This window comes from Agrobacterium sp. fls2-241-TYG-188a (genome assembly GCF_030209845.1).
Map to the genome: position 1 here is coordinate 1 of NZ_JARVRD010000009.1, position 115,343 is coordinate 115,343.

Here is a 115,343-nt window from a genome sequence, read left to right on the forward strand (position 1 = left end):
GCCGCCTTGCGCCCGCAGGCTCGCCGGCTGATGGCGGGGCGGGTGCCTTGCCCCAGCACCACCGGCTGGATGATATCCAACAAGATGGGCTTCACGCGCTGATTGGCGTCAACGTCCACGTCGTTACGGGCTAGGGACAGCGGCTCGCGGATAACTATATCGACACTCAAAAGAACTAATGCTTCAGCTTGGCGGACCTGTCCTGAAAATCCTCCGTCGGCGCTTCGGTAGCTGCAAGTTCGAAGGCAAGCTGCTCACCCGTGAATCCACTCCATGCAGTCCGTCAGGATCGCAACGCTCGGTCGGCCTTCGTCATACCTGTACCGGATCTACCGCATCGGACCGGTTTGTGTTTATTTGTTTTTTGAATCTGTAGATTCATTCAATCCGGGCGGGTTCACGGATCAATTATGTTCGAGTCGCTCTATGTTTTAGAGAGTGTTCGGTATGTTCGATGATAGGTGATCTTTAACAAAGTGCAGGTGCGCGAAGTCGGATCGTCAACTTCCAGCTTAGAGCGGCCGACCAGTGCTCTTGATGAAGCTGAGCCGATCCGGACATCTGACGGACCCTCAAGAAGCGTGGAAAGAGCCGACGTGAGTCCTATGGCCCGCCGTGAAAACAGCGCTGCGATCTTTAGGGGTGTCTAACGTTTTATAAAAAGCGCAAGCCCAGGCGGGTTCATCAGTGATCCCGATCTGCCCAAGCTACCGCAGTTTCGCTTTCAGAGTAGAATCAGGGAAGCAGGTTGGTTCAAGCCCATTCTTGGACTGCCAGTCACCTATCGAGCGTCTGGTCTTGAAGCCCGCGAGGCCGTCGGGTTTGCCGACATCATAGCCCTTGTTGATAAGAGCCTTTTGCATCGCCAGGACATCAGACCGCAACATGGAACCGACATCGTCCCATTTTGCTTCAAATGGTCCTGCATTGTATGCGATGCGATCTGCAAGATTGCCGATGAAAAGAGCGTAGAGATCTGAGTTGTTATATTCCTTGATGACGTAAAAATTGGGTGTCACCACGAATTCTGGTCCGTGCCGTCCGGCTGGAACCAGCATCATCCCATCCGCACTCAAATCGTTGGCCGGAAAGGCTTTTCCCGAGATTCTCTTGATGCCAAGACGGGTCCAGTCGGCCACTGGGCGGGCGAGATCTGGGCCTTCCTGCGCACAGGAAACATCGCTTGGTATGGAAACTTCAAAGCCCCAATCGCGATTGCGCTGCCAACCGCGCTTTGAAAGATAGTTGGCGATGGATGCCAGTGCGTCGGGCACGGAATTCCATATATCGCTGTGACCATCGCCATCGAAATCGACGGCATATTTCAGATAGCTTGACGGCATGAATTGCGGTTGGCCGAGCGCTCCGGCCCACGATCCCATCATCTGGGATGGAGAGATGTCGCCTCTTTCGATGATCTTCAACGCATCGATCAGCTCGTCGCGGAACATGTCCTTGCGAGTTGACGCATAAGCCTTCGTAGCCAGGACGTCGATGACGGCATTCGGCAATTTTGCCCGTCCAAAACCTGACTCGCGACCCCAGATCGCAACCACGATATTTCCTGGAACGCCGTAGGTCGCTTCGATCCGCTTAAGGGTCGAAGCATGGGTTGCTGCGAGCGAGCGCCCTGTGGCGGCGAGGCCCTGCAGGCGCTTTTCCGCGAAATAGGCGCCGGGGGATGAGAACTCAGCCTGGCTTTGCGCCTGTTCCTGCGGCGGCTTCTGACCGGGTACGATGAGGTCCGGAAGCCTCCAGTTGATCGTCAGGCCTGTAAGACTTGCCTCGAGCGTCTTCTGGGATATCCCGGCCTTTCGCGCTTCAGGCCATATCTCTTTCTTCAGCCATTTATTGAAATCGACGTCATATCTGGCGGCAGCTGCACCTGTCGGAACAGACTGGGCCAAGCCCGCAACAGGAGACAGCAGCGAGACCGTCGCTGCGAGGAGGAGGCCGATGGTCTTGGAGGGCATTCGGTTTCCTTTACAAGGCTTGATTCATTTGCGCAGAAGGGCCGCGGTCATGCGTCAGATCGCTGTCCGCGCACGCAAGGCCGCGGTCAGCGTGCCCTCGTCGAGGTAATCAAGTTCCCCACCAACAGGCACGCCATGCGCCAGCCGTGTGATCTTGACATCGAGATCCTGCAAGCGATCGGTGATGTAATGCGCTGTGGCCTGCCCCTCGACCGTGGCGTTTACGGCGATAATCAGTTCACGGATGCCGCCGGCGCTGACGCGGTCTATGAGCCCCTTGATATTGAGATCTTCTGGTCCGACGCCATCGAGCGGGGATAGGGTGCCACCAAGGACATGATAGGCGGTGTTCATTGCGCCTGCCCGTTCAAGGGCCCACAAATCGGATACATCTTCCACAACGATGATGACTGTCTGGTCCCGTCGCTCGTCGGAGCATACGGTACAGGGATCAATCGTATCCACATTGCCGCAGCAGGAGCAGATTTTGACTTTTTGATAGGCCTCTTCCATGGCCAGACCAAGTGGCCCGAGAAGCTGTTCCTTCTTCTTGATGAGATGCAGTGCCGCACGCCGTGCCGAGCGGGGCCCAAGGCCCGGCACTTTCGCCAGAAGCTGGATCAGTTTTTCGATTTCAGGACCGGTGACTCGTTTTGCCATTCGGTGCTTTTAGCCCATATGAGTACAAAACGGAATCATTTGAGGAGTTCCAAGCGATGAAACTTCACGCGGTATGTGCAGGACGAGCCGAAAAGCTACCCGGCAAGAGCTACAAGACCGGCATTTTCAAAATGCCGCTCACTGGCCGCGTGCTGATCGACGCCGAAGGCATCGTCGGCGATGCCATCTGCAACACCAAGCACCATGGAGGCGTAGATCAGGCCGTTTATGTCGAAGGGCTGCTGACGCTGAACTGGTGGAGCGAAACACTGGGCAGACCGGTCGCTCCCGGGATGTTCGGTGAAAACCTTGTGCTGACGGATTTGGACAACAGGGATGTCCACGTGGGGGATCGTTTCGTCATCGGCGGGGTAACGCTCGAGGCGACATCTGCGCGAATTCCCTGTGCGACATTCAGCGCGCGCATGGGCGATCCACACTTTGCCCGGACCTACAGCGCAGCGGCTCGTCCCGGCATCTATTGTCGTGTCATATCAGGTGGAGATGTCGGAGAAGGAGACGCTGTCTCTTTTGAGGCCTTCGACGGCGAAAGAGTGTCGATTGCTGAAACCATGGCAGCATTTGGCAAGCGTCTGGATGAAAAAACGAGGCAGCGATTTCTCGCCGCCCCGATACACTACAAACTGCGACGCAGTCTCGATCTCGGTTAGAAGGGAAGCTTCATACCGGGTGGAATTGGCAGTCCGGCCGTGAGATCACGGGTCTTTTCAGCTGTGATGGTTTCGGCGCGCTGCTTGGCGTCGTTATGGGCGGCAACCAGCAGGTCTTCGAGAATCTCCACCTCGTCTTCCTTCAGAAGCGAGGGATCGATCTTGACGCCGAGAAGGGAGCCTTTGCCGCTCATACGCACGGTCACGAGGCCGCCGCCTGATTTTCCCTCGATTTCAAGCGCAGCAATTTCTTCCTGCATCTTTTCCATCTTGGCCTGCATTTCCTTGACCTTGCCCATCATGCCCATGATGTCGCGCATGTCGAAACTCCTGTTTTTTCTAGAATTCTATGTCGTCGCCCGGAAGAATGTCGCCTTCGCTCGATTCGGCAACAGAGGGCGGCACGATGACCTCCAGATCGTCGGGCACCGCTGTACGGATGCGCACGTCGGTGATCTTCGCGCCGGGGAACTGTGCCAGAATAGCGGCAACGTCGGGATCCTGCCGGGCATCAACGAGCCGGGCGTCGCGGGCATTGCCTTCCGCTTCGACAAGCGTTGGCAACCCTTCTTCCTTGCTCAAGCTGACCAGCCAGTGAATACCGGTCCACTCCTTCAATCTCACGCCAAGTTCACCGGGCAGGGAGCCGGGGGCTCCTTCGCTGAGGCGCATGTCGAGCCGGCCTGGCTCAAGCCGTACAAGCCGCACGAAATTGCGCACCAGCGCCTTCATGCGCGGATCGCGGTTCTTGGTGCAAAGCTCAACGACATCTTCAAGCGAGTTGACCGGGACCTTCGGCTCGGGCTTTTCCTCGGGCCTTGGGGCAGAGATTGCTGCATCCTGCGGTCGGCTGTCGGGCACGGCACGAAGCATGGCTGTCGGCTGCGGCGTGGACTGGCGTTGCGGTGAAGCGTAAGCCGTCTGTGCGGATGCGACAGCCTGCGTCGACGCATAAGCCCGCGCGCCGCCGCCATTGCCGCCACCGGATGGCGCCCCATTTGCATTGCCTCCCTCACCATTTGCCATTTCCAGCAAACGACGAGCCGCATCTTCAGGCGCGGGCAAGTTGGCAGCGTGAGATAGCCGGATGAGAACCATCTCGGCAGCACCCGCCGGGCGGGATGCATTTTCGGTTTCAGGAATGCCCTTCAGAAGCATCTGCCATATGCGGGACAAGGCCGAGACAGCGATGCTGTCGGCAAATTCCGCACCCCTGACACGCTCGACCTCCGAAAGAGACGGATCGTCTGCGGCATCCGGGACATATTTCATGCGGGTGACGAGATGCGTAAAATCGGCAAGATCGTTCAACACGACGACCGGGTTGGCGCCAGCCTCATATTGTCCGGTAAATTCGGCAAGAGCTGCGGCAACATCGCCCTTTGCGACGTGATGAAACAGGTCAACGATACGGGCACGGTCGGCAAGGCCCAGCATTCCGCGAACCGCTTCGGCTTCAACGCGCCCGCCGCCATGGGCAATGGCCTGATCAAGCAGGGAGAGACCGTCTCGCGCAGAACCTTCTGCCGCACGAGCGATCATCGCCAGTGCCTGCGGTTCGGCCTCGAAGCCTTCCTTCGCGGCGATAGCCGTAAACAGCCCGACCAGATCCGCGGCGCTGATCCGGCGCAGATCGAAACGCTGGCAGCGTGACAGAACGGTAATCGGTACCTTCCGGATTTCCGTTGTGGCGAAAATGAATTTCACATGTTCCGGCGGCTCTTCCAAGGTCTTCAAAAGACCGTTGAAAGCCTGCGTCGAGAGCATGTGGACTTCGTCGATGATGTAGACCTTGTACCGGGCCGACACCGGACGATAGCGCACCTGCTCGATAATTTCTCTGATGTCATCGATACCGGTATGGGACGCAGCATCCATCTCGATGACATCGACATGACGTCCTTCCATGATCGCCTGGCAATGCTCGCCGGGAATGCGCAGGTCGATGGTTGGCTTGTCTATCTCGTCGGTTTTGTAATTGAGTGCCCGGGCGAGAATGCGGGCGGTGGTCGTCTTTCCCACTCCGCGAACGCCCGTCAGCATGTAGGCTTGCGCAATTCGCCCCGTCTCGAACGCATTGGTCAGGGTCCGAACCATCGGCTCCTGACCAACCATCAGATCGGAAAAATCTTTCGGGCGGTACTTGCGCGCCAGCACCCGGTAACCTGTACCCTGCTCTTTGGTCTGGGGCGTGTTGGTTCCGGTTTCGCTCATTGCCTCGCCAGTCGTTAGAACATATCGCATGTCTTGGTCGCAAAACCGCTACACACTTTTGCGAGACATGCTTTGGGTGGTGCCCGCTTTCAGGCCGAACTGGCCCGGCGAAACCTGAGCACGTCTTCAAAAAGAAAAGGTGGGAGGCTGGCACGGCGACCCGTGCCTGGCTCGTTAGGGCTGCTTCCTTCCGGACCTGACCCGGTTGGCGAGTGGCTCGTCCACCACCAACCTCCCGAAGGCACATATCGGCAATAATAAAAGCAAATGCAAGCCAAGCCTTCAAAAAACTGCTATCAACCGAAAAACAAATTGGGAGGACGCCTTGGACACATTCCAGCTTGACGAGAGACTGGCGCGCGACAGCGTGCTTATTACCAAGCTTGGACTGTGCCAGCTGCGCCTGCAAAACGACAGTCGTTGGCCATGGCTCGTGCTGGTACCGCAGCGCGCGAAGATGAGCGAATTGTTCGATCTGACGCCGCTTGATCAGGCGGTGTTAACATTCGAAACCAATCAGGTCGCTTCTGCCTTGAAGGAATTGACGGGCGCTACCAAAATAAATGTCGGAGCGCTTGGCAACATCGTGCGGCAACTCCACATTCACATCATTGCCCGCAGTGAAGGCGATGACTGCTGGCCGGGCCCGATCTGGGGGCAGGGAACACCTGTTCCTTACAAGGACGAAGACAGAAGCAATTTCATGAAAAAACTGGCTGGCGCACTCTGATGATCTCAAGCAGCATATTCGATACCAACTCCCCACATCCCGAACCCAGCACCCTTACCGCCTTTGCCCAGAACGGTCTTGACCGTCTGGCCGAAAAACGGACAGACGACTGCGTCGTCAAGGCGCTGAAGGTGGAGGGCACCCATCTGCTGGCGTTTTCCGGCGCGAAGCTGGTGCTGAAGCATGAGGATCAAATCCTTGATCCTCTCTTCTCCACCTACGAACTCGCCGAACTTTCGCCGGACTTCGATAATGCCATACTGCTGGGCTACAAGGAAAATGGCGAGCCGCGCGTTGCGGTCCCGGTAGGCGTCGCGCAGGACGATCTCGCCAGCCATTACAAGCCGGTGGATGCCCGCACGCTGTATCGCGATCAGTTGATTGGCGAGGAACTGTTGGGAGAGGTTGCGCAGGCCGTATCGCTGCTCAACTGGAATGCGGACAACCGCTTTTGTGGCCGGTGCGGTGGGACGATGGAGCTGAGGATAGGCGGTTACAAGCGCATTTGTGCGGCCTGCGAACACACGATCTTTCCGCGGACGGATCCTGTCGTCATCATGCTGACAATAGATCTGGAGCGCGAACTATGCCTTCTAGGTCGCGGACCCCATTTTGCTCCCGGCATGTATTCCTGCCTCGCAGGATTTCTTGAGCCGGGTGAGACCATAGAGGACGCGGTCCGTCGTGAAACACACGAAGAGGCGAACATCGATGTCGGACGTGTGCGCTACCATGCCTCACAGCCTTGGCCCATGCCGCATACCTTGATGATTGGCTGCTATGCGGAAGCGCTGTCGTCAGAGATTACCCGGGACGAAGCGGAGCTTGAAGATTGCCGCTGGTTCACGCGCCAGGAAGTGGCCACCCTTCTGGAAGCGAGCAACGCCAATGGCACCTTGCCCCCACCAAGGGGCGCAATCGCGCACCGGCTCATGCGTGACTGGATCGAGTGGGGGAAATCCGAGTAGGGGCCACGCCCCGGCTCAGATATTGTTGAGTTTGCGCCGCATGGGATGGCCTTGGTAGACGCCGAGAATGCGGACTTTTTCAGAGAAGAACCGCAGCTCTTCAAGCGCGTGCCTGACGGAATCGTCTTCCGGATGACCTTCGATATCGGCATAAAACTGGGTGGCGACAAATTTGCCGCCCAACTGGTAGCTTTCCAGCTTGGTCATGTTGATGCCATTCGTCGCAAAGCCGCCCATGGCCTTGTAGAGCGCTGCAGGAATGTTGCGCACATTGAAGACGAATGTCGTGACGATCACCTCATCTGCCGAGGTGCGCTTGGCCCAATCCTCATCGCGGGAAAGAACGACGAAACGCGTGACGTTGTTCTCGGAGTCTTCCACATTCTCCGCAAGAATATCCAGCCCATAGAGCTCTGAGGCGAGCCGTGGTGCCAATGCGGCCATGCTACGGTCTCCGCGCTCGGATACCTGCTTTGCAGCGCCGGCGGTGTCGCCCGCAACAACCGGCTTCCAGCCATTGGAGCGGATGATCTTGCGGCACTGCCCCAGCGCATGAATATGGCTGTGAACCGTCTTGATTTCGTCCTTCGCGACACCCGGAAGCACCATCAGCTGAAACCGGATTGGCATGAAATATTCGCCAATGATGTGCAGTCTGGATTCGGGCAGCAGGTGGTGAATATCGGCCACACGGCCAGCCAGCGTATTTTCGATCGGTATCATTGCAAGATCCGCTTCGCCGTTTTCCAGCGCATTGAAAGCGTCCTCGAATGTCGGGCAGGGTAGCGGGTCCATAGTCGGAAACACGTCCCGGCAAGCCATATCGGAGTTTGCGCCGAAATCTCCCTGGAAGGCGATGCGGTTGCTGCTCATGTGATTACCATCAATTCTGTTGGGAGAGGATCTGGCGGGCTCTTTCGAGTTGCGCGGGTGTATCGACGCCAAGCGGAACCGAATTGACGATCTCGGCGTCGATTCTGATACCGGCTTCAAGCGCGCGCAATTGCTCTAGGCTTTCTCGAAGCTCCAATGTGGAAGGTTTCAAGCTTACGAACTTTTCCAGCGCGGCGCGTCTGTATGTGTAGAGCCCGATGTGGTGGTAGAGCGGCCCCTGACCGTAAGGCGCAGTCGCACGGGTAAAGTAAAGTGCCCGAAGCCGTGTGTCCGAGATCGGACTGCCAACGATCTTCACGACGCTGGGGTTGGTCTTTTCGTCTTCGTCTGTGATTTCCACGGTCAAGGTCGAAATATCGGTCGAGGCATTTTCCATCGGCCGCAATGAGGCGCGAATCGTTTCGGCTTCGATGGTCGGAAGATCGCCCTGCACGTTGATGACGAACTCGGCGTTGCCATGAGGATCGGCTTTCTGAAGGGCTTCATAGATGCGATCGGAGCCAGACTGGTGGTCCTGGCGGGTCATCATGACGTCGAAACCGGCATTCCTGACAGCATCGTAAACCTGCGTATCGTCAACAGCGACGACGATTCGCTCTGCACCAGCTTCGCGGGCGCGCATTGCAACCTGAACAATCATCGGCTTGCCCGCAATATCCGCCAGAGGCTTGCCCGGAAGGCGGGTAGAGGCCATTCGTGCCGGAATAAGCACAACAGCCTTTTCGAAATACCGATTATTCATCCAACACCCTTCAAATCCCGCAATAAAAGTGGCAATACGTCACGGTGCGGGGAGCATATTCAAGTTGCGCAGGCTGTGCAAAAGCCATAGCTTTCGAGCAATTTCAAGATGTCCGTTTATGCGAACGGTTGTGAGGGAGCGCAAATAAATGAATTCACAGGTTAACATGGCAGTCGGTGCGCTTCTGGGCACGATATTCGTGCTGATGTCGGTGTCCATTGCATCGGAAGGTATTTTCCATGCGCCAGCACCCGAGAAAGAAGGCTATGCCATTGTTGCAGAGGCCGGTGGTGCGGAAAGTGCAAGCGGTGAACCCGAGGCGGCGGCAACGCCAATCGCCAAGCTTCTGGCGAGCGCGGACGCCGCAAAGGGTGAGACTGTTTTCAAGAAATGTGCGAGCTGTCACACCGGGGACAGCGGCGGCCCCAATAAAGTCGGCCCAAATCTCTATGACGTCGTCAACCGCCCGATCGCCAGCCACGAAGGCTTCAGCTATTCGGCAGGCATGAAGGACTTCTCCAAGGGCGGCGAAGTGAAATGGGATTACGATCATCTCAGCTACTTCATCGAAGCGCCAAAGAAGCATGTACCTGGCACAGCCATGGGCTTTGCCGGCATCAAGAAAGAGACCGAACGCGCCGACCTCATCGCCTATCTGCGCACACTGTCGGCCAATCCGGCTCCTTTGCCTGATCCGAACGCACCCGCCGAAAAGATCAACTGATCACACTTTAAAAGCCCGGTTTGACCGGGCTTTTTCATTTTCACGGATAATGCGGCTGCACATCTGTCGCCGCTGCCAGCCGCTCACGGCATGAGCCTTGAGCGGCGCTTAGTTCCCCATCAGGACATCGAACAATGTCGTCTGTTTCTGTGCCGGGCGTCGAGGCTCGGCACCGCCGCCGCCGACGTCGGCGGGCGGCACTGGCCCGCCGCCATATTGCTGCTGCGGAAACTGCTGGACCGGAACATCGGCAGGCGGATAGGCGGGAGTGGATGCTGTCTGATCGCGACTGACGGGTGCTGGCGGGTAATCTGTCGGCAGGGGTGCCTTGCTCTCGCCCAATGCACTGGAAATGAGATCGCTGAGCGACTGCGGCAGGGCCGTAGGTGCTTCAGTCGCAGGCTGCGCTGTCTCTGGCGCGCCATACTCACCGAGGCCGAAGAGCGGTGAGGGCGTCAGGCCGGAATGCGCCGCGGTCATGAATTCCTTCCAGGCTTTCGCGGGCAGCCCGCCGCCGGTGACCTTCTTCATGGAGGTGCCGTCATCATTGCCGAACCAGACGCCCGTGGTCAGGGTGCTGGTATAGCCCACGAACAGCGCGTCGCGGAAGGACTGGGTCGTTCCGGATTTACCGGCTGCCTGCCAGCCTTTCAGCCGCGCGGCCTTTCCGGTGCCTTCGTTGATGACGCCGGTCAACATGCTGTTCATTGTCGCCGCTATGCCTTCGCTCAGCACCCGCGGCGGATTATCATATTTGTTTTCGTAAAGGACCTTGCCGTCCGGGTCGGTGATGCGCTTGACGATGTGCGGGGTCGCCTTGAAGCCGCCATTCATCATGGGCGCATAGGCCGAAGTCAGCTCCAGCAGGGACACTTCGGAGGTGCCAAGGGCGATGGATGCATTGGCCTGAAGGTCGGATTCGATTCCCATGCGATGTGCCACCTGCGCCACGCGTTCAGGCCCGACTTCCATCACGAGCTGGGCGGCAATGGTGTTCAGCGAATTGGCCAGTGCCGTGGCAAGTGTCACCTCGCCGCGATATTTCTGGTCATAATTTTCAGGCGTCCATTTGCCGATCTTCACCGGGGCGTCGTTGCGTACCGAGTTTGGCGTCAAACCGTTTTCAAGCGCAGCGATATAGACGAAGGGTTTGAAGGCCGAGCCCGGTTGGCGTTTTGCTTTCGAGGCACGGTTGAACTGGCTCTCGGTGTAATCGGCGCCGCCGACAATCGCGCGGATCGCGCCAGTCCCATCGATGGATGCCAATGCCGCCTGAGACGCGCCGAGCTTCTTGCCTTCGCTTTTCAGCACGCTGGAAAGCGCCTTTTCGGCTTCCTTTTCCAGGTCGAGATCAATTGTCGTGTCGACGACGAGATCCTGCTTCACCTCTCCAATCAGGCCGCGAACCTCATCCAGGACCATGTCGGCGGCATAGTGTTCCGCTCCTGACCAGAAGCGCTTTGCCTTTGTTGGTGGCTGCGACATGGCGGTCTTGATTTCGTCTTCGTTGATAAAGCCCACATCCTGCATGGACTGCAGGACGACCTGGGCTCGCTCCTCCGCCGCCTGTGGATCGCGTGCTGGCGACAGACGGGATGGCGCTTTCAAAAGCCCCGCCAGAAGTGCTGCCTCACCAAGATTGACGTCGCGGGCCGACTTGTTGAAATAACGCTGGGATGCAGCCTCAACGCCATAGGCATTCGAACCGAAATAGACGCGGTTCAGATACATCGCGAGGATCTGGTCCTTGGTGTATTTCTGCTCCAGCCAGAAAGACAGCAACACTTCCTGAATCTTGCGTTCGATTGTTCTGTCGGGAGAAAGAAACAGGTTTTTCGCCAGCTGCTGCGTCAGTGTCGAGCCGCCCTGCACGGTGCGGCCGCTGACGACATTGGTGACGATGGCGCGGGCAAGGCCGAGCGGGTCTATGCCGAAGTGGGAATAGAAGCGCCTGTCTTCGATGGCGATTACCGCTTGCGGAAGATAGGGTGACATGTCTTCCAGCGACAGCGCCTCTCCGCCGGTCGTGCCGCGGTTGGCAAGCACGGAACCATCGACGGCCACGATCTTCAGGTTGGGTGGGCGTTCCGGTATCGACCAGGTGCTGGCACTTGGCATTCGCGCCGCGTAATAGACAACAATCCCCGTAACAGCGATGCCGCCCCAGATGCCGAGCACGATGCACCAGTAGAACAAGGAGCGGACGAAGCCTGTTATACCGCCTGCACGATCACCCTTGCGATCCCGCTTGCTGGCGGCTTTGCTTGTCCGCGCACGTTTCTGCTGTTTTGGCGCTTCAGAGGTATCCGCTTTTTTTCGTGAGCTGCTGGTACCGGTAATCCGGTCGGTTTCGTCGAGGCGCAGGTCATCGCCGGATTCGTGGAAATCCCCGAAAGAAGGTTCTACGCGCTGGCGTGATTTGCCATTACCTGCCATCTCGGGAAAATTGCTCCTTGCATGCGGCGCAACAGCACGCTGCTTTTGATCATCTTTTGATGCGGATGAAGCTTAAATGCGGCGATTTAAGGTGGGGTTAAGGGTGCAGGCGCTTCACGATCCCGTCAATCGCAGACGTCTACCCACTCGGCGCCAGTCAGTTGCACCATCAAGTCAGGAGAAATGCAGACAGCCGCGTTGGTAGCGCCCGCAGCGGGCAGAACCTCGCTGAAGTCTCTCAACGATATGTCGCAATAGACAGGCAGCGGAGAGGGCAGGCCAAAAGGGCATACACCACCAATGGGGTGGCTGGTGGCCGAAACCACCTCGTCTGCACCAAGCATTCGCGGCTTGGTACCGAAACGGTCTCGAAATTTCCGATTGTCCAGCCGCGTAGTTCCGGCCGCCACCACCAGAAGAACAGTTTCTCCGGCTCTCAGGCAAATCGTCTTGGCGATCTGGGCCGGTTCGACCCCATGAGCCGCAGCCGCAAGTTCTACGGTCGCAGAACTTTCCTCCGTCACCATAATGGGGACTTCAGGTGCGTGGCTGGAAAAGAATGCCCGGACAGATTCGATGCTCATGCGTATTCTTTAGGCGATCATGTGCAAATCAGCAAGTGTGCACGTACGAGGTATGCGTTTTGCGCAATGCTGCGGTGCAATGTTCTGACTTTTCACCATCGAGAAATACTGTATTTTCACCTCATCGAAGCGACGCACTCCTCCTCCCAGCGTCGCCCGATTTGGACTGGCAACACTCCTCCTCCCAGTTGTCAGTCAGTATCAAGAGCCCGGCGCACCTCCTCCCGCGCCGGGTTTTTGCGTTCCAAGCCTTCCGCAAATCCCGCATCGTTTTGGGCAATGACATGTCCCGGCAGGGACGGACGTCCGCTCGCTTTTTTGTTCTTGTTCAAACAAACTTGACTTATCGGTGTCTCCACCTTAGGTGTTTCGCCATCGATATTTGTTTGACGACCAGAGCTTCGGCGTCTTTTAGACGCAAACGACGATCTTTCCTTCAAATTCGAGAACACCCGCGCTGAATTTCAGCGCAAAAGTAATTTGCCAACGGAAGGAACATCGTTATGGCGACTGGTACAGTAAAGTGGTTCAACGCAACCAAGGGCTACGGCTTCATTCAGCCTGATGATGGCGCACAGGACGTTTTCGTTCACATCTCCGCAGTTGAGCGCGCTGGCCTGAACGGCCTCAAGGATGGTCAGAAGATCACCTACGAACTCGTTCAGGACCGTCGTTCTGGCAAGATGTCTGCAGACAGCATCGTCGCTGCTTAATATTGGCTTTGGTCGGCCATTGCGCCGATCCGGGTTATTTGAAAGGCCGGGTTCACCCGGCCTTTTTTCGTTTTCAGCGCCGGTCAAGAGTTAAATCGGCGCCTGGTCTTGAAACATCGGTACCGGCTACCAATATAGGGTTCATCGGTGTTTCGGAAATCTCTTGAGAAAGAGCGGAAACCAAAGTGATTGCGGCCTTTGTGTTAATTCTATTTTAACCAAATCGGAGCAATCATGTTTCTGAAGACGCGAGCGACAGCAAATATGTTGGCGCCGCGCTGGAACACCAGACCGTTTTACGCGCTTTGACCACGGATGTACTGGCACTGCTGCTGAAACGGAATGAAAGGTCGGGCTTGCCCGGCCTTTTTGTTTTTCCAGCCTTTATCCAAAAAAAGCGCCACCCGGATAAGGGACGGCGCTTTTGGCTGCATCAGTTCACTTCTGAGCAAGCGCGGACAAGATCCGCACCCAGGACCTGATCCCTTTATGGAAAGACTGCAAATCGTATTTCTCGTTGGGGGAATGAATGCGGTCGTCCGTCAGGCCAAAGCCAATCATCAGCGAGTCCATGCCGAGCAGTTTCTGGAAATCTCCGACAATGGGGATGGAGCCGCCCATGCCGATAACCACAGCTGGCTTGGCCCATTCGTCTGACAATGCTGCCTTTGCCTTGGTGAGCGCTGGCGAATCATAGGAAAGCTGAATGGCTGGCGAACCACCATGCTCATGGAATTCCACAGAGCAGTCGGCGGGAATGCGGGACCGGACATAGGCGCGGAAGCTTTCCCTGATCGCGGCGGGGTCCTGTTTTCCCACCAGACGGAAAGACACCTTCGCAGAGGCCTTGGCGGCAATGACCGTCTTGAAACCCTCGCCGGTGTAACCGCCGATGATACCGTTGATTTCTGCGGTTGGTCTTGCCCAGGTCAGTTCCAGAACCGAGCGACCCTTTTCTCCTGACGGAACGGACAGGCCGACTTCACCCAGGAAGGACTCGGCGGTGCGGCCAAGGCTATCCCAGGAAGCCTTGATGTTGGTGGGTGTTTCCTCCACGCCGTCGTAAAAGCCAGGCAGCGTAACACGGCCCGTCTCATCATGCAGGCCCGCCAGAATGGCCGAGAGAATGTGGATGGGATTGGCGGCTGCGCCACCGAAGAGCCCGGAATGCAGATCGCGATCCGCAGCAGTCACGACGATTTCTTCACCGATGAGACCACGCAGCGCCGCAGCGATTGCAGGCGTTTCGCGATCCCACATGCTGGTATCGCAGACCAGCGCATAATCCGCCTTCAACTCTTCTGCATTGGCATCGAGGAAAGGTTTCAGGGAAGGAGACCCGGACTCCTCTTCACCTTCGAAGAGAATGGTGACGCGAATCGGCAGAGCGCCATGGACTTGGACATAAGCACGGCAGGCTTCGACAAAGGTCATCAACTGACCCTTGTCATCGGAGGTGCCGCGACCGGTGATCACCTGCCTGCCTTCGCCGAGATCCTTCAATGCGGGAGCGAAGGGCTCATTGTCCCAAAGCTCGATCGGGTCAACCGGCTGTACGTCGTAATGGCCGTAAAACAACACATGCGGCGCATCCGGTGTCGCGCCGTCATGGTGGGCAACGACCATGGGGTGCCCTTCGGTATCGCGAATGGAAGCATCAAAACCGATACCGTTGAGGTCACGAACGAGCCACTCCGCAGCCTTGCGGCATTCGGCCTTGTAGGCTGGGTCCGTGGAAATGGATTTGACGCGAACGAGTTCGAAGAGTCTTTCGAGGCTGGCTTTGAGGTTGTCGTCAACCGCCGAAAGAACGGGGGATATGTCTGTCATTACGCGATCCTGTCATGCTGAGAATGGCTCAGGATAGAGCAAAGACAGATCGGTTTCGAGCCGGAAATTGGCTTCAGCTCTTCTGTTCAGAGACTTTTGCGTTGTCTATGGCGCGCGTCATGTATTCGATAAGCAGGCAACGCTCGAATTTCAAAAGCCGTGCAAGCATTGCATCATCGGTTGCCTGCGATGCCGATATCGCCTGAGTTTCGAGTTCTCGCGCCCTCTCCGTCAGCTCAATGATCTGCGCGCGTCGATCCTTGGGATGCGGCCTGCGTTCGATCAGGCCGTCGCGTTCCATGCGTGCGAGAGTGTTTGCCAGCGTTGCCTGTTCGACATCCACCCGGTCCAGCAACTGACGCTGGGTCAGCCCGTCTTCATTCCAGAGCTCAAGCAATATGGGAAACTGGCCCGGCGAAAAGCCAAGGGCTGCAGCACGTTTGTTCAGCGCCCTCGAGAAGGTCTTTGCCAGTTGAGCGGCAAGATAGGTGGCCGAATCGTTTCGCGAAAAACGCATCTCATCCTTTTCCTGACGGTACGGCGGAAGGCCGGGCATCTTACACCCAAGCTGCATAAGCCTGCTGGCTTTCGCGAAGCATGTGCCAGCCGAAGATCGTCAGGGACCAGACGCAAAAACGCCATGGCCGGGAGGGGACGGCCATGGCGCTTATATTGAGGGACAAAGGCCCGGAGAGGGGGGTAGGCCTTTGTCCGGTCTGACGCGGCGGGGGACGAGCCTGCAATCAGACTACGGCGTGATCAGTCGCCGTCCTCAAAGAAATGAGGCTGCAAATGCGGCTTTTCAAGGGAAGCCCGGATTACAAATTTGTAACGTTCTGGTGAGCGGCGAAGGGCCAGCCTTGCGCTTCCACCGGCGGCCTCAAATCCTTTGTCGCAGCAACCAAAGCAACGCAATCTGGTCTGCGCCAACGCGCTTGACATCTGGGCTGCGGAACCTCGCGATCCAACCTGTTGGAAGGGGCAGGGCGCTGTCAAAGCCAATCAAGAATGTTGCTGCCCGGGCCATCGCAACGATAGACCTTTTCGCCATTGCGCGCTATCCATGCTTCCCATGAAAAAAGGCGATCATCTCTTCCTCGTAGACGGCTCAGGGTTCATTTTCCGGGCGTTCCATGCCATTCCAGCGCTTAACCGCAAATCGGATGGACTGCCGGTCAATGCCGTGTCCGGTTTCTGCAACATGCTGTGGAAGCTGTTGAAGGACGCGCGAAACACCGATGTCGGGGTGACGCCAACCCATTTTGCGGTCATTTTCGACTATTCCTCGAAAACCTTCCGCAACGAGCTTTACGATCTCTACAAGGCCAATCGCTCCGCACCGCCGGAAGATCTGGTGCCGCAGTTTGGCTTGATCCGCCACGCCACGCGCGCCTTCAACCTGCCCTGCATCGAAACGGAAGGCTTTGAAGCCGACGACATCATCGCGACCTATGCCCGGCAGGCCGAGGCTGTTGGTGCTGATGTAACCATCATCTCGTCAGACAAGGACCTGATGCAGCTCGTGACTGCCAATGTCCACATGTATGACGCGATGAAGGACAAGCAGATCAGCATCCCCGACGTCATCGAAAAATGGGGTGTCGCACCCGAAAAGATGATCGATCTGCAGGCCATGACCGGCGATTCCACCGACAATATTCCCGGCATTCCTGGCATCGGTCCCAAAACCGCAGCGCAATTGCTGAATGAATATGGCGATCTCGACACGCTGCTTGCGCGGGCTGGCGAAATCAAGCAGCAGAAACGGCGCGAGAACATCATCGCCAATGCAGAGCTCGCGCGGCTTTCGCGGCAACTGGTGGCGCTGAGAACCGATGTCCCGCTGGAGATGCCGCTCGATGCGCTGGTGCTTGAGCCGCAGGACGGCCCGAAACTGATCGCGTTCCTCAAGGCGATGGAATTTACCACGCTCACGCGCAGGGTGGCCGAAACGACGGGTGCCGACGCTGCGGTGATCGATGCGGCCCATGTGCCGGTCGAGCGTGGGGCAGCGGCTCACGGACCCGATCTGGAAGCCGCGACAGATATTGCAGGCGGAAAGACCATGCCGCTGGATGAGAGCGCTGTCGAAAACGCGTCAGCCGTTGCTTCGCAACTGGAAGGCACGACGCCCGCCGGGCTTGCGTCCAGCAGGGAAGCCATCTTCTCGGCAGACAAGATCGATACGACGAGCTATCAGACCATCCGCACCATCGAGGAACTGGACAGATGGATCGCCATGGCCCGCGAAACGGGTCTCGTGGCATTCGATACGGAAACGACGTCGCTCGATCCGATGCAGGCCGAACTCGTCGGCTTTTCCCTTGCCATCGCCAACAACGGCAATGATGCGAGCGGTCAGCAGATCATTGCGGCCTATGTGCCGATTGCCCACAAGACAGGGTCCGGCGGCGATCTCTTCAGCGATGGCATCAAGCTTGCCCCAGACCAGATCCCCGCCCGCGAGGCAATTGACCGGTTAAAGGCGCTTCTGGAGGACCCCACTGTCCTCAAGGTCGCGCAGAACCTGAAGTATGATTATCTGCTGGTAAAGCGGCTCGGCATCGTCATGCAGAGCTTCGATGACACCATGCTGATGTCCTATGTGCTGGAAGCCGGCAAAGGATTGCACGGAATGGACGCGCTGTCCGAGAGGTGGCTCGGGCACACGCCCATCGCCTATAAGGACGTCGCCGGTTCCGGAAAATCGGGCGTGACCTTCGATTTCGTCGATATCGACAAGGCGACCGCTTACGCCGCAGAAGATGCGGATGTGACCTTGCGGCTCTGGATGGTCTTGAAGCCGCGGCTTGCCGCGGACCGCCTGCTTTCCGTCTACGAGAAACTGGAACGCCCGCTGCTGCCGGTTCTTGCCCGCATGGAAGAGCGCGGCATCACTGTTGATCGCCAGATTCTCTCACGCCTTTCCGGAGAGCTTGCACAGAAGGCCGCCGCTTTTGAGGAAGAAATTTATGAGCTTGCTGGCGAGAAATTCAATATCGGCTCGCCAAAGCAGCTGGGCGATATCCTGTTCGGTAGGATGGGCTTGCCCGGTGGCTCCAAGACCAAGACCGGGCAATGGTCCACCTCGGCCCAGGTGCTGGAAGACCTGGCTGCCGAGGGCGTCGAGCTGCCGCGCAAGATCGTGGACTGGCGCCAGCTGACCAAGCTGAAATCCACCTATACGGATGCGCTTCCGGGCTATGTTCACGCCGATACGAAACGGGTTCACACCTCCTATTCGCTGGCGTCGACAACGACAGGACGCCTGTCGTCGTCCGAGCCCAATCTTCAGAACATCCCGGTCAGGACAGCAGAAGGGCGAAAGATCCGCACGGCCTTCATATCGACTCCGGGTAACAAGCTTCTGTCTGCGGACTATAGCCAGATCGAATTGCGCGTCCTTGCCCATGTTGCCGATATTCCGCAGCTGAGAAACGCGTTCGAGAACGGTATCGACATTCACGCCATGACGGCGTCCGAAATGTTCGGCGTTCCCGTCGAAGGAATGCCGTCCGAGGTTCGACGCCGCGCCAAGGCCATCAATTTCGGGATCATCTACGGGATTTCGTCCTTCGGGCTCGCCAACCAGCTGAGTATTGGAAGGTCCGAGGCCGGGGAGTACATCAAGAAATATTTCGAGCGCTTCCCGGGCATCCGAGACTATATGGAAAATACGAAGGCCTTTGCGCGTGACAAGGGCTATGTTGAAACCATCTTCGGTCGCCGCATCAATTATCCGGAGATCAAGTCGTCCAATCCTTCGGTGCGTGCCTTCAACGAGCGCGCCGCCATCAATGCGCCGATCCAGGGCTCCGCCGCCGATATCATCCGTCGTGCGATGATCCGTGTCGAACCCGCATTGGAGGATGGCAACCTCTCCGCGCGGATGCTCTTGCAGGTGCATGACGAACTGATCTTCGAAGTCGCAGAAGACGAGATCGACAAGACACTCTCGCTTGTCGTTTCCATCATGGAGAATGCGGCCATGCCCGCTGTGGACATGAGGGTGCCGCTGAAGGTCGACGCAAGGGCCGCGGACAACTGGGACGAGGCTCACTAGAGCCTCGTCCTTTCACAGGGAAACGCTTGATTGTCCCGATCCGGTTTTTATGTCATCGAAGTGTCGCCGGACGGGCGTAGGAGGTGTCCAGTTTCAGGAGCCTTCGCACCATGCACGCGCCAACCGTAACACCTCATCTCGCCGCTTATTCCGCTGCAAACAACGATAAGCCCCCGCGCCACCTCGGTGTTCGCTACAATCTGAATGCCGAGTTTCTGCACGAGCCGGGAAACACGGTCGTCTGCCATCTGGCGGAAGGCTCTCGCACGCAATGCGCTGTTGTCAGGACACGCCAAAAGCTCCTGGATTTGCCAGAGGCTAGAGCACATCTGGCCTTCACCCCCGTCTCCAGCCTGCATATGACAGTCTTTCAAGGCATTATCGAATATCGCCGCAACTGGCCCTACTGGCCCAAGGATATGCCGGGCGACACGCCGATTGCCGGGATGACGGATTTCTATTTCGAGAAATTGCAGCGATTTCCCGATCTCCCGCCTTTTGCGATGCAGGTGATACGCGTGACGCCCATCGGCCTGACGCTTAAGGGAGCAACCGCTGAGGATGACCGCACGGTGGCGCACTGGCGTGATGCCTTTGCGGATCTGTTCGGTTATCGGCACCCGGACCACGACAGCTACGAATTCCACATCACCTTCGCTTATCTGATGCGCTGGTTTGAACCGGCTTTTCTGCCGCGCTTGCAAAGAATGCTCGATGAAAGCCTTGAGGAATTGCGCGGGGCCGTGCCCGTTCTGGAATTGCGTCCCCCAGCATTCTGTGAATTCAGCGATATGAAGCATTTTGAGGAATTGATCGTTTTCGATCCGGTCTGATACGGATTGCCGGCGGCGTTGGCTTCAAATCGCGCCAGTGATTCGGCTGTTCTTGAAAAAATGTGTGCCGGGGCTGGTCAAAGCCCTGAGAGGCATGTATAAGCGCGCCAAATTTCCGAATAAAGAAACATGAGACATCAGGCCTTGGTTCTGGCTGATTACCGTGTTTCCCCGCTGAATTGGAGTTACACAAATGGCAGTACCTAAGAGAAAAACAAGCCCGTCCAAGCGCGGCATGCGTCGTTCGGCCGATGGCCTGAAGTCTGCAACCTACGTTGAAGACAAGAACTCCGGCGAACTTCGCCGCCCACACCACATCGACCTGAAGACAGGCATGTACCGTGGCCGTCAGGTTCTGACGCCGAAGGAAAGCGCATAATCTCTGCGCATTCTACAGTTTTCGAGAAAGCCGGCCTTTGGGTCGGCTTTTTTGTTTTGGCCCGTGCTGACCTCTCGCGCCGACAAAAATATGCGCGGTCCGATGTTTCCATTTGCGCCTGAATGGCTCTAGACTTCTCCGTGGGAGCAGGCTCGATAAGTCTGGCATGTGGAGGGGATAGACCGGTGAAATATCGCTGGATCGGCATTGTGCTTGTATGCCTCAGCCTTGGTGGCATTGCCTTGACCCGCGGAAGCGATCTGGTTGCAGAAAGCTATTTAGATGAAGTGGCGGCACAAGGCGGCACGACGCTGCGGTTGGCGGTCTCGGCGCTCGGCGGACATCTTTCCCGATACGAACCCTTGCCCGCGCTGATGGCCGATCATGATGATATCGAGGAGCTGGTGGCGCACCCGGATGATCAGAACTTGCGTCTTCGCGCCAATATCTACCTCAAGTCCATCAACGATCTGCTCAAGTCATCCGATATCTACATTATGACGCTGGATGGTGAGACGATTGCGGCCAGCAATTATGATGGGCCTGCAAGCTTCGTCGGCCAGAACTTCAGCTATCGCCCGTATTTCCAGGATGCCGCGAAAGGCCAGCAATCGAAGTTCTTTGCTCTCGGCACCACCTCCCACAAGCGCGGCTATTATTTTGCCTCTCCCATCCTGTTCAACGGCGCCATCAAGGGTGTCATCGTCTTCAAGGTGGATATCGAAGGTATCGAAGCGTCTTTCGGCAACGGCGAGAACCGGATTTTCGTCAACGACCCGGAAGGCATCATCTTCATGACGGGCACGCCGGAATGGCTTTATGCCGCCATCCAGCCGCTGACGCCGGAACGCATCGCCCGGACGGAGAGCTCAAGGCGCTACTCGGATGCCAACCTGAAACAGTTGGCAGTGACGCATGGCACCTTCGGCGCCCAGACTTTGATGACCATTCAGGAAGGGCAGCAGGAACGCGAGTATATCTCCCTGTCGCAGGCCATGCCCGAGGCCGGCTGGACCGTCAATGTGCTCATTGATACCAGCTCCATCCGCACGCAGGTGAAAACGACGATGGTCGCCATCGTGCTTTGCCTGTGTCTGGTCGGCGCGCTGATTGCGGCCATGCTGCAGCGGCGCAGGAGGCTGCGGGAGCGACTGGTTCATCAGGCCGAGGCGCAGGCCGAGCTGGAAAGACGTGTCGAGGAGCGCACAGCCGATCTTGCCCGCGTCAATCGCGATATCAAGCATGAGATTGCCGAGCGCCGGCAGACAGAGAAGCGATTGCGCAAGACCCAGAAGGACTTGATCCAGGCTGGCAAGCTTGCGGCACTCGGCCAGATGTCTGCGGCCCTTTCCCACGAGTTCAACCAGCCGCTGGCGGCGGCCAAGACCTATGCAGAAAGTGCTTCGCTGCTGATAGAGCGTGGTCGCGTGGAAGAGGCGTCGGATAATCTCAAGCGCATTTCGGCCTTGATTGACCGGATGGCTGCCATCGGCAAGCATTTGCGCAACTTCGCCAGAAAACCCAATGAGAAGCTGGGGCCAGTTTCGGTCGAGAGCGTGGTCAGCGATACGCTGGAAATCGTCAATGCCAGATTGAGGGCGGCGGACGCCAGGCTCCTCATGGATCTCGGCGCGATGCCTCTGCTGGTAAAGGCTGGACCGGTCCGGCTGCAGCAGGTTCTTGTCAACATCATTTCCAATGCCGCCGATGCCGTTCAGGGGCAGGAAGATCGCCGCATTGAACTCACGGCTCGCCAGCAGGGAGATAAGGTCACATTGTCGGTCCGCGATTACGGTCCCGGCGTCCCGCCCGCCATCATGGAGCGCATTTTTGATCCGTTCTTTTCTACCAAGGGTGTCGGCAAGGGGCTTGGTCTCGGGCTGTCCATCTCCTACAACATCGTCAAGGATTTCGGCGGGCGGCTCAGTGTCACGAACCTGCCGGAGGGCGGTGCCCGCTTTGACATTGAACTGGATGCCGACGTGCCGGTGGAGATTGCTGCCGAATGAATGCCTCACGGGTTTTACTGATCGACGACGAGGAAGATCTGAGGCTGTCCACGGCCCAGGCCCTTGAGCTTGCCGGACTTGATGTCGTCACCGTCGATCATGCCGATCATGTGTTCGAGTTGATCGGCTATAGTTTCGATGGCGTCATCGTCAGTGACATCAGAATGCCCGGTATGGACGGCATGACCCTGCTGCAGAAGGTGCGGGAGCTGGATGCGGAAATTCCCGTCATTCTGGTCACCGGCCATGGCGATGTGCAGCTGGCCGTCAGCGCCATGCGAAATGGAGCCTATGACTTCATCGAAAAGCCCTTCAGCGTCCAGTATCTCGCGGGCATCATCAAACGCGCCATAGACCGGCGCTCGCTGGTTCTGGAAAACCGCCGCCTTCGCGCGGTTGCCGGAAAACGGGATGATCTCGAGACCCGCTTGCCCGGCCGCACACAGGCAATGGTGGATCTGCGCTACCGGATCCGCGCAATCGGCGCTGCCGATGCCGATACGCTGATCATAGGCGATACCGGTGTCGGCAAGGAAGTGGTCGCCCGGGCGCTGCACGATGTCAGCGCGCGGGCGGATCGACCCTTCGTTGCCATCAATTGCGCGGCATTGCCACAGCATCTCATCGAAAGCGAACTGTTTGGGCATGAGGCAGGTGCGTTTCCCGGCGCGCTACGTCCACGTTACGGCAAATTCGAACATGCCCGCGGCGGAACCGTCCTGCTGGATGAGATCGGCTCGATGCCCTTCGACATGCAGGGCAAGCTGTTGCGGGTGCTGCAGGAGCGTACGATCACCCGCCTTGGCTCAAACGAGACCGTGGAGCTGGATGTGCGCTTTATCGCCACCAGCAAGGCGGATCTTGCAAAGGAGGCGCTGGCGGGCCGTTTCCGGCAGGATTTGCTCTACCGGCTGAATGTCGCAACGGTTCACGTACCGTCTCTGGCCCAGCGTCGGTCCGATATCCCCATTCTCTTCCTGCAGCTCGTCAGGGAAGCATCGGCGCGCTATGGCCGTGATGACATCGATGTGCCGCCGAATTTCGTCTCTGCGCTGGCGTTGCAGGACTGGCCGGGCAATGTTCGCGAACTTAGAAATGCCGCCGACAGGCTGGTTCTGGGTCTGGACGGCCGCTCAGGCGAGGAGGCCCCAGATGTGGACGCAGGCTCTTCCAACCTCGCTGCAAAGGTGTCCGAGTTCGAGAAGTCAGTCCTCGCGCAGGCGATTGCGCTTCACCGGGGCAATCTGAAAGCCGTTTATGAAACACTCGGGATTTCCCGAAAGACGCTTTATGAAAAAATGCAGAAATATGCATTGAGAAAGGATGAGCTCTCGGGAAGTGACCTGAAACGACCGGGCTAAGTCTTTTGCAATGCTGTCGCATGGGTGGATTTCCACCCATGTTTCGCTGCAATGTTTCGATTTCCACCCATTCTTGGCATGACGATGCCCCTTTTCCTCCGCTTGGCTTTTCTTGACGTTGCTCAAAGGCGCCAGGCAATTGCAAATAGCGTCACCCCGACCGAGGCAATAGGAGTGTTTCGGTCGATGAGGCCATATTTCATCGGGAGGAAATGATGAAAATTCTCAAGACCGTCACAGGTGCCGTGGCTGCCGCTGCCGTGTCCCTCTTTGCCCTGTCCGCATCGGCGCAGACCTATCCGCAGCGCAACATCACCATGGTCGTTCCCTTCTCCGCAGGTGGTCCGACCGATACCGTTGCACGCCTCGTTGCCGAATCCATGTCGAAGGATCTGGGTCAGCAGATCATCGTCGAAAATGTCGGCGGTGCCGGTGGAACGCTGGGAGCAGGCCGCGTCGCATCCGCTGACAAGGATGGCTACACCATCCTTCTTCACCACATCGGCATGGCCACGAGCGCCACGCTTTACCGCAAGCTCGCCTATAATACGCTGGAAGCTTTCGACTATGTGGGTCTCGTCACGGAAGTCCCGATGACGATCCTGTCGCGCAAGACCCTCGAAACCAATGACCTCAAAGGCCTTATCGAATACGCAAAGGCCAACAAGGATACGGTAACGGTTGCCAATGCCGGCATTGGTGCGGCGTCACATCTGTGCGGTATGCTGTTCATGAGTGCCATCGAAACGCCGCTGGTCACGGTTCCCTACAAGGGTACGGGTCCGGCGATGACCGATCTTCTGGGCGGACAGGTCGACATCATGTGCGACCAGACGACGAACACGACGAAACAGATCCAGGGCGGCACGGTAAAGGCTTACGCCGTAACGACGCCAAAGCGCCTCGACGTGCTTCCGAACGTCCCGACATCTGCGGAGGCTGGCTTGCCCAACTTCGAAGTCGGTGTCTGGCACGGCATCTACACCCCCAAGGGTACGCCTGCTGAGGTCAATGAGCGCCTTTCCAAGTCGCTTCAGGTCGCCCTGAAGGATCCAAATGTTGCCGCTCGCTTTGCGGAACTCGGAACCGTGCCTTCCGCGGAAAAGGACGGCACGCCTGCGGCTCTCAAGGCGAAGCTTGAAAGCGAAATCACCCGTTGGAAAACGGTGATCGAGGCTGCGGGCCAGTACGCCGACTAAGCCGGAAATACAATCGGGGCCGACGATTCAAGCGGATCGTCGGCTTTCGGCTAGGATGCAGCGCGCGTGCCAGCTGTTCTGGCATGTGTCAGCCTTGGCACATGAAAGCGCGTCTGCCTTCAAGACCATGACATGGTGCTTCGATGATGGGCCTGACGAGGCCTCATCCGCCAGCGGGGAAACAAAAAAATGAAATCACTTTCTTTCGATGCCACGGAAGCAATCTGCGGGGCGTTTTTCATTGCGCTCGGCGTCTTCTTCGCCTGGCAATCATATGGGCTGGAGCTCGGGACGGCGTTTCGCATGGGTCCGGGCTATTTTCCACTCCTGCTTTCCATCGTGCTCATTGTGCTGGGCGCATTCATCTTCGTTCGCGCCGGAAAAGTCAGCGGCGAACCGTTGGGTCCAATCGCCTGGCGCGGGATCTTTTTCATTCTCCCAGCCCCCATCTTCTTCGGCATGACCGTTCGTGGGCTTGGCTTCGTCCCGGCACTGTTTTTTACGTCGCTGATCGCATCCTTTGCGTCCCAAAGGATGAAGCCATGGATGGCACTTGCGCTGTCTGTGGGCATAACCGTCTTTTCGGTTGCGGTCTTTGATTATGGCCTGGGCTTGCCCTTCCAGCGCTTTGGCCCCTGGCTCAATTTCTGAGGTGGATGATGGAACTGTTCAGCAATCTCGCACTTGGTTTTTCCACCGCAACCTCCATCGACAATCTGTTCTTCTGCCTCATCGGCGTTCTGCTCGGAACGTTGATCGGGGTGTTGCCCGGCATCGGGGCAACTGCAACGATTGCCATGTTGCTTCCGATCACCTTCCAGCTTGAGCCGGTGTCCTCGCTCATCATGCTGGCAGGCATTTACTACGGCGCCCAGTATGGTGGATCGACCACCGCCATTCTGATCAACATGCCGGGCGAATCGTCCTCTGCCGTCACCGCCATCGATGGCTATCAGATGGCGCGCAAGGGCAAGGCCGGTGTGGCTCTTTCCATCGCCGCGCTGGGCTCTTTCTTTGCCGGAACCGTTTCGACCTTCCTCGTTGCGGTCTTTGCCCCGCCGCTGACGGCCATTGCGCTGGAGTTCGGTGCTGCCGAATACTTCTCGCTCATGGTCGTCGGTCTGGTTTCGTCCATCGCACTGGCGCACGGCTCCATCATCAAGGCATTGGCGATGGTCGTTCTGGGCCTGCTTCTGGGGCTGGTCGGCACCGATATCTACAGCGGCACACCGCGTTTCACCCTGGGTATCCGCGAATATGCCGATGGTCTCAACTTCGTTGCCGTTGCCGTGGGCGTTTTCGGGATCGCCGAAATCCTGCGCAATCTGGAAAGCGAAAAGACCCGTTCGGTCTTGATGGCCAAGGTCAGCGGTCTTCTTCCCAGCAAGGAAGATTTCAAGAAGATGGTCGGCCCCGTTCTGCGCGGCACGGCAATCGGTTCGGCTCTCGGTATTCTGCCGGGCGGCGGTGCCATTCTTGCGGCATTCGCATCCTATACGGTCGAAAAGCGTGTCTCAAAAAACCCTGAAGAGTTCGGCCACGGTGCAATTGCCGGTGTCGCCGGGCCAGAGTCGGCCAACAATGCCGGCGCGCAGACCTCGTTCATTCCGCTGCTGACGCTGGGCATCCCCGCCAACCCCGTTATGGCACTGATGATCGGTGCAATGATCATTCAGGGCATCGTACCGGGTCCGAATGTTGCCACGGAGCAACCGGCATTGTTCTGGGGCATCATCGCCTCCATGTGGATCGGCAACCTGATGCTGGTCGTGCTGAACCTGCCGCTGATCGGCCTGTGGGTGAAGCTGCTGACGGTGCCCTATTACGTGCTCTTCCCGATCATCATGGCGTTCTGCTCGATCGGGGTCTACAGCGTCAATTCCAACGTCTACGATCTCTATGCTGTCGCCTTTTTCGGGCTTATCGGTTACGCGCTCGTCAAGCTTCGTTGCGAACCGGCGCCATTGCTGCTCGGCTTTGTGCTCGGTCCGCTTCTGGAGGAAAACCTTCGCCGTGCCATGATCCTGTCGCGCGGCGATGCCACGACATTCTTTACCCGGCCAATCAGTGCGACCCTGTTGTTGATTGCGCTCGCCGTCCTCGTCGTGGTGTTCCTTCCAAGCGTCAAGAAAAAGCGCGAAGAGGTGTTCCAGGAAGAAGACTGATCGTCTCCGACTGAGAAACTATTCAGGGCCGGGCGTCTCGTCCGGCCTTTACTTGTCTTGACGCCGCAAAGGTGGCAAAGCGGAGCATCCAAGGAGACGCTCATGGCTGACGACAGCGAAAACCGTATCATTGCCCTCGAAGAGACCGTGGCGCATCAGGCAAAGACCATCGAGGAATTGTCCGACCAGCTCACTGAGCAGTGGAGAGTGGTCGAGCAGGTCCGTGCGAAGCTGGACAGGCTGACCGAGCGGTTTCTCAATCTGGAGGAACAGTCTCTCGAGGCACCCGCCATCACCAAGCCACCGCATTATTGAGACCACGATCATGACTGCAAGCGCCATCACAACATCGGCCTCAGACGTCCTGTCATTCTGGCGGGCCGCGGGACCGGAAAAATGGTTCGACAAGAACGCCGAATTCGACGCGGCTTTCCATGATAGGTTCCGCGACCTGCATTTTGCCGCTGCCAGACGCGAGCTCGAAAGCTGGCTCGATAGGCCGGAGACCAGTCTGGCCCTGCTCCTGCTGCTCGACCAGTTTCCACGAAACTGTTTCCGCAACACGGCGCACATGTATGCGACGGACCCTCTCGCGCTCCACTATGCACGCGAGGCCATCTCTCGTCAGCATGACATGGCAAGCGGGGACGAACTTCGTATCTTCTTCTACCTGCCTCTGATGCATTCGGAGTCGCTGGAAGACCAGGAGCTTTGCTTCAAATTATGCGAGCCGTTGGGTGAGCGTTTCCTTCCCTTTGCAATTGAGCACCGCGACATCGTCAAGCGCTTCGGTCGCTTCCCGCATCGCAACGAGATCCTGCTGCGGGAAAGCAGTGAGGAGGAGAGGCGCTTTCTGGAAGAGGGCGGCTTTGCGGGCTGATCGTCTGGGGTAGACTTGACCGAAATCAAGTCGTTGGCGCCATCATGGATTATATCTCCGGTATCAACGGAGCGTGGACATGGCAAACCTTCTGGAATTTACAGGCGTCATCCTCTTGCTGCTGCTCACACCGGGGCCGACGAATACCCTCATGGCGCTCGGTGGCTATTCCCGCGGCATTGTCCGCGCGTTGCCGTTGATCCTGGGTGAGCTTTGCGGGTATCTGGCGGTCATCGTCCCGGTCGCCGTCCTTGCGGCACCTTATCTCGCGGCCCATCCCGGATTGTCGCTCGCTGCAAAGGTCGCAGCCTGCCTGTGGGTGCTCTTCCTGGCTTGCCGTTTGTGGTTCAGGCAGGAGGCTGAGGGGAAAGCGCGGGAGGTTACGGTCATGGATATCATGGTGACCACCATGCTCAATCCGAAAGCCTTGATCATCGCCGTGGTCGTGATGCCGAGCGGCACGTTCAGCGAACTCCTGCCTTGGCTGTCGCTGTTTTCGGGACTCGTTGTCTTCGCGGCCTGTGGCTGGATCACCCTCGGCTACAGTCTTTCCAAAGGAAAAAACATCGCCTTGACGCCGCGGGCAATCCAGAAGATCGCTGCGACTTTCCTGCTTTTGTTTGCCGCGATCCTGGCCACGTCCACCCTGCGCGCGCTCGCATAAAAAAACCGCGCCCCTCTTTCGAGGGCGCGGTTTTGCTCAGCTCAGTCCTGGCACGGTTCAGCCGTCGAAGAATTCCTTCATCCGGGCAAAGAAGCCCGTCGATTCCGGATTGTTCTCCTTGGAAGACAATTGCTCGAATTCCTGCAGCAATTCGCGCTGACGTTTCGTCAGCTTCTGCGGTGTCTCGATCTGGATCTGGATGTAGAGGTCACCCAGCTGGGCAGATCGCAGCACAGGCATTCCCTTGCCCTTGAGACGGAACTGCTTTCCGGCCTGCGTGCCTTCGGGAACCGTCACGCGCGATTTCGTGCCGTCCAGCGTCGTCACATCGAATGTACCGCCAAGCGCCGCCGTCGTCATGGAAATCGGGACGGCGCAGTAGAGGTCCGCCCCATCGCGCTGGAAGAACTCGTGCGGACGGACCGACAAGAAGATGTAGAGGTCACCCGATGGGCCACCGCGCATTCCGGCCTCGCCTTCGCCCTGCAGGCGAATACGCGTCCCATCCTCGATACCCGCCGGAATGTTGACGGACAGGGAACGTTCTTCCGTCACGCGCCCCTGACCATGGCACTTCGTGCACGGGTCAGTGATTGTCTGGCCGCGGCCATGGCAGGTCGGGCAGGTGCGCTCCACGGAGAAGAAGCCCTGAGCAGCACGCACGCGGCCCGAACCCTGGCAGGTGGCGCAGGTCTTCGGTTGCGTGCCGGGCTTCGCGCCCGATCCGGTGCAAACGTCGCAAGTGATGGAGGTGGGAACGCGGATCTGGGCAGTCTTGCCCGCAAAGGCTTCCTCAAGCGAGATTTCCATATTGTAGCGAAGATCGGCACCGCGCTCGCGGCCGCCGCTGGAGCGACGTGCACGCCCGCCACCCATCATCTCGCCGAATATGTCCTCGAAGATATCGGAGAATCCGCCGCTGCCGCCACCGAAACCGCCGCCAGCATTGCCCATGCCGCCCTGCTCGAAGGCTGCGTGACCAAAACGGTCATAGGCCGCGCGCTTCTGGGGATCTTTCAGCGTTTCGTAAGCTTCGTTGAGCTCCTTGAATTTCTTCTCGGACTCCGCGTCACCAGGATTCTTGTCGGGATGATACTTCATCGCGAGTTTGCGGAAGGCGCTTTTCAGCTCTTTTTCGTCGGCGGATCGGCCGACGCCAAGTGTTTCGTAAAAGTCTGCTTTCGCCATTAATGAACAAGCCCCGGAAATGGATTTCCGGCTGCACGAGGCAGCCGGATTTCAGTCAAGCGTCAATTGGGATTTCAATTCGTTCGCCGTTAGGCGGACTTCTTGTCGTCCTTGATTTCCTCATAGTCGGCATCGACGATGTCGTCCTTGCCGCCCTCAGTAGCACCTTCGCCACCTTCAGCCTGCTGGGCTTCGTAGATCGCCTGACCAAGCTTCATGGAAACTTCCATCAGGGTCTGCGTCTTGGCCTGGATATCGTCTGCGTCAGGCTCGGATGCTTCCACAGCCGTCTTCAGGGCAGCGATCGCATCTTCGATAGCCTTGCGGTCCGTCTCGGAAACCTTGTCGCCATATTCACTCACCGACTTCTCGGTGGAGTGGATGAGGCTTTCGGCCTGGTTCTTGGCTTCGACAGCGGCGCGACGCTTCTTGTCTGCTTCGGCATTCGCTTCAGCGTCCTTGACCATCTTTTCGATGTCGGCGTCGGAAAGACCACCAGATGCCTGAATGCGGATCTGCTGTTCCTTGCCGGTGCCCTTGTCCTTGGCGGAAACCTGCACGATGCCGTTGGCGTCGATATCGAAGGTGACTTCGATCTGCGGGACGCCGCGTGGCGATGGTGGCAGGCCGACGAGGTCGAACTGGCCGAGAAGCTTGTTGTCCTGCGCCATTTCGCGCTCACCCTGCGAAACGCGGATGGTCACGGCAGACTGGTTGTCTTCTGCGGTCGAGAAGGTCTGGCTCTTCTTGGTCGGGATCGTCGTGTTACGGTCGATCAGACGTGTGAAGACGCCACCGAGCGTTTCGATACCGAGCGACAGAGGTGTCACGTCGAGAAGCAGAACATCCTTGACGTCGCCCTGCAGAACGCCAGCCTGAATGGCTGCGCCCATGGCAACGACTTCGTCCGGGTTGACGCCCTTGTGAGGCTCCTTGCCGAACAGCTGCTTTACGACTTCCTGGACCTTCGGCATACGGCTCATGCCGCCGACGAGAACCACTTCATCGATCTCCGCAGCGGTAACGCCCGCATCTTTCAGCGCTGCCTTGCACGGTGCAACGGTGCGCTGGACCAGATCGTCCACCAGGCTCTCGAACTTGGAGCGCGTCAGCTTCAGCGTCAGGTGCTTAGGACCTGTCGCATCTGCCGTGATGAAGGGCAGGTTGATTTCGGTCTGCTGCGAAGAAGACAGCTCGATCTTTGCCTTTTCGGCAGCTTCCTTCAGGCGCTGAAGCGCAAGCTTGTCGCCCTTAAGGTCGATGCCCTGATCCTTCTTGAATTCACCGGCCAGATATTCGACCAGACGCATGTCGAAGTCTTCACCGCCGAGGAAGGTGTCGCCATTGGTCGACTTCACTTCGAAGACGCCGTCGCCGATTTCCAGAACGGAAATATCGAAGGTACCGCCGCCCAAGTCGTAAACAGCAATCGTCTTGCCGTCCTTCTTGTCGAGGCCATAGGCGAGAGCCGCAGCAGTCGGCTCGTTGATGATGCGCAGGACTTCAAGACCGGCAATGCGGCCAGCATCCTTGGTTGCCTGACGCTGGGCGTCGTTGAAGTAGGCAGGAACCGTGATAACGGCCTTCTCGACCTTTTCGCCGAGGTAGGATTCAGCGGTTTCCTTCATCTTCTGAAGGATCATGGCCGAAATCTGCGAAGGGGAGTAACCCTTGCCCTGTGCCTGAACCCATGCGTCGCCATTGTCGCCCTTGACGATCTCGAACGGAACGAGGCCCTTGTCCTTTTCGACGGTCGGGTCTTCGTAGCGGCGACCGATCAGGCGCTTGACGGCGAACAATGTGTTGGTCGGGTTGGTGACGGCCTGACGCTTGGCGGGCTGTCCAACCAGACGCTCGCCATCGTCGCTGAATGCGACCATGGAAGGGGTCGTCCGCGCGCCTTCTGCGTTTTCAATAACTTTAGTGTCCTTGCCGTCCATCACTGCGACGCAGGAATTGGTCGTGCCAAGGTCGATACCGATTACTTTTGCCATTCTCTTCTCTCCTTGAAGCGAGCTGTCGGAACCCCGGGAGGCATTCCATTGACAACTCCTTGACTTGGATGGTCTTCCGGTTAGTGCAGCATCTGCCGCTGTCTGGGGGGTATATAAGGAGCGATTTTTCCCGCTGCAAGGCGGATCAAGGTCTCGATCGCACCAAAAAACGAAGAAATAAGACTTGCAAAAAACAGATATTGCTCGCTCACCGCTTTTCCAGGGCAGCAGAATATAAATCGCCCGGTTGTATTGCGCACGCATGATTCGCGCCGATCGTCATTTCCCTGTCATGCAGGGTGCCTATAGGCGAGGTGCTTTTCATCAAAACATCTCATTTCGAGGTTCTCCATGCGCAAACTCATCGCCGCACTCGTTGCCACCACCATGCTTGCCGGTGCCGCACAGGCCGCAACCGTCTATCCTCTTGATCGTGCGACGATTCTCAGCGGTTCTCCTTTTGACTTCAAGGTCGAGTTCAAGGGCGTCGTGAAGCCGGAAGACGTCAAGATCACGGTCAACGGCCAGGATTACAAGACCGTCTTCGGTTCCGACGTAACCTTCACGGCGGAAGAAAAGGGCAAGGAAGACAAGGTGCTCGGTTCTGCCGTAACGCTCCGCGGCCTCAAGATTGCCAAGGCTGGCGATTACAAGGTCGAGGTTTCCGCCGGTTCTGAAACAAAGAGCGTCAACTGGACCGTCTATGGCACGAGCGAAAAGCCGAAGGCCAAGAATGTCATCTTCCTGCTGGGCGACGGTCTTTCTGTCGCGCACCGCACCGCTGCCCGCATCATGTCCAAGGGCATGACGGAAGGCAAGGCGAACGGTCGCCTGAACATGGACGAAATGGACCGCATGGCCTTCATCGGCACGTCTTCGACAGAAGCCATCGCGACCGATAGCGCCAACACCATGTCCGCCTATATGACCGGCCACAAGGCTCCGGTAAACGCTCTGGGCGTTTACGGCGACCGCACGCCTTCCAGCCTTGACGACCCTAAGGTCGAAACGCTGGGTGAGGCTCTGCGCCGCCAGACGAAGAAGTCCATCGGCATCGTGACGACCTCCGAATTGCAGGATGCGACACCTGCCGCCATCGTTTCCCACACCCGCAAGCGCGCCGACAAGGCAGAAATCACCGGCATGATGCTGGATGTAAAGCCTGATGTTGTCCTGGGCGGCGGCTCTGCCTATTTCCTTGGCAAGGACACACCCGGTTCCAAGCGCAAGGATGACAAGGACTATATCAAGCTGTTCAAGGATGCGGGCTACACGCTGGCAACCGACAAGAGCGAGCTCGAAAAGGCTGAAGGTTCGAACACCGGCAAGCTTCTCGGCTTGTTCCACACCGGCAACATGGACACGCTTCTCGACCGTAACTTCCTGAAGAAGGGCACCGTCGACAAGTTCCCGAACCAGCCGGGTCTCGTTGACATGACGACCGCAGCGCTCGGCGAGCTTTCGAAGAACCCTGAAGGCTTTTTCCTGATGGTTGAAGCCGCCAACATCGACAAGATGTCACACCCGCTGGATTGGGATCGTGCCGTTGTCGAAACCATCGAGTTCGACAAGGCCGTTGGCGTTGCCCGCGAATTTGCTGCCAAGAACCCTGATACGCTGATCGTCGTGACCGGTGACCATACCCACGGCGTTTCCATCATCGGCACCGTCGATGACGAAAAGCCCGGCGATGAGATGCGCGCCAAGGTCGGCACCTATGCCGAAGCCGGCTTCCCGAACTACGAAGACAAGGATGGCGATGGTTATCCAGACCGGATCGACGTCAGCCGCCGTCTGTTCCTGAATGCCAACAATGGTCCCGACCATTACGAAACATTCCGCCCGAAGATGGACGGTCCTTTCGTTCCGGCAATCCAGAACGAGAAGAAGGAATACATCGCCAACGAAGCCTACAAGAATGTTCCCGGCGCCGTCTTCGTGCAGGGCAACATCCCCAAGGATGGCGACAGCGGCGTTCACGCGGTTGACGATATCGTTCTGCAGTCCACAGGCCCCGGTTCCGAAGAGTTCAAGGGCTACATGGAACAGAGCGACGTATACCGCGTGCTGGCCGATGCTTTCGCGCTCGGCGCAAAGCAGACGCAGTAAGCAACAACGTCAAGAGATGTTCCGACCCGCCATCGGCGGGTCGGAATTGTCGTTTCAGGCCAAATACAATAGCAAAAAACGGAGACCGTCATGGTGTACCGGCCAGACAGGCTGACACGCAGACAGGCGCTGACACTTGCCAGCATCGCTCTCGCCAGCTTTCCAAGCCTCGTGCGCGAGGCTTCTGCATCGGCTGTGCCGCTCAGCTTCGACGAGATGTACGGCAAGGTCGGCGTTCTCGGATTGGAGTTTTCCGAGAAGCTGAAGCAGTTGTCCGGCAGGCAGATCCGCATGAAGGGCTTCATGGCGCCGCCGCTGAAGGCGGAAGCAGCCTTCTTCGTGCTGACGGAAATTCCCATGGCGCTCTGCCCGTTCTGCTCTTCGGATTCGGACTGGCCCGATAACATCGTGGTCGTCTATCTCTCGGAGAAACAGACCTTTGTGCAGCCAAGCACCACCATCGAGGTAACCGGTGTGCTGGAACATGGCTCCTGGACCGATCCGGAAACCGGCTTTGTCAGCCTGGTGCGGATCCGAGACGCCGAATACGCGGTATCCTGATCATGCTTCCATTGAAAATCTCAGATCTTTCCGTTTCCTATCCGGGACTTGCCGCGCCCGTTCTTTTTCTTGATGAATTTGGCGTTTCAGCGGGGGAAAAAATCGCGATCACCGGTGCGTCTGGGTCCGGCAAAAGCACTTTTGTCAATGTCATTACCGGTTTGGTGCGTCCGAACGCCGGACGTATCCTGTGGCGCGATCAGGACATTGCCGCCTATTCCGAAACGAAGAGAGACCAGTGGCGGGGAGGCAATGTCGGCCTCGTCATGCAGGAGTTCCACCTGCTGCCCGGTCTTTCCGCCATGGAAAATATATTGCTGCCCGCCCGCCTGTCGCGGGTCATGTCCCCGCAGCACGCCGAGCGCGCAGCATCATTGCTGGAGAAGACGGGGCTTCGTCGGCCGGACCAGAAAATCGACACCATGTCGCGCGGCGAGATGCAGCGGGTCGCCATTGCCCGCGCCCTGCTGAGAAAGCCCGGCGTAATCGTCGCGGACGAGCCGACCGCAAGCCTCGATCCTGAAAACGGAAAAGCCATTGGCAGGCTGCTGGTGGATCTGGCGCGGGTCGAGGGATCGACGCTCATCATCATCACCCATGACATGCTCCTGGCCGACCAGCTCGATCGACGGATCGAGCTCGTCAATGGCCGGGTTGGCGCAGATACCGCACGGACAAAATAAGATGATACGCTTTATTGTGTCGGACCTCAGACGACTCTGGTCCGGATCTGTCGTGGTGATCCTGCTTGTCGCCATGGCAACCGCTCTTGGTGTTACCGTCACGCTGCAGGAGCGAGCTCTTCGATTGGGCACGGCGCGGGCCGCAGACAAGTTCGATCTTGTCATCGGCGCAGCGGGCAGCGAAACCCAGCTTGTGCTGTCGTCCGTCTTTCTGCAAGCCGCTCCTCTCCCCCTTGTCGGCGGCGAAACACTGGCCGCACTCTCCAAGGATCCGCGGGTGGCATGGGCCGGGCCGGTTGGCTTCGGAGATTCATTTGCCGGCTATCCAATCGTCGGCACGACCAATTCGCTGATCGAGAATACGTCCGGAGGATTTACCGAAGGCAGCGGCCTGAAAGACGCGACAGATGCGGTTATCGGTTCGGCCGTCGATCTACCGCTTGGCGCAGACATCAAGCCGATGCATGGCGCAGCGGAAGAGGGCGGTCACACCCATACGGAGATCACATATCACGTGGAAGGTCGCCTGAAGCCGACGGGCACCCCCTGGGATCGTGCCATTCTGGTGCCGATCACGTCTGTCTGGCATCTCCACGGCATGGGCGGTGGTGAGCATGATCATGACCACGATCATCGGGCCGAGGGCGAAATAAAGCATGACGACCACGATCATGGGAAAGACCCTCAACACGAACACGAACACGAAGAAGGGCAAGGCCACGAAGAAGGGCACGAGCACGAGCATGGGTCGGTATCCGGTCTGGTCGAAACGTTCGACGCCGCAACGCCAGGTGTGCCTGCCATTCTGGTGAAGCCGAAGTCGATTGCCGATGCTTACAAGCTGCGCCAGCAGTACCGGCAGGGAAATACGCTCGCTGTCTTCCCGGGAGAGGTCCTGACCAAACTCTATGCGACGCTTGGGGATGCGCGCGAGGTGCTGTCGGTCGTTGCCATCGGCGCGCAACTGCTCGTGGCTGCGTCGCTTATTCTCGTCACCTTGACCCATGTCGTCCAGCGGCGCAGGCAGATTGGAGCGCTGCGCGCGCTCGGGGCGCCGCGTTCGTCCATATCACTCATTGTCTGGGTGGAACTGTTCACACTCTTTGCCAGCGGCATAGCTCTTGGCTTTGCGATCGGCTTTGCTGCCGCCAAAACCATCACCGCTCATCTGGTCGTAAAAAGCGGCGTTGCCATGCCCGTCGAATTCGCGCGATCCGACCTGTTGCAGCTGTCTGTCCTCCTGGCAGTCGCGGCGGTTCTGGCAATTCTGCCGGCGTGGCTTGCCTACAGGCAATCGCCTGTAGAAGCGCTGCGCAGCTGATCAGAGCGACGCCCTTAGGGCGTCTTGACCAGACGTTCAGGCCGCAGGGTAACTCTTGCGGCCTTTTCCTTCGACCGTTTCGCTCAGGGAGGGTCGATATGCGCCTTGTGGAAGATGTCATCCTGGGGCGGAATGGCCTGCCGCTCGATCATGCGGTGGACACGCGGGCGCGTATCGCCACGGTGAAGTTTGAGAATGCCGTCCCAGCTCTCCGCATCGGCCTGGGTTCGCCGTTGATTGTGCCGCACATATTCCACCCAGGTCGGAACATGGTAGATTTCCGTCCAGATGTCAGGATTTTCAAGGTCGCGCATCAATGTCCAGTTCTGCGCTCCGTCCCGCAGGCGGATGCGCCGGCGTTCCACCATCAGCGTCATGAACTCCGCCAGATCGGAATCGTCGATTTCATAGTCGACCATAATGGCGATGGGACCGCTTCTCGGCTTGATATCGAGGCGAAGATTGGGCTCGACGAAACGATTGAGCGGGTCGAGATTGAGCGACGCAAAGGCAGGCATGGCCAATTTGAACCCGACCAGGACGCCAAACAGCATCAGCACGCACGAACAGAGCAGGGAGTAGGACAGGCCGTAATTTTCTGCCAGCGAGCCCCAGAGCCAGCTGCCCACGGCTATGCCGCCGAATGTCAGGGTCTGGTAGAGCGAGAGCGCTCTGCCGACCACCCAACGGGGGGTGGAAAGCTGCACGATGGTGTTGAAGAGAGAAAGAGCGAGAACCCAGCTTGCGCCGGAGACCGTCAGCACAAGAGCGGTCAAGATCGCGTTGGTACTGACTGCGGTGACTGCGGCACTCAGGGCAAAGCCGAGAAATGCCACACGCACGATCCATTCGCTGCTCAGGGCTTCACGCAGGCGGGCGCTGATCAGCGCGCCGCCGATGGCGCCGACGCCAAAGGCTCCCAGCATGATACCGTAGGTCAGCGGCCCACCCTGCACCAAATCGCGGGCAACGAGCGGCATCAAAGCCAGAATGGCGCTGGCTGAAAGGCCGAAAAGAAAGCCGCGCACCAATACCTTGCCGATATTGGGCGACATGGCCACGTAGCGCATTCCGGCGGAAATGGCCGCCAGCAGCTGTTCACGCGGAAGCGTCGAGGTATTCTTCGGCGGCTGCCATTTGATCAGCGCGTAGATGAGCGTGAAATAGCTGAAGGTATTGACGAGAAACGCGGCTGCAGCACCCGCTATCGCAACAATCACGCCGCCGATGGCCGGACCGACGCTGCGGGTGATATTGAACCCGACGCTGTTGAGCGTCACCGCTGCCGGCAAATCCTCGCGCGGCACCATTTCCCCGACAGAGGCCTGCCATGAGGGATTGTTAAGTGCTGTTCCGCATCCGATCATGAAGGTGAAAAACAGCAGCAGCCACGGCGATAACCAGTCGGACCATGCAAAAACGGTCAGCATGACGGACGCGGTCAGCATCAACAGCTGGGCCGAAATCATGATGCGACGCCTGTCGAAACTGTCGGCGAGCGCCCCGGAAACGAGCGAAAACAGCATGATCGGCAGGGAGGTCGATGCCTGCACCAGCGCAATCATGTTTTCCGAAGACGACAGCGCCGTCATCATCCAGGCCGCACCGACCGCCTGGATCAGCCCGCCGAAGTTCGAGGCGATGCTTGCAAACCATATCGTTCGGTAGGTTTGATGCTTGAGCGGTGCAAGGGGAGATTTTCTATCGGGCACGGGCAGTCCAATGATGCAATTGCTGGTGATCCGGCTGACACTATAGACGCCGTTTGGAAGGATGCCACTGTTTCAGCCGGTGCCGCGGTAAAATTGTGACGAAAGGCAATTTCGCTGCATGTCAGCGCCATCCTTGCATTGTCGGCGATTAGGGTTTATACCGTCTTTCAAATTCTTGATCGTCTGATGAAGAGTGGGGCCGCAAGGCTCCGCTCTTTTTCGTTAGGCGCCCCATTAACCGGGACAAAGCGTTCCGGTTGCAGACAAAAGACCGGAAGGCCAGAATGGCAGACGCCGAACCAAGACTGATAACCGAAACAGGCATCGACCAGCGGATCGCGGAAATTATCGAACCGGTTCTGACCGGAATGGGCTTTCTGCTGGTTCGCGTGCGCCTATCCAGTCAGAACGGTTCGACATTGCAGATCATGGCCGAGCGTGAAGACGGCACCATGACCGTGCAGGACTGCGAAGCGCTGTCCATGGCGATTTCTCCTGTTCTGGATGTGGAAGATCCCGTCGAGAAGGCGTATCATCTGGAAGTGTCATCGCCCGGCATTGACCGGCCAATGGTGCGAAAGATGGATTTTGTTCGCTGGCAGGGCCATATCGTCAAGGTCGAGACATCGATCCTGGTTGATAACCGGAAGCGTTTTCGCGGCAAGATCGCCAGCGTGGAGGCCGATGGCTTCAAGCTTGAGCGCGATCAGATTGCATACGGCGAGGAGCCGGTGGTCACCATACCATTCAATACGCTTTCCGACGCGAAGCTCATTCTGACGGACGATCTTATTCGTGACGCCCTGAAGGCGGACAAGCTGGCCAAGGCCGCTGCCGCCAATCAGAACGAAGAAGCAGACGAAGACTAAATCCAACGTAAGCCCTGACAACGCGGGCAAAACGACTGACGGAGACACAAAAAATGGCAGTAAGTGCTAACCGGCTTGAGCTTCTGCAGATCGCCGATGCTGTGGCGCGCGAAAAGGTCATCGACCGAGAAATCGTGCTGGCCGCAATGGCCGACGCTATCCAGAAGGCTGCCCGCTCGCGTTATGGTTCCGAGACCAATATCCGCGCAGACATCAACTCTAAGACCGGTGAAATCCGTCTGCAGCGTCTGCTCGAAGTTGTCGAAAAGGCCGAAGACTACGGCACGCAGATCCCGCTGGAACTGGCGCGCGACCGCAACGTCGATGCCAAGATTGGCGATTACATCGCTGATCCGCTGCCGCCAATGGATTTCGGCCGTATCGCTGCCCAGTCCGCCAAGCAGGTCATCGTCCAGAAGGTTCGTGAAGCTGAGCGTGACCGCCAGTATGACGAGTTCAAGGATCGCATCGGCGAAATCATCAACGGTACCGTCAAGCGCGTCGAATATGGCAATGTCATTGTCGACCTCGGCCGTGGCGAAGGCATCATCCGTCGTGACGAGATGATTCCACGCGAAAACCTGCGTTACGGTGATCGCGTTCGTGCCTTCGTTTACGACGTGCGCCGCGAACAGCGTGGTCCGCAGATCTTCCTGTCGCGTACCCATCCGCAGTTCATGGTCAAGCTCTTCACCATGGAAGTGCCTGAAATCTATGACGGCATCATCCAGATCAAGTCGGTTGCCCGTGATCCGGGTTCGCGCGCCAAGATCGCCGTCATCTCCAATGATAGCTCCATCGATCCCGTCGGCGCCTGCGTCGGTATGCGCGGTTCGCGCGTACAGGCGGTTGTCGGCGAGCTTCAGGGCGAAAAGATCGACATCATTCCATGGAGCCAGGATCCTGCTTCCTTCATCGTCAACGCCCTTCAGCCGGCAGAAGTCGCCAAGGTCGTTCTGGATGAAGAAGCCGAGCGCATCGAAGTCGTGGTACCGGATGAGCAGCTGTCGCTGGCCATCGGTCGTCGCGGTCAAAACGTGCGTCTGGCATCGCAGCTGACCGGCTGGGATATCGACATCATGACGGAGCAGGAAGAATCCGAGCGCCGCCAGAAGGAATTCAACGAACGCACCGGCATCTTCATGGAAGCGCTGGACGTGGACGAAATGGTCGGTCAGGTTCTGGCTTCGGAAGGCTTTGCGCAGGTTGAAGAACTTGCTTACGTCGATCTGAGCGAAATCTCCTCCATCGATGGTTTCGATGAGGATACCGCCGTCGAAATTCAGACACGCGCCAAGGAATATCTGGAGCGTATCGAGACTGAAATGGATGCCAAGCGCAAGGAACTCGGCGTTTCCGACGAGCTGCGCCAGATTGAAGGCCTAACATCGCAGATGATGGTGGCCCTCGGTGAGGAAGGCGTGAAGAATATCGAAGATCTCGCCGGCTGCGCGGCCGACGACCTCGTTGGCTGGAGCGAACGCAAGGACGGCGAAACCAAGAAGTTCGACGGCATCTTCTCCAAGCTCGACGTTTCGCGCGTCGAAGCCGAGAACATGGTCGTTCAGGCCCGCCTTCTGGCTGGCTGGATTACCGCTGAAGATCTTGCTGCAGAGCAGGAAGAGGCAGCGACCGAGGAGGCGGATACCGCCGATCAGGAATGATTTCGCAAGCGCATGAGCCTGATGACCTGCTGGACGATGAGCGGCGGGTCGAAGGTACAGGCAGCGAGCGGACGTGCATTGTAACGCGGCAGATTGGAACACCCGACGAGTTGGTCCGTTTTGTCGCAGGCCCGGACAAAAGCGTTGTGCCGGACCTGAAACGCCAATTGCCAGGGCGCGGATGCTGGGTCACCCCCGAGCGCGCCCTGATCGAAAAGGCCCTTGCGAAGAAGCTTTTCGCACGTGCCTTGAAGACAGATGTAAAGGCTGGACCTGAACTCCTGGAGTTGATGGACCGGCTTCTGGCGCAGCAACTGGCCGGTATGATGAACATGGCGCGCAAGGCGGGCCAGTTCATCAGCGGGGCCACCAAGGTGGATGCGGCTGTCCGTTCCGGAAATACCCTTGCGGTTTTCCATGCGACGGATGCCGCCGCCGATGGCGTCAGAAAGATAAACCAGGCCCGAAAGGCCTGGACCCTCGGTTCAGGAACCGAGACAGAAATACCGTCCTTTCATCTGTTCAGTGAGCAGGAAATGGACGAACTGATGGGCCAGAATGCTTTTATCCATGCCTGCGCGCTTGCGGGACAGGCGGGTGAGGGTGTAGTGAAGCGCGCAAAGATGCTTGAGCGGTATCGCCATGGCGAGAAACCTCAAGGCGAAATTGACGCTGCCCGGACGGAAAGACAATGACGCGGTTATCGGACATGACCGTCTGCCGCGTTCGGATACAGCAATTGTAGAGACTAGAGTCTGGTGACGTCATCCGGCTCTCGTCTGAAGGAACGGGAACGGAATGACCGATAACAACGACGACAAGACACTCAACGCACCAGCCAAGAAGACCCTCACCCTCAAGCCGGGTGGAGCGTCTCAGGGGACTGTGCGTCAAGATATGGGTCGAGGTCGCACGAACGCGGTTGTGGTGGAAACACGCAAGCGCCGTCCCTTGCGTCCTGAAGACGAAAAGCATGTTGTAACACCGATTACACCACAGCCACGCCCGGCGGCACCTGCCGCCGCCGCCGCGCCTGCTGCTGCACGTCCGCAGCAGCCACAGCAGCGCGTCCACCAGTCCGGCAACCAGCAGCGTCAGCAGCCATCGCAGCAGCAACCTCGCCAGCCTGAGCGTCCGCGCGGAAACGTGCTGCACGATCTGTCTGCCGGTGAGATGGATGCCCGCCGCCGTGCGCTCGCAGAAGCGCAGGCCCGCGACATCGTCGAAGCCAAGCAGCGCGCTGAAGACGAAGCCCGTCGCAAGGTAGAAGAAGAAGCGCGCCTTGCCGCCGAAAAGGCAGAAGCAGAACGCCGCGCGAAGGAAGAAGCCGAAGCTGCAAAGCTCGCTGCCTCCCAGCCGCAGACGGAAGAAAAGGTCGAGCGTCCGGTTGAAAGACCCGCCGCTGCCGCTGCTGCCCAGCCTGCCCGCCAGGATGGACGTCCGCAGTCTACGACCCGCACAGCTGCGCCAACGCCAGCCGCTCCCCTGCCGCTCCCGGCTCGTGGTGCTCCAGGCGCTCGCCGCGTCGAAAAGGATGATGATGACGATCGCGGTCCACGCCGTGGCAACCTGCCGGTTCGCGGCAAGGTCGCGGCACCCGCACCGGCAAAGCCTGCTGCCCGTCTGAAGACGGAAGAAGAGCGTCGCCGTGGCAAGCTCACCGTCACATCCAACCTTGAGGAAGATGGCAGCCCACGTGGCCGTTCGCTTTCCGCCATGCGCCGTCGCCAGGAAAAATTCCGTCGTGGCCAGATGCAGGAAACCCGCGAAAAGGTCATGCGCGAAGTCATTTTGCCTGAGACCATCACCATTCAGGAACTGTCGCAGCGTATGTCCGAACGGGCTGTCGATGTGATCAAGTATCTGATGAAGGAAGGCCAGATGATGAAGCCGGGCGACGTCATCGACGCCGATCTGGCTGAACTGATCGCTGGCGAATTCGGCCACACCGTCAAGCGTGTTTCCGAATCCGACGTCGAAGAAGGCATTTTCAACATCTCCGACGACGATGGCGGCGAACTCGTGTCGCGTCCTCCTGTCGTTACCATCATGGGTCACGTCGACCACGGCAAGACATCGCTGCTCGACGCCATCCGTCAGACCAGCGTTGTCTCGGGTGAAGCCGGTGGCATCACCCAGCATATTGGTGCCTATCAGGTCGAGAAGAACGGTCACAAGATCACCTTCATCGATACCCCCGGCCACGCCGCCTTTACGGCCATGCGTGCTCGTGGTGCACAGGCAACCGACATCGCCATTCTGGTTGTCGCCGCTGACGACAGCGTGATGCCGCAGACGATTGAATCGATCAACCACGCCAAGGCGGCCAATGTGCCGATCATCGTGGCGATCAACAAGATCGACAAGCACGAGGCAAACCCCGAAAAGGTTCGCCAGCAGCTTCTGCAGCACGAAGTCTTCGTGGAATCCATGGGTGGCGAAGTTCTTGACGTCGAAGTCTCGGCCAAGAACAAGCTCAACCTCGACAAGCTGCTCGAAGCCGTTCTGCTTCAGGCCGAAATTCTAGACCTGAAGGCCAATGTCAACCGCACCGCGGAAGGCACGGTCATCGAAGCCCAGCTCGATCGCGGTCGTGGTGCCGTTGCAACGGTTCTCGTCCAGAAGGGCACGCTGCGTCCGGGCCAGATCATCGTGGCCGGCGACCAGTGGGGCCGTGTTCGCGCGCTTGTCAACGACAAGGGCGATCACGTTAAGGAAGCCGGTCCGGCCATGCCGGTCGAGGTTCTCGGCCTTTCGGGTACGCCATCTGCCGGTGATCGCTTCGCGGTCGTTGAAAACGAAAGCCGTGCCCGCGAGATTTCCGAGTACCGTCAGCGTCTGGCCCGTGACAAGGCCGTGGCACGTCAGACTGGCCAGCGCGGTTCGCTGGAGCAGATGATGAGCCAGCTACAGACCTCCGGTCGCAAGGACTTCCCGCTGCTCATCAAGGGCGACGTGCAGGGTTCGATCGAAGCCATTGCCGGTGCATTGGAAAAGCTGGGTACGGACGAAGTTCGCGCACGCATCATCCATTCGGGTGCCGGTGGTATCACCGAGTCGGATATCTCGCTTGCGGAAGCATCGAACGCAGCCATCATCGGCTTCAACGTTCGTGCCAATGCACAGGCTCGTACCGCTGCCGAGCGGGCTGGCATCGAAATTCGCTACTACAACATCATCTACGATCTGGTGGATGACGTGAAGTCTGCGATGTCGGGCCTCCTGTCTCCGGAACGTCGCGAAACCTTCCTCGGCAACGCGGAAATCCTGGAAGTCTTCAACATCACCAAGGTCGGCAAGGTTGCCGGTTGCCGTGTGGTCGAAGGCAAGGTGGAACGTGGTGCAGGCGTTCGTCTGGTGCGCGACAATGTCGTCATCCACGAAGGCAAGCTCAAGACGCTCAAGCGCTTCAAGGACGAAGTCTCCGAAGTGCCAGTCGGTCAGGAGTGCGGTATGGCGTTCGAGAATTACGAAGACATCCGCGCTGGCGACACGATCGAGTGCTTCCGCGTAGAGCATATCACCAGAACGCTCTAAGCGTTTCGCCACAACGAAAATAGAACTGTCGGGCGCCGGCTTATACTGACCGGCGCTCGCTCTGTTTGAGGCAATGACATTATGGTAAAAGCAACATCATCCGCGCCTTCGCAACGCATGCTGCGTGTTGGCGAGCAGGTGCGCGCTGCGGTGACCCAGATTTTGCAACGCGGCGAAGTCCGTGACGATCTGATCGAAAAGACAGTGATTTCCATTTCCGAGGTGCGCATGTCGCCAGATCTAAAGATTGCCACGGCCTATGTGACGCCGCTTGGCGTTTCCGATCATACCGATACGATTGCTGCGCTGAACCGCCACGCAAAATATTTGCGCGGTCGCTTGGGTCCGCATCTGCGGCAGATGAAATATGTGCCGGAACTCCGCTTCCGCGACGATACGAGCTTCGACAATTACAAGAAGATCGACGCGCTGCTGCGCTCGCCGGAGGTGCAGCGCGATCTGGGACCTTCAAACGAAAAAGACGACGAACAGAACTGAAGCATGTCCAAACCACGCAAACAGCAGAACCGTAAGCCCAAGGGCCGGCCGATTTCCGGCTGGCTCATTCTCGACAAGCCCTTCGACTTCGGCTCCACAGAAGCCGTTTCCAAGATCAAATGGCTTTTCAACGCCCAAAAGGCCGGTCACGCCGGTACGCTCGATCCGCTTGCGTCAGGCATGCTGCCGATTGCGCTGGGCGATGCCACCAAGACCGTTCCCTATGTTATGGACGGGCGCAAGATCTATGAATTTGCCGTCACCTGGGGTGAAGAGCGCACCACCGACGACATGGAAGGCGAGGTTCTCAACACCTCCACCAATCGCCCGGATGAACAGGCGATCCGCGATCTCCTGCCGAATTATACCGGCACGATCATGCAGATCCCGCCGCAGTTCTCGGCCATCAAGATCGCCGGTGAGCGGGCCTATGATATTGCCCGTGGCGGCGAAGAGGTGGAGATTCCGGCTCGTGAAGTCGAAATTCACCGCATCACCCTGATTGCCTGCCCGGATGAAAACACCGCGCATTTCGAAGTGGAATGCGGCAAGGGCACCTATGTCCGTGCTCTTGCCCGCGACATGGGCCGCGATCTTGGCTGCTACGGCTTTATTTCGCAGCTGCGCCGCTCCATGGTCGCGCCGTTTTCGGAAGATGCAATGGTGCCGCTTGCAAAGCTGGTCGAATTCGAGGCCATCGAAGATCGCGATGAGCGTCTGGCGGCGCTGGATGCCTATCTCATCGATACGTCGGAAGCCCTGTCCTCCCTGCCACATCTCATCATCAATGATGACCAGGCCCATCGCCTGAAAATGGGCAACCCCATCCTTCTGCGCGGGCGTGATGCGCCCACACAGGAAAGCGATGCCTATGCCACCGCCCGCGGACGGTTGATAGCCATCGGCGAGATTGCTGAAGGCGAGTTCCGTCCCAAGCGCGTTTTCGGCTAAAACAGGTCGAAGACAACGATATTCCGGCGCTCTTTTGGCGCATGGAGCAAAAGAGGCGGTGGCAATCGCCTCTTTCCTTTATGGGCCAATTGGTTTATAGGCAGCGGCAGCTTGGGCAGAGCCCACGCTAATACATGGCCAGTGCTGGACGACATCCCGGCGCTTGGCGTCCCGTTTTTCCTTAAAATAGAAAGGATCGTCCGATGTCGATTACTGCAGAGCGCAAAGCCGCCCTTATCAAGGAATATGCCACCAAGGAAGGTGATACCGGTTCGCCGGAAGTTCAGGTCGCAATTTTGACCGAACGGATCAACAACCTGACGGGCCACTTCAAGGATCACAAGAAGGACAACCACTCGCGTCGTGGCCTTCTGACCCTGGTTTCCAGCCGCCGTTCGCTTCTCGACTATCTGAAGAAGAAGGACGAAGGCCGTTACACCAAGTTGATCGGTGCCCTCGGCATTCGCCGCTAAAATTGCAATTCCGGCGGGGTTTTTAAAGAAATTCCCGCCGGTTTTCTTCCGGCCACATGCTGGAATAGACTATCGGCAGTCCAAGTGACGCCAACAATGAGAGACGGGCCGGATGGGCCGGTGCCGTCTGATATAACCGATGACCTGTCATGGGGCAGGATTGCCGGATGCTTTAACAACACTGCGGTGTTGTCGTGTTTTAAGGGAACATGTGCTGGAGCCTCCCGCTGTCTTGCCCGTGATACGTTCTGTTCCCGCGTTTTCGTTTTGAAAACCGGGACGATATTTGAGGACAAGATATGTTCAATCAACACTCCGTGGAAATCGAATGGGCAGGCCGCCCGCTCAAGCTTGAAACGGGCAAGGTTGCCCGTCAGGCAGACGGCGCCGTCATCGCCACCTATGGCGAGACCATGGTTCTGGCCACCGTCGTTTCCGCAAAGGCACCGAAGCCCGGTCAGGACTTCTTCCCGCTCACCGTCAACTACCAGGAAAAGACCTATGCCGCCGGCAAGATCCCCGGTGGTTACTTCAAGCGTGAAGGCCGTCCTTCTGAAAACGAAACGCTGGTTTCGCGCCTGATCGACCGTCCAATCCGCCCGCTGTTCCCTGAAGGCTACAAGAACGACACGCAGGTTGTCGTCACTGTCATTCAGCACGATCTGGAAAACAACCCGGACGTTCTGTCGATGGTTGCCGCTTCGGCTGCACTGACGCTGTCTGGCGTTCCTTTCATGGGCCCGGTCGGTGGCGCACGCGTCGGCTACATCAACGGCGAATATGTTCTGAACCCGCATCTCGACGAGATGGACGAATCGGTACTCGACCTCGTCGTTGCCGGTACGCAGGACGCCGTTTTAATGGTTGAGTCCGAAGCCAAGGAACTCAACGAAGAAATCATGCTCGGTGCCGTCATGTTCGGTCACCGCGGTTTCCAGCCGGTCATCGACGCGATCATCAAGCTCGCTGAAGTAGCCGCCAAGGAGCCACGCGAATTCGAACCGGAAGATTTCTCCGCTCTCGAAGCTGAAATGCTCGGCATTGCCGAAGCTGAACTGCGCGACGCCTACAAGATCACCGAAAAGGCTGCCCGCTACAACGCGGTTGACGCCGTAAAGGCCAAGGTCAAGGCTCACTTCCTGCCGGAAGATGGCGAAGCCAAGTACACCGCTGAAGAAATCGGCGCGACCTTCAAGCACCTGCAGGCGAAGATCGTTCGCTGGAACATTCTGGACACCAAGAGCCGCATCGACGGCCGCGACCTGTCCACCGTTCGTCCGATCATCTCGGAAGTCGGCCTTCTGCCACGCACGCACGGCTCGGCGCTGTTCACACGCGGCGAAACCCAGGCCATCGTCGTTGCCACGCTCGGCACCGGTGAAGACGAGCAGTATGTCGACAGCCTCACGGGCATGTACAAGGAACGCTTCCTTCTGCATTACAACTTCCCTCCCTACTCGGTTGGTGAAACAGGCCGCATGGGCTCCCCGGGCCGTCGCGAAATCGGTCACGGAAAGCTCGCATGGCGCGCAATCCGCCCGATGCTGCCAACGCCTGAGCAGTTCCCATACACGCTGCGCGTCGTATCCGAGATCACCGAGTCCAACGGTTCGTCCTCCATGGCAACCGTCTGCGGCACCTCGCTCGCTCTGATGGACGCAGGCGTTCCTCTGGCAAAGCCGGTTGCCGGTATCGCCATGGGCCTCATCCTTGAAGGCGAACGCTTTGCCGTTCTGTCTGATATCCTTGGCGATGAAGATCACCTCGGCGACATGGACTTCAAGGTTGCCGGTACAGCTGACGGCATCACCTCGCTTCAGATGGACATCAAGATCGCCGGTATCACCGAAGAGATCATGAAGGTCGCTCTGGAACAGGCTCAGGGTGGACGCAAGCACATCCTCAACGAGATGGCCAACGCCATCACGGAAAGCCGTGGCCAGCTCGGCGAGTTCGCACCACGCATCGAAGTCATGAACATCCCGGTCGACAAGATCCGTGAAGTCATCGGCTCCGGCGGCAAGGTCATCCGCGAAATCGTTGAAAAGACCGGCGCGAAGATCAACATCGAAGATGACGGCACCGTCAAGATCGCCTCGTCCTCGGGCAAGGAAATCGAAGCCGCTCGCAAGTGGATTCACTCCATCGTTGCCGAGCCGGAAGTTGGCCAGATCTACGAAGGCACGGTCGTCAAGACCGCCGACTTCGGCGCATTCGTCAACTTCTTCGGCGCCCGTGACGGCCTCGTTCACATCTCGCAGCTGGCTTCCGAGCGCGTTGCCAAGACCTCCGACGTCGTCAAGGAAGGCGACAAGGTTTGGGTCAAGCTGATGGGCTTCGATGAGCGCGGCAAGGTTCGCCTTTCCATGAAGGTTGTCGACCAGACAACCGGCAAGGAAGTGGCTGCTGAAAAGAAGAGCGAAGGCGAAGCTGCCGAATAAGGCCGCCTGCGCTAGACCCTACTGAGGCGCGGGATTTTAACCCGCGCCTTTTTTCTATTGTTAGAGCGTGCTGGCTTCCAGAAAGCACACAAACGCTCGATGTCTGTTTTAACGCATGGTCCGTACGCCAAAGCGCCTCGCGCTCTTGCCGGACATGCTCCGAAGGATGCTCCGATGAGCCGTGACGCTGTCAAAACCCTGTTCCACCCCTTTGCCGCAGATATGCTGGCTGCGCCCAAGGCAGGCGAGCGTGTCCTGTTTCTGGGTGCGGAAGCCGGCGCCCCGCGTCTGGATGGTTTTGACGCAGAGATCGTCTCGGTCCAGAACCTGCGCCCGCTGTACCGCGCATTGCAGGCACAGGGGTCCGAGGTCACGCCTGACCTCTCCGGCGAAGACTATGATGCAGCCCTCATCCTGTGCGGCAAGCATCGCGGTGAAAATGAGAACCGCCTTGCGGAAGCGCTGAGCCGCGTCAAGGCTGGCGGTCTGATTGTCGCTGCCGGTTCCAAGGAAGATGGCATCGTTACGCTGCGCAAGACGCTGTCAAAGCTCGGCATCGAAGCGGAATCGACACCGAAATATCATGGCGTTGCCATCTGGTTCGGTCGTCCTGAGGATGTCTCCACTGCCGTTTCCAAGCTCAAGCAGGACGCTGTTACCATCGAGCGGCGCTTCACGGCCATGCCGGGCATGTTCTCGCATGATCGCATCGACGGCGGTTCGGAACTTCTGGCCTCGCGCCTGCCCACGGATTTCGATGGCAATGCTGCGGATTTCGGCGCTGGTTGGGGCTACCTCTCCATCATGTTGGCCGAAAAATCTCCGCGCACCGCCCGTATCGACCTTTTTGAGGCCGACTGGAACGCGCTGGAATTTGCCAAGACCAATCTTCTGGAAAACTGCCCACGCCTGACGACCCGCTTCTTCTGGCAGGACCTGGCCGCAGAGCCGCCGAAGGAAAAATACGATCTCATCATCATGAACCCGCCCTTCCATGCGGGTGGACAGGCAGCAGAGCCTGCGCTCGGTCAGGCGCTGATCAAGACGGCGGCAACGGCGCTTCGAAGCGGCGGCAAGCTGCTGATGGTCGCCAATCGCGGGCTTCCCTATGAGACGGTTCTGTCGAGCGAGTTCCGCAAGAGCGAAGAAGTCTGCCGCAACTCGCGCTTCAAGATTCTCAGCGCGCAGAAGTGATGGGTTTTACGGTCAACGCCGACTAACTCAGCAACCATGCCCATGCGGAAACGGTCAGCACGCCGAACAGCGTCGAAATGCTGATCGTGGATGCAGCAACGCTGTGGCCTATGCCGAAACGGTTGGCCAGCAGCCATGAATTGATGCCCGTCGGTACGCATGAGGTGAGGACGAGCGCGGCGGTCCATGCCGGGCTCAAGCCAAGGGCATGGGCAGCGACCCATACGCAGGCTGGCAACAGGATGAGCTTGAAGGCTGTCATCGTGACAGCAATGCGCAGGTTGCCCCGAATGGGGTATTTGGTCAGGGCCATGCCGAGGGAAATCAGGGCGGTCGGCCCGGCAATCGCAGATATCTGATCGATGACCGTCATCATCACCAGTGGCATGGGCAATCCGGACAGGTTGAAGCAGAGACCCAGAACCACCGCAATCACCAGCGGGTTCTGCACCAGATTGCGCCCCACCTGACGAAGCACGGCAAGCGTCCCGCGCTTTTCACCACCCGTGACCTTGTGTGATGCATTCTCCATCAGAATGGTTCCGGCGATCATCATGATCGGAAGGTGGACCGCAAGCAGAATGGAAATGGCAACGATTCCATCGCTGCCAACAGAGCGACCGACCAAGGGAAGCCCGATGAAGATGTTGTTGGCAAATGCCGACGATATGCCGGCGATCACGCCGATCCGCAATTCCTGTTTGAACACGTGCCGCGTCACGAGTTGGCCCGCCGCCCAGGTTATCGCGACGCCGGTGAAATAGGTAAGCCAGAGCTTGAATGGCGAGGCACCATGGAAATCGGCTGTCGCAAGCGTGCGGAAAATCAATGCGGGAACTGCAATCTTGAAGACGAAGTCGCTGAGGACATCGCCCGCCTCCGCCTTGAACAGCTTTACCTTCACTGTCACCCAGCCAATGAGGATGAGAAGAAAGATCGGCGCGACATTAACGGCGACAGCATACATTACGGAAAGGACTTTCGCGGAGCCTGAAGAGGCTTCCGGTCTAAAGCATATGCGCCGCTCAAACAAACTAATTTGCTGCAGGTCAGGAAATTGCAGCAGGCTTGACGGGACAAGAAAAAAGCGGGGTCGCCCCCGCCTTGATCCGCTCACTGCGTCAGTACATCCGTGACGAAGCGATGCGCATTCTATAGCAAGGCTTCGTGACAGGCACATGACGTGTATTTTTCACGTCAGAAGTGTTGTCAGCGCCCGTCACGGCGCGGTTTTGGCTTTTCTTAGTCGCAGAAATCTTTAAGACCGAGTTCCGGATAACGCATCCGTCGATGCGGTTCGGACAAGAGGCTCATGACAAAATTCGACGTACTGACCGTTGGCAATGCCATCGTGGACATCATCTCCCGCTGCGATGATCGCTTTCTCACCGACAACGCCATTACCAAGGGCGCCATGAACCTGATCGACGCCGAGCGCGCCGAGCTGCTCTATTCGCTGATGGGCCCGGCTCTGGAAGCATCCGGCGGAAGCGCTGGCAATACGGCAGCCGGCATTGCCAATTTCGGCGGACGCGCCGCCTATTTCGGCAAGGTGGCAGAAGATCAGCTGGGCGAGATTTTCCAGCACGATATCCGCGCCCAGGGCGTCCATTTCGAAACGGCACCACGCGGCACATTTCCGCCAACGGCCCGCTCGATGATCTTCGTCACCGAAGATGGCGAGCGTTCGATGAACACCTATCTCGGGGCCTGTGTGGAACTGGGTCCTGAGGATGTGGAGCCTGCCGTGGTTGCGGAATCGAAAGTGACCTATTTCGAAGGCTATCTATGGGACCCGCCGCGCGCAAAGGATGCGATCCGCGATTGCGCCCGCATTGCCCATGAAAACGGCCGGGAAGTGTCCATGACGCTCTCAGACAGCTTCTGCGTCGGTCGTTACCGCGAAGAGTTTCTGGAGCTGATGCGCTCCGGTACCGTCGATATCGTTTTCGCCAACAAGCAGGAAGCGCTCTCGCTGTACGAGACGGACGATTTCGAGCTGGCTTTGACGAAAATTGCCGCAGACTGCAAGCTCGCCGCGGTCACGATGAGCGAAGAGGGCGCAACCATCCTTCGTGGTTCGGAGCGGGTCAAGGTCGATGCCTATCCCGTCCACGATGTCGTTGACACGACGGGAGCGGGAGACCTTTTCGCGTCAGGCTTCCTGTATGGATATACGCAGGGCCGTTCTCTGGAAGAGTCCGGCAAGCTCGGATGCCTTGCGGCGGCCGCTGTCATTCAGCAGGTTGGGCCGCGCCCCATGTCATCGCTGCAGGCGCTTGCAAAGAAGCACGGCCTTATTTGAACGCCTCGCCGGGATAGGCGCCCCAGATCTCGCTTTGAGAAACCCAGCCGGTCACCTGACCGGCCTGGGCCTTGCACCAGTCACCATTGCACTCACCGATGCCGATCTGAACGCCCGGCTCAAGTTTCGCCACAACGGGCGCTCCGGACTGCGCCTCGCGGCGCATGTTGACATAGACATCCTTGCCCTTGCCGCGCATCCACGGGGCCGCCACGGCGGTTCTTTCACCCGAGAGCAGTGCCTGGTTGACCCAGCCTTCCGTGCCATCGGCATCACGGATGCGCCGCCAGTTCTCATATTCCTGGATGATTTCCACCGGCATTCCCGATTTCATGTACATCCAGGATACGGCGTAATCGGTGCTGGGGCCGATACGCATGTTGACGCGCTTTGATTTCAGGCTGACGAAGCGTGGCAATGGCAGGCCGCTGGCACCCTTGGCGGCACCCTGCGCAAGCGCCGGTACGCTTGCGGCGTTGAGAAAACCCAGCGACAATGCAATGCAGACAATAGAAACAATGCTACGCATGTCGGTTTCCGTTTCCTTGCGGTTTGGTAGTTGAGGCGGCAGTCAGGCCTACCATTTCCGAAGTCGATGACGACAACATGCGAGATTTGTTTGTCTTCGCCGGCGGGTCTGGTAGAAACGCCCCTGGTGAAGGAAATTATCGCTCTTTTTGGTTAACGACCTCTGAACAAGGTGCCTGCTGACAATGACGAATAAGAAGAGACCGACCGTCTATTTGACACGCAAACTGCCGGATCTGGTCGAAACCCGTATGCGCGAGCTGTTCGATGCGGAACTCAACATAGAGGACGCTCCGAGAACGACTGCCGAACTTGTCGGCGCCATGCAGCGGGTGGATGTGCTGGTGCCAACCGTGACCGATCGAATCACGGCTGACATGATCGAGCAGGCGGGCCCGCAATTGAAGCTGATTGCCGGATTTTCAAACGGCATCGACCATATCGATGTGGATGCGGCGGCCCGTAAGGGCATCACCGTCACCAACACGCCAAATGTTCTGACCGAAGACAGCGCCGACATGACCATGGCATTGGTTCTGGCCGTTCCACGGCGGCTGGTGGAGGGCACGCGTGTTCTCGCCAATGGATCGGACGAATGGCGCGGCTGGTCGCCCACATGGATGCTGGGACGGCGTCTGTCAGGCAAGCGCATCGGCATCGTCGGCATGGGCCGCATCGGCACCGCCGTTGCCCGTCGCGCCAAGGCCTTCGGCCTGTCGATCCATTATCATAACCGCAAGCGCGTCAATCCGGCCACCGAGGCGGAGCTGGAGGCGACCTATTGGGACAGCCTCGATCAGATGCTGGCCCGTGTCGATATCGTCTCGGTCAACTGCCCCTCGACGCCCGCCACCTATCACCTCATTTCCGCCCGTCACCTGGCGCTGATGCAGCCCACGAGCTACATCGTCAACACGGCGCGTGGCGATATCATCGATGAGGCAGCGCTGATCCGTTGCCTGATGGATGGCAAGATCGCGGGCGCCGGGCTGGACGTCTTCGAAAACGAGCCGGTGGTGAACCCCAAGCTCATCAAGCTGGCCAATGAGGGCAAGGTCGTCCTCCTGCCGCATATGAGTTCGGCAACCATCGAAGGCCGGATCGATATGGGCGACAAGGTCATCATCAATATCCGCGCCTTCTATGACGGCCACCGCCCGCCCAACCGGGTGCTACCCGGCAGGAGCTGATCAGGCGAGACGTTTCATCATCTCGATGGAGGTCACCCGCGTAAAGCCGGGATGGGAGTTTTCCGCCGTCTTTGAAAAGCCCCAGGCATAAAACCGGCGATGGTTGCCCGTGAGTTCGATGCGCGTTTCCAGCCGCAGCGTCGCAAGACCCAGAGTGCCGGCAAGCTCTTCTGCTTTTTGCAGCAGGGCAAAGCCCACACCCTTGCCCTGCGAAGAGGGCGAGACGGCGAGCTTACCGATGTAAAGGCATGACGCTTCCGGCCTGCAGAAGATACATCCCGCCAGATCGTCGCCATCCAACGCGACAAAGGCAATCTCGTCTTTGGCCTTCTGCGCCAGATTGACCAGCGTCAGCCGGTGCGCAGATGAGGGTGGATCGATAACGCCGTCCATATAGGCAAATGCAGATAATATCAGTGTCAGCAGTTCTTCGAATTGTTTAAAGTCTTTATCAATACGGCGAATCTCGATCATTTTTTCCCTTCGCGTCTTTTGTAACGAACTGTTTCAAAACGGGCTGCCAGCGCATCGTAGAGCAGCAGTCGCCCGATCAGCGGCTCACCGGTCTGCGTGATAACCTTGATTGCCTCCATCGCCATGATCGTCCCGATCACGCCCGTCAGCGCGCCGATAATGCCGGTTTCCGCGCAGGATGGCACGACGCCCGCAGGCGGCGGGGCGGGGAAAAGATCGCGGTAGCGGGGAAGTAAGGTGCCATCAGGGCCGGTTTCATAGGGTTTCAGCACGGTCACGGACCCGTCGAAACGGCCAACGGCCCCCGTCACCAGCGGCACCTTTGCCGTCTCGGCCGCGTCCGCCGCTGCATAGCGCGTGTCGAAATTGTCGGAGCCATCAATGACGAGATTGAAGCCCTTCAGATGGTCATGCGCCCAGACGAGGGAGAAGCGCTCCTCGAAATGCATTGTGCGCACATGCGGGTTCAGCCGTGCGATGGAGCGGCGGGCGCTTTCGGTTTTCAGCTCGCCGATGGTGCCGGTATCGTGGATCACCTGCCGCTGCAGATTGGAAAGCGACACCACATCGTCATCGATGATGCCAAGCGTACCGACACCCGCCGCCGCCAGATAATACAGCACCGGTGCGCCAAGCCCGCCAGCGCCAATGACCAGCACTTTGGCAGCCTTCAGGCGCTGCTGGCCGGTGCCGCCGATTTCCGGCAACAGGATATGGCGTTTGTAACGTTCGATTTCCTCTGGCGTCAGGGCATCCAAAGTCTATTCTCCGCTCATGCTCAACAGGCGATAAGCACTATCATTCGACGCTGCCGTGGGAAACATTGAAAAATTGCGCCCGCTCTCCCAGACCCGCAAACATGGCGGCATCCGTCCCGGTCATGAAGCTCTGGCCGCCCAGAGCGTGGATAAGATCGAACAGGGCAGCGCGCCGCCCTTCATCCAGATGAGCGGCAATTTCATCCAGCAGCAGCACCGGCGCATAGCCCGTCATATTAGCGGTCAGCTGGGCATGGGCGAGGATCAGACCCACCAGAAGCGCCTTCTGTTCGCCGGTGGAGCAGCGGCCTGCATCCATGTCCTTTTCCGCGTGGCGCACGAAGAGATCCGCGCGGTGCGGGCCTTCCAGCGTGCGTCCGGCGCCAGCATCGCGGTAGCGATTGTCTCGCAAAGTCGCGAGATACTCGTCTTCCAGATCGACCGCCGGGCGATGAAACTCTCCGTCCATGAAACCGGAGAGCGTCAGCGAAGCGGTCGGAAAATTCGCATCATTGCTGCGGCTGTCGATCAGCGCGCGCAACAGCCCCAGCATCTCGTGGCGGGCAACGGCCATGGCAATGCCAAGCTCGGCCATCTGTTTTTCGATGCCCTCCAGCCAGACCGGATCGAAGCGGCCGTCAGAGAGCAGGCGGTTGCGGCCACGCATGGCCTTTTCGAAATCACTTGCCCTGCGGCCATGGCCGGGATCGAGCGACAGAACGAGCCGGTCAAGAAACCGGCGGCGGTCGGAGGAGGAGCCGGTAAACAGGCCATCCATCGCCGGCGTCAGCCACAAGACGCGGAGATGGTCGGTCAGTTCATCGACGGATTTGACCGAGGTGCCATTCAGCCGCAGACGGCGCGACAGTGTCTCGCCTTCACCCTCCAGCCCCGTGCCGATGGCGACCTCGCCATCCATGCCGTTGACTTCGGCGAAGATGGAAAAGCCTGCAGCCTCAGCCCCCACCCGCGTCACATCGGAAAGCGTCGCGCGCCTAAGCCCGCGGCCCGGAGACAGGAAGGAGATGGCTTCCAGCAGATTGGTCTTGCCTGATCCATTGTCGCCCGTCAGCACCACGTGCCGCGCATCAAGGCGCAGGGCAACCTCCGCATAATTGCGAAACTCGCTCAGTTTCAGCCGGGAGAGGAAAACCTTGGCAGTCATGCCGCATCCAGAATCGTCATGGTTTCATGACCTACAACATGCGCTCGAAAATCGGAAAGGATTTTGAGAAAAAGCGCGCGCGCTTCCACCATCGGCCATGACCGTGCCGCCGCAATCCGCGTCGCGCGTCTGCGCGGCGCAGGTGTCTTTCCAGAAGGGGTGTGCGACCGGCCTGATGGTGTGAAAAAGGAACTAGTGCCAGATATCGAGGCTGAGGCCGGCAGCAGCGGAGTGCTGCACCACGCGTTTGCCGTTCGGGAGATCATTGTCATAGAGCTTGGCAAGGATCGCTGCCTCGTCCAGACCATAACCGACCCACCGGTCCCGCAGCCTCTGTTCCAGAACCTCGAAAGATGGACCAACGAAGATCGTAAAGTCGAAACTGGCTTTCAGCCGCGCCCACGGCTCTTCATTCAGCAGCAGATAGTTTCCTTCCGCCAGAATGAACCGTGTGTCGGCGGCGATGGCGCGGGCCGAGGCAATTGCGATTTCCCGGGAGCGGTCAAAGACCGGCACCAGCACCTCCTGATCCGCCCTGCGGACAGCTGCCAGAATGTCTGAGAAACCGCGCACGTCGAACGTCTCCGGCGCGCCCTTGCGGGCAAAGAGGCCGCGATGTTGCAGAATGCCGTTATCCATGTGGAACCCGTCCATGGGCAGGACTTCGGCCTTTTCACCGCGCCGTGTGAGCTCGTCCCGCAATGCATCCGCCAAAGTGGATTTGCCGGCCCCAGGGGGACCGGCAATGCCGATAATGAAGCGGGCACTGTCTGACGCGCGGGCAAGGATCTCGCCCGCTATCGCATCAAGCGTCATCGTCATGCGGCGAGCGTCTCTCTCGGCGGTTCCTTGGCACCAGTCATGAAGGCCACCGCGTCAGACATGGTGTATTCCTTCGGATTGATGACGCAGAGCCGCTTTCCAAGCCGGTGGATATGGATGCGGTCGGCCACTTCGAACACATGCGGCATGTTGTGCGAGATCAGCACGATCGGTAGGCCGCGGGAGCGAACGTCGAGAATAAGCTCCAGCACGCGCCGGCTTTCCTTGACGCCCAGTGCGGCTGTCGGCTCGTCCAGAATGACGACCTTGGAGCCGAAGGCTGCGGCGCGTGCCACGGCCACGCCCTGACGCTGGCCGCCGGAGAGGGTTTCCACCGACTGGTTGATGTTCTGGATGGTCATCAGCCCCAGTTCGGAAAGCTTGGAGCGGGCAAACTTGTCCATGGCGGAGTGGTCGAGCTTGCGGAAAACGGAGCCCATGATACCCGGCTTTCTCAATTCGCGACCGAGGAACATGTTGTCGGTGATCGACAGGGCAGGCGACAGAGCAAGGTTCTGGTAGACGGTCTCGATCCCGGCATCGCGGGCTTCGAGCGGCGTCTTGAACTGCACCGGCTTGCCTTCCAGACGGATCTCGCCTTCATCCGGGCGTATAGCGCCCGAAAGAGCCTTGATCAGTGAGGACTTGCCCGCACCATTGTCGCCGATGACGGCAAGGATTTCTCCCGGATAGAGATCGAAATCCGCATTGTCGAGGGCAGTCACGCGGCCATAGCGCTTGACGAGGCCATGGGCGGAAAGAATGGGTTGCCTTGTGGTATCCGTCATCACACGCCTGCCTTTCTGATCCACTGGTCGATTGCGACGGCGGCGATGATGAGCCAGCCGGTCAGCATGACCTTCCATTGCGGGTCCGCACCCAGCATGTTGAGACCCATGGAAACGACACCCACGAGCATGGCGCCGAACAGGGTTCCGAGGATGGAGCCGCGTCCGCCGAAGAGCGAGATGCCACCTATAACGGTCGCGGTAATGGCCTGAAGGTTATAGTCGGTCACGGCTGCGGAGGGTGAGATGGAGCCGTTACGACCGATGGCCACCCATGCCGCAAAGGCAGCGATGATGCCTGCGACCGTATAGACGCTCAACAGAACCTTGCGGGTCTGAATACCGGAAAGCTTTGCAGCTTCCGGGTCATCGCCAACGGCGTAGACGTGGCGGCCCCAGGCCGTGTGGTTGAGGATGTACCAGAGCAGCGCGACCAGAAGAACCATGGCAATCACGCCAAGGGTCAGAATGGCACTGCCCATACGGAAATTCGTGGCGAAGATCTGCAGCAGAGGCGCGTTTTGCGACACATCGGCATCACGGATCGTCTGGTTGGCCGAATAGATGAAATTCGTCGCCATGACGATGTTCCAGGAACCGAGCGTCACGATGAACGGAGGCAGCTTGACCACGGCGACAAGGAAGCCGTTGAACAGTCCGCACAGACCGCCGACCACAAAGCCCGCAAGGACAGCGACGCCGCTCGGCAGGCCATAATTCACGGCAACATTGCCCATGACGACGGACGAAATCACCATCACCACGCCGATCGAAAGGTCGATACCGGCGGTCAGGATGATCAGTGTCTGCGCTGAACCGAGAATGCCGACAACGGCGATCTGCTGGAGGATCAGCGTCAATGTATAGGACGAAAAGAAGCGTCCGCCGATGGTCAGGCCGAAGATCGCAATCGACAGGATCAGCACGATCAGTGGCACCGCCGCGGGCGTCGAGTGCAGGAAGTGCTGCGCGCGCTTCAAGGGTGAAATCTTTTGATGTTCGAAAGAAGCGACGTTCTTGTCGCTACCATCGAGCACCTGCTCAAATTCCTGTATTCCGCTCATGGTTTCTCCTCCCGCTCGCCAGCCCAAGCCATCCAAGGCGCCCGATTTTTAGCCGGATAATCTGACAGCGAAGTCTTTTGGGCGACGCGGGCCGGGCATTGAGCCCGACCCGCATGAATGCATCACAATGAAGGGATCAACCCCAGCACTTGGCAAGGCCTTCCTTGACGCTGATCGAAGGCACGCCGGAAACCGGCTTGTCGGTCACGAGCGATACGCCTGTGTCGAAGAAGGACTTGCCTTCAGTCGGCTTTGGCTTTTCGCCTGTGTCGGCAAACTTCTTGATCGCCTCGACACCAAGGGCTGCCATCATCAGCGGGTACTGCTGCGATGTCGCGCCGATGACGCCTTCCTCAACGGATTTCACGCCGGGGCAGCCGCCGTCAACCGAGACGATCAGCACATTCTTTTCCATGCCGACGGCCTTCAGCGCCTGGTATGCACCAACGGCTGCAGGCTCGTTGATGGTGTGGATGACGTTGATGCCCGGGTCCTTCTGGAGAAGGTTTTCCATGGCCTTGCGGCCGCCTTCTTCATTGCCGTTCGTCACGTCATGGCCAACGATGCGCTTGTCGTCTTCGTCGCCAATCTTGGTTGCGTCCTTGGGGTCGATGCCGAAGCCCATCATGAAGCCCTGGTCGCGAAGAACGTCGACGCTCGGCTGGTCAGGGGTCAGGTCGAGGAAGCCGACCTTGGCATCCTTGGCCTTGTCGCCCATGGTGCCCTTGGCCCACTGGCCGATCAGCTTGCCCGCCAGCAGGTTGTCGGTCGCGAATGTGGCATCGGCAGCGTCGACCGGGTCGAGCGGCGTGTCGAGAGCGATGACGAGAACGCCTGCGTCACGTGCCTTCTTGATGGTGGGAACGATGCCCTTGGTATCGGATGCGGTGATCAGGATACCCTTTGCGCCATCGGCGATGCAGGATTCGATGGCAGCCACCTGGCTTTCGGAGTCGCCGTCGATCTTGCCGGCATAGGACTTCAGCGTGACGCCGACTTCCTTGGCCTTGGCGGTAGCGCCTTCCTTCATCTTGACGAAGAAGGGATTGGTATCGGTCTTGGTGATGAGGCAAACCGATGTGTCGGCAGCCGAAGCGACAGATGCGAAAGAAACGCCAAGCGCAAGCGCGCCGAGAAAGGCGGAAACGGTGCTCTTCATGTAGTCCTCCCAATGGTGAGACAAGTGCTTCTTCTGAAGCGACTGTTGCGGCCCTTCTCCTCCAAGATCCGGTGCCACTGGCGCAGATGGAAACACCAAATTGGCGGCCTGTCAATAAATAAATCCAATTGAATTATTAATTCCTTGTGGCATTTTATGAATTCCGTAAGCATTGGGAAATGCGGTGAGAGGACGCCGTTTTTCCGCCATTCAGGCTTGCGGAGCATTGGCGCAGGCGGCATAGACGCGCGCTGGCCGGGGAGGAAAATGCGAATGACACGCTCAGCGGAGCCGATACAGCACGCGACCGCAAACGCGCCCGATTTGAGCGGTGGCGCCAATCAGGTTCGTGTTCGCGCCTATAATGAGCGCCTCGTTCTGTCACTGGTGCGCCGCCACAGCGGCCTCTCGAAAGCGGAGATTGCGCGCAGAAGCGGGCTCTCGGCGCAGACCGTATCCGTGATCATGCGTTCGCTGGAAAATGACGGGCTTCTCATTCGCGGCCAGCCCCTGCGCGGCAAGGTCGGCCAGCCCTCGACGCCGATGCGGCTCAATCCGGATGCGGTGTTCTCCTTCGGCGTCAAGATCGGACGGCGCAGCGTCGATCTGGTGCTGATGGATTTCGTCGGGCGCATCCGGCTCAAGCTGCGCAACACCTATCCCTATCCGATGCCCGAATGGATCCTGCCCTTCGTGATCAACGGCATCGCCGAACTGGAAGAGAAATTGTCGCCGGGCGAGCGGCAGAAAATAGCCGGCATCGGCGTTGCCGCGCCCTTCGAACTCTGGAGTTGGGCGCAGGAGGTGGGGGCCCCTCAGACGGAGATGGATCGCTGGCGTGGCGTCGATCTGCGGGCGGAAATATCAGGACAGGTTCATTATCCCGTCTTCCTGCAAAATGATGCGACTAGTGCCTGCGGTGCCGAACTGGTCTTCGGCGCAGGCCAGAACTATCCGGATTTTCTCTATGTCTTCATCGGCTCCTTCATCGGCGGCGGCGTGGTGCTCAATTCAGCCCTCTTTTCCGGGCGCACGGGAACCGCCGGGTCCATTGGCCCGCTGCCGGTGCAGGGCCGCGATGGCTCGACCGTTCAGCTTCTGAAGATCGCATCGATTTTCAAGCTGGAAGACATGCTGCGGGAAAGCAATATCGATCCCAAGCCGCTGTGGTTCTCGCCCGATGACTGGGTGGATTTCGGCGAGCCGCTGGAGCGCTGGATACAGAACACCGCCGCAGCCCTCGCGCAGGCCGTCATCGCCGCAGCCTCCATCATCGATTTCGCCTCCGTCATCATCGATGGCGGTTTTCCCGCCTGGGTTCGCGCCCGCATCGCCGCTGCCACCCGCAAGGCGCTCGATCTGCACGATCTTCAGGGCGTCGCCGTTCCCGAGATTGTCGAAGGCGCGGTCGGCAGCCAGGCCCGCGCAATCGGCGGCGCAAGCCTGCCGCTGTTTTCCCGCTATCTGCTGGATCAGAACGTGCTGTTCAAGGAAACTGCCGGTTGAGTTGAAGTGCTGCCGTTGCGTGGTTTCGTCTTTCCGAAGCCTCATGTATAAGGTTGGAAATCGTCAAGCAGGGCCGCTGCAGAGCATATTCATGACACTAAGCAGAGAATCCGTCCTCGAACCAAGGCGCAAACCGTTACAGGCGCGCTCTCGGGTCACCGTAGGCGCGATCCTGCAAGCTTCTGCCCGCATCCTGCTTGCGGAGAGTCGCGGAAGTTTCACCACCAACCGTGTGGCTGAAGTCGCGGGCGTCAGCATCGGTACGCTCTACGGATATTTTCCAGACAAGGAGTCAATCTGTATCGCCCTTGCGCGGCAGATCCTTGATGATGACCGCAGGCTTTTGATGGAGGCCGTTGATGCCGCTCGCAGCGAAGATGCTCTCCGGGTTCTCATCCACACGCTGTTTTCGCGCCACCGCGCCGAGCGAGAGCTGCGGCGCACGGTCATGAGTTTCTACATCGCTTCCGGTTTTGGCCCTGAGCATGATCGTTTGTTCGGTGACGTCGTCCGCTCGCTTGCCAGAAAATCGAGCCATCTACTGGGTCCGGATGCCCCATCGATCAACCCAATCCGTCTGTTTACCGTGTCACGCGCCGTCTTCGGCGTTGCCCGTGCCATGGCCGAACAGGGTGAAGCCAGCGACCTGCCGCTTGAGCCGCTGGTAGATGAAATGGTTGACTTTGTCCGCGCCTATCTGCTCGGTTTTCCGCAGCCGTCCAATCCGAGCAAATTTGTGGATTGCCTTTCCTGATCGGCAATATTTACTTGTTCTTTCAATTGCTTGCGTCCGCGTAGCTGCCCGCGCCAAAGCCGAGTAGAAGAAGGCGAGATTTTCTCGCATCATGCCGCGTGTGCTCGAATATGGGAGGGCACCTGCAAAGCGATGCGAGGTCAACATGAACGGCAATAGGGATTATGATCCTGAGGTGAAAGGCCAGATACCGCGACGGAGCCTCTTGAAGAGAGGTATGGTTGCGCCACTTGCCCTGGCGGCGACGACGTTCTCCGCAAACGGCGTGGCTGCAGCCCGTTCAGCCTCACTCAAACGCGCATCGACGCCGACACCTGCCGCCAACACCCTGCCTGTCGAAGCGCCATCGGCGCTGGGCATCGACGCAAAGGTGCTGCAGGCCATATTGGACGATGTTCAAGGTGGCGGGCATAATATTCACAGTGTGCTCGTTCTCAGACACGGAAAACTGGCGGCGGAACTGTACCGTCGAGGCTCGGATCGCTCTCTTTACAGCCTGTGGTCCTCGCGTCGGCAGTTCACGCGAGCAGACCTGCATGACATGCGCTCTGTCAGCAAAGGCATTGTCGGGCTTTTATACGGTATCCTGCTTCATCAGGGCGCCGTGCCTGCTATCGACACCCCGGTTTCGTCGCTCTACCCGCAAGTTCGTGCCCTGAACGACGACGCTCGGCAAGCGATCTGCATTCGCCACCTGCTGACCATGACGGCCGGGCTGGAGTGGACCGAACCATCGCCTGTTCGCCGGGCATCGTGGACTGACGAGATAGGCCTTGCCGTCAGCCCATCTGCCTATAGATGCGTGTTCCAGCGCGACGTGGTCGCCAAGCCAGGTTCTGTGTTTACCTATAGCGGCGGGCTTACGGCTGTCCTTGCCGAAATCATGGAGCGAAGCACCCAACGCCCACTCCACCAGATTGCTCGGGAAAGCCTGTTCGAGCCCTTGGGCATCAGCGATTTTGAATGGATCGCGGACGTGACCGGCAAGCCAATGGCTGCGGCTGGATTGAGGTTGCGGCCGAGGGATCTAATAACGATTGGGGCGATGATGTTGAAAGGTGGCGAATGGCAGGGACGGCAAATCGTTCCTGCCGAATGGATTGCCCAATCGACAACACCACACATCAAGACTGCGCCGGTCGGCGGCTATGGCTACCAATGGTGGTCCATGACGACGCAATGGAAGGGCAAGGACCTGGTTGTCGCTGCGGCGATCGGAAATGGTGGCCAGCGGCTTTTTCTTGTGCCGCATCTGGATCTCGCCCTTGTCTCCACGGCCGGCGACTATGGCGATCCTGCGATCGCCGCACCTTTGAATGCCATTCTTCATTCAGTCGTCAAAGCAGTGACAGTGTGACTGCACTGCCTCCTGACTGCTGTGAAGCTTCGGGCCAGAAGCCAGAATAGCCAGTTAGGACCATGCCTTGTGAAGCAGGGGGGTGGACGGCGTCCGATATAGGGAGAGTCAGGGAAAAGGATGGCGGACAGGGTGGGATTCGAACCCACGGTACGCTTTCACGCACACACGCGTTCCAGGCGTGCGCCTTAAACCACTCGGCCACCTGTCCGTCTAAACGTCTGCATGTTTGGGAAAACTGCAAATCACTGGAACGGCGCGATATATACCGATGAATTCGCGGCGATCAACCCGAATCTGAGAGTTTTTTTATTTGTGCAATAAATCCTTCATGTGGGCGCGATTGCAAAGCGTCGTTCAGCGCTTTATCCAACGGTCATGATGCGGGCGCAAATGATGCGTTCCTTAAGGCATCAAGCTGCGCAGAAATCGGGAGAATGTGTTGTGAAAGCTGTATTCCGGTTCATCAGTTTCGTCTTTCTGGCTGCGGCCGTCGGTGTCGGCGTTCTGGATTCGGTGCGTTCGGTCTCCACCTCGTCTGTCGATTTGCTGAGTGTGCAGGATGTCTGGGCGAAAATTTTTCCTGCGTCGCCTGCCATGGCAGAAGGGCTTGTCGCTCACTATATTCATCCCGAAGCGTGGCGTTGGGTCGAAATTGCCCTGTCTGCGGTTCCCGCCTTCGCACTTCTGCTGGCCCTTTCCCTCCTGTGCTGGATGGTCGGGTACAGGAAGCGCAGGGTCATGGGCCGCTTTTCCGCCTGATACCATTCCGTCACGCGCATGATGCAGAAACCAGATGGCGGTCTGATGTGGGCCGCAAGGAGAATGCAATGTTCGGATTTGATACCCTGTCCAAGAAAACCACCATGCCGACGCCGCAAACCGCCTATCCCGGCCGGGATGAGGCGCTGCCCGTTCCGGAATACCACTTCGTAAACGGCAATCCGCTGAAAGGCCCCTATGCCGACAATCTCGAGACGATCTATCTCGGCATGGGTTGCTTCTGGGGAGCCGAACGCCTGTTCTGGCAGACGCCGGGCGTCTTTGTCACGGCTGTTGGATATTCCGGTGGCATCACCCGCAACCCGACCTATCAGGAAACCACCACGGGACTGACCGGTCATGCGGAAGTGGTCAAGGTCGTCTATGACCCCGCCAAGGTCTCTCTCGCCGCGCTGCTCAAGACCTTCTTCGAAGAGCATGATCCCACGCAGGGCATGCGCCAGGGCAATGATGTCGGCACCACATATCGGTCGGTGATCTACACCACCAGCGATGCCCAGCTTATCGAAGCCAAGGCGGCGCGGGACACGTTCCAGCAGGCGCTGAAGGCCGCAGGCCACCGCCCGGACATCACCACGGAAATCGAGCCGCTCGATATCTTCTATTATGCCGAAGATTATCATCAGCAATATCTGGCGAAAAATCCCGGTGGTTACTGCGGCCTGCGGGGTACCGGCGTCAGCTGCAATATCGGCTGAACGTTCGCACGCTTAAGATAGACCCTGCAACGCCCGCTCATCTTGAAAGATGGCGGGCGTTGTTTTGCATTTTCCTGCGGCGTTTGCCTGCTGATCGTAGTCGCACTTGCCGCAAAATTGCGCAGTTCACAGTTTTTCCACCGGGTCAAAAAAACCGGGTGAATTTTTCTTGCAGCCGTGCAAGGATATCCTTACGCACAGTCTGGAAAAGGCTGGCAGTTCCGCAGACATGCCCGTAGCAGGGCTTGCGGGAGGACCCTTTTAAAAAATCAAACTGTAACAACAGGGCTGCACAATGAAAAAATCCCTTCTGACGCTTTTCGCGCTTGCCGCGATGTCGGCTTCCGCTTTGGCTGCGGATATCAAGCCTGCGCTGGTCTACGGCACGGGTGGCAAGTTCGATAAATCGTTCAACGAGGCCGCTGCCGCAGGCGCCGAGAAGTTCAAGGCAGAAACGGGCACCGAATATCGCGATTTCGAGCCGACCAGCGATACGCAGGGCGAGCAGGCGATCCGCAACTTCGCAAGCCGTGGTTTCAACCCGGTTGTCGCAGTCTCCTTCGCCTGGACGTCGGCCATGGAAAAGGTCGCAGCAGAATTCCCTGACACCAAGTTCGTCATTGTCGACTCCGTCGTTGAGCTGCCGAATGTGCGCTCCGTCGTCTACAAGGAAGAAGAAGGTTCCTACCTCGTCGGTCTTCTGGCTGGCATGGCATCCAAGACCGGCAAGGTCGGCTTCATCGGCGGCATGGACATTCCGCTCATCCGCAAGTTCGCCTGCGGCTACGCCCAGGGCGCCAAGGCTGCAAACGCCAAGATCGAAGTCTTCCAGAACATGACCGGCACAACCGGCGCTGCATGGAACGACCCGGTTCGCGGTGGTGAGCTGACCAAGAACCAGCTCGATCAGGGCGCAGACGTCATTTACGCGGCAGCAGGCGCAACCGGCCTCGGCGTTCTCCAGACCGCCGCCGACAACAAGAAATTCTCCATCGGCGTGGATTCCAACCAGAACCACCTGCATCCAGGCTCGGTACTGACCTCCATGGTCAAGCGTGTTGATCTCGCCGTTTACAACGCCTTCAAGGATACCAAGGACGACAAGTTCACCGGTGGCGTCACGTCGCTGGGCGTCAAGGAAGACGGCGTTGCCTATGCGCTCGACGACAACAACAAGGCGCTGATCACGCCGGAAATGATGGCTGCTGTCGATAAGGCAAAGGCTGACATCGTTGCTGGCACGGTCAAGGTCCACGACTATATGTCGGACAATTCTTGCCCAAAGTGATGTGATTTATGGATCAGGGCGCATCGCGAATTTCGCGTTGCGCCCTTTTCATATCCAGCCTCCGGAGAGTTTGGGTTGACGATGGAACCTGCAATCGAGCTTGTCGGTATCGATAAAAAATTCGGCACCGTGCACGCCAACAAGAATATCAATCTCACCGTTGCCAAGGGCACCATCCACGGCATCATCGGGGAAAACGGGGCGGGGAAATCGACCTTGATGTCGATCCTCTACGGCTTCTATCAGGCCGATTCCGGTGAAATCCGCATTGATGGCAAGCCCGTCAACATCAAGGATAGCCAGGCCGCCATCGATGCCGGCATCGGCATGGTGCATCAGCACTTCATGCTGGTCGAGAATTTCTCGGTGCTGGAAAACATCATGCTGGGTGCCGAAGGTGGCGCGCTGTTGGCCAAGGGCACAGCTGCGACCCGTAAGGAACTGAAGCGGCTGGAAGATGAATATGGCCTTGAGGTCAATCCCGATGCCATCATCGAGGATCTGCCCGTTGGCCTGCAGCAGCGCGTGGAAATCCTCAAAGCCATGTATCGTGGCGCTGAAATCCTCATTCTGGATGAGCCGACCGGCGTTTTGACGCCCGCCGAGGCCGATCACCTGTTCAAGATCCTCAGCGTTCTCAGGGATCAGGGCAAGACCGTCATTCTCATCACCCACAAGCTGCGCGAGATCATGGCCATCACCGATGAAGTCTCGGTGATGCGCCGCGGCGAAATGGTGGCGACCCGCAAGACGTCTGAAACGACAGTCGAGGAACTGGCCGAACTCATGGTCGGTCGCCGCGTGCTTCTGCGCGTTGAAAAAGGCGAAGCCAATCCAGGCGAGGTCCTGTTTTCGGTTCGCAATCTCACCGTCAAGGACAGCCGTGGCGTGACCATGGTGGATGACGTGTCCTTTGATGTGCGCGCAGGCGAGATCGTCGGCATCGCGGGTGTCGCTGGCAACGGCCAGTCGGAGCTGCTGGAAGCCATCGCTGGCATCCGCAAGCCGCATTCCGGGGAGATCCTCATGGGCGGCAAGACGGTCGACAGGGTCGATCCCGCCATCCTGCGCAAGCTGGGCCTTGCCCATATCCCTGAAGACCGCCACCATATGGGGCTGGTTCTGAAATTCGAGGAATATGAGAACTCCATTCTCGGCTATCACCGAGATGACCGCTACGGCAAAGGCATGTTCCTCAGCCCCGAAGCCATCCGCAAGGATGCCATCGAGAAGATCGAGAAGTATGATATTCGCCCGCCCAATGCCCGCTTGAAGACCGCCAATTTCTCCGGTGGCAATCAGCAGAAGATCGTCGTTGCGCGTGAAATCGAACGCGACCCCAAGATGCTGATCATCGGCCAGCCGACGCGCGGCGTGGATATCGGCGCCATCGAATTCATCCACCGCCGCATCATCGAGATGCGCGATGCGGGCAAGGCCATTCTGCTGGTTTCGGTGGAGCTCGATGAAATCCGCTCCCTGTCGGACCGCATTCTTGTCATGTTCGCAGGCCGGGTCGTCGGAGAAAAAACGGCGGAAGCCGAAGAACAAACGCTTGGCCTGATGATGGCCGGCATCGCCGCATAAGGCAAAGGCTTAAAAGCTCATGAGTACAGCTTCCGTCCCTCTTCCCAACTGGATCAGCTACGGCCTTCTGCCGTTCCTGAACATCGTCACCGCCTTTTTCATCTCCGGCCTTGTCGTGTGGGGTATTGGCGAAAATCCTTTTGCAGCATTGCGGCTTTTGATCGAGGGTTCGCTGGGCCGAGGTGACGCCATTGGCTTCACCCTGTTTTATACCACCAGCTTCATCTTCACCGGCCTGTCGGTGGCGGTCGCTTTCCATGCGGGCCTCTTCAATATCGGCTCGGAAGGTCAGGCCTATATTGGCGGCCTGGGCGCTGCCATGGTGGCCTTGGCGCTCGATCGTTACGTGCCGTGGTATGTGACCATGCCCTTTGCCGTCATCGGTGCGGCACTCTTCGGCGCGGCATGGGCCTTCATTCCCGGCTGGCTGCAGGCCAAGCGCGGCAGCCATGTCGTCATCACCACCATCATGTTCAACTTCATCGCAGCCGCCTTGATGGTCTACCTGCTGGTCAACGTCTTCATCGTGCCCGGCAAGATGGCGCCGGAAACCCGCACCTTCCTGCCCGGCGGCCAATTGCCCAAGCTGGACTGGTTGATGGCGATGTTCGGCCTCAAGCTCGGTCCGGCACCGTTCAACGTGTCCTTCATCATCGCGCTTGTTGCCGCATTCCTCGTCTGGGTGCTCATCTGGCGCACGAAGCTCGGTTATGAGATGCGCACGCTCGGCATCAGCCCGTCAGCTGCCGTCTATGCTGGCATTCCCTATTCCCGCACCGTCATCATCGCCATGCTCATCTCAGGTGGCTTGGCGGGCATGATGGCGCTCAACCCGGTCATGGGCGCATCGGCACGGTTGCAGGTGGAGTTTGTCGGCGGTGCAGGCTTCGTCGGCATTGCCGTGTCGCTCATGGGCCGCAGCCACCCGCTCGGCATCGTCTTTGCGGCGCTTCTCTTCGGCATTCTCTATCAAGGCGGTGCGGATCTTTCGTTTGAAATGCCCAATATCACCCGCGAAATGATCGTCGTGATCCAGGGTCTCGTCATCCTGTTTGCAGGCGCGCTCGAATATATGTACCGCCCCGCCGTGGTGCGGATCTATCAGCAATTTGTGAAGAGGTAAGGCCCATGGAAACCTTCGATATGCTGGTCAGCATTCTCGGTTCGACCGTGCGCCTGACCATTCCGCTGCTGTTTACCGCTCTTGCCGGTCTGTTTTCGGAACGCGCCGGTGTGTTCGACATCGGCCTTGAAGGCAAGATGCTGGCCGCTGCCTTCGCATCCGCCTGCGTGGCCTACATCACGGCTGATCCGTGGGCAGGTCTTGCCGCCGGTATCGGCGTGTCCATCTTCTTTTCGCTGGTGCATGGCTTTGCCGTCATCACCAACAGAGGCAACCAGATCGTCTCGGGCGTGGCGCTCAATTTCGTCGCAGCTGGTCTGACGGTCGTGCTGGGGCAGGCATGGTTCGGTCAGGGCGGTCGTACGCCGCAGATCCCGGGCGAAGGCCGTTTCACGCCGATCATTCTGCCGGGTGTGGATGCCATGCGCGAGATACCCTTCATCGGCCCCCTCTATGCCAATGTCATCTCCGGCAACAATATCCTGACCTATCTCGCCTTTATCGCCGTGCCGATTTCCTGGTGGGTGCTGTACCGCACACGCTTTGGCCTTCGCCTTCGTGCGGTGGGTGAAAATCCGGGTGCTGTCGATACCGCTGGCATTTCGGTGACATGGATGCGCTTTCGCGCCGTCATCGTCGCAGGCTTTCTCTGCGGCTTTGCTGGAACCTATCTGGCCGTCGCACAGTCGGCCGCCTTCATTGCCAATATGTCGGCGGGCAAGGGCTATATCGCGCTCGCGGCCCTGATCTTTGCCAAATGGAAGCCGGTGCCGGTCATGTTCGCCTGCCTGCTCTTCGGCTTTCTGGATGCGGTCGCAAACTTCATGCAGGGCAAGGCCATTCCCGGCATCGGTGAAGTCCCAGTGCAGATTTTCCAGGCGCTGCCCTATATTCTCACCTGCATCCTGCTGGCCGGTTTCATCGGCGTTGCCAAGCCGCCAAAGGCCGGTGGTGTTGCCTATACGAAGGAGCGTTAAACCATGTCGCACGAATTGTTCGAGGCAGCCCGAGAGGCCATGGCCTTTGCCCATGCTCCCTATTCCAAATTCCCCGTGGGTGCTGCCATCCGCGCTGAAGACGGCAAGATCTACAAGGGCGCCAATATCGAGAACCTGTCCTTTCCTCAAGGGTGGTGCGCGGAACCTTCCGCCATCAGCGCCATGATCATGGGCGGGGCAAAGAAGATCACCGAACTCGCCGTCATCGCCGAAAAGCTGGCGCTCTGCCCGCCCTGTGGCGGTTGCCGCCAGAAGATTGCGGAATTTGCGTCCGCCGATACCAAGATTTACCTCTGCGACGAGGCGGGCGTGCAGAAGGTCATGACCATGGACGAGCTTTTGCCCTTCAGCTTCAAGACAGAGTTACCTTGATGGATCACGCGATCATCGACGTCCTCGTGGACAGGCTGAACGGGCTCATCCCGCGCACCGCCATCGTGCTGGGCTCCGGCCTTGGCTCGCTGGTGGATGAGGTGACGGACCCGATCCGCATTCCCTATGCCGAGATCCCCGGCTTTCCCGCAAGTGCCGTTTCCGGCCACGCGGGAGAGGTGGTCGCAGGCTATCTTGGTGGACAGCCCATCCTCATGCTCGCCGGTCGCGTCCATTATTACGAGCAAGGCAATGCAAATGCCATGCGCCCTGCCATCGAGGCACTGGCCGGGATCGGCGTGCAGTCGCTGATTCTCACAAACGCTGCAGGCTCGGTGCGGCAGGACATGCCACCCGGCTCGGTTATGCAGATCACCGATCACATCAATTATTCCGGCATGAACCCGCTGATCGGCGAAGAAAGCGACAAACGCTTCGTCGGCATGACCAGCGCCTATGATGCGGATCTGTCGATTGCCATGCGCAATGCCGCCATCCGCGCCACCGTGCCGCTGTTTTCAGGCGTCTATATGTGGTTTTCAGGCCCAAGCTTTGAAACACCGGCGGAAATCCGCATGGCGCGGACCCTGGGCGCAGATGCCGTGGGCATGTCCACGGTGCCGGAAGTGATCCTTGCGCGCTTTTTCGGGATGCGCGTTGCCGCGGCTTCCGTTATTACCAATTACGGTGCCGGAATGACGGGTGCCGAACTGAGCCATGAAGAAACCAAAGACATGGCGCCCATAGGCGGCAAGAGACTGGCCGCGATCTTAACGGAAATGATTTCTGGAGGAAATTGAGCATGGAACTTCAGCGCCCGCGCGAAGCCGCCGCTCTCGCCTTGTCCTTGCTGGACCTGACGAATCTAAAGGAAGACTGCACGGCAGAGCAGATTGCCGCTCTGTGCCAGAAGGCGCATACGCAATATGGCACCACCGCCGCCATCTGCATCTGGCCGCGCTTCGTCGCTCAGGCCCGCGCCGCCTTTGGCAATAGCCGTTCGGTCCGCATCGCAACCGTGGTCAATTTCCCCTCGGGCGATCTGGATGTGGCAACCGTGGTTGGCGAAACCGAACGCGCCATTGCCGATGGTGCCGATGAAATCGATCTTGTCATTCCCTACAGAAAATTCATCGCAGGCGATGAAAATGCTGTCAGCGAAATGGTCGCTGCGGTTCGCAAGGCCTGCGTCGCGCCTGTTCTCTTAAAAGTCATCATCGAAACCGGCGAGTTGAAGGACAAGGCGCTTATCCGCCGCGCATCCGAAATCGCCATTGCCGAGGGTGCGGATTTCATCAAGACCTCCACCGGCAAGGTCACGGTCAACGCCACGCTGGAGGCCGCAGACATTATGCTGCAGGCTATCAGAGACAGCAAAAAGAAGGTCGGCTTCAAGCCCGCAGGTGGCATCGGTACGGTGGCAGATGCGACGCTTTACCTGCGTCTGGCAGAAACCATCATGCAGCCCAACTGGGCCATGCCCTCCACCTTCCGCTTCGGTGCATCCGGCATTCTGGACGATATTCTGAATGTGCTGGCTGGCGGCGAGCCGGCCAAATCCGCCAGCGGCTATTGATCCGCCATGATCCCGCAGGAAATCATCCTCCGCAAACGTGACGGGCAGGTTCTGACGGCGGATGAGATTTCCGCCTTCATATCCGGTCTCTCCAGCGGCGCGATTTCCGAGGGGCAGGCCGCAGCCTTCGCCATGGCGGTCTTCTTTCGCGGCATGAGCCGCGATGAGACGGTGGCGCTGACACTTGCCATGCGCGACAGCGGCGATGTTCTTTCCTGGGCGGATATCGGCAAACCCATTGCCGACAAGCATTCCACTGGCGGCGTCGGCGATAATGTCTCGCTCATGCTGGCCCCCATCGTCGCCGCCTGCGGTCTTGCGGTGCCGATGATCTCAGGCAAAGGCCTTGGCCACACCGGCGGCACGCTGGATAAGCTCGAATCCATCGCAGGCTATAATATCATGCCTGACGAGGCCCTCTTTCGCCGGACAGTAAAAGATGTCGGCTGCGCCATCATCGGCCAGACGGGTGATCTCGCCCCCGCCGACAAGCGGCTCTATGCCATCAGGGACGTGACGGCTACGGTGGATTCGGTTCCGCTCATCACCGCCTCCATCCTGTCGAAGAAGCTCGCCGCGGGTCTGGAAACGCTGGTGCTGGATGTGAAATTTGGCAATGGTGCTTTCATGCAGGGTGCCGAGGAAGCCGAAGCGCTCGCCCGGTCTCTGGTCGAGGTTGCCAATGGCGCGGGCGTCAAAACCTCCGCGCTCATCACCGACATGAACCAGCCCCTGGCCGATGCCGCAGGCAACGCACTGGAAATCATCCATTGTCTGGAATTCCTGTCGGGCAAGAAAAGCGGAACCCGGATTGAAACGCTGGTACTCGCCTTCGCCGCCGAAATGCTGCTCCAGTCCGGCTCTGTCTCCAGCCTCCCGGACGGCGAAGCCTTGGCCCGTGAGGCGCTTGCCACAGGTGCCGCCATGGAACGTTTCGGCAAGATGATCTCAGCTCTCGGCGGTCCCTCGGATTTCATCGAAAAGCCCGGCCATTATCTCAAGCCCGCCCCTTACATCGCGCCGGTTCTGGCAACCGAGGACGGGTTTCTATCCACCTGTCAGACGCGGGATCTCGGAATGGTCGTGGTTGCCCTCGGCGGCGGCCGTCGCCACCCCGGTGATGCCATCGATCATCGTGTGGGCCTTTCGGATATTCTGCCCTTGGGAACGAGGGTGGAGAAGGGCCAGTCGATCGCCATGGTCCATGCGGCAACTGAAGAGAGCCTGAGCGTCGCACTTCATGCCGTGTCGGGTGCCTATGGCATCTCGCAGCACGCGCCCGCAGATCAGCCGATCATTCTCGCGCGCATCGGTGCCTGAAGGCTAACGCGTCAGAATGAGCTTGCCGTTTTCCGATTTGAAGGATTTCAGCTGCTTGAGAAAGGTCATGCCGATCAGCACTGTGTCCAACGCGCCGTCCTTTGATACGGCTGCCTGCACGTTGCGGGCAACGATATTGCCGAGCTCAACCCTCTCAAGCGTAATGACGGCGATGGATTTGACACCGTTTGCCGTCGAGGTCTGATATTTGTAGTCGCTGTCTTTGAGCACATAGCCCAGCCGCCGGGCCGTGCTCTCATTGAGAGAAACCAGGGACGCGCCGGTATCGATCAGCCCTTCGATTTGCTTGCCGTTGATTTTCAGCTTGGCGGCATAGTGGCCACGCTTATCCGCATTCAGCGTCACAGTGCCAGCACTTGGCGGCGTTGCAAGCGCATCGGCTTTGGCCAGGGGTTCGGCAGGGCTTGTCACCTTCGCTTCGGAAGGCTGGGAGAGATAGGTTTCAAGGTATTGAGGGGCGGCAACGGCCAGCATGATGATGCCGCCTGCCGCGAAAAGAAATCCTCGTGACATCATCTTCGCCAGACCCTCCCCCCCTGCGAACCACCTTAAGGCGTATGATGTGGTGAGAATGCGTGAAAAAGTTGCTAATGCAGCACTGAAAACCAGCGCAGACATGGGCCCTTACCGCTCAAAGGCCCGATGTGCCTAACCAAGAGTTCAAACTCAGGCTACTTGCGTCTCAAATCCGAACAGTCAGCCGCAGGCGTGATTGTCTTGCGAAAAATAAAAATATTAAAATTCAACGACTTGATGGAAATTCAACAAAAAACGTTCTGCATTTCATTCACACCCTGCGAATCGGTCGCACACTGTTTGCACTTTCGCCACCTGCATGTTTCGCGAGACATGATGGCGGCGAAGGCTGGTGGTTGGGCGCAGACGTGCGGCCAGACATCAGGAATACCATGTCAGGGCAAGCCTGGCGGACCCGACGATCTCGACGCGAAAGACCATTCACGGCTTTCGGAAAGGGCGAGGCGGGACGGTCCGGCGGAAACTGCCCGTCACGCTCAGCCCGGATCATTCACGCTCCGGTCTGGGCAAGGCATGGTCCGCAGGAACGAATGATCTGAGGCCACGCAAATGCGGACGCCAACGATATCCATACCAGAGACCTATCCGCATTTGCGTGTGTTCTCCGGGTCAAGACAAAACATGCCACGGGTGCATTGCACCGCGTGAACGGCGAAGCGCATCCTGAAGGATGGCTCACCGTTCACGCGGTTGCGGTTGAGAGCCAGCGCCAGGGGCGCTTTCCTTCGGCACGGAAAGGCTCTAGTTTCCCGTCAAACAGGAATTCGGTCGGCATCATGGCACTTTCAGGCAAGCACATTCTCCTCATCATCTCCGGCGGCATTGCGGCCTATAAGAGCCTCGATCTCATTCGCCGCCTGAAAGAGCGCGGCGCGAAGGTGACGCCCGTGATGACCAGGGGCGCGCAGGAATTTGTCACGCCGCTTGCCGTCGGCGCTCTTTCGGCCACCCACGTCTTTACCGAATTGTTTTCCCGTCAGGATGAGCAGGATGTCGGCCATATCAGGCTGGCGCGCGATTGTGATCTCATCCTCGTTGCACCTGCGACTGCTGATCTCATGGCCAAGATGGCGAATGGCCTTGCCGATGATCTCGCCTCCACCATATTGCTGGCAACGGACCGCAAGGTGCTCGTCGCACCCGCCATGAACCCCAAAATGTGGAACGCAAAACCCACCCAGCGCAACATTGCGACGCTCAAAGCCGATGGCATCCATTTCATAGGCCCCATGGCAGGCGAGATGGCGGAAAAGGGCGAGGCGGGCTTTGGGCGCATGGCAGAACCCTTGCAGATCGCCGAAGCCGCCCAGAGCTTTCTCGATGACCGGCCAAAGCCGCTTGCAGGCAAAAAAGCCATCGTCACCTCAGGCCCGACCCATGAGCCGATCGATCCCGTCCGCTACATCGCCAACCGCTCCTCCGGCAAGCAGGGCCACGCCATTGCCGCAGCGCTGGCGCAGCTGGGGGCCGACGTCACGCTGGTCTCAGGCCCGGTGACGATTGCCGATCCCGCAGGCGTCAAGACCATCCATGTCGAACGGGCCGAAGAGATGCGTGACGCCGTGCTGTCGCATCTGCCCGCCGATATCGCCGTCATGGTCGCCGCCGTCGCCGACTGGCGCGTCGCAAGCACCGTGGATCAGAAGATCAAGAAACAGCCGGGCGATGAGCCTCCGGTGCTGCAGATGGTTGAAAACCCGGATATTCTCAAGACCGTCGGCCATCACGCGCAAAGGCCGCAGATCGTCGTTGGCTTCGCAGCGGAAACGCAGGATGTCGAAACCAATGGCCGCGCCAAGCTGGAGCGCAAGGGCGCCGATATCATCGTTGCCAATGATGTTTCGGCTGAAACCGGCATCATGGGCGGCGACCGCAACAGCGTGAAGATCATATCGCGCGACGGCATCGACGCCTGGCCCGATCTCGACAAGACGGACGTCGCCCAACGCCTGGCAGCCCTTATTGCGGAGCGTCTGGCGTGAGCCTGTTTGAGCGCAACGGTTTCGACAAGAGCTTAAGTGAATGGCCCGGAGTGACCTTCGTCGACCAATGGGACTCCCATGTCGCCAAAGTGGGGCCCAAGGTCTTTGCCGTTCTGGGCGAACGGGACAACTGGCGCCTCGTTCTCAAATGCTCCGAAGAAAGCTTCGAGATCCTCACCGCACTCGACGGCATTGCCCAGGCACCCTATTTCGCCAGGCGCAAATGGATATCCATCTCAGACCACTCGCCTCTGGAGGCGGATGATTTGCAGCACTACCTGCGCCGATCCTACGAACTGGTTGCAGCGGGCCTGACGAGGAAGCTACGGGCAGAGCTGGGGATTGATTTGCGGCCATGATTCTTAGTTTTCGCAGCGCGTTTGGATGAACGCTATAGTGTGCCGCATGTCTGATTCCCCATCACAGATTTTGTCAGCCACTACGAGAGATTCCATTGCCTGTTACCTTAAACCTCTACCTTGACGATTCCGGCACCAGACATCCTTCTCATAAAATCGGCAAGAAACCGGCGCATGGTTACGATTGGTTCGCGCTCGGGGGAATTTTAGTCAGGAGTGATGACGAAGAATCCGCCCGTGAATTACATTTGAAGTTTTGCGAAAAATGGGAAATCGTGGCGCCTTTACACTCCTCTGAAATCAGATCGCAAAACGAGAATTTCGAGTTTCTGCGGCGGTGGGACAAGGAGAAGCTCGAAGCATTTTACGATGAGCTTTACGGCCTTATGCGGGAGGCGCCCGTGATGGGTATTGCGTGTACGGTTGATCGCCCAGGATACAATGGTCGATACCTTGAGCAGTACAAACAGAATCCATGGATGCTCTGCAAAACCGCATTCACGGTAGTGGTAGAAAGGGCGGCGAAATACGCTATTGGCCAGAATATGAAGCTAAGGGTGCATCCGGAACGTTGCAACAAGACGGAAGATGCGAGCCTGGAGGGCTACTATAAAGCTCTTAGGTCGGAAGGAATGCCATTTGCGAAAGACAATTCCGATAAATATCGACCACTTTCTCCTGAGCAATTGAACCAAACACTCTACGAGTTCAAGACGAAAAACAAGACGTCGCCAATGGCGCAACTGGCGGATTTGTATCTCTGGCCCATCTGTATGGGTGGCTATAACATGAGCAATCGTCCCTACCAGCGCTTGATGGAGGACGGAAAACTTATCGACTGCCATATAGAAGAAAATGAGCGCCCGACGCTCGGCTGCAAATACAGCTGCTTTGAAAATGTACAAAGAAAAGCCTAAAAACTCAAAAAGCCTCCGACATTTCTGTCGAGGCTTTTGGGCGACCGCAGAGGCGATCTCGTGGGCCAGGCCCGACTGAATAATTACTCTACCCATTGACGGGTTGCAAGGGATTTCTGGGTAAGCCGATTTTGTACGTTTGTCTTACCGTCATCACGGCAGAAGCCGTCGCTCTTTGCGCATTGGGTCTTTCTGAAAGCCCGCTACAGTTTCTGTAAGCTACCCTAGCTAATCCGCACCGCAATATATACCAGCACCAGCGCGATCACCCAAAGCGCAATCCGTCCCCAGCGGGTATGCCGGGCCTCGGCCTTGCCGATGGCTTCTGCCGTGCTGGCGTCGAAGCGCAGGCCGTGTTCGCTCATATAGACGAGATCGGCGTGAAGCTTTTCGGTTTTGGCGGCGATTTCGGGGGCGGCTTCGGCGAGTTTCACGGCGGCTTTCAGGCCGTCCTTGAGGTCGGTCACGATGCGCTTGGGGCCGAGATTGTCGCGGATCCAGCTGCTGACGACGGGGTCTGCGGCTTTCCACATGTTGAAGCGCGGATTGAGGATGCGCGATACACCTTCCACCACCACCATGGTCTTTTGCAGCATCACCAGTTCGGGGCGCGTTTCCATGTCGAAAAGCTCTGTGACTTCAAAGAGAAGCGTCAGAAGCTTGCCCATCGAAATGGTTTCGGCAGGCTGGCCGTGGATCGGCTCGCCGATGGCCCGGATGGCCTGCGCGAAGCTGGCAATATCGTGGTGGCCGGGAACATAGCCCGCTTCGAAATGCACTTCCGCAACCCGCATATAGTCGCGGGTGATGAAGCCATAGAGGATCTCTGCGAGGAAGCGGCGTTCCTTTTTGCCCAGACGCCCGGCAATGCCCATATCGACCGCAACGATCATGCCCTTGGGATCGACGAAGAGGTTGCCCGGATGCATGTCTGCGTGAAAGAAGCCGTCCCGTAATGTATGGCGAAGGAAGGACTGGATCAGCGTATCGGCGAGCGCATTGAGGTCGTGACCGGCAGCCTTCAGCGCCGCAACGTCAGACATCTTGATGCCGTCGATCCATTCCATGGTGACGACATCGCGGCCCGTGCGTTCCCAGTCCACTTCCGGGACACGAAAGCCCGGGTCATCCTTTGTGTTTTCCGCAAGTTCGGAGAGGGCTGCGGCTTCAAGCCTCAAATCCATCTCGATCTTGGTCGTCTGCTCCAGCGCCCGCGTCACTTCGACCGGACGCAGACGGCGTGCCGAACGAATGAAGCGCTGCTGCAGGTCGGCAATCAGATACATGGCTTCCAGATCGTTCTGGAAACGCTGCCGCACGCCGGGGCGGATGACCTTGACGGCCACCTTTTTTGGTCCCGACGCGCTTTGCACCATCGCAGGATGGACCTGCGCGATGGAGGCAGCCGCGATGGGATTGCCGAGTTCAATATAGAGCTCGGAAACGGGACGGCCGAGAGAGCCCTCGATATTCGCCTTTGCTGCCGCATTGGGGAAGAAGGCCATGCGGTCCTGCAGCCGGGAAAGATCCTCGGCAAAATCCGCGCCGACCACATCCGGGCGGGTGGCCAGAAACTGGCCCATCTTGACGTAGGATGGCCCAAGACGCTCGACCGCAGTTGCCAGACGGTCGCGCCGATCGGCATGTTTTGCCCGGTTGCGGGCAAGCGGCTTCAAAAGCGCCTTGGCAAATTTCGCCGTGGCGGGAAGCTCGTCGGAGGGCAGAGCAAGCACCACGCCCTCACGCACGAGAACCCAGCCGACCTTTGCAAGCCGGAAATATGCGCCAAGCGTACTCATGCGAATGCCTTCTTCCTGCCCTTGCCTGCCATAAGTCTCAGAGCTTCCAGCCGGAATGCAGCGCGGCGATACCGCCGGTGTAATTGGTATAGGTCACGCGCGAGAAGCCGGCAGTACGGATCATCGCGGCAAAGTCTTCCTGATTGGGGAACTTGCGGATCGATTCGACCAGATACTGATAGGGCTCGGCGTCGCCGGTGATCATCTTGCCGAAGCGGGGAATGGCATTGAAGGACCATGCGTCGTAGAACCGGTCCAGCAGAGGCATCTCAACCTCGGAAAACTCCAGCACCAGCAGGCGTCCGCCACGCTTGAGCACGCGGTGTGCTTCCTTCAGCGCCACATCGATGCGCGGCACGTTGCGAATGCCGAAGGCCACCGTATAGGCATCGAAGCTGTTGTCCTCGAAGGGCAGCTCCTCGGCATTGGCTTCCACGAAGGTCAGATTGTCGGAAAGCCTCTTCTTGGCCGCCCGCTCTTCACCGACAGCCAGCATCGAGCCGTTGATGTCGAGAACGGTGGAATGCGCCAGCCGATTGGAGGCCTCGATGATGCGGAATGCGATGTCGCCCGTGCCGCCCGCAACATCCAGCGTCCGGTAGGACGGGTCCTTGCGCGGATTGAGCGCTGCAATCATCGCGTCCTTCCAGACGCGGTGCATACCGGCGGACATCACATCATTCATGATGTCGTAACGCTTGGCGACCTTGTGGAAGACCTCGTTGACCATGCCCTGCTTTTGACCTTCATCGACCTTGTGAAAGCCATAGGAGGTTTCCATGCCGCCTTGTGCGGTGGTGCGAGCTTCGGTCATCGGTGGTCTCCATCTTTAATTGCGGTGCGGACCATAGCGGAAAGGCGATTGCAACGCTATCTGTTGCGACAACAAGTGCCTGCGACATGTATGCCCGCAGGCTGCCAATCACAAGACCGTTGCGGTAACATGTGGGATAAACTCCATGCCAGAACTGCCCGAAGTAGAAACCGTCAGACGTGGCCTTGCCCCGACCATGGAAGGCGCCATCCTTGAAAGGGCGGTGCTTGCGCGGCCTGACCTGCGCTTTCCATTCCCGGAAGGCTTCGCCGGATTGGTGGAAGGCAAGCGCATTATCTCGCTGGGTCGTCGTGCGAAATATCTGCTGATCGAACTGGAGGACGGGCTTACCATCATCGCCCATCTCGGCATGTCCGGCTCTTTCCGCATCGAGGAACAGCAAGGTACAGCAGAAACGCCGGGTGATTTTCACCATGCGCGCTCCAAGGATGGCAAGCACGACCATGTCGTGTTCCACCTGCAACGGCAGGGGAGGGGCCCCGCGCAGGTCATATATAACGACCCGCGCCGTTTCGGCTTCATGCATCTGGTAGAGCGCGCCAATATCGATCTCTACCCCGCCTTTACGGATCTCGGACCGGAGCCGACAGGGAATGCGTTGAGTGCCGAGTATCTGGCAGGCCGCTTTCAAGGCAAGAGCCAGCCGCTGAAAAGCACGCTGCTGGACCAGAAGGTCATCGCGGGTCTTGGCAATATCTATGTCTGCGAAGCGATGTGGCGCGCGCATCTGTCGCCGTTGAGAGCGGCGGGAACGCTGGTGACAAAAACCGGCAAGCCCAGGGCGCAGCTCGTCGATCTGACGCAGAAGATCCGTGAGGTCATTGCCGATGCGATTGCGGCTGGCGGCTCGTCCCTGCGCGACCATATCCAGACAGACGGCCAGCTTGGTTACTTCCAGCATTCCTTTTCGGTCTATGACCGGCAGGGCCATGCTTGCCCCACACCCGGTTGCGGGGGTACGGTTGAGCGGATCGTGCAGGCCGGTCGCTCTACATTCTATTGTGCCGCTTGCCAGAAGTGATGGAGAGGATAACAGCCATGGACTACGAAACGCTGATCGTTGAAAAGCGTGATGAGGTGGGCGTCATTACGCTCAATCGCCCGCAGGCCCTGAATGCGCTGAATTCGACCCTGCTGAAGGAGTTGCGCCACATTCTGGCGTCCTTCTCCAGGGACGAGTCGATTGGAGCCATCGTCATTACCGGGTCGCCGAAGGCTTTTGCTGCTGGCGCAGATATCAAGGAAATGCAGTCGCTGGATTTCGTCGATGCCTATCTCGGCGATTTTCTGGGTGGCTGGGACGATGTGGCCTCGACGCGCAAGCCCGTCATTGCCGCAGTCTCCGGCTTTGCTCTGGGCGGTGGATGTGAACTGGCCATGATGTGCGATTTCATCATCGCATCGGAAACGGCAAAATTCGGCCAGCCGGAAATCACGCTGGGCGTCATTCCCGGCATGGGCGGCTCGCAGCGACTGACACGCGCGGTAGGCAAGGCCAAGGCCATGGATCTGGTATTGACTGGCCGCAAGATGGATGCCGCCGAAGCCGAGCGGTCAGGGCTGGTGTCGAGGGTCGTGCCGCAGGAGCGCCTGATGGATGAAGCCATCGAGGCGGCAACCACCATAGCGTCGCTGTCGCGCGCCTCGGTGATGATGGCAAAGGAAAGCGTCGAGAGATCCTTCGAGGTTTCATTGAGCGAAGGTCTGCGGTTCGAACGCCGCCTGTTCCAGGCGCTTTTTGCGACCGAGGACCAGAAGGAAGGCATGGCGGCTTTTGTGGAGAAGAGAAAGCCGGTCTTCACAAATCGCTGATGGATCGCTAAAGCGGGGAGGCGGCAAAGACCTGACCTATTTTGCCATCCGCCCGCTCCAAGGATTCGGAATATCAGCGTTTTTGCTGAAAATGCGCGTTGACGGCCACCCGCTTTAAGGTTATATGCCCGGCCACGGTTAGGAAAAGCCATCCGGCTTATTCCAATTACTCCCGCATCTTTTGGAAAGCGAGGTCTTCGAAAGACCTGATCCTGTGGTTGCGGATTTTGGTTTGAATTCGAAGAGAGGCATACATGGCCAATACAACTTCGGCGAAAAAGGCGACTCGCAAGATCGCTCGCCGTACTGCAGTCAACAAGGCTCGCCGTTCGCGTGTTCGCGGTTTCATCCGCAAGGTCGAAGAGGCCATCGCAACGGGCGATCTCGCAGTCGCAACAGAAGCACTCAAGGCAGCTCAGCCGGAGATCCAGCGCGCAGCCACCCGCGGCGTCCTGCACGGCAACACAGCGTCCCGCAAAGTGTCGCGTCTGGCACAGCGCGTGAAGGCACTTTCCGCCTGATCTGACGAATGCAAATTTATTTGGAAAAGCCTGGTCGTTCGACCGGGCTTTTTCTGTTTCTAACAACTTGTTAACGATTGATTGTCTAGCATGACAGTTCCACGTCAATGCGATGACGGAAAAACACCAACAAATTCAATTGCTTGGGGAAGGTGGCTAAAAATTTCCTTTCCTCCCCCTGCGGAAGGTTGGCCGAGAGTAGAGTCAAGAGAATTTTTATTTTTCTGCGAAAAGCCGCTTTAAAAATAGCGCAAAAATGAATCTCATTGATTCATAAGAGATTCTCCAAACGCCTATTCAATCGATGCAAAACGGCCTTAACGAGTCAATGGCCGATCTTCTTTTTTGGAGAAAAATCGCCATTGATCTCCACCCCCGATCCTGCCTAAATGCATCTCGACAAGGGGCAAGGATTTCTATCCACAAGCTATCTCGATCCTTGAGTATCGAAGGTACATGCTTCTTGCGGACGAGTTCTGTTTGAGTTCGTTTTTTCAAGTATCGGGGCCGGATTGGCCGCAATCTCAAAGGTTGCGGAAATGCTGATCTTTGCCTTCGAGCGACATATGTTGAAGTTGTGTTGTGGGAGTAGATGTTGAGTAATCGCAGGCCTCTCCATGATGTAGAGGGAAATGGGATAACCGGCTCGCGGTGATACAAATGGCTTGAGGACAGGTCTTTCGAGGGGAGTGTCCGCAAGTAAAAATAACGAGGGGTATCCCTGATGGGCGTTTGCCTGTCAGGCTATGATTGGCAATTTGAAAGGCGGCAATATGCAATTGAATTTGGTGATGGGTGCGGTGGCAAACGGGGACCGCACGCCAAAGGCATGTGATGCAGCTGGTACTGATGCGGCAGGGGACAAGCAGGATATGAAGCACGACGCGCTGTTCGAGCGTTTTAGCGCGCGGCTGAAGGCACAGGTTGGACCAGAGGTTTACGCAAGCTGGTTTGCACGTCTCAAGCTCCATTCGGTTTCCAAAAGCGTTGTACGGTTTACGGTTCCTACGACGTTTCTCAAATCGTGGATCAACAATCGCTATATCGATCTCATCACCACGCTCATCCAGAGCGAGGATGCAGATGTTCTCAAGGTGGAAATTCTGGTGCGCTCCGCCAGCCGTCCGGTTCGCCCGGCCCAGGTAGAAGAGCGTACGCTGCCGGCGCCTGACATGAGCACCGCCGCACAGCGGGCAAAGCCATTCATTCCGCCGCAGCCGATGAGCAGCGCACAGCCATCCGGCATGTCGCCATCGGCACCGGTCACACGCCATTCGGGTTCCGGTCCGTTCTTCGGTTCGCCGCTGGACAGCCGCTTTACCTTCGATACCTTCGTTGAAGGCTCGTCCAACCGCGTGGCGCTTGCCGCTGCAAAGACGATTGCCGAGGCTGGAGCAGGCGCGGTGCGTTTCAATCCGCTCTTCATCCATGCGGGTGTCGGCCTTGGAAAGACGCATCTTCTGCAGGCCATTGCCAATGCGGCCATCGACAGCCCGCGCAATCCGCGCGTCGTCTATCTCACAGCCGAGTACTTCATGTGGCGCTTCGCAACCGCGATCCGTGACAATGATGCGCTGACGCTGAAGGACACGCTGCGCAATATCGACCTTCTGGTCATCGATGACATGCAGTTCCTGCAGGGCAAGATGATCCAGCACGAGTTCTGCCACCTGCTCAACATGCTGCTCGACAGCGCCAAGCAGGTCGTGGTGGCCGCAGACCGCGCGCCTTGGGAACTGGAATCGCTCGATCCGCGTGTGCGTTCGCGCCTTCAGGGTGGCATGGCCATCGAAATCGAAGGCCCGGATTATGAAATGCGCTACGAAATGCTGACCCAGCGTATCGCAGCCGCCCGTCAGGAAGATCCGAGCTTCGACATTCCCGAAGAAATCGTCTCTCACGTCGCCCGCAGCGTGACCGCCAGCGGCCGTGAACTGGAAGGCGCCTTCAACCAGCTGATCTTCCGCCGCTCTTTCGAGCCGAACCTTTCGGTCGAGCGCGTGGACGAGCTTCTGGCACATCTGGTCGGTACCGGCGAAGCCAAGCGCGTGCGCATTGAAGACATCCAGCGCATCGTCGCCAGACACTACAATGTCTCGCGTCAGGAACTGGTCTCCAACCGCCGCACCCGCGTCATCGTCAAGCCGCGCCAGGTTGCCATGTATCTCGCCAAGATGCTGACACCGCGCTCCTTCCCGGAAATCGGTCGCCGCTTCGGCGGACGCGATCACACCACGGTCCTTCATGCCGTGCGCAAGATCGAAGAACTGATCGGCGGAGACAGCAAGCTCGGCCACGAGGTGGAGCTTTTGAAGCGGCTGATCAACGAAAACAACGCTTGATATCCGTTAAGGTGGTCCAACCGCCAAGACGAATTCTTCCATACTGATCAGAGACCGGCTGCCGTTCGTAAAAGACGACAGCCGGTTTTTTATTTTTTATTGTCTTTGGCTTTGTCGATTTTCGGACGGATGCGCTTGTCGAGCCAATTTCAATTCAACGTCAGACGGGGGGTGGGTTGTTTTAATCCTGATGTTCTTGCCGTTGATTTTCGTCTTCAAGACACCTTCGACCGGGCCGAACAGGCGATCGTCTGGTACTGCTCACCGGGCCGCGACGAGACCTGATTTACATCGGAACTGAACAAGCCTGCGTTGCCGATAACGTGGCGGGATATCTACGCATGACAACCCACAAATGCGTGACAGGGATCAGAAGTGTTCCGCCGCCGATAATGGCAAACGGCAAACCGGCCCAACCGCTGTCGCTGACACCAATGGCCCCCATTACTGTCGTGGTAAAAATGATCGGCGCGATCCCGCAGTAAAAGCCGATCCTGAAATCTCTGCGGTGCGTCGATAGCGCATAGGCGCCCTTGAAAAGATAGATATGCGAGAGTTTTGCCAGCTTCCATAGGGCGATCAAACCGGTTACGGACAGCGCTGCGGCCAAGATGACGATCACTCCGATGCTGAGGACAGGCGCTGCATCTCCGTTCGCACCGCCCAGATAAGCGAAGATCCAGACAGGACTGAACAGCATGAGCGATCCAGCATAGGGCGCACTGATGACGGCCAGAAGCCCATAGGTCAGATAAAAGGGTGCAGCGAAAACCAGTATTTCCGCGAGGTATATGACGCGCGCGATGATCTGCGATGTTTTGCGCTCGGTCATTGCGGGGCCTCCGGTGTCTGATCCGTACTTTGTGTTTCGCTGCTCAACCGGCGCCAGTTTTTAGAGGCATAACGATGCGCTTGTTTCAGGGCGATCCAAAGCGCGAGCTGCTTGACCGGTGCCAGCCATCCCTTCGCGACGAACTCGCTGCGTCGCTCGACACGCGTCACGTTCGGCCCCATGGGAACGAGTGTGAATTCGTCTTCCAGATTGCCGATCCAGTCCTTGCACCACACAGTGCTGCCAACCATGCGGTAGCGCAACTTCCGATCGGGGACGTAATCGAGAATACGTTGATCAATGGTACCGCGATCCGTGGTGCACTGGCGGGTGTTGCCTGTCGCCCCATAACCTTCCAGAACCTTGCAGCTGACCGGCTTGGGAATGCCGAAACGAAACAGAAGAGGCTTTGAGTTGTCCATCTTGGCATGAAGAAAATGCGGCCAGATGTGGTGCGGGGCGCTTTCGAAAATCCAGTGCGAGTGAATTTGCATGATCTGATCTCCTTCATTTCTACAATTAGGTAATCAACTAATTATAATCCTGTCAACAGTTAGTTGATTGTCTAATTGATTAATGGTAGAAAGAACCATGTCCATTCAGTTGATTTTCGAGGCCTTGGCCTCCCCCGTCAGGCGCAAAATCCTCGCCTATGTCGCCCATCACGAGATGAATGCGGGCGATATCGCAGCGCGGTTCGAAATGTCGAAGCCGTCGATCTCGCAGCATTTACAATTGCTTGAGCATGCGGGCCTGGTGTCTTCGGAAAAGCGCGGAAAATATGTCTATTACCGGCAGGTGTCCGACACACTGGCCAATAGCCTTACCGGTTTCGTGCAGGATATATGCCCTATCGGAGGGCCTATTCGGCGTGAGAGCGCGGAGAATGCGCGAAAAGCGAGAGAGCCAGACGCGCTGCTGGAGTAGACGTCATGTCAACACGCCAGATCAGCCACCACTGAATCGAGTATCAGCATCCCCGCAGGGGTGCAGCGCAGGCGGGAATTGCCGATGCGCTCGATGAAGCCGTGCTGGAGGAGGAATTCTTCCTTGTCGGGGTCGAGATCGCGGCCGGAGAGCTCGCTCCAGCGGGCTAGGTCTACGCCTTCGCGCAGGCGAAGGCCCATCAGCAGCAACTCGTCGGACTGTTCTTCAACACCGAGCATTTCCTGATCCACAATGCCGTGGCCGTCGCGCTCGACCGCATCGAGCCATGTCTCGGGCTGGCGCTCGGTGGCGGTGGCAAGCTTTGCGCCGCCTTTGGTCAGGCGACCATGGGCGCCGGGGCCGATGCCGGCATAATCGCCATAGCGCCAATAGGTCAGGTTATGGCGGCTTTCAGCACCGGGCTTGGCGTGGTTGGAGACTTCATAGGCTGGCATGCCGTTACGGGCGGTAATCTCCTGCGTTGCCTCGTAGAGCAAAGCGGATTGATCGCCATCCGGCACGATTAGCTTGCCTGCCTTGTGGAGCCCGTAAAAGGCCGTGCCTTCCTCGATCGTCAACTGGTAGAGCGAGAGGTGATCGACGGCATAGGACATGGCTTCGACCAGTTCCTTTTCCCACTCCTCGACGGTCTGGTTCGGGCGGGCGTAGATAAGGTCGAAGGACATGCGCGGGAAGATTTCGCGGGCCAGCCTGATGGCTTTCAGCGCGTCCGCCACATCATGCAGACGGCCCAGAAATTTCAGGTCGCGGTCGTTCAGCGCCTGCACGCCCATGGAGACGCGGTTGACGCCAGCGGCCCGGTAGCCGCGAAAACGCTCTGCCTCCACGCTGGACGGGTTGGCCTCCATGGTGATTTCAATACCATCTGGCACATGCCAGAAGCGGGCGATGCCATCCAGAATGGCGCCCACCGTCTGCGGGTCCATCAGCGAGGGCGTGCCGCCGCCCATGAAGATGCTGGTGACCACCTTTGCGCCGCTTAAGCTTCGCATGGTCTGCATTTCCTTGAGGAAGGCAGCAACGAAGCGCTCCTGATCCACCGGCTTGTGGCGGACATGGCTGTTGAAATCGCAATAGGGGCATTTGGCCGCGCAGAAGGGCCAATGCACATAGATGCCGAAACCGGGATCGCCAGTATCGGGCGCAATCGTCATATTGGGGGCAGGGGAGAACCTGCTCCCAAGATCGGTCATCATGCGTCCAGACAGGTTTCGACGAATGTCTTGAAGGCGCGGGCGCGGTGGGACAGCGCCTGCGGGTCGCCGGGCTTCCAGCCGTGCTTTTCCTCGGCGCTCATTTCACCGAATGTCGTCTCATAGCCCTCCGGCTGGAAGACGGGGTCGTAGCCGAAGCCGCTTTCACCACGCGGGGGCCATGCAACCATGCCTTCGATTTCGCCGCGGAAGAATTCCGTATGGCCATCCGGCCATGCGAGGCACAGCACGCTGACGAAGCGGGCGGTGCGGGCCGAGGGTTCGGTCGCGCCGCGTTCGCGAAGCGCATCTTCAACCTTCTGCATCGCCATGGCAAAATCGCGCGTACCGTCAGCGGTCTCTGCCCAATTGGCGGTATAGACACCGGGCGCGCCGTCCAGCGCGTCGATGACCAGACCGGAATCGTCAGACAGCGCTGGCAGGCCGGAGGCCTTCGCCGAGGCGAGCGCCTTGATCGCGGCATTTTCCTCGAAGGTCGTGCCGGTCTCGTCGGGTTCTGCGAAATTCAGCTCGGCCGCAGACTTGGCGGAAAAGCCGAGGGGACCGATCAGATCGGCAATCTCGGCAATCTTGCCCTTGTTGTGGCTGGCAACGACAATGGTGCGTGTCTCGAGTTTGCGCATGGTGGTTTGCTCCGGATCAGGCGATCGCCTGCTTCTGCATCTCAACGAGTTCTGCGCAGCCGGTCTTGGCAAGGCCGAGCAGCGTCAGGAATTCCTCTTCCGAGAAGGGGGCGCCTTCCGCCGTGCCCTGGATTTCGACAATGCCGCCGGAGCCGGTGATGACGAAATTCGCATCGGTTTCAGCCGAGGAATCCTCGAGATAATCGAGATCGATCACCGGCTGGCTGGCGAAGATGCCGCAGGAAATGGCGGCGATGTGGTCTTTCAGGACCTTCTCCACCTTGATCATGTTGCGGCTTTCCATCCACTTCAGGCAGTCATGAAGGGCAATCCATGCGCCGGTGATGGAGGCGGTGCGGGTGCCGCCATCGGCCTGGATGACGTCGCAGTCGATGCTGATCTGGCGCTCGCCGAGCGCCTGCAGATCGACCACGGCACGCAGCGAACGGCCAATCAGCCGCTGGATTTCCTGGGTTCTGCCGCCCTGCTTGCCGGACGCGGCTTCACGCTTCATGCGCTCATGGGTGGAGCGTGGCAGCATGCCATATTCGGCGGTGACCCAGCCCTTGCCGCTGTTGCGCAGCCATGGTGGCGTCTTTTCTTCAAGGCTTGCGGTAACGAGCACATGCGTGTCACCGAACTTGACCAGACAGGAACCCTCTGCGTGCTTGGAGAAATTGCGCTCAAAGGAAACTTTGCGCATCTGATCGGTTTTTCTGCCTGAAGGCCGCATATGGTTCTTCTCCATTTTGATTTCCGCCTTCTAAGGCTGCCTCGGCCTTTTTGCAAAGGAAAAGCGGGCTGCAGCATAACCCTGCGCGGAATTTCCGATTTCACTTAAGGCCGTGAGCGACTATATTCGCGATGTTGCTGACATAATGAAGAGTGGGCGAATGGGCGTTTCTCCTCCGATCGGAAAAGAACCGGGTGCGCTGCTGGATGATCGCTCACGCGAGATCTTTCGGCGCATTGTCGAGGGATATCTGGAAAATGGCGAGCCGCTGGGGTCGCGCAATCTCTCACGCCTGTTGCCGATGTCGCTTTCCCCGGCCTCCGTGCGCAATGTCATGAGCGACCTGGAAGAGCTCGGGCTCATCTACTCGCCCCATATCAGCGCCGGCAGACTGCCCACGCAGACGGGGCTGCGCTTCTTCGTGGACGCTTTCATGCAGGTGGGGGATCTACCCGCAGAGCAGCGCGAGAGCATCGATCGCCAGATTGGCCCCGTCTCCGGACGCGAACAGCCGATCGAGGGCTTGCTGACCGAGGCGAGCCGCATGTTGTCAGGCATGTCGCGCGGCGCAGGACTTGTGCTGACCACGAAAAGCGATGCCGTTCTCAAGCATGTCGAATTCATCCGTCTGGAGCCGACCAAGGGCCTCGCCATTCTCGTCGGCGATAACAATCAGGTCGAAAACCGGATCATCGACCTGCCAGCTGGCATTACCTCCTCGCAACTTACCGAGGCCGCCAACTTCATCAATGCTCATCTGTCGGGCCAAACGTTGCCGGAACTCAGATCGCAGCTTTTGCAGCAGAAATCGGAGCTGCAGTCAGCCCTCAGCACGCTCGCCCAGGATCTGGTCACTCGCGGTCTAGCGGTCTGGTCAGGGGATAATGAAGAAGGCAAGCTCGGACGTCTCATCGTGCGCGGGCGCTCCAATCTGCTGGAAGGCTTGGCCGGCGAGGAGGATATTGATCGTGTCCGCCTGCTTTTCGATGATCTGGAGCGCAAGGACAATCTCATCGAGGTTCTGAACCTCGCCGAAACCGGCTCGGGTGTCAGAATTTTCATCGGCTCGGAGAACAAGCTGTTTTCGCTTTCAGGCTCATCGCTCATCGTTGCGCCCTACAGGGACGATGAGAACCGCGTGGTGGGCGCTGTCGGCGTTATCGGGCCAACGCGTCTCAACTACTCCCGCATCGTGCCGATGGTCGATTACACGGCCCAGATCATGGCCCGTCTTTCCAGCCAAAGACGCTGATATCGAAAAGACATCATTCAATAATAGATGGTTTTGCTCGCAAGCCTTGATTTTTGCTTGGCAAAGCTCGATATCGGGCGCAACCCCATGAACACATGTGAAGCTGGAGACCGTCATGACCGATGACACCAAAAAAGCCGGACCTGACGCAGACGTCGTAGACGAGGCGGCCGAAGCGGAAGCGGCAGAAAACGCCGTGCCTGAGCAGGCAGAGCCCGATCCGATTGATGTGCTGAAGGCCGAAAACGCCGATCTGCGCGACAAATTCCTGCGCCTTGCCGCCGAGATGGACAATCTGCGCCGTCGCACCGAGCGTGAAGTCAAGGATGCCAAGGCCTATTCCGTCGCAGGCTTCGCCCGCGACATGCTCGCTGTTTCCGATAATCTTCGCCGCGCGCTGGAAGCCATTCCTGCCGAGCTGAAGACAAACTCGGAAGCCGGTATTTCGGGCCTCATCGAAGGCGTGGACATGACCGAACGCGCAATGCTGTCTGCGCTCGAGCGCCATGGCGTTCGCAAGATCGACGCAGAAGGAGAGAAGTTCGACCCGAACTTCCATCAGGCGATGTTCGAAATCCCCAATACCGCCGTTCCCAACAACACCGTCGTGCAGGTGGTGCAGGCTGGCTTCACGATTGGTGAGCGTGTTCTGCGCCCGGCAATGGTCGGTGTCGCCAAGGGCGGCCCCAAGGGCGATGCGCCGGTCTCTGCAGAGCCGGGCACAAGCACCGTCAACGAAAAAGACGCTTAACCCAAATCAACCGCCGTCGCCCCGGATCTGCCGGGGCGGCGCGCAACACCGCGCTTGGCAGTGTCGCTGACCGTGCCCGGACCATGTCTTCGCAGGGGCTGGTTTTCAAATCCGCTCGCCGCACGCATTCTCCAAGGCTGAAATCTCAAGCCCCGAATCCCTCAAGTCCCAGACAGCTGAACCCTGCGCTTGCAAGGCGTAGCGGCCTGCAACGCATCCCTGCGCGCGGGCACAGCGGGTCAGGGCAGCGAGATTTCATCGTTTCAGATGGGAAAGCTCAGGCGGCGTTGGCCTGTTCCTGATTGAGGAAGGTGTAGATGGCGGTGTCCGATTCCGTGGCGCGCAGTTTCGCAACCAGTTCGGGATCGCGAAGAACGCGGGCAATACGCGACAGCGCCTTCAGGTGGTCAGCACCGGCACCCTCGGGTGCGAGCAGAAGAAAGACGAGATCGACGGGCTGATCGTCCAGCGCTTCGAAATCGACCGCATTTTCAAGACGGGCGAACACGCCGACGATCTTGTCGATGCTGGCGAGTTTTCCATGGGGAATGGCGATACCGTGGCCGACACCGGTCGAACCGAGCCGTTCACGCTGCAAGATGACGTCGAATACTTCCCGCTCAGCCACGCCGGTGATTCTGGAGGCCCTCGCCGCCAGTTCCTGAAGGAGCTGCTTTTTGGAGTTGACCTTGAGGGCGGGAATAATCGCATCTTGTTGCAGCAAATCTGCCAACGCCATTCTCTTTATCCTTCATGCCGTCGAGACAGGAAGCGCAACGTGCGGGACGCTGCGCTTCCAGTGTCTTTTCAGACTATTCAGTTCTTGATCGTCGCCGCGTCAATCCAGCCGATGTTGCCATCGTTGCGACGGTAGACGATATTCAGTTCCTTGCCGGGGCTGCGAAACAGCAAAACCGGCTCATCCGTCATGTCCAGCGCCATGACTGCGCTCGCGACCGTCATCGTTTTGACCTGCTTGGATGTCTCCGCCACGATGGTCGGAGCGAAATCTTCAGGCAGTTCCTCATCTTCATCAGGTACGGCATCCATGACCGTGTATGGAAATTCTTCCATCATGCCATTTGCCGAAGCACCGTTGTGATGGTCCTTCAATTTTCTCTTGTATCTGCGCAGCCGCTTTTCGATGCGTGCGGCAGCAGCATCAAAGCTTGCCTGCGGATCATTCGCCTGTCCGGCGGCATGCAGGACAATGCCGGTATCGAGATGTATCTTGCAGTCTGCGTCGAAACGCGCGCCGGATTTCTCGACCGTTACTTGACCAGAATACCCCCCATCAAAGTATTTGGTAATCGCCAGGCTAATGTTGTCCTCGATCCTCTGACGGAACGATTCGCCGATATCCATATGTTTACCAGATACACGCACACTCATGGAAATTTTCCTTTTTCAGTGATTTGCGTGTAGCAGCTTACGTCAACCTAAGCGCTCATCCAAGCGTTTCGAGAGTCTTTCGCTCTCATTCCTTTGTCGCACCGTCACAAGCCGTGCAATTCTTCGTTGAACGGGCCCCTCTTCTCCGTGCGGCGAGCTTCTAGCCTCCGCAACATGAAGAGTCAATTAACATTATTAACGTTTTGAGATATATGAATATTTCGTTACGCAGTGGCGATTTTCGCCTGCGCCTTCTTCTCTCTTCGTCGCTGTACGGAGGAGGGAATATTCATCGCTTCACGATATTTTGCGACGGTTCGTCGCGCCAGTTCGACGCCATTTTTTTTCAGAATATCAACGATATCGTCATCCGATAGGACGGCATCCGGCGCTTCCTGGGCGATCATTGCCTTGATGCGGTAGCGTACGGCCTCCGCCGAGTGACTGTCGCCGCCCTCGACGGCGCCAATCGACACGCTGAAGAAATATTTGAGTTCGAAAAGGCCACGCGGTGTCAGCATGTATTTGCGGGAGGTGACGCGACTTACGGTTGACTCGTGCATCTTGATCGCATCGGCAACCTGCCTGAGATTGAGCGGGCGCAAATGGTCGACGCCGTGGAGCAGGAAGGCATCCTGCTGGCGCACGATTTCGCTGGCAACCTTCATGATCGTCTTGGCGCGCTGGTCGAGGCTGCGCGTCAGCCAGTTGGCCGTCTGCATGCATTCGGCAATAAATTCGCCGTCTTCACCTTCACGCGTTCTGGTCTTGGAGACCTGTGCGAAATAGGTCTGGTTGACCAGCACCCGGGGCAGGGTCTCAGGGTTCAGCTCAATCGCCCAGCCGCCCTCATTCGAGGGACGGACGATGATGTCGGGTATGATCGTTTCGGACATTCCGGTTTCAAAGCCGGCGCCGGGCCGGGGATTGAGGCCGCGTATTTCCGAGAGCATGTCGAGAAGGTCTTCCTCGCCAACACCGCAAATCTTCTTCAACGACAGGAAATCCCGTTTTGCCAGAAGCTCCAGATTATTGACGAATGCCCGCATCGCAGGGTCAAGGCGATCTCTCTGGGCAAGCTGGATGGACAGGCACTCGCTAAGCGACCGGGCAAATACGCCCGGAGGATCCATGGTCTGCAGGCAGGCCAGAATGGCCTCGATTTCGCCGGTCTGCATGGTCAGCCGCTCTGCGATATCGGGTACCGCTTCCTGCGGCAGATAGCCGGTCTCATCGAGGTGATCGAGCAGGGCGTCGGCAATGATGCGCTCGCGCGGCAGTGTTACCGTGAAGGGCATCTGTTGCAGCAGATGTTCGCGCAGGCTTGGCTTTCCGGCGACGAAATCATCGAGATCGTAGCCTTCCGACGCCTCGGCACCCGGCATCGACTTCCATTGCCCCGCAAGTTCCGGAGCATCCGCCTTCAGCTGCGTCGTGTCGTCCGGAAAGACATTCTCCAAACCGGTGTCGAGCTGTTCATTGAGGCTCGCTGCACGGTCTCCGTACCATTCGTCAGCGTCGCCAGCAGTTTCAGACGCGTGGTCCTCGATGGAAACGGTGCTGTCGGCCCTGTCATCGGCGAAGTCATGATCGCTGCCCAAATCGCTGTCGTTTGCCGCAATTTCAAGCAGTGGGTTCTTCTCAACCTCTTGTGCGATGAATTGCGTGAGTTCAACATGCGTCATCTGAAGCAGCTGGATGGACTGCATCAGTTGCGGGGTCATTACCAGAGACTGGCTTTGACGCAGCTGAAGACTGGCGGACAAGGCCATGGTGAACGCTAAACTCCCATAAAGCCCTCTGTCGCAGCAGATTTGAAGAATTTTGAGCGACAAGGTCTGACTTGGCCCAAAAATTGCTTTTTATTGAAGTTTGGTCAAGCGCAACTGTGGGCCGCCGTGAAGAATCTTCATTCACGGGCCGCAGAAATCGTCGATTTTCTGGAACTGGCTTACTAAAGACTGAAGTTGTTGCCGAGGTAAAGCCTGCGAACATCGGCGTTATCGACGATTTCGGACGCTCTGCCATGCGTGAGCACTTCGCCAGCGTGGATGATATAGGCGCGGTCGATCAGGCCCAGTGTCTCACGGACATTGTGGTCGGTGATCAGCACGCCGATACCGCGCGCCGTCAGATGGCGCACCAGATTCTGGATATCGCTGACCGAAATGGGATCGACGCCCGCAAAGGGTTCGTCCAGCAGCATGAATGTCGGATCGGTGGCCAGAGCGCGGGCAATTTCCAGACGTCTGCGTTCGCCGCCCGAAAGGGCCACGGCAGGCGACTTGCGAAGCTGGGAAATATGAAACTCTTCCAGGAGTTCATCGAGCTTGCGATTGCGCTTTTTCTCGTCGCGCTCATGCACTTCCAGAACGGCACGGATGTTCTCTTCCACCGTCAGACCGCGAAAAATTGATGCTTCCTGCGGCAGATAGCCCACGCCCAGACGTGAGCGACGATACATGGGCATACTCGTCACATCGTTGCCATTGATGGCGATCTTGCCCGAATCGACCGGAACGAGGCCCGTGATCATGTAGAAACAGGTCGTCTTGCCAGCACCGTTCGGGCCAAGCAGACCCACGGCCTCTCCGCGTCGCACGACAAGCGAAACACCGTTGACAACACGGCGCGTGTTGTAGGTCTTCGTCAGCCCGTGGGCGATCAAAGTACCTTCATAACGGGTCTTATCTCCAGAGGCGCTATCGACCTCCGGTGCAGGTTGGGAACCGGCACCAAACAGCTTTGAAATCAAGGGAATCTTCACCGGATCGGGACTATTGCTTTTTCTGTGTTTTCGGGTCGAGCATGATGCGAACAGGACCGCCACAGCTTTCCAGCTTCGCCTGGCCGGTTTCCATGAACACCGTCAGCTTGCAGCCCGTAAACACGTTGGTTTCCTGAGAGAGCACGACCTGCTTGCCGGACAGAATGAAGGTCTGCGCCGCCATGTCGAACTCGCCCTTGTCGGCCGTCGCCTTCTGGGTGCCGGAGCTGAGATACACGGAGTTGTCGACGAAAATCTTATCGATGTCCGCACCGCCGCTGGTGATGGACGAGTTGGCCGCCGCGCCATCGCCCTTGCTCTTGTAGAGCACGGTCATCTTGCCGGCCTGCAGCGTTGTCGTGCCCTGCACGACCTTAACATTGCCGGTGAAATAGGCCTTGTGTTCCTGATCGCGCACTTCGAGCTGGTCGCTTTCGATCGCGATCGGCTGGTCGTTGGAAAGCTTCAGGCCCTCCATGCTGCTCGTCGTGCTCTGGGCGGCAACGGGGCCCGCTGCGGAGACCAAGGCAAGCGCAGCAGCGAAGTAAACGGCGTTCATGCAACGATAGGGGCGCGAAATCTGCATCATATGGGTCGGGCTCTCACTTGCCTGCGTTCTGAATTGTGGATGCAGCTATACGAGCTCGTACCTGCCCCGAAAATGTAATCGTTTTGCCATTATCTGCTATGTGCATACTTTCTGCAATAATCGAGCCGTCCTTTGTGGTGATGGAGACCGGTTTGGCCGTATCCATCGTCCCGGCTTTCAGATCGACATTTGCAGACTGGAACTTCGCTTGTATGCCATTGGTGAGATTGATGTCAAAGGGTGCCGTCATTTGCAGCCGGTTGGTCGCCCGGTCGAAAATGCCTTCCTGCGCAATCACCTGAGCGACGATATCGTTCATGGGAACCGCAGCCATCACTTTTTCAAGCGTCATCAGATTGGGGCTGGCAATGTCCTGCAAGGCCCGTTCGGCATTCATGGAATAATCGAAGCCCTTGTTGTTGCGGCCCGCAAGGGCTGGCTTTTCCATGACGATCTTGCCATTTTCAACCGTTGCGCTTTCCAGCGAAACCTCATCCGGCAACCAGGTGCGCGCAAGCGACACGCCGATGAAGGCGAGCGCGATGACGGCAGCCCCAAGCGGAAGAATGACCTTGAGCCTCTTGACGCGGCGGGAATGGCGCTGCGCCATGGCATAGGCCTTCTCATGTCCACCGGACATGGGGAAACCGGGCGCTGGGTGGCTCATTCGTTCAAGCATCTCTTAAGTCCAGGGCGACATCGTCGCAATCCGCCAATGGCAGGGCGACGTTATCCAAGGTTGCAGTTGTATTTGGCATGGTAGCCTAGCTCTGCCAATATGGTTTTTCTCTGAAGGAGCGCAAGGGTGACGATATTTTTATCAAAACGATGCTTTCCCGTTTGTTTCCGCGCATTAGGTGTTTACAAGGCTGGCTGTGCACCAGCACGCATGACCGATCTTAGTCGAAGGTGATTGAATGGATCAGATGGCAATCGCAGATCGCAGGCAGTTGCGACGCAAGCTGACGTTCTGGCGCGTAGCCGCCATTCTGCTGCTGGCGGCGGGATGTTTCGCCGTCTATCGCTTCGCCTTCACCGAGCCGACCACCAGCGTGCGGCCGCATCTGGCGCGGGTCGAAATAAGCGGTCTCATCCAGGATGACACCGAATTGCTGGAGCGTCTCCAGAAGATTGCCGACAGCGACAGCGCCAAGGGCCTGATCGTTTCCATTTCCTCTCCCGGCGGCACGACCTATGGCGGCGAGCGTATTTTCAAGGCAATCCGCGCCATAGCCGAAAAGAAGCCTGTCGTTTCCGACGTGCGGACACTGGCTGCTTCGGCGGGATACATGATTGCTGCCGCAGGCGACACGATCATCGCCGGCGATACCTCGATCACCGGGTCGATCGGCGTTATCTTCCAGTATCCGCAGGTCAAGCCGTTGCTGGACAAGCTGGGCGTTTCGCTGCAGGAAATCAAATCATCGCCGATGAAGGCCGAGCCATCGCCCTTCCATGAGCCACCGGAAGAATCCAAGACCATGATCCGCAATATGGTCATGGACAGCTACAACTGGTTCGTCGATCTTGTCGCAGAACGCCGCAAGCTGCCGCGGGAAGAAGTCCTGAAGCTCGCCGATGGTTCGATTTTCACCGGACGCCAGGCCGTTGCCGCCAAGCTGGTCGATACGCTCGGGGGCGAAAAGGAAATTCGCAGCTATTTCGAAACGAGACAGGTTGCGAAGGATCTGCCGATTGTCGAATGGACGGCACCTCCCAAGCGCTCGGCTTTTTCGCTTTTCAGCCTCGCAGGCATTGCACAGCTGCTGGGATATGATGCAGGACTGCCATTCAATACGCCTTCCCAACTGGGCACCGACAAGTTGTTTCTTGACGGTCTTGTTTCGGTTTGGCAGGTTGGTGAGCGTTAAAAATCCAATTTATTCAGGGGGCAACCGTGATTAAGTCTGAACTGGTGCAGATTGTGGCTGCGCATAACCCGCACCTTTATCACCGCGACGTCGAAAATATCGTCAATGCGGTTCTCGATGAAATCACCGATGCACTGGCTGCGGGAAACCGCGTGGAACTGCGCGGATTTGGCGCCTTTTCGGTGAAAAATCGTCCATCCCGGTCGGGGCGGAACCCGCGCACGGGTGAATCCGTTTTCGTCGAGGAAAAATGGGTTCCCTTCTTCAAGACCGGCAAGGAATTGAGAGAACGCCTGAATCCCGGAATGAATGACGTCGAAGACGAGGATTGAGAGCGGGAGCTTTCCGCTTATTCGCCACTGCACCTTGTCGAAACAGTTGAGGCCGGGTGATCGGGCTCCTATGTGACGTCCATGCAGGTTTGTCTGAAGGCCCCTAAAGACGGAGTATCGTTGGATGTCAAAAAAGATCGTCAATCTTGTTGTGCTTTTGCCGCTGGCCATCATCCTGGTGGTTCTGTGCGTGGCCAACCGACAGGAAGTCACGCTGGCGCTCAATCCTTTCCGGCCTGACGACAGTCTGATGTCGTTTTCAGCGCCGTTTTTTGTCTTCATTTTTCTCGCAACCATTTTTGGTGTCCTGCTGGGCTCTCTGGTGACATGGTTCACGCAGGGCAAATACCGCAAGCGTGCCCGCACCGAGGCCAAGGAAGCCGTTCGTTGGCATGACGAGGCCACCCGGCATAAAGCTGCGGCCAATGCTGTTGTTATCGCCCCATCTGCCGATGCTCGCATCGCTGCCAAGTAAGTTCTCCACGACGTGATGGGTGTTGAAACCGCAGCCCTTTGATAATATTGCGACGTGATGCTATTCGCTGTCGCATGAGAGTCTGTTTGGAAACTCGGCGGCGGAGAACCGGCGGGTGATTTTTGTGGCTGACAAGGAGAAGATCGTAGGCGATATCGTGTGATATCGGCAAGATTTTCGACGCAGTCAGGCGCAAAAAGCGCCGCCGGGTCAACCCGTCCGATGTTTTCAAACAGACTCTAGAATGCGGTCAGACCTGGAAAGAAACCCGTTGAAGAAAAAAGAAAACCGCCCGGGCGCCAAGTCGCGTGCGGGGCAGGAAGCCCGGCAAAGAGGGCCCGTAAAGTCTGCCAAGGCAAAAGACGCAGGTCAGCGCAACCGTGCGCCCGATTATGTCCGACCTGCGTCCAACCCTGCTGCGAAGCCATCGGCCAAGGACGGCGGGCGTACGAAAGATCAGGCCGCCTCCAAGGTCAAGGTGGCTCCGCAAGAGGTGGAGCAGGCGCCCCCTCGACCGCTGAAACAGCGCAGTGGAGAATTGCCGAGCGAAAATGTGCCGGTCATTCTTGAATCTCTGGGTGCCGGTGATTTCCATCTCGTCGACAGCGGCAACGGGCTGAAGCTGGAGCAATACGGCAATTACCGCATCGTTCGCCCCGAGGCGCAGGCCCTGTGGCGTCCGACGCTCGCCGAGCGGGTTTGGGAAAATGCCGATTCGATCTTTACCGGCGACACCGATGAAGACGGCATGGGGCGCTGGCGTTTTCCAAAGGAAGCGCTGGGCGAAACATGGCCGCTTTCTCTGCTGGGGATCAATTTTCTGGGTCGCTTCACCGCTTTCCGTCATGTCGGCGTCTTCCCAGAGCAGATCGTCCACTGGGAATGGCTCAAAGCACAGATCGAAGCATCGGATCGCCCGCTGAAAGTGCTCAACCTGTTCGGCTACACCGGCGTTGCCTCGCTGGTGGCTGCCGCTGCCGGGGCCGAGGTGACGCATGTGGATGCATCCAAGAAGGCCATCGGCTGGGCGCGGGAAAATCAGGCGCTGGCGGGGCTTGAAAACGCGCCGATCCGCTGGATTTGCGAAGACGCGATGAAGTTCATTCTGCGTGAAGAGCGCCGCGGCAATACCTATGACATCATCCTCACCGATCCGCCGAAATTCGGGCGCGGCACCCATGGCGAGGTTTGGGAACTGTTCGAGCATCTTCCGCTGATGCTGGATGTCTGCCGCGAGATCCTTTCACCGAAAGCCCTTGGGCTGGTTCTGACCGCCTATTCCATCCGGGCAAGCTTCTACTCCATCCATGAGCTGATGCGCGAAACCATGCGTGGCGCGGGGGGTGAAGTGGCATCCGGCGAACTCGTCATCCGCGAGGCGGGTCTCGACGGCAAGACGCCGGGCCGGGCGCTTTCCACCTCACTTTTCAGCCGCTGGGTACCGAAATGATTGATGACCGCCGTGAAAATCGACCGGGCCGGGTGGGGCAGGTCAAGGAAGTAACGAGCCTTGCCAATCCCATCATCAAGGACATCAAGAACCTGACCCAGAAAAAGGGCCGGGAGGAAACCGGCACCTTCATGGCGGAGGGGCTGAAGCTTGTCATCGACGCGCTGGAGCTGGGCTGGACGATCCGCACACTGGTCTATGCCAAGAATGCCAAGGGCAAGCCGCTGGTCGAGCAGGTCGCGACAAAAACCGTCGCATCCGGCGGGCTGGTTCTGGAAGTGACCGAAAAGGTCATTTCCTCGATCACGCGGCGCGACAATCCGCAGATGGTCGTCGGCATCTTCGATCAGAAATGGACACCGCTGCGCGACATCCATCCGCAGGAAGGGCAGACCTATATCGCGCTGGACCGCGTGCGCGATCCCGGCAATCTCGGCACCATCATTCGCACCGCAGATGCTGCGGGTGCCTCCGGCGTGATCCTTGTCGGCGATTGCACCGATCCGTTCTCCTTGGAAACGGTGCGTGCCACCATGGGCTCGGTCTTTGCCACGCCTGTTGCTCGCGCGACAGTCGACGAATTTCTGGCGTGGAAGAAATCCGCCGGGGTCAGCGTCGTCGCAACCCATCTGGCGGGTTCGGTCGATTACCGGACCATCGATTACAAGCGCAAGCCAACCGTTATCCTGATGGGCAATGAGCAATCCGGCCTGCCGCCGGAACTGGCAGCCAAGGCAGACCAGCTTGCGCGCATTCCCCAGCAGGGGCGCGCCGATTCTCTCAATCTGGCCATTGCAACGGCTGTCATGCTGTTTGAAGCACGCCGCCATCTTCTCGAACTCGCACCGGTGAAATGATGGCAAAGACCGCATTGTTTTCCAAGCCTGTCCCGGCAATCGCGCTGATTGTCGTTGCGCTGATAGCCGACCAGATCATCAAGCTTCTGGTGGAAGCCTATCTGCCCTTGCAGGAAATGGTACCGGTCATGCCCTTCTGGGCACTGTACCGAACCTATAATCTGGGTGTGGCCTTCTCCATGCTGTCGGGCATGGAAGGCTGGTTCATCGTCACCATGCGGCTGGCAATCGTCGGCTTCGTTATCTGGCTGTGGCGCAAGACGGACAAGGATCGCACCTTCGCGCATCTGGGCTTTGCGCTGATTATCGCAGGGGCGGCCGGAAACATATTCGACCGTTTCCTCTACGGCCACGTCATCGATTATATCCTCTTCCACACCGACACATGGTCGTTTGCGGTTTTCAACCTTGCCGATTCCTTCATCACCATCGGTGCCGGTTGCGTCATTCTGGACGAAGTCCTGCACGCCATGGCATCGCGCCGCAAAGCCTGAGGGCGTTATCGCCAGCCTGCCGCGAAACAGCGAAATGTTAAAAGTTTAGCGTTCAGTCCAAGCCAATCAAAACCGATCGCGTGTTAGCGGTTGTAGCATGAGCGAACCGGCGAAACTGAAACAGCAGCTTTTCGAAGCTTTCGGCCCAAGCGAGGCTGAAGGCGGCTTGCCGACGATGGCAAAGTCTCTCGGCAAGCGGCAGGAGCCGGATCAGCGGCTAGGGGCGCAACCACGATCCGGTTGGTTTTTGCCTGTCGTCGCCGGTGTCGGCCTTGCTTTTGTTGTTGCCGCTGCGGCAGGCGAATATGCCTCGCTTTTCATTGCGGTCGTCTGTTGCGCCATCTGCGTCTGCAGTGGTGTCTGGATGAGCGTCCGGTCGGCTTCGTTGAGACGGGCTGACAATGTCGAGGCGCAGATCGTTGAGGCGCGGCAGACACAGAATGCCGCCCTGATGGCTGAAATCCACGAGGCGATGGGCGATCTCGTCGTCACGCGGGATCTCGAACGACGAATTCTGCACGCGAATGTCGCCTTTTGCGAAATGACGGGCTGCGCCACGCCGCAGGGACGAAGCTGTGAGGAAATCGGCATCGCCTTCCGCCCCGGCGGAAAGGCGCATTGTTACGATGTGGAGATTGCGACACCTTACGGCCAGCGTATCTTTACCTGGCATGATGTCGTCACCAACGATCCGACCAGTAGCCGTCTCGTGATCAGCAGTCTTGCCCGTGATGTGACCGATGAGCGGGCGGCGCTTGTGGCCCGCGAAGATGCAAGATTGCGGGCAGAAAGCGCAAATGCTGCCAAAGGCAGGCTGCTGGCAACCGTCAGCCACGAAATCCGCCTTCCGCTTTCAGGCATACTGGGCATGAACCACCTTCTGTCGCAGACGAAGCTCAGCCGTGAGCAGCGAAACTATCTCGACAGCATGAAGCAGTCCGGTCAGGCGCTGGTGCAGCTCGTCGAGGACCTCCTCGACTTTTCCACCATGGAAGTCGGGCGCTTCAAGCTCAATCCAAGGGCGGAGAACCTTCGGCAACTGATCGAGAGCGTCGTGGAAATGCTCGCGCATCGCGCCCATGAAAAAGGCATCGAAATCGCGTCCATCGTAACGCCTGACGTTCCAGACTATCTCGATTTCGATCCCGCGCGCCTTCGTCAGGTTTTGTTCAACCTCATCGGCAATGCCGTCAAGTTTACCGAACGGGGCGGCGTGCTCGTCAAGGCGTCGATGGTGGGGCAGGCGCTGTCGATTGCCGTTTCCGATACAGGGCCCGGCATGACCAAGGCCGACCAGTCGCGGGTATTCGGAGAGTTCGAGCAGGCGGGCGCAGCCTCACAGCGCAGCGCAGGCACGGGGCTTGGCCTTGCAATCTCCGCCCGCATCGTTCGCGAATTTGGCGGGCAACTGACCGTGGAAAGCCGGAAAGGAAAGGGTAGCACCTTTACGCTGACCTTCACGCCAGCCGGTGTGACCGCTCCGCTCGGAAGCCCCGCCCGCGCAGGTGTCCTCACCAGTTCCACCGTTCTGCTTCTCGCCCCATCCGGCACCGCCGCCTTTGCCACGGTGGCAGCGATAGAGGCTCTCGGTGGCCGATGCATCCATGCTTCGACACCGGACGATCTTCAAACACTGGAAGCCGGACACACCGCAAATATCGATGCCTTGACGGATGTCATCATAGACCATCGGGTAGCATCAGCATTCGATGCTCGGCTCAAGAGCTGGGCCAGCGCGGATAGAAAGCTGCGGCGTATCCTGCTGGTCAATCCGGAAGAGCGCGCGTCGCAGCCGCAGGAGGCATTCGACGCATGGCTGATCCGGCCTCTCAGGGAGAAATCGCTGGTGGATGTGCTGTGTGGCCGCCTGCGGGGCATGGAGCGGCGTGACGCCATCAACGACAACCGCCACCCCGGCTTCGGTTTTCTGCCCTTGCTGGAAAAGCGATCGGGCGATCTGGAGGTGCTGGTCGCCGAGGATGACCCCGTCAATGCCCGCATTGTCAGGGCTGTGCTGGAAAAGTCCGGCTGCTCGGTCCGGCTGGTCGATAATTTTGGCGCGCTTGCGCTTGCCCTGTCCAGCGACACCGCAAGCCTGCCGGATCTCGTCATCTCCGATCTTCAAATGCCCGGCGGTGATGGGCTGGAAATATTGCCGCGCCTGTTTGCGACGCTGAAGGCCAGAAAGACCGTGCCTTTCATGGTGCTGAGCGGAGATACGACGCCGGATACCAAATCCGTTCTGCAGGCGGGCGGCATCGCCTGCGTGCTGGCTAAGCCGCTGGAACCCAAGCGCCTGATCGAGGAGGTTCTCCGGCTGTTTCCCCAAAAAGGCAACAGCCGGTTGGAGAATTGAAACCTGCGGCCTTTGCGCGGCTAACTGTCACTGTTTTGTCGTCAAGAAGTGATTTATGACAGCCAGAACCAAACGGTGGTGGGGCGATTCTCCATGGTCACGGAAATTCTCGAACACGACATTCGCGAGCGAAATGTCATCAGCGTCCGGCCTGCCTTGCAGACGCGCAATGATGATGTCTTTGGCCGCATCGGATCCCTGGAAACCCGGCTTGCCCGAAACGAGCGTGAAATCGATGCCGCACAGCATGTGCGCTTTCGCGTCTTTGTCGAGGAGATGGGCGCGCGCCTTCCCGCCGATGCCATGCGCCGCAGCCGCGACGCCGACGCCTTCGACGCGGTCTGCGATCACCTGCTGGTCCTGGATAACTCGATAGAGGGCGACACCGAAGACCAGATCGTCGGTACGTACCGTCTGCTGCGGCAGGAAACGGCCTTTGCCCATAACGGTTTTTATTCCGCCAGCGAATTCGATATCGAAGGGCTGATTGCCCGCCATCCCGGCAAGCGGTTCATGGAGCTTGGACGCTCCTGCGTGCTGCCGGAATATCGCACCAAGAGAACGGTGGAACTGCTGTGGCAAGGCAACTGGGCCTATGCCGTGCGCCACCTTATGGATGCCATGATCGGCTGCGCGTCCTTCCCCGGTGTTCAGCCTGAGGCTCATGCGCTGGCGCTCTCCTTCCTGCACCACACCTGCGGCGCCAAGGGTGACTGGGCAGCTTCCGCACTGCCGGACCTGTACCGCGAAATGGACATGATGCCGATGGAGGCGATCAATCCGCGCAAGGCGCTGAGCGGAATGCCGCCGCTGATCAAGGGCTATATGCGCCTCGGCGCCATGTTCGGCTCAGGCGCCGTCGTCGATCACGCTTTCAACACCACGGATGTCCTCGTCATCCTGCCGGTCTCCTCGATTGCGGGTCGCTACATCAATTATTACGGCGGCGAATCCTATCGTTTCAACGGCTAGTTCAGCTGCATTCAACTGGAAAGCACGGTGCCGTCAGGCCGCAAGCTTCCTGTGGGCAGCGGGCTTCTGGCTGTTGTGGTGAAGGGGCGGGGCCGCTAGTCTCTGCGCTCGTTTCCCGCAACACACAGCGATATTGAAAAGCCATTGACGGACGTACACTCCACTGCCTCGCTCATTTCGCAGGAGAGCCGCGCCTCGGCCACTCCGATGATGGAGCAATATATCGAGATCAAGGCGAACAATCCCGGTTCGCTGCTGTTCTATCGCATGGGAGACTTCTACGAGCTTTTCTTTGACGATGCCTCGGAAGCCTCGCGGGCGCTGGGCATTACGCTGACCAAGCGCGGCCAGCATCTGGGGCAGGACATTCCCATGTGCGGCGTGCCGGTTCATGCAGCCGATGATTATCTGCAAAAGCTGATCCTGCGCGGCTACCGCGTCGCCGTTTGCGAACAGGTCGAAGACCCCGCTGAAGCCAAGAAGCGCGGTTCGAAATCCGTCGTGCGCCGCGATGTTGTGCGGCTGGTCACGCCCGGAACGCTGACGGAAGAAAAGCTTCTGTCGCCAACGGAATCGAACTACCTGATGGCGCTTGCCCGCATCCGCGGCAGCGCGGAGGCGCAGTTTGCGCTGGCCTGGATCGACATTTCCACCGGCGTCTTCCGGCTGGCCGAGACCACGCTGACCCGGCTTCTTGCCGATATCTGGCGGATCGATCCGCGCGAGGTGATCGTTGCCGACAGTCTGTTCCATGATGAAGAGCTGAAGGCGGTTTTCGATGTGCTGGGCCGGGTGGCCGTGCCGCAACCTGCCGTTCTCTTCGACAGCGCCACCGCAGAGGGCCGCGTCGCCCGCTATTTTGGCGTCAGCACGCTCGATGGTTTCGGCACGTTTTCACGGGTCGAGATGGCGGCGGCTGCCGCAGCCGTTGCCTATGTGGAAAAGACCCAGATTGCCGAACGCCCGCCTTTAGGGTTGCCGGAGCGCGAAAGTGCGGCATCCACGCTTTTCATCGACCCCGCCACGCGGGCCAATCTGGAACTGACGAAGACGCTGTCTGGCGAGCGCGACGGTTCGCTTCTTCATGCCATCAATCGCACCGTGACGGGCGGGGGAGCGCGCCTGCTTGCCGAGCGTCTGATGTCGCCGCTGACAGACCCGGCCAAGATCAACGCCCGCCTGGATGCCGTATCCTACCTGCTGGATGACGTTGCCCTTTCGGATGGATTACGCGACGCCTTAAAGCAGGTGGCCGACATGCCGCGCGCCCTGTCGCGTCTTGCGCTGGATCGCGGAGGACCGAGGGATCTGGGAGCGCTGCGGCTAGGGCTTGCCGCAGCGGCTGATGTGGCCGAACTGCTCGACCGCGGCCTGCTGCCGGATGAGTTGGCAGACGCGCTTGCCGATCTCAAAGCCCTGCCTGCCACCCTGTGTGCAATGCTGGGCGCAACGCTTGCCGACGAGCTTCCGCTGCTCAAGCGCGACGGCGGCTTTGTGCGGGATGGTTTCGATCCAGAGCTGGACGAGATAAGGGCGCTGAGAGACCAGTCGCGCCGGGTCATCGCCGGGCTTCAACTTCAGTATTCAGAGGAAACCGGGATAAAATCACTGAAGATCAAGCACAACAATGTGCTTGGTTATTTCATCGAGGTTTCCGCCGGCAATGCCGATGTCATGATGGCGGGCGATGAGGCAAAGGCGCGCTTCATCCATCGCCAGACCATGGCGGGCGCCATGCGCTTCACCACCACGGAGCTTGCCGATCTGGAAAGCCGGATCGCCAATGCCGCCGCACAGGCGCTGTCCATGGAGTTGCAGGCTTTCGACAGGATGGTTCAGGCCGTTGTCGCGCAAGCCGAAGTGATCAAGGCGGGCGCTCTGGCGCTGGCGCGGATCGATGTTGCCGCAAGTCTGGCCTATCTTGCCGCCGAGCAGGCCTATTGCCGACCCGTCATCGACGACTCCATGATGTTCAGGATCAAGGGCGGACGGCATCCCGTCGTCGAGCAGGCGCTGCGCCGCCAGTCCACCGGACCCTTCATTGCCAATGACTGCGATCTGTCGGCTGCGATTGGTGACAGAAATGGTGCCATCTGGCTGCTGACCGGTCCCAACATGGGCGGTAAATCGACATTCCTGCGTCAGAATGCGCTGATCGCCATTCTGGGCCAGATCGGTTCCTTCGTTCCGGCAGATTCGGCGCATATCGGCATCGTCGATCGCCTGTTCTCGCGCGTCGGTGCATCGGATGATCTGGCGCGCGGTCGCTCGACCTTCATGGTCGAAATGGTCGAGACAGCCGCCATTCTCAATCAGGCCACGGATCGCTCGCTGGTCATTCTGGATGAGATCGGGCGCGGAACGGCGACCTTTGACGGGCTTTCCATCGCCTGGGCTGCGGTGGAGCATCTTCACGAGGCAAACCGGTGCCGGGGGCTGTTCGCCACCCATTTCCATGAATTGACCGTTCTTTCGGAAAAGCTGCCGCGTCTTTCCAATGCGACCATGAAGGTGCGCGAATGGGAAGGCGATGTGATCTTCCTGCACGAGGTCGGGCCCGGTGCGGCTGACAGGTCCTACGGCATTCAGGTCGCCCGCCTTGCCGGACTTCCGGCCTCGGTGGTGGAGCGGGCGAAGGATGTGCTGACGAAACTGGAGGATGCGGACCGCAAGAACCCGGCAAGCCAGCTGATCGATGACCTGCCGCTGTTCCAGATTGCGGTGCGTCGCGAGGAAAAGCGCAGCCTTGGAAATTCGAAGGTGGACGAAGCCCTCAAGGCGCTCAATCCCGACGAGATGACCCCGCGCGAGGCGCTGGACGCCCTTTATTCTCTCAAGAAACAACTTGGCAACGCTTGAGATTTACAGTGCCTGTCCATCACGCCTAAAAAACGCTATAGGGCTGTGCCAAAGGCAAAGCCAGTAGAAATGGATGTCGGCTCAATGGCCATCAAGGACCTGGATTTTTCCGCGATACTGGATGTTGCGGCGCTCAAGCACGAATGCGACGCAGTGTTCAAGCAGGACGGAAAACGCGTATCCGATGTGCGCGCCGACCTCTTGCCGATCTTCAAGAAAGCCAGCGGGCAGGGACGCGACAAGGCGCGCGAACTGCTCGACACCGAAGGCGGCGGCATTGATTGCGCCCGCCGGATTTCCTGGTTGCAGGACCGGCTGATCGAAGTCCTCTACGATCTGACATGCACCTATGTCTATCCGCAGGACGCCCCGCAGGTGGCGATCACGGCTGTCGGCGGATATGGACGCGGGACGCTTGCGCCGGGATCGGATATCGATCTCCTGTTCCTGCTTCCGCCCAAAGCCACGCCTGACATGAACAAGGCCATCGAGTTCGTTCTCTATATTCTCTGGGATGTGGGTTTCAAGGTCGGCCACGCCACGCGTTCCGTGGATGAATGCATCCGTCTTTCCAAGGCGGACATGACCATCCGTACGGCCATTCTGGAAATGCGCGCGATCTGCGGCAAGCAGGCGCTTGCCGATGAGCTGGAGCGGCGCTTCGAAACCGAGGTGGTGACCAGCAGCGGACCGGAATTCATTGCCGCCAAGCTTGCCGAGCGCGACCAGCGCCACCGCAAGGCGGGCGATACGCGCTATCTGGTCGAGCCGAATGTCAAGGAAGGCAAGGGCGGCCTGCGCGACCTGCACACGCTGTTCTGGATCGCCAAATATTACTACCATGTCCGCGACACGGCGGAACTCGTCAAGCTAGGCGTCTTGTCCCGGCGCGAATTGAAGCTGTTTGAAAAGGCGGACGACTTTCTCTGGACCGTCCGGTGCCAGATGCATTTCATCACGGGCAAGGCGGAAGAACGTCTGTCCTTCGATATCCAGCGCGAAATCGCTGCAGCCCTGAACTATCAGCCCCGCCCCGGTCTCTCGGCGGTGGAGCGGTTCATGAAGCACTATTTCCTCGTCGCCAAGGATGTCGGAGACCTGACACGCATTTTGTGCGCGGCGCTGGAAGACAAGCAGGCCAAGGACGTACCCGGGCTTTCCGGGGTCTTCAGCCGCTTTGCCCATCGTCTCCGCAAGATCCCCGGTTCGGATGAATTCGTGGAAGATCGCGGCCGCATTGCGCTTGCCAATGCCGAAGTGTTCCGCAGGGACCCGGTCAGCATCATCAGACTGTTCCACGTCGCCGACATCAACAATCTCGAGCTTCACCCGGATGCGCTTCGCGTCGTGACCCGGTCGCTGGCGCTCATCAATCACGAGCTTCGCGAAAACGAGGAGGCCAACCGGCTTTTCCTGTCCATCCTGACCTCAAGACGCGACCCGGCACTGACCCTGCGGCGGATGAACGAGGCCGGTGTGCTTGGCAAGTTCATTCCTGAATTCGGCAAGATCGTCGCGATGATGCAGTTTAACATGTATCACCACTACACGGTGGATGAGCATCTGATCCGCTCTGTCGCCGTTTTGTCCGAGATCGACAAGGGGCAGGCGATCGATACCCATCCGCTGGTCAATCAGCTGATGCCGGCTATCGAAGACCGTGATGCGCTCTATCTCGCCGTCTTGCTGCACGATGTTGCCAAGGGACGGCAGGAAGATCACTCCATTGCCGGGGCCCGCGTGGCGCGCAAGCTGTGCCAGCGTTTCCGCCTGAGCAACAAGCAGACCGAAACCGTGGTCTGGCTGATCGAGCAACACCTGCTGATGTCGATGGTTGCCCAGACGCGAGACCTGCACGACCGCAAGACCATCACCGATTTTGCCGACAAGGTGCAGTCCATGGAGCGGCTGAAAATGCTGCTCATCCTAACGGTCTGCGACATCAGGGCCGTGGGGCCGGATGTGTGGAACGGCTGGAAGGGCCAGCTGCTGCGCACACTCTATTATGAGACCGAGCTTCTTCTGTCCGGCGGTTTCTCGGAAACATCGCGCAAGGAACGCGCCAAGATTGCCCGGCAGGCACTTTACGATGCGCTGACCGACTGGGGCCAGAAGGCGCGTCGCAAATATACCGGCCTCCACTACGAGCCCTATCTGCTCTCGGTCGATCTGCAGGACCAGATTCGCCACACCCACTTTCTCAGAGAATCGGACAAACGCGAAACGGCGCTTTCGACGATGGTGCGGACCCATTCCTTCCATGCCATTACCGAGATCACGATCCTTGCGCCCGACCATCCCCGCCTGTTGTCCATCATAACAGGCGCCTGTGCCGCTGCCGGTGCCAATATCGCGGATGCGCAGATCTTCACCACCTCGGATGGCCGCGCGCTCGATACGATCCTCATCAACCGGGAATTTCCGATTGATGAGGACGAGACACGGCGCGCCAACAATATCGGCAAGCTGATCGAAGAGGTTCTGGCGGGCAAGAAGCGCATTCCAGAAATGATTGCGACCCGCACCAAGAGCCGCAAGAAGAGCAAGACCTTCAACATTCCGCCGTCGGTGACCATTTCGAACGGGCTCTCCAACAAGTTTACGGTCATCGAGGTGGAATGCCTCGACAGGCCCGGCCTTCTGGCGGATATGACGGCGGTGCTTGCGGATCTTTCGCTGGATATCACCTCGGCACGGATCACCACTTTTGGCGAAAAGGTCATCGATACCTTCTATGTGACCGACCTGTTCGGCCAGAAGGTGATGACGGATAACCGCCAGGCGAGTATCGCCTCCCGGCTCAAGGCTGTGATGGCCGAGCAGGAAGATGAATTGCGAGATCGGATGCCGCCCGGCATCATCGCCCATCCCGATGTTGCGGCTCTGCCCGCCGCACGCACTGCGAAAGCTTGAGATAGACAATGGGCCTCATCGCCAAATTTGCAACAGTCGGCACCGCCACACTCGGTAGCCGTCTCTTCGGTTTCGTCCGCGAAATGCTCATGGCGGCGGCTGTGGGCACCGGGCCGGTGGCGGATGCCTTCAACGCCGCATTCCGTTTTCCCAACACGTTTCGTCGGCTGTTTGCCGAGGGCGCATTCAACTCCGCCTTCGTGCCGCTGTTTGCCAAGGAAATCGAAGCCAACGGCATGGACGGCGCCAGACGCTTTTCGGAAGAAGTATTCGGCGTTCTCTTTACCGTCCTGATGGCGCTCACGATCATCATGGAGCTTTCGATGCCGCTCATCGTGCGAACGGTGATCGCGCCCGGCTTCGTCAATGATGCCGTCAAATTCGACAACACGGTCCAGCTGGCAACCATCATGTTTCCCTATCTGGCCTGCATGTCGCTGGCCGCCATGATGGGCGGCATGTTGAACTCGCTGCACCGTTATTTCGCCGCAGCAATCGCCCCGGTCTTTCTCAACATCATCCTCATCGGCGTGCTGGGCGCGGCCTGGTGGAAGAATTTCGATCCCTTGCAGGTGGGCTATGCGCTGTCCTGGGGTGTCATGGCCGCAGGCTTCGTACAGCTGGCCATCGTCTGGATTGCCGTGCGCCATGCCGGCATCAAGATCGGCTTTCGCCGTCCAAAAATGACGCCAAACGTCAAGCGCCTGCTGATCCTCGCCTTGCCCGCCGCGATCACGGGCGGCATTACCCAGATCAATCTGCTGATCAACACCAATATCGCGTCCGGTGGCGATGGCGTCATCTCGTCGCTGGCCTATGCGGACCGCATCTACCAGCTGCCGCTCGGCGTCGTCGGCATCGCCGTGGCGACGGTGCTCTTGCCGGAGCTTGCACGGGCGCTTAGGGGCGGTCATCAGGTCGAAGCGGCAAACCTGCAGAACCGCTCGGTCGAATTCGTGATGTTTCTGACGCTGCCAGCCGCTGCCGCCCTGCTCGTTATGGCAGAGCCCATCGTGCGGTTTCTCTATGAGCGCGGAAACTTCTCGCCATCGGCAACGGTAACGGTCGCACAGATCCTTGGCGTCTATGGTCTGGGCCTGCCCGCCTTCGTGCTCATCAAGGCCTTCATTCCCGGCTTCTTCGCACGCGAAGACACGCGCACGCCGATGATATTTGCCGCCATTTCCGTGGTCGTGAACATCTCTCTGGCGCTGACATTGTTCCCGCTCTATGGCGGCATCGGCATCGCGACGGCAGAAATCACGGCTGGATGGGTCAATGCGGCGCTGCTGTTCGGTATGCTGATGTGGCGCGGACACTGGCAGCTGGATATTCCACTCCTGACCCGTATTCCGCGATTGATCATCTGCGCGGCGGCAATGGCGGCTGTCATCTACTATGCGCTTGGCCATCTGCAATATGAACTGTCGTCATCTGCTTCCGTCATCATGCGGGTCGGTACGCTTGCTGGCCTCGTTCTGGCGTCGATGATCCTCTATTTCGGCCTGGCCTTCCTTTCGGGCGGTGCCAATCTGGCCATGATCAAGCGGGGATTGAAGCGCCGCAAGGCGAAGCAGGAAACTCAGACGCAGACCACCGATGACGCTTGATTGCGGGCTGTTGTGGGTGCATAAGCGCGGCCAATTTGAAACCCAATCTGAAACATGGGGCGAGGCCCTCCACCAGCCTTTTCGAGGATGAACATGAACGCATTCAAGCCGCTGGTTTTTTCGGGTGTCCAGCCCACGGGAAACCTCCATCTCGGTAACTATCTCGGGGCTATCCGCAAGTTCGTGGCGCTGCAGGAAGACAATGACTGCATCTATTGCGTCGTCGACATGCACGCGATTACCGCCCAGCTCGTCCATAGCGACCTCAAGGCACAGACACGCTCGATTGCAGCCGCCTTCATCGCGGCGGGCATCGATCCGGTCAAGCACATCGTCTTCAACCAGTCGGCTGTTCCGCAACATGCCGAACTGGCATGGGTATTCAACTGCGTTGCGCGCATCGGCTGGATGGAGCGCATGACCCAGTTCAAGGACAAGTCGGGCAAGAACACCGAGCAGGTTTCGCTTGGTCTGCTCGCTTACCCAAGCCTGATGGCCGCAGACATTCTGGTTTACCGCGCCACGCATGTTCCCGTTGGCGACGACCAGAAACAGCATCTTGAGCTTGCGCGCGATATCGCCCAGAAATTCAACATCGATTTCGGCAATCATATCCGCACCACAGGCCTCGGCGTCGATATCAAGGTGGGCGATGAGCCCGTACACGCCTATTTCCCGATGGTGGAGCCGCTGATCGGCGGACCTGCACCGCGCGTGATGTCCCTCAAGGACGGCACGAAGAAGATGTCGAAGTCGGACCCATCCGATCTGTCGCGCATCAATCTGATGGACGATGTCGATACGATCTCCAGAAAGATCAAGAAGGCAAAGACAGACCCGGATGCGCTGCCAAGCGAAGTCGATGGCCTGAAGGGCCGCGCGGAAGCGGAAAATCTCGTCGGCATCTATGCCGCGCTCTCCGACAAGACCAAGGCGGACGTGCTCTCGGAATTCGGTGGCCAGCAATTTTCGGCCTTCAAGCCCGCGCTGGTGGATCTGGCGGTTACGGTGCTTGCGCCCATCAACGCAGAAATGCGCCGCCTGCTGGACGATGTCAGCCATATCGACGCAATCCTCAAGGATGGTGGCGAGCGGGCGGGCAGCATTGCCGAAAAAACCATGAACGAGGTCAGGGACATCATCGGCTTCCTGCGCTGATCACCTGTGAATGCGGGCGAGAGAGCATTTTTGAATCGCGGAAATTGATATAAGGTCCGCCCGAACCGTCGGGCGGCTTTTGCCGTAACGGCGAAAACAGGAGTACGCCATGGTATCGAAACGCCTTTCGCGCCTTGAAGGACACCGACGCAAGTTTCTGGCGGTGATAGACGGCACACCCGAATGCGAAAGGGCGGTTCATTATGCCGGACGCCGCGCCAAGAATTCGAACGGTGCCCTGATCCTTCTCTATGTCATTCCCGAAGGCGATTTTCAGCAGTGGCTCGGTGTCGAGCAGATCATGCGCGCGGAAGCCCGCGAAGAGGCCGAGGCATCGCTGGCCAAGGTTGCCCAGCGCATCCGTGAAACTGTGGGCATAGAGCCGGAAGCGGTCATCCGCGAAGGCAATGCCGCAGAGCAGATCCATGGTCTGATCGAAGAGGACCGTGATATCGCAATTCTGGTGCTTGCGGCGGGATCGACCAAGGATGGCCCCGGACCGCTGGTTTCCTCGATTGCCGGACGCGGCGCGGCCTTCCCCATTCCTGTCACGGTTCTGCCCGATACATTGACCGACGAGGAAATCGACGCATTGTGTTGAGGCAAGGACCTTCCAGCCCGCTGGCACGGATTTCTTGAATGGCGCAGTCATGTAAGGGCTTGAAGTCAGGCTCCGTCCGACGTATTTTGGAAGTATTCTAAATTCCGGGATGTCCAATGACGGTCCCGAAGGAGATTGAAATGTTCATTCAGACGGAAACCACGCCAAACCCGGCCACGCTCAAGTTTCTCCCGGGCAAGGTTGTTCTGGAAAGCGGAACGGCGGAGTTCCTGAATGCCTCGCAGGCGCAGGCGTCACCGCTGGCGGCTGTCCTGTTCGAGATACCGGGTGTGACGGGCGTCTATTACGGCTTTGATTTCATCACCGTCACCAAGGATGGTGCGGAGTGGCAGCACCTCAAGCCCGCCATTCTCGGCTCGATCATGGAGCATTTCATGTCCGGGCGTCCCTTGATGGGCACAGCCGTGGCCGCCGAGATTTCCGATGAAGAAGAAGAATTCTTCGAAGCGGGCGACGAAACCATCGTTGCAACGATCAAGGAACTGCTCGAAACGCGCGTTCGCCCTGCCGTTGCGCAGGACGGTGGCGACATCACCTTCCGCGGTTTCCGCGATGGCACGGTCTTCCTCAACATGAAGGGCGCCTGCTCCGGTTGCCCGTCATCGACGGCAACCCTGAAGCACGGCGTACAGAACCTGCTGCGTCACTTCGTGCCTGAGGTCCAGGAGGTCGAGGCCGTCTGACGGGCTCATCCTTCATGATCATTCTTGCCATCGATACATCCGGTGTGGATTGCTCGGCCTGTCTCTATGACAGCGAGAAGGGCGTCGCACTGGGTCAGGTTACGCAAAATATCGGCAAAGGGCATGCGGAACTGCTGATGGGCATCATCGACGATGCCCTGTCGCAGTCGTCGCTTGCGCTTGGCGATGTCGGACGGATCGCGGTCACCATCGGTCCCGGTTCCTTTACCGGAATTCGCGTCGGTGTCGCAGCCGCGCGCGGCTTTGCGCTGTCGCTCGGCGTCGAGGCCGTCGGTGTAACGACGCTGGAGACTCTGGCAGAGCAGCACCTGCGGGATAATCCCGGCCAGGCAGTCGCGGTTGCGCTGGATGCGAAGCGGCAGGAGAGCTATGTGCAGCTTTTCGCAGCTAGCGGAACGCCCTCCACCGACGCAGCGCTCGTGTCACTCGACGAGGCGCGGTCGATGCTGGTCAATTTCGATGGAACAATCATCGGGTCTGCGGCCCCTCTTCTGGCGGGTGGCGATGCAGGGTCCGGTCCGGATCGGTTTCCCATCGATATCGTCGCCCGTATCGGTGCGCAAAAGCCGCGTGGTATGCCCAAGCCTGCGCCACTGTATCTGCGTGGACCGGATGCCAAGATACAGTCAGGATTTGCACTGGAACGCAGGCCGGTTGCCTGATACGGGGCCATTCATGCTTTGAATGCGGATGATTCCCTGCGATGTTTGACGATTACCTCAGCTGGAAGCCCTATTTTGAGATCGTTCCCATGGTGCACGCCGATTGCGCCGATGTGTCGGAACTGCACGGCCAACGTTTCTCGCATAAATGGGGTGACGGAGAGTTTTCCGGGCTCCTGAGCCAGCCAAGTGTCTTTGGCGTGGTTGCGCGACAGACCAACGCCTTTTTCAGCAAGCCTTTGGGCGGCTTTGTTCTGGCCCGGGAAGCGGGAGGGGAGGC

Annotated in this window: 106 protein-coding genes, 1 tRNA gene and 1 other RNA gene (1 of these 108 running past the window's edge); 70 read left to right on the top strand and 38 right to left on the bottom strand. The window is 58.5% G+C overall.

The genetic code is table 11. The annotated features are described in order from the left end of the window. Positions 1-707: 707 nt before the first annotated feature. Together QRN85_RS21810 and recR are read right to left on the bottom strand one after the other, a co-directional pair. On the bottom strand, positions 708-1,973 hold the full coding sequence (locus QRN85_RS21810; RefSeq protein WP_284760089.1) for a lytic murein transglycosylase: 1,266 nt from the start codon (positions 1,971-1,973) through the stop codon (positions 708-710). Between the two features lie 54 nt (positions 1,974-2,027). Then, entirely contained in the window at positions 2,028-2,633 is a 606-nt protein-coding gene (gene recR / locus QRN85_RS21815; protein WP_062587309.1) for a recombination mediator RecR, read from the bottom strand. A 56-nt stretch (positions 2,634-2,689) separates the two neighbouring features. Here recR and QRN85_RS21820 point away from each other — a divergent pair, with 56 nt between their 5' ends. Continuing rightward, on the top strand, positions 2,690-3,304 hold the full coding sequence (locus tag QRN85_RS21820) for an MOSC domain-containing protein (RefSeq protein WP_284760091.1): 615 nt from the start codon (positions 2,690-2,692) through the stop codon (positions 3,302-3,304). Here the strand turns inward: QRN85_RS21820 and QRN85_RS21825 are convergent. The 3 genes from QRN85_RS21825 to ffs all read right to left on the bottom strand — a co-directional run bounded on the left by QRN85_RS21825 (position 3,301) and on the right by ffs (position 5,754). Beyond that, positions 3,301-3,624, bottom strand: a complete 324-nt coding sequence (locus QRN85_RS21825) for a YbaB/EbfC family nucleoid-associated protein (RefSeq protein WP_113219333.1) — start codon at positions 3,622-3,624, stop codon at positions 3,301-3,303. The genes QRN85_RS21820 and QRN85_RS21825 overlap by 4 nt on opposite strands. Before the next feature lie 19 nt (positions 3,625-3,643). Then, positions 3,644-5,518, bottom strand: coding sequence for a DNA polymerase III subunit gamma/tau (locus QRN85_RS21830; RefSeq protein WP_113219332.1), 1,875 nt, complete (start codon positions 5,516-5,518; stop codon positions 3,644-3,646). 139 nt (positions 5,519-5,657) lie between these two features. Further along, an RNA gene (ffs, locus tag QRN85_RS21835) (signal recognition particle sRNA small type) lies at positions 5,658-5,754 on the bottom strand. A gap of 89 nt (positions 5,755-5,843) precedes the next feature. On the opposite strand from ffs, the gene QRN85_RS21840 reads away from it, so the two are divergent. Then, positions 5,844-6,248, top strand: coding sequence for an HIT domain-containing protein (locus QRN85_RS21840; RefSeq protein WP_113092119.1), 405 nt, complete (start codon positions 5,844-5,846; stop codon positions 6,246-6,248). A 2-nt stretch (positions 6,249-6,250) separates the two neighbouring features. Beyond that, positions 6,251-7,216 (top strand): NAD(+) diphosphatase, encoded by a 966-nt coding sequence (gene nudC, locus QRN85_RS21845; protein WP_284760292.1) that lies wholly within the window; start codon positions 6,251-6,253, stop codon positions 7,214-7,216. Between the two features lie 15 nt (positions 7,217-7,231). Here nudC and QRN85_RS21850 read toward each other — a convergent pair whose 3' ends face one another. Continuing rightward, complete coding sequence (locus QRN85_RS21850) at positions 7,232-8,089, bottom strand: prephenate dehydratase (protein WP_062587312.1); 858 nt, start codon at positions 8,087-8,089, stop codon at positions 7,232-7,234. Between the two features lie 10 nt (positions 8,090-8,099). Further along, on the bottom strand, positions 8,100-8,852 hold the full coding sequence (locus QRN85_RS21855; protein ID WP_284760095.1) for a 3-deoxy-manno-octulosonate cytidylyltransferase: 753 nt from the start codon (positions 8,850-8,852) through the stop codon (positions 8,100-8,102). Positions 8,853-9,000: 148 nt separating this feature from the next. Here QRN85_RS21855 and QRN85_RS21860 point away from each other — a divergent pair, with 148 nt between their 5' ends. Continuing rightward, the gene (locus tag QRN85_RS21860) at positions 9,001-9,576 is read left to right on the top strand and encodes a c-type cytochrome (protein WP_062587314.1); all 576 of its coding nucleotides are present in this window, start codon (positions 9,001-9,003) and stop codon (positions 9,574-9,576) included. Positions 9,577-9,684: 108 nt separating this feature from the next. On the opposite strand, the gene QRN85_RS21865 is transcribed toward QRN85_RS21860, so the two are convergent. Together QRN85_RS21865 and QRN85_RS21870 are read right to left on the bottom strand one after the other, a co-directional pair. Then, positions 9,685-12,012: a transglycosylase domain-containing protein gene (locus QRN85_RS21865; RefSeq protein ID WP_284760098.1), complete on the bottom strand. Its 2,328-nt coding sequence runs from the start codon at positions 12,010-12,012 to the stop codon at positions 9,685-9,687. A 125-nt stretch (positions 12,013-12,137) separates the two neighbouring features. Next, positions 12,138-12,596 carry a YbaK/EbsC family protein gene (locus QRN85_RS21870; RefSeq protein WP_284760099.1) on the bottom strand — a complete coding sequence of 153 codons (459 nt, stop codon included), beginning with the start codon at positions 12,594-12,596 and terminating at the stop codon, positions 12,138-12,140. Positions 12,597-13,099: 503 nt separating this feature from the next. On the opposite strand from QRN85_RS21870, the gene QRN85_RS21875 reads away from it, so the two are divergent. Beyond that, positions 13,100-13,309: a cold-shock protein gene (locus QRN85_RS21875; RefSeq protein WP_045230211.1), complete on the top strand. Its 210-nt coding sequence runs from the start codon at positions 13,100-13,102 to the stop codon at positions 13,307-13,309. A gap of 438 nt (positions 13,310-13,747) precedes the next feature. Here the strand turns inward: QRN85_RS21875 and QRN85_RS21880 are convergent, their stop codons facing one another. Both QRN85_RS21880 and QRN85_RS21885 read right to left on the bottom strand, forming a co-directional pair. After that, positions 13,748-15,139, bottom strand: a complete 1,392-nt coding sequence (locus QRN85_RS21880) for a dipeptidase (RefSeq protein WP_284760100.1) — start codon at positions 15,137-15,139, stop codon at positions 13,748-13,750. A gap of 73 nt (positions 15,140-15,212) precedes the next feature. Next, the gene (locus QRN85_RS21885; RefSeq protein WP_284760101.1) at positions 15,213-15,656 is read right to left on the bottom strand and encodes a MarR family winged helix-turn-helix transcriptional regulator; all 444 of its coding nucleotides are present in this window, start codon (positions 15,654-15,656) and stop codon (positions 15,213-15,215) included. Positions 15,657-16,211: 555 nt separating this feature from the next. Here QRN85_RS21885 and polA point away from each other — a divergent pair. From polA to QRN85_RS21940, 11 genes are all read left to right on the top strand, one after another. Beyond that, positions 16,212-19,202, top strand: a complete 2,991-nt coding sequence (gene polA, locus QRN85_RS21890; RefSeq protein ID WP_284760293.1) for a DNA polymerase I — start codon at positions 16,212-16,214, stop codon at positions 19,200-19,202. A 110-nt stretch (positions 19,203-19,312) separates the two neighbouring features. Further along, the gene (locus QRN85_RS21895) at positions 19,313-20,035 is read left to right on the top strand and encodes a DUF1868 domain-containing protein (protein ID WP_284760102.1); all 723 of its coding nucleotides are present in this window, start codon (positions 19,313-19,315) and stop codon (positions 20,033-20,035) included. A 193-nt stretch (positions 20,036-20,228) separates the two neighbouring features. Next, positions 20,229-20,414, top strand: a complete 186-nt coding sequence (gene rpmF / locus QRN85_RS21900; RefSeq protein WP_003507205.1) for a 50S ribosomal protein L32 — start codon at positions 20,229-20,231, stop codon at positions 20,412-20,414. 185 nt (positions 20,415-20,599) lie between these two features. Next, complete coding sequence (locus QRN85_RS21905; RefSeq protein WP_284760103.1) at positions 20,600-22,423, top strand: sensor histidine kinase; 1,824 nt, start codon at positions 20,600-20,602, stop codon at positions 22,421-22,423. Further along, positions 22,420-23,784: a sigma-54-dependent transcriptional regulator gene (locus QRN85_RS21910; RefSeq protein WP_062587320.1), complete on the top strand. Its 1,365-nt coding sequence runs from the start codon at positions 22,420-22,422 to the stop codon at positions 23,782-23,784. The genes QRN85_RS21905 and QRN85_RS21910 overlap by 4 nt, the downstream gene beginning before the upstream one ends. Positions 23,785-23,999: 215 nt before the next feature. Then, entirely contained in the window at positions 24,000-24,983 is a 984-nt protein-coding gene (locus tag QRN85_RS21915; protein ID WP_112963246.1) for a tripartite tricarboxylate transporter substrate-binding protein, read from the top strand. Between the two features lie 189 nt (positions 24,984-25,172). Beyond that, complete coding sequence (locus tag QRN85_RS21920; RefSeq protein ID WP_062587689.1) at positions 25,173-25,634, top strand: tripartite tricarboxylate transporter TctB family protein; 462 nt, start codon at positions 25,173-25,175, stop codon at positions 25,632-25,634. Positions 25,635-25,642: 8 nt separating this feature from the next. Then, positions 25,643-27,148 (top strand): tripartite tricarboxylate transporter permease, encoded by a 1,506-nt coding sequence (locus tag QRN85_RS21925; protein ID WP_062587322.1) that lies wholly within the window; start codon positions 25,643-25,645, stop codon positions 27,146-27,148. A gap of 102 nt (positions 27,149-27,250) precedes the next feature. Further along, entirely contained in the window at positions 27,251-27,463 is a 213-nt protein-coding gene (locus QRN85_RS21930; protein ID WP_062587323.1) for a SlyX family protein, read from the top strand. Between the two features lie 10 nt (positions 27,464-27,473). Then, positions 27,474-28,028 (top strand): DUF924 family protein, encoded by a 555-nt coding sequence (locus QRN85_RS21935; RefSeq protein WP_284760104.1) that lies wholly within the window; start codon positions 27,474-27,476, stop codon positions 28,026-28,028. 79 nt (positions 28,029-28,107) lie between these two features. Further along, entirely contained in the window at positions 28,108-28,692 is a 585-nt protein-coding gene (locus QRN85_RS21940; RefSeq protein ID WP_284760105.1) for a LysE family translocator, read from the top strand. A 57-nt stretch (positions 28,693-28,749) separates the two neighbouring features. On the opposite strand, the gene dnaJ is transcribed toward QRN85_RS21940, so the two are convergent. Together dnaJ and dnaK are read right to left on the bottom strand one after the other, a co-directional pair. Continuing rightward, positions 28,750-29,880, bottom strand: a complete 1,131-nt coding sequence (dnaJ, locus tag QRN85_RS21945) for a molecular chaperone DnaJ (protein ID WP_062587326.1) — start codon at positions 29,878-29,880, stop codon at positions 28,750-28,752. A gap of 89 nt (positions 29,881-29,969) precedes the next feature. Then, positions 29,970-31,874, bottom strand: a complete 1,905-nt coding sequence (gene dnaK / locus QRN85_RS21950; protein WP_062587327.1) for a molecular chaperone DnaK — start codon at positions 31,872-31,874, stop codon at positions 29,970-29,972. 351 nt (positions 31,875-32,225) lie between these two features. Between dnaK and QRN85_RS21955 the strand changes: the two genes are divergently transcribed. The 4 genes from QRN85_RS21955 (at position 32,226) to QRN85_RS21970 (ending at position 36,548) form a co-directional block, all read left to right on the top strand. Beyond that, on the top strand, positions 32,226-33,983 hold the full coding sequence (locus QRN85_RS21955; RefSeq protein WP_113170447.1) for an alkaline phosphatase: 1,758 nt from the start codon (positions 32,226-32,228) through the stop codon (positions 33,981-33,983). Positions 33,984-34,073: 90 nt separating this feature from the next. Continuing rightward, complete coding sequence (locus QRN85_RS21960; protein ID WP_112963252.1) at positions 34,074-34,544, top strand: hypothetical protein; 471 nt, start codon at positions 34,074-34,076, stop codon at positions 34,542-34,544. A 2-nt stretch (positions 34,545-34,546) separates the two neighbouring features. After that, positions 34,547-35,227, top strand: coding sequence for an ABC transporter ATP-binding protein (locus QRN85_RS21965; RefSeq protein WP_284760106.1), 681 nt, complete (start codon positions 34,547-34,549; stop codon positions 35,225-35,227). A gap of 1 nt (position 35,228) precedes the next feature. Continuing rightward, complete coding sequence (locus QRN85_RS21970; RefSeq protein WP_284760107.1) at positions 35,229-36,548, top strand: ABC transporter permease; 1,320 nt, start codon at positions 35,229-35,231, stop codon at positions 36,546-36,548. A gap of 83 nt (positions 36,549-36,631) precedes the next feature. Here QRN85_RS21970 and QRN85_RS21975 read toward each other — a convergent pair whose 3' ends face one another. Then, on the bottom strand, positions 36,632-38,260 hold the full coding sequence (locus QRN85_RS21975) for an MFS transporter (protein WP_284760108.1): 1,629 nt from the start codon (positions 38,258-38,260) through the stop codon (positions 36,632-36,634). A 284-nt stretch (positions 38,261-38,544) separates the two neighbouring features. Between QRN85_RS21975 and rimP the strand changes: the two genes are divergently transcribed. The 9 genes from rimP to QRN85_RS22020 all read left to right on the top strand — a co-directional run bounded on the left by rimP (position 38,545) and on the right by QRN85_RS22020 (position 49,887). After that, positions 38,545-39,129, top strand: coding sequence for a ribosome maturation factor RimP (gene rimP / locus QRN85_RS21980; protein WP_062587332.1), 585 nt, complete (start codon positions 38,545-38,547; stop codon positions 39,127-39,129). A 53-nt stretch (positions 39,130-39,182) separates the two neighbouring features. After that, positions 39,183-40,793, top strand: a complete 1,611-nt coding sequence (gene nusA, locus QRN85_RS21985; protein ID WP_062587333.1) for a transcription termination factor NusA — start codon at positions 39,183-39,185, stop codon at positions 40,791-40,793. Next, positions 40,790-41,488 carry an RNA-binding protein gene (locus QRN85_RS21990; RefSeq protein ID WP_284760109.1) on the top strand — a complete coding sequence of 233 codons (699 nt, stop codon included), beginning with the start codon at positions 40,790-40,792 and terminating at the stop codon, positions 41,486-41,488. Before nusA ends, QRN85_RS21990 begins: the two co-directional genes overlap by 4 nt. Positions 41,489-41,591: 103 nt before the next feature. Next, on the top strand, positions 41,592-44,330 hold the full coding sequence (gene infB, locus QRN85_RS21995; protein WP_112963256.1) for a translation initiation factor IF-2: 2,739 nt from the start codon (positions 41,592-41,594) through the stop codon (positions 44,328-44,330). 81 nt (positions 44,331-44,411) lie between these two features. Further along, the gene (rbfA, locus tag QRN85_RS22000) at positions 44,412-44,828 is read left to right on the top strand and encodes a 30S ribosome-binding factor RbfA (protein ID WP_062587336.1); all 417 of its coding nucleotides are present in this window, start codon (positions 44,412-44,414) and stop codon (positions 44,826-44,828) included. Between the two features lie 3 nt (positions 44,829-44,831). Next, positions 44,832-45,779: a tRNA pseudouridine(55) synthase TruB gene (truB, locus tag QRN85_RS22005; RefSeq protein WP_113091997.1), complete on the top strand. Its 948-nt coding sequence runs from the start codon at positions 44,832-44,834 to the stop codon at positions 45,777-45,779. A 203-nt stretch (positions 45,780-45,982) separates the two neighbouring features. Further along, the gene (rpsO, locus tag QRN85_RS22010; RefSeq protein WP_062587338.1) at positions 45,983-46,252 is read left to right on the top strand and encodes a 30S ribosomal protein S15; all 270 of its coding nucleotides are present in this window, start codon (positions 45,983-45,985) and stop codon (positions 46,250-46,252) included. A gap of 299 nt (positions 46,253-46,551) precedes the next feature. Further along, a complete protein-coding gene (gene pnp, locus QRN85_RS22015; protein ID WP_062587339.1) occupies positions 46,552-48,693 on the top strand; it encodes a polyribonucleotide nucleotidyltransferase in 2,142 nt (713 codons plus the stop codon). A gap of 174 nt (positions 48,694-48,867) precedes the next feature. After that, positions 48,868-49,887, top strand: coding sequence for a class I SAM-dependent methyltransferase (locus QRN85_RS22020; RefSeq protein WP_113098522.1), 1,020 nt, complete (start codon positions 48,868-48,870; stop codon positions 49,885-49,887). A gap of 22 nt (positions 49,888-49,909) precedes the next feature. Here the strand turns inward: QRN85_RS22020 and QRN85_RS22025 are convergent, their stop codons facing one another. Then, complete coding sequence (locus QRN85_RS22025) at positions 49,910-50,854, bottom strand: AEC family transporter (RefSeq protein ID WP_284760110.1); 945 nt, start codon at positions 50,852-50,854, stop codon at positions 49,910-49,912. A gap of 345 nt (positions 50,855-51,199) precedes the next feature. Between QRN85_RS22025 and QRN85_RS22030 the strand changes: the two genes are divergently transcribed. Beyond that, positions 51,200-52,192 (top strand): adenosine kinase, encoded by a 993-nt coding sequence (locus tag QRN85_RS22030; RefSeq protein WP_062587342.1) that lies wholly within the window; start codon positions 51,200-51,202, stop codon positions 52,190-52,192. Here the strand turns inward: QRN85_RS22030 and QRN85_RS22035 are convergent. Next, on the bottom strand, positions 52,185-52,721 hold the full coding sequence (locus QRN85_RS22035; RefSeq protein WP_062587343.1) for an SH3 domain-containing protein: 537 nt from the start codon (positions 52,719-52,721) through the stop codon (positions 52,185-52,187). The genes QRN85_RS22030 and QRN85_RS22035 overlap by 8 nt on opposite strands. Before the next feature lie 184 nt (positions 52,722-52,905). Here QRN85_RS22035 and QRN85_RS22040 point away from each other — a divergent pair, with 184 nt between their 5' ends. Next, positions 52,906-53,910, top strand: a complete 1,005-nt coding sequence (locus tag QRN85_RS22040) for a 2-hydroxyacid dehydrogenase (protein ID WP_284760111.1) — start codon at positions 52,906-52,908, stop codon at positions 53,908-53,910. On the opposite strand, the gene QRN85_RS22045 is transcribed toward QRN85_RS22040, so the two are convergent. The 7 genes from QRN85_RS22045 to QRN85_RS22075 form a co-directional block, all read right to left on the bottom strand. Further along, a complete protein-coding gene (locus QRN85_RS22045) occupies positions 53,911-54,384 on the bottom strand; it encodes a GNAT family N-acetyltransferase (protein WP_284760112.1) in 474 nt (157 codons plus the stop codon). After that, positions 54,381-55,142 (bottom strand): molybdopterin-synthase adenylyltransferase MoeB, encoded by a 762-nt coding sequence (gene moeB / locus QRN85_RS22050; RefSeq protein WP_284760113.1) that lies wholly within the window; start codon positions 55,140-55,142, stop codon positions 54,381-54,383. The genes QRN85_RS22045 and moeB overlap by 4 nt, the downstream gene beginning before the upstream one ends. 40 nt (positions 55,143-55,182) lie before the next feature. After that, positions 55,183-56,307 (bottom strand): DNA replication/repair protein RecF, encoded by a 1,125-nt coding sequence (gene recF, locus QRN85_RS22055; RefSeq protein WP_284760114.1) that lies wholly within the window; start codon positions 56,305-56,307, stop codon positions 55,183-55,185. 192 nt (positions 56,308-56,499) lie between these two features. After that, on the bottom strand, positions 56,500-57,129 hold the full coding sequence (locus QRN85_RS22060; RefSeq protein WP_284760115.1) for a nucleoside triphosphate hydrolase: 630 nt from the start codon (positions 57,127-57,129) through the stop codon (positions 56,500-56,502). Then, positions 57,126-57,917, bottom strand: a complete 792-nt coding sequence (locus QRN85_RS22065) for an ATP-binding cassette domain-containing protein (protein ID WP_062587349.1) — start codon at positions 57,915-57,917, stop codon at positions 57,126-57,128. Before QRN85_RS22065 ends, QRN85_RS22060 begins: the two co-directional genes overlap by 4 nt. Further along, on the bottom strand, positions 57,917-58,981 hold the full coding sequence (locus tag QRN85_RS22070) for an ABC transporter permease (protein ID WP_062587350.1): 1,065 nt from the start codon (positions 58,979-58,981) through the stop codon (positions 57,917-57,919). Before QRN85_RS22070 ends, QRN85_RS22065 begins: the two co-directional genes overlap by 1 nt. 136 nt (positions 58,982-59,117) lie before the next feature. Next, complete coding sequence (locus QRN85_RS22075) at positions 59,118-60,140, bottom strand: sugar ABC transporter substrate-binding protein (RefSeq protein ID WP_062587351.1); 1,023 nt, start codon at positions 60,138-60,140, stop codon at positions 59,118-59,120. A gap of 273 nt (positions 60,141-60,413) precedes the next feature. Between QRN85_RS22075 and QRN85_RS22080 the strand changes: the two genes are divergently transcribed. The 3 genes from QRN85_RS22080 to QRN85_RS22090 all read left to right on the top strand — a co-directional run bounded on the left by QRN85_RS22080 (position 60,414) and on the right by QRN85_RS22090 (position 63,757). Further along, on the top strand, positions 60,414-61,646 hold the full coding sequence (locus tag QRN85_RS22080) for an ROK family transcriptional regulator (protein WP_284760116.1): 1,233 nt from the start codon (positions 60,414-60,416) through the stop codon (positions 61,644-61,646). Between the two features lie 91 nt (positions 61,647-61,737). Beyond that, complete coding sequence (locus QRN85_RS22085; RefSeq protein WP_284760117.1) at positions 61,738-62,400, top strand: TetR/AcrR family transcriptional regulator; 663 nt, start codon at positions 61,738-61,740, stop codon at positions 62,398-62,400. Between the two features lie 217 nt (positions 62,401-62,617). Beyond that, entirely contained in the window at positions 62,618-63,757 is a 1,140-nt protein-coding gene (locus QRN85_RS22090) for a serine hydrolase domain-containing protein (protein WP_284760118.1), read from the top strand. A gap of 121 nt (positions 63,758-63,878) precedes the next feature. Here the strand turns inward: QRN85_RS22090 and QRN85_RS22095 are convergent. Then, positions 63,879-63,968, bottom strand: a tRNA-Ser gene (locus QRN85_RS22095). Between the two features lie 233 nt (positions 63,969-64,201). Here QRN85_RS22095 and QRN85_RS22100 point away from each other — a divergent pair. The 10 genes from QRN85_RS22100 to deoA all read left to right on the top strand — a co-directional run bounded on the left by QRN85_RS22100 (position 64,202) and on the right by deoA (position 73,502). After that, positions 64,202-64,519, top strand: coding sequence for a hypothetical protein (locus tag QRN85_RS22100; RefSeq protein ID WP_122069708.1), 318 nt, complete (start codon positions 64,202-64,204; stop codon positions 64,517-64,519). Positions 64,520-64,587: 68 nt separating this feature from the next. After that, the gene (gene msrA / locus QRN85_RS22105) at positions 64,588-65,238 is read left to right on the top strand and encodes a peptide-methionine (S)-S-oxide reductase MsrA (RefSeq protein ID WP_122069635.1); all 651 of its coding nucleotides are present in this window, start codon (positions 64,588-64,590) and stop codon (positions 65,236-65,238) included. A gap of 295 nt (positions 65,239-65,533) precedes the next feature. Beyond that, complete coding sequence (locus QRN85_RS22110; RefSeq protein WP_062587357.1) at positions 65,534-66,526, top strand: BMP family lipoprotein; 993 nt, start codon at positions 65,534-65,536, stop codon at positions 66,524-66,526. 81 nt (positions 66,527-66,607) lie between these two features. Further along, complete coding sequence (locus QRN85_RS22115; RefSeq protein WP_112963267.1) at positions 66,608-68,113, top strand: ABC transporter ATP-binding protein; 1,506 nt, start codon at positions 66,608-66,610, stop codon at positions 68,111-68,113. A gap of 19 nt (positions 68,114-68,132) precedes the next feature. Continuing rightward, on the top strand, positions 68,133-69,236 hold the full coding sequence (locus QRN85_RS22120; RefSeq protein ID WP_062587359.1) for an ABC transporter permease: 1,104 nt from the start codon (positions 68,133-68,135) through the stop codon (positions 69,234-69,236). A gap of 5 nt (positions 69,237-69,241) precedes the next feature. Beyond that, a complete protein-coding gene (locus QRN85_RS22125; protein WP_113098511.1) occupies positions 69,242-70,213 on the top strand; it encodes an ABC transporter permease in 972 nt (323 codons plus the stop codon). Positions 70,214-70,216: 3 nt separating this feature from the next. Further along, positions 70,217-70,606 carry a cytidine deaminase gene (locus QRN85_RS22130; RefSeq protein WP_122069633.1) on the top strand — a complete coding sequence of 130 codons (390 nt, stop codon included), beginning with the start codon at positions 70,217-70,219 and terminating at the stop codon, positions 70,604-70,606. Beyond that, positions 70,606-71,406: a purine-nucleoside phosphorylase gene (locus QRN85_RS22135; protein WP_284760121.1), complete on the top strand. Its 801-nt coding sequence runs from the start codon at positions 70,606-70,608 to the stop codon at positions 71,404-71,406. Before QRN85_RS22130 ends, QRN85_RS22135 begins: the two co-directional genes overlap by 1 nt. Positions 71,407-71,408: 2 nt before the next feature. Beyond that, positions 71,409-72,182, top strand: a complete 774-nt coding sequence (gene deoC / locus QRN85_RS22140) for a deoxyribose-phosphate aldolase (RefSeq protein ID WP_284760122.1) — start codon at positions 71,409-71,411, stop codon at positions 72,180-72,182. 6 nt (positions 72,183-72,188) lie between these two features. Next, the gene (gene deoA / locus QRN85_RS22145; protein WP_284760123.1) at positions 72,189-73,502 is read left to right on the top strand and encodes a thymidine phosphorylase; all 1,314 of its coding nucleotides are present in this window, start codon (positions 72,189-72,191) and stop codon (positions 73,500-73,502) included. Between the two features lie 3 nt (positions 73,503-73,505). On the opposite strand, the gene QRN85_RS22150 is transcribed toward deoA, so the two are convergent. Next, entirely contained in the window at positions 73,506-74,036 is a 531-nt protein-coding gene (locus QRN85_RS22150; protein ID WP_284760125.1) for a retropepsin-like aspartic protease family protein, read from the bottom strand. A gap of 800 nt (positions 74,037-74,836) precedes the next feature. On the opposite strand from QRN85_RS22150, the gene coaBC reads away from it, so the two are divergent. The 3 genes from coaBC (at position 74,837) to QRN85_RS22165 (ending at position 77,318) form a co-directional block, all read left to right on the top strand. Continuing rightward, entirely contained in the window at positions 74,837-76,042 is a 1,206-nt protein-coding gene (gene coaBC / locus QRN85_RS22155; RefSeq protein ID WP_284760126.1) for a bifunctional phosphopantothenoylcysteine decarboxylase/phosphopantothenate--cysteine ligase CoaBC, read from the top strand. Further along, the gene (locus QRN85_RS22160) at positions 76,039-76,401 is read left to right on the top strand and encodes an MmcQ/YjbR family DNA-binding protein (RefSeq protein ID WP_122069625.1); all 363 of its coding nucleotides are present in this window, start codon (positions 76,039-76,041) and stop codon (positions 76,399-76,401) included. The genes coaBC and QRN85_RS22160 overlap by 4 nt, the downstream gene beginning before the upstream one ends. Positions 76,402-76,496: 95 nt before the next feature. Next, positions 76,497-77,318, top strand: a complete 822-nt coding sequence (locus QRN85_RS22165; protein WP_284760128.1) for a DUF3800 domain-containing protein — start codon at positions 76,497-76,499, stop codon at positions 77,316-77,318. Between the two features lie 224 nt (positions 77,319-77,542). Here the strand turns inward: QRN85_RS22165 and ubiB are convergent, their stop codons facing one another. Together ubiB and ubiE are read right to left on the bottom strand one after the other, a co-directional pair. Continuing rightward, positions 77,543-79,117 carry a 2-polyprenylphenol 6-hydroxylase gene (gene ubiB / locus QRN85_RS22170; RefSeq protein WP_284760129.1) on the bottom strand — a complete coding sequence of 525 codons (1,575 nt, stop codon included), beginning with the start codon at positions 79,115-79,117 and terminating at the stop codon, positions 77,543-77,545. 37 nt (positions 79,118-79,154) lie between these two features. Next, positions 79,155-79,931: a bifunctional demethylmenaquinone methyltransferase/2-methoxy-6-polyprenyl-1,4-benzoquinol methylase UbiE gene (gene ubiE / locus QRN85_RS22175; RefSeq protein WP_062587368.1), complete on the bottom strand. Its 777-nt coding sequence runs from the start codon at positions 79,929-79,931 to the stop codon at positions 79,155-79,157. 145 nt (positions 79,932-80,076) lie between these two features. Here ubiE and mutM point away from each other — a divergent pair, with 145 nt between their 5' ends. The 4 genes from mutM (at position 80,077) to dnaA (ending at position 84,627) form a co-directional block, all read left to right on the top strand. Next, positions 80,077-80,973, top strand: a complete 897-nt coding sequence (gene mutM / locus QRN85_RS22180; RefSeq protein WP_284760132.1) for a bifunctional DNA-formamidopyrimidine glycosylase/DNA-(apurinic or apyrimidinic site) lyase — start codon at positions 80,077-80,079, stop codon at positions 80,971-80,973. Between the two features lie 17 nt (positions 80,974-80,990). After that, positions 80,991-81,764, top strand: a complete 774-nt coding sequence (locus tag QRN85_RS22185) for an enoyl-CoA hydratase (RefSeq protein WP_062587370.1) — start codon at positions 80,991-80,993, stop codon at positions 81,762-81,764. Positions 81,765-82,018: 254 nt separating this feature from the next. Beyond that, positions 82,019-82,285: a 30S ribosomal protein S20 gene (gene rpsT, locus QRN85_RS22190; protein ID WP_006310170.1), complete on the top strand. Its 267-nt coding sequence runs from the start codon at positions 82,019-82,021 to the stop codon at positions 82,283-82,285. A gap of 872 nt (positions 82,286-83,157) precedes the next feature. Beyond that, positions 83,158-84,627, top strand: coding sequence for a chromosomal replication initiator protein DnaA (gene dnaA, locus QRN85_RS22195; protein WP_502870826.1), 1,470 nt, complete (start codon positions 83,158-83,160; stop codon positions 84,625-84,627). 286 nt (positions 84,628-84,913) lie between these two features. Here the strand turns inward: dnaA and QRN85_RS22200 are convergent, their stop codons facing one another. Together QRN85_RS22200 and QRN85_RS22205 are read right to left on the bottom strand one after the other, a co-directional pair. Beyond that, positions 84,914-85,459, bottom strand: a complete 546-nt coding sequence (locus QRN85_RS22200; protein WP_113219302.1) for a hypothetical protein — start codon at positions 85,457-85,459, stop codon at positions 84,914-84,916. After that, positions 85,456-85,953 carry an SRPBCC family protein gene (locus tag QRN85_RS22205; RefSeq protein ID WP_284760140.1) on the bottom strand — a complete coding sequence of 166 codons (498 nt, stop codon included), beginning with the start codon at positions 85,951-85,953 and terminating at the stop codon, positions 85,456-85,458. Before QRN85_RS22205 ends, QRN85_RS22200 begins: the two co-directional genes overlap by 4 nt. A 97-nt stretch (positions 85,954-86,050) precedes the next feature. Here QRN85_RS22205 and QRN85_RS22210 point away from each other — a divergent pair, with 97 nt between their 5' ends. Continuing rightward, positions 86,051-86,386, top strand: a complete 336-nt coding sequence (locus QRN85_RS22210; protein WP_502870822.1) for a metalloregulator ArsR/SmtB family transcription factor — start codon at positions 86,051-86,053, stop codon at positions 86,384-86,386. Positions 86,387-86,394: 8 nt separating this feature from the next. Here the strand turns inward: QRN85_RS22210 and hemW are convergent, their stop codons facing one another. From hemW to rph, 3 genes are read right to left on the bottom strand one after another with little or no spacing between them, the layout of a single operon-like run. Continuing rightward, entirely contained in the window at positions 86,395-87,600 is a 1,206-nt protein-coding gene (gene hemW / locus QRN85_RS22215; protein WP_284760141.1) for a radical SAM family heme chaperone HemW, read from the bottom strand. Further along, positions 87,600-88,244 (bottom strand): RdgB/HAM1 family non-canonical purine NTP pyrophosphatase, encoded by a 645-nt coding sequence (gene rdgB, locus QRN85_RS22220; RefSeq protein WP_113170425.1) that lies wholly within the window; start codon positions 88,242-88,244, stop codon positions 87,600-87,602. The genes hemW and rdgB overlap by 1 nt, the downstream gene beginning before the upstream one ends. Before the next feature lie 16 nt (positions 88,245-88,260). Further along, positions 88,261-88,977 (bottom strand): ribonuclease PH, encoded by a 717-nt coding sequence (gene rph, locus QRN85_RS22225; RefSeq protein WP_062587698.1) that lies wholly within the window; start codon positions 88,975-88,977, stop codon positions 88,261-88,263. 160 nt (positions 88,978-89,137) lie between these two features. Between rph and hrcA the strand changes: the two genes are divergently transcribed. Further along, complete coding sequence (hrcA, locus tag QRN85_RS22230; RefSeq protein ID WP_062587375.1) at positions 89,138-90,229, top strand: heat-inducible transcriptional repressor HrcA; 1,092 nt, start codon at positions 89,138-89,140, stop codon at positions 90,227-90,229. 115 nt (positions 90,230-90,344) lie between these two features. Continuing rightward, a complete protein-coding gene (grpE, locus tag QRN85_RS22235; RefSeq protein ID WP_112963405.1) occupies positions 90,345-90,980 on the top strand; it encodes a nucleotide exchange factor GrpE in 636 nt (211 codons plus the stop codon). Between the two features lie 277 nt (positions 90,981-91,257). Here the strand turns inward: grpE and ptsN are convergent, their stop codons facing one another. From ptsN to lptC, 6 genes are all read right to left on the bottom strand, one after another. Continuing rightward, positions 91,258-91,719: a PTS IIA-like nitrogen regulatory protein PtsN gene (gene ptsN / locus QRN85_RS22240; protein ID WP_062587376.1), complete on the bottom strand. Its 462-nt coding sequence runs from the start codon at positions 91,717-91,719 to the stop codon at positions 91,258-91,260. 77 nt (positions 91,720-91,796) lie between these two features. Continuing rightward, entirely contained in the window at positions 91,797-92,372 is a 576-nt protein-coding gene (gene hpf / locus QRN85_RS22245; RefSeq protein ID WP_062587377.1) for a ribosome hibernation-promoting factor, HPF/YfiA family, read from the bottom strand. A 224-nt stretch (positions 92,373-92,596) separates the two neighbouring features. After that, positions 92,597-94,144 (bottom strand): RNA polymerase factor sigma-54, encoded by a 1,548-nt coding sequence (gene rpoN, locus QRN85_RS22250; protein ID WP_284760142.1) that lies wholly within the window; start codon positions 94,142-94,144, stop codon positions 92,597-92,599. A gap of 182 nt (positions 94,145-94,326) precedes the next feature. Beyond that, on the bottom strand, positions 94,327-95,124 hold the full coding sequence (gene lptB, locus QRN85_RS22255) for an LPS export ABC transporter ATP-binding protein (RefSeq protein ID WP_502870827.1): 798 nt from the start codon (positions 95,122-95,124) through the stop codon (positions 94,327-94,329). A gap of 25 nt (positions 95,125-95,149) precedes the next feature. After that, a complete protein-coding gene (locus QRN85_RS22260) occupies positions 95,150-95,728 on the bottom strand; it encodes an LptA/OstA family protein (protein ID WP_062587379.1) in 579 nt (192 codons plus the stop codon). Between the two features lie 13 nt (positions 95,729-95,741). Then, positions 95,742-96,407 carry an LPS export ABC transporter periplasmic protein LptC gene (gene lptC, locus QRN85_RS22265; protein WP_062587380.1) on the bottom strand — a complete coding sequence of 222 codons (666 nt, stop codon included), beginning with the start codon at positions 96,405-96,407 and terminating at the stop codon, positions 95,742-95,744. Positions 96,408-96,645: 238 nt separating this feature from the next. On the opposite strand from lptC, the gene sppA reads away from it, so the two are divergent. The 16 genes from sppA to QRN85_RS22345 all read left to right on the top strand — a co-directional run. Then, positions 96,646-97,599 carry a signal peptide peptidase SppA gene (sppA, locus tag QRN85_RS22270; RefSeq protein WP_062587381.1) on the top strand — a complete coding sequence of 318 codons (954 nt, stop codon included), beginning with the start codon at positions 96,646-96,648 and terminating at the stop codon, positions 97,597-97,599. Between the two features lie 11 nt (positions 97,600-97,610). Beyond that, positions 97,611-97,931 (top strand): integration host factor subunit beta, encoded by a 321-nt coding sequence (locus QRN85_RS22275; protein ID WP_280136383.1) that lies wholly within the window; start codon positions 97,611-97,613, stop codon positions 97,929-97,931. Between the two features lie 124 nt (positions 97,932-98,055). Beyond that, positions 98,056-98,406, top strand: coding sequence for a LapA family protein (locus tag QRN85_RS22280; RefSeq protein ID WP_112963281.1), 351 nt, complete (start codon positions 98,056-98,058; stop codon positions 98,404-98,406). Between the two features lie 271 nt (positions 98,407-98,677). Then, complete coding sequence (locus QRN85_RS22285) at positions 98,678-99,856, top strand: class I SAM-dependent methyltransferase (RefSeq protein ID WP_112963282.1); 1,179 nt, start codon at positions 98,678-98,680, stop codon at positions 99,854-99,856. After that, positions 99,853-100,713, top strand: a complete 861-nt coding sequence (locus QRN85_RS22290; protein WP_062587385.1) for a TrmH family RNA methyltransferase — start codon at positions 99,853-99,855, stop codon at positions 100,711-100,713. The genes QRN85_RS22285 and QRN85_RS22290 overlap by 4 nt, the downstream gene beginning before the upstream one ends. Beyond that, positions 100,713-101,207 carry a signal peptidase II gene (gene lspA, locus QRN85_RS22295; RefSeq protein ID WP_112963283.1) on the top strand — a complete coding sequence of 165 codons (495 nt, stop codon included), beginning with the start codon at positions 100,713-100,715 and terminating at the stop codon, positions 101,205-101,207. Before QRN85_RS22290 ends, lspA begins: the two co-directional genes overlap by 1 nt. A gap of 97 nt (positions 101,208-101,304) precedes the next feature. Beyond that, a complete protein-coding gene (locus QRN85_RS22300; RefSeq protein WP_284760145.1) occupies positions 101,305-103,563 on the top strand; it encodes a hybrid sensor histidine kinase/response regulator in 2,259 nt (752 codons plus the stop codon). Positions 103,564-103,656: 93 nt separating this feature from the next. Next, complete coding sequence (gene olsB / locus QRN85_RS22305) at positions 103,657-104,535, top strand: l-ornithine N(alpha)-acyltransferase (RefSeq protein ID WP_284760147.1); 879 nt, start codon at positions 103,657-103,659, stop codon at positions 104,533-104,535. Positions 104,536-104,679: 144 nt separating this feature from the next. Next, complete coding sequence (gene mutS, locus QRN85_RS22310) at positions 104,680-107,394, top strand: DNA mismatch repair protein MutS (protein ID WP_162726636.1); 2,715 nt, start codon at positions 104,680-104,682, stop codon at positions 107,392-107,394. A gap of 84 nt (positions 107,395-107,478) precedes the next feature. Further along, positions 107,479-110,307, top strand: a complete 2,829-nt coding sequence (locus QRN85_RS22315; RefSeq protein WP_284760148.1) for a [protein-PII] uridylyltransferase — start codon at positions 107,479-107,481, stop codon at positions 110,305-110,307. An 8-nt stretch (positions 110,308-110,315) separates the two neighbouring features. Beyond that, the gene (gene murJ, locus QRN85_RS22320) at positions 110,316-111,917 is read left to right on the top strand and encodes a murein biosynthesis integral membrane protein MurJ (protein ID WP_284760151.1); all 1,602 of its coding nucleotides are present in this window, start codon (positions 110,316-110,318) and stop codon (positions 111,915-111,917) included. Positions 111,918-112,010: 93 nt separating this feature from the next. Continuing rightward, positions 112,011-113,075 (top strand): tryptophan--tRNA ligase, encoded by a 1,065-nt coding sequence (gene trpS / locus QRN85_RS22325; RefSeq protein WP_284760152.1) that lies wholly within the window; start codon positions 112,011-112,013, stop codon positions 113,073-113,075. A gap of 109 nt (positions 113,076-113,184) precedes the next feature. Next, complete coding sequence (locus QRN85_RS22330; protein WP_062587392.1) at positions 113,185-113,676, top strand: universal stress protein; 492 nt, start codon at positions 113,185-113,187, stop codon at positions 113,674-113,676. A gap of 140 nt (positions 113,677-113,816) precedes the next feature. Further along, on the top strand, positions 113,817-114,380 hold the full coding sequence (locus tag QRN85_RS22335; RefSeq protein WP_062587706.1) for a NifU family protein: 564 nt from the start codon (positions 113,817-113,819) through the stop codon (positions 114,378-114,380). A gap of 14 nt (positions 114,381-114,394) precedes the next feature. Further along, the gene (gene tsaB, locus QRN85_RS22340) at positions 114,395-115,063 is read left to right on the top strand and encodes a tRNA (adenosine(37)-N6)-threonylcarbamoyltransferase complex dimerization subunit type 1 TsaB (protein WP_284760153.1); all 669 of its coding nucleotides are present in this window, start codon (positions 114,395-114,397) and stop codon (positions 115,061-115,063) included. 41 nt (positions 115,064-115,104) lie between these two features. After that, positions 115,105-115,343, top strand: the 5' portion of a protein-coding gene (locus QRN85_RS22345) for a GNAT family N-acetyltransferase (protein ID WP_062587394.1). Its footprint extends 256 nt past the window's final position; only the first 239 of its 495 coding nucleotides appear in the window; it begins with the start codon at positions 115,105-115,107; the stop codon falls past the right edge of the window.

Bases quoted from the DNA above. Each gene is read 5' to 3' on its own strand.
- QRN85_RS21935 (WP_284760104.1), top strand. From the start codon at position 27,474: ATGACTGCAAGCGCCATCACAACATCGGCCTCAGACGTCCTGTCATTC.
- QRN85_RS21860 (WP_062587314.1), top strand. From the start codon at position 9,001: ATGAATTCACAGGTTAACATGGCAGTCGGTGCGCTTCTGGGCACGATA.
- QRN85_RS22110 (WP_062587357.1), top strand. From the start codon at position 65,534: ATGAAAAAATCCCTTCTGACGCTTTTCGCGCTTGCCGCGATGTCGGCT.
- ubiE (WP_062587368.1), bottom strand. From the start codon at position 79,931: ATGACCGAAGCTCGCACCACCGCACAAGGCGGCATGGAAACCTCCTAT.
- QRN85_RS22300 (WP_284760145.1), top strand. From the start codon at position 101,305: ATGAGCGAACCGGCGAAACTGAAACAGCAGCTTTTCGAAGCTTTCGGC.
- lptC (WP_062587380.1), bottom strand. From the start codon at position 96,407: ATGCTTGAACGAATGAGCCACCCAGCGCCCGGTTTCCCCATGTCCGGT.
- QRN85_RS22070 (WP_062587350.1), bottom strand. From the start codon at position 58,981: ATGAGCGGAATACAGGAATTTGAGCAGGTGCTCGATGGTAGCGACAAG.
- QRN85_RS22040 (WP_284760111.1), top strand. From the start codon at position 52,906: ATGACGAATAAGAAGAGACCGACCGTCTATTTGACACGCAAACTGCCG.
- QRN85_RS22075 (WP_062587351.1), bottom strand. From the start codon at position 60,140: ATGAAGAGCACCGTTTCCGCCTTTCTCGGCGCGCTTGCGCTTGGCGTT.
- QRN85_RS22330 (WP_062587392.1), top strand. From the start codon at position 113,185: ATGGTATCGAAACGCCTTTCGCGCCTTGAAGGACACCGACGCAAGTTT.
- rpsO (WP_062587338.1), top strand. From the start codon at position 45,983: ATGTCGATTACTGCAGAGCGCAAAGCCGCCCTTATCAAGGAATATGCC.
- QRN85_RS22210 (WP_502870822.1), top strand. From the start codon at position 86,051: ATGTCCATTCAGTTGATTTTCGAGGCCTTGGCCTCCCCCGTCAGGCGC.
- nusA (WP_062587333.1), top strand. From the start codon at position 39,183: ATGGCAGTAAGTGCTAACCGGCTTGAGCTTCTGCAGATCGCCGATGCT.
- QRN85_RS22085 (WP_284760117.1), top strand. From the start codon at position 61,738: ATGACACTAAGCAGAGAATCCGTCCTCGAACCAAGGCGCAAACCGTTA.
- dnaA (WP_502870826.1), top strand. From the start codon at position 83,158: ATGAAGCACGACGCGCTGTTCGAGCGTTTTAGCGCGCGGCTGAAGGCA.
- QRN85_RS21825 (WP_113219333.1), bottom strand. From the start codon at position 3,624: ATGCGCGACATCATGGGCATGATGGGCAAGGTCAAGGAAATGCAGGCC.
- QRN85_RS22030 (WP_062587342.1), top strand. From the start codon at position 51,200: ATGACAAAATTCGACGTACTGACCGTTGGCAATGCCATCGTGGACATC.
- rdgB (WP_113170425.1), bottom strand. From the start codon at position 88,244: ATGCGCAAACTCGAGACACGCACCATTGTCGTTGCCAGCCACAACAAG.
- olsB (WP_284760147.1), top strand. From the start codon at position 103,657: ATGGTCACGGAAATTCTCGAACACGACATTCGCGAGCGAAATGTCATC.
- QRN85_RS22200 (WP_113219302.1), bottom strand. From the start codon at position 85,459: ATGACCGAGCGCAAAACATCGCAGATCATCGCGCGCGTCATATACCTC.
- deoC (WP_284760122.1), top strand. From the start codon at position 71,409: ATGGAACTTCAGCGCCCGCGCGAAGCCGCCGCTCTCGCCTTGTCCTTG.
- hemW (WP_284760141.1), bottom strand. From the start codon at position 87,600: ATGACCGATCTTGGGAGCAGGTTCTCCCCTGCCCCCAATATGACGATT.
- recF (WP_284760114.1), bottom strand. From the start codon at position 56,307: ATGACTGCCAAGGTTTTCCTCTCCCGGCTGAAACTGAGCGAGTTTCGC.
- QRN85_RS21910 (WP_062587320.1), top strand. From the start codon at position 22,420: ATGAATGCCTCACGGGTTTTACTGATCGACGACGAGGAAGATCTGAGG.
- QRN85_RS22060 (WP_284760115.1), bottom strand. From the start codon at position 57,129: ATGACGATGACGCTTGATGCGATAGCGGGCGAGATCCTTGCCCGCGCG.
- QRN85_RS22080 (WP_284760116.1), top strand. From the start codon at position 60,414: ATGACACGCTCAGCGGAGCCGATACAGCACGCGACCGCAAACGCGCCC.
- QRN85_RS21870 (WP_284760099.1), bottom strand. From the start codon at position 12,596: ATGAGCATCGAATCTGTCCGGGCATTCTTTTCCAGCCACGCACCTGAA.
- QRN85_RS22115 (WP_112963267.1), top strand. From the start codon at position 66,608: ATGGAACCTGCAATCGAGCTTGTCGGTATCGATAAAAAATTCGGCACC.
- QRN85_RS22185 (WP_062587370.1), top strand. From the start codon at position 80,991: ATGGACTACGAAACGCTGATCGTTGAAAAGCGTGATGAGGTGGGCGTC.
- QRN85_RS21895 (WP_284760102.1), top strand. From the start codon at position 19,313: ATGCACGCGCCAACCGTAACACCTCATCTCGCCGCTTATTCCGCTGCA.
- rpoN (WP_284760142.1), bottom strand. From the start codon at position 94,144: ATGGCCTTGTCCGCCAGTCTTCAGCTGCGTCAAAGCCAGTCTCTGGTA.
- QRN85_RS21830 (WP_113219332.1), bottom strand. From the start codon at position 5,518: ATGAGCGAAACCGGAACCAACACGCCCCAGACCAAAGAGCAGGGTACA.
- QRN85_RS21940 (WP_284760105.1), top strand. From the start codon at position 28,108: ATGGCAAACCTTCTGGAATTTACAGGCGTCATCCTCTTGCTGCTGCTC.
- QRN85_RS22280 (WP_112963281.1), top strand. From the start codon at position 98,056: ATGTCAAAAAAGATCGTCAATCTTGTTGTGCTTTTGCCGCTGGCCATC.
- QRN85_RS21965 (WP_284760106.1), top strand. From the start codon at position 34,547: ATGCTTCCATTGAAAATCTCAGATCTTTCCGTTTCCTATCCGGGACTT.
- polA (WP_284760293.1), top strand. From the start codon at position 16,212: ATGAAAAAAGGCGATCATCTCTTCCTCGTAGACGGCTCAGGGTTCATT.
- infB (WP_112963256.1), top strand. From the start codon at position 41,592: ATGACCGATAACAACGACGACAAGACACTCAACGCACCAGCCAAGAAG.
- tsaB (WP_284760153.1), top strand. From the start codon at position 114,395: ATGATCATTCTTGCCATCGATACATCCGGTGTGGATTGCTCGGCCTGT.
- QRN85_RS21990 (WP_284760109.1), top strand. From the start codon at position 40,790: ATGATTTCGCAAGCGCATGAGCCTGATGACCTGCTGGACGATGAGCGG.
- rbfA (WP_062587336.1), top strand. From the start codon at position 44,412: ATGGTAAAAGCAACATCATCCGCGCCTTCGCAACGCATGCTGCGTGTT.
- mutM (WP_284760132.1), top strand. From the start codon at position 80,077: ATGCCAGAACTGCCCGAAGTAGAAACCGTCAGACGTGGCCTTGCCCCG.
- QRN85_RS21920 (WP_062587689.1), top strand. From the start codon at position 25,173: ATGAAATCACTTTCTTTCGATGCCACGGAAGCAATCTGCGGGGCGTTT.
- dnaK (WP_062587327.1), bottom strand. From the start codon at position 31,874: ATGGCAAAAGTAATCGGTATCGACCTTGGCACGACCAATTCCTGCGTC.
- QRN85_RS22045 (WP_284760112.1), bottom strand. From the start codon at position 54,384: ATGATCGAGATTCGCCGTATTGATAAAGACTTTAAACAATTCGAAGAA.
- QRN85_RS22025 (WP_284760110.1), bottom strand. From the start codon at position 50,854: ATGTATGCTGTCGCCGTTAATGTCGCGCCGATCTTTCTTCTCATCCTC.
- rimP (WP_062587332.1), top strand. From the start codon at position 38,545: ATGGCAGACGCCGAACCAAGACTGATAACCGAAACAGGCATCGACCAG.
- QRN85_RS21955 (WP_113170447.1), top strand. From the start codon at position 32,226: ATGCGCAAACTCATCGCCGCACTCGTTGCCACCACCATGCTTGCCGGT.
- pnp (WP_062587339.1), top strand. From the start codon at position 46,552: ATGTTCAATCAACACTCCGTGGAAATCGAATGGGCAGGCCGCCCGCTC.
- deoA (WP_284760123.1), top strand. From the start codon at position 72,189: ATGATCCCGCAGGAAATCATCCTCCGCAAACGTGACGGGCAGGTTCTG.
- QRN85_RS22335 (WP_062587706.1), top strand. From the start codon at position 113,817: ATGTTCATTCAGACGGAAACCACGCCAAACCCGGCCACGCTCAAGTTT.
- rpsT (WP_006310170.1), top strand. From the start codon at position 82,019: ATGGCCAATACAACTTCGGCGAAAAAGGCGACTCGCAAGATCGCTCGC.
- QRN85_RS21930 (WP_062587323.1), top strand. From the start codon at position 27,251: ATGGCTGACGACAGCGAAAACCGTATCATTGCCCTCGAAGAGACCGTG.
- QRN85_RS22065 (WP_062587349.1), bottom strand. From the start codon at position 57,917: ATGACGGATACCACAAGGCAACCCATTCTTTCCGCCCATGGCCTCGTC.
- msrA (WP_122069635.1), top strand. From the start codon at position 64,588: ATGTTCGGATTTGATACCCTGTCCAAGAAAACCACCATGCCGACGCCG.
- QRN85_RS21970 (WP_284760107.1), top strand. From the start codon at position 35,229: ATGATACGCTTTATTGTGTCGGACCTCAGACGACTCTGGTCCGGATCT.
- QRN85_RS22260 (WP_062587379.1), bottom strand. From the start codon at position 95,728: ATGATGCAGATTTCGCGCCCCTATCGTTGCATGAACGCCGTTTACTTC.
- QRN85_RS21880 (WP_284760100.1), bottom strand. From the start codon at position 15,139: ATGACAGACATATCCCCCGTTCTTTCGGCGGTTGACGACAACCTCAAA.
- hrcA (WP_062587375.1), top strand. From the start codon at position 89,138: ATGGGCGTTTCTCCTCCGATCGGAAAAGAACCGGGTGCGCTGCTGGAT.
- QRN85_RS22205 (WP_284760140.1), bottom strand. From the start codon at position 85,953: ATGCAAATTCACTCGCACTGGATTTTCGAAAGCGCCCCGCACCACATC.
- QRN85_RS21960 (WP_112963252.1), top strand. From the start codon at position 34,074: ATGGTGTACCGGCCAGACAGGCTGACACGCAGACAGGCGCTGACACTT.
- QRN85_RS21875 (WP_045230211.1), top strand. From the start codon at position 13,100: ATGGCGACTGGTACAGTAAAGTGGTTCAACGCAACCAAGGGCTACGGC.
- grpE (WP_112963405.1), top strand. From the start codon at position 90,345: ATGACCGATGACACCAAAAAAGCCGGACCTGACGCAGACGTCGTAGAC.
- QRN85_RS22020 (WP_113098522.1), top strand. From the start codon at position 48,868: ATGAGCCGTGACGCTGTCAAAACCCTGTTCCACCCCTTTGCCGCAGAT.
- QRN85_RS22125 (WP_113098511.1), top strand. From the start codon at position 69,242: ATGGAAACCTTCGATATGCTGGTCAGCATTCTCGGTTCGACCGTGCGC.
- QRN85_RS22135 (WP_284760121.1), top strand. From the start codon at position 70,606: ATGGATCACGCGATCATCGACGTCCTCGTGGACAGGCTGAACGGGCTC.
- QRN85_RS22290 (WP_062587385.1), top strand. From the start codon at position 99,853: ATGATTGATGACCGCCGTGAAAATCGACCGGGCCGGGTGGGGCAGGTC.
- rph (WP_062587698.1), bottom strand. From the start codon at position 88,977: ATGCGGCCTTCAGGCAGAAAAACCGATCAGATGCGCAAAGTTTCCTTT.
- truB (WP_113091997.1), top strand. From the start codon at position 44,832: ATGTCCAAACCACGCAAACAGCAGAACCGTAAGCCCAAGGGCCGGCCG.
- ptsN (WP_062587376.1), bottom strand. From the start codon at position 91,719: ATGGCGTTGGCAGATTTGCTGCAACAAGATGCGATTATTCCCGCCCTC.
- murJ (WP_284760151.1), top strand. From the start codon at position 110,316: ATGGGCCTCATCGCCAAATTTGCAACAGTCGGCACCGCCACACTCGGT.
- sppA (WP_062587381.1), top strand. From the start codon at position 96,646: ATGGATCAGATGGCAATCGCAGATCGCAGGCAGTTGCGACGCAAGCTG.
- trpS (WP_284760152.1), top strand. From the start codon at position 112,011: ATGAACGCATTCAAGCCGCTGGTTTTTTCGGGTGTCCAGCCCACGGGA.
- coaBC (WP_284760126.1), top strand. From the start codon at position 74,837: ATGGCACTTTCAGGCAAGCACATTCTCCTCATCATCTCCGGCGGCATT.
- lspA (WP_112963283.1), top strand. From the start codon at position 100,713: ATGGCAAAGACCGCATTGTTTTCCAAGCCTGTCCCGGCAATCGCGCTG.
- QRN85_RS21810 (WP_284760089.1), bottom strand. From the start codon at position 1,973: ATGCCCTCCAAGACCATCGGCCTCCTCCTCGCAGCGACGGTCTCGCTG.
- QRN85_RS21915 (WP_112963246.1), top strand. From the start codon at position 24,000: ATGAAAATTCTCAAGACCGTCACAGGTGCCGTGGCTGCCGCTGCCGTG.
- rpmF (WP_003507205.1), top strand. From the start codon at position 20,229: ATGGCAGTACCTAAGAGAAAAACAAGCCCGTCCAAGCGCGGCATGCGT.
- QRN85_RS21820 (WP_284760091.1), top strand. From the start codon at position 2,690: ATGAAACTTCACGCGGTATGTGCAGGACGAGCCGAAAAGCTACCCGGC.
- QRN85_RS22090 (WP_284760118.1), top strand. From the start codon at position 62,618: ATGGTTGCGCCACTTGCCCTGGCGGCGACGACGTTCTCCGCAAACGGC.
- dnaJ (WP_062587326.1), bottom strand. From the start codon at position 29,880: ATGGCGAAAGCAGACTTTTACGAAACACTTGGCGTCGGCCGATCCGCC.
- QRN85_RS22150 (WP_284760125.1), bottom strand. From the start codon at position 74,036: ATGTCACGAGGATTTCTTTTCGCGGCAGGCGGCATCATCATGCTGGCC.
- QRN85_RS21855 (WP_284760095.1), bottom strand. From the start codon at position 8,852: ATGAATAATCGGTATTTCGAAAAGGCTGTTGTGCTTATTCCGGCACGA.
- QRN85_RS21885 (WP_284760101.1), bottom strand. From the start codon at position 15,656: ATGCGTTTTTCGCGAAACGATTCGGCCACCTATCTTGCCGCTCAACTG.
- QRN85_RS21850 (WP_062587312.1), bottom strand. From the start codon at position 8,089: ATGAGCAGCAACCGCATCGCCTTCCAGGGAGATTTCGGCGCAAACTCC.
- QRN85_RS22035 (WP_062587343.1), bottom strand. From the start codon at position 52,721: ATGCGTAGCATTGTTTCTATTGTCTGCATTGCATTGTCGCTGGGTTTT.
- QRN85_RS22130 (WP_122069633.1), top strand. From the start codon at position 70,217: ATGTCGCACGAATTGTTCGAGGCAGCCCGAGAGGCCATGGCCTTTGCC.
- ubiB (WP_284760129.1), bottom strand. From the start codon at position 79,117: ATGAGTACGCTTGGCGCATATTTCCGGCTTGCAAAGGTCGGCTGGGTT.
- QRN85_RS22315 (WP_284760148.1), top strand. From the start codon at position 107,479: ATGGCCATCAAGGACCTGGATTTTTCCGCGATACTGGATGTTGCGGCG.
- QRN85_RS21865 (WP_284760098.1), bottom strand. From the start codon at position 12,012: ATGGCAGGTAATGGCAAATCACGCCAGCGCGTAGAACCTTCTTTCGGG.
- recR (WP_062587309.1), bottom strand. From the start codon at position 2,633: ATGGCAAAACGAGTCACCGGTCCTGAAATCGAAAAACTGATCCAGCTT.
- QRN85_RS22120 (WP_062587359.1), top strand. From the start codon at position 68,133: ATGAGTACAGCTTCCGTCCCTCTTCCCAACTGGATCAGCTACGGCCTT.
- hpf (WP_062587377.1), bottom strand. From the start codon at position 92,372: ATGAGTGTGCGTGTATCTGGTAAACATATGGATATCGGCGAATCGTTC.
- QRN85_RS21925 (WP_062587322.1), top strand. From the start codon at position 25,643: ATGGAACTGTTCAGCAATCTCGCACTTGGTTTTTCCACCGCAACCTCC.